Origin of the sequence: Citrobacter sp. XT1-2-2 (genome assembly GCF_023516235.1) — a bacterium.
In the GTDB taxonomy this organism is placed as follows: Bacteria; Pseudomonadota; Gammaproteobacteria; order Enterobacterales; family Enterobacteriaceae; genus Citrobacter; species Citrobacter werkmanii.
This window is the reverse complement of the sequence record NZ_CP097324.1, coordinates 4,483,252-4,598,594: the sequence shown is the minus strand read 5'-3', so window position 1 is coordinate 4,598,594 and position 115,343 is coordinate 4,483,252. Positions and strand designations below refer to the sequence as shown.

At 53.1% G+C, this 115,343-nt stretch carries 108 protein-coding genes, 5 tRNA genes and 3 rRNA genes (1 of these 116 running past the window's edge); 53 read left to right on the top strand and 63 right to left on the bottom strand.

Annotated features, from left to right (window positions below; genetic code table 11):
* Window positions 1–23 precede the first annotated feature (23 nt).
* The 6 genes from M4I31_RS21860 to M4I31_RS21835 all read right to left on the bottom strand — a co-directional run bounded on the left by M4I31_RS21860 (window position 24) and on the right by M4I31_RS21835 (window position 6,270).
* Window positions 24–1,055, bottom strand: a complete 1,032-nt coding sequence (locus tag M4I31_RS21860) for a carbohydrate kinase family protein (protein WP_250856877.1) — start codon at window positions 1,053–1,055, stop codon at window positions 24–26.
* On the bottom strand, window positions 1,052–1,912 hold the full coding sequence (locus M4I31_RS21855) for a ketose 1,6-bisphosphate aldolase (protein WP_085049647.1): 861 nt from the start codon (window positions 1,910–1,912) through the stop codon (window positions 1,052–1,054). Before M4I31_RS21855 ends, M4I31_RS21860 begins: the two co-directional genes overlap by 4 nt.
* Window positions 1,913–1,926: 14 nt before the next feature.
* On the bottom strand, window positions 1,927–2,610 hold the full coding sequence (locus tag M4I31_RS21850; RefSeq protein ID WP_085049648.1) for a D-lyxose/D-mannose family sugar isomerase: 684 nt from the start codon (window positions 2,608–2,610) through the stop codon (window positions 1,927–1,929).
* A gap of 118 nt (window positions 2,611–2,728) precedes the next feature.
* Window positions 2,729–3,670, bottom strand: a complete 942-nt coding sequence (locus tag M4I31_RS21845) for an ABC transporter substrate-binding protein (protein WP_042312943.1) — start codon at window positions 3,668–3,670, stop codon at window positions 2,729–2,731.
* Window positions 3,671–3,758: 88 nt separating this feature from the next.
* Window positions 3,759–4,754 carry a ribose ABC transporter permease gene (locus tag M4I31_RS21840; RefSeq protein WP_038636347.1) on the bottom strand — a complete coding sequence of 332 codons (996 nt, stop codon included), beginning with the start codon at window positions 4,752–4,754 and terminating at the stop codon, window positions 3,759–3,761.
* Entirely contained in the window at window positions 4,747–6,270 is a 1,524-nt protein-coding gene (locus M4I31_RS21835; RefSeq protein ID WP_069325124.1) for a sugar ABC transporter ATP-binding protein, read from the bottom strand. Before M4I31_RS21835 ends, M4I31_RS21840 begins: the two co-directional genes overlap by 8 nt.
* A gap of 114 nt (window positions 6,271–6,384) precedes the next feature.
* Between M4I31_RS21835 and M4I31_RS21830 the strand changes: the two genes are divergently transcribed.
* Together M4I31_RS21830 and yjdP are read left to right on the top strand one after the other, a co-directional pair.
* Window positions 6,385–8,649, top strand: a complete 2,265-nt coding sequence (locus tag M4I31_RS21830; protein WP_085049649.1) for a hybrid sensor histidine kinase/response regulator — start codon at window positions 6,385–6,387, stop codon at window positions 8,647–8,649.
* A gap of 69 nt (window positions 8,650–8,718) precedes the next feature.
* A complete protein-coding gene (yjdP, locus tag M4I31_RS21825; protein WP_069325126.1) occupies window positions 8,719–9,048 on the top strand; it encodes a DDRRRQL repeat protein YjdP in 330 nt (109 codons plus the stop codon).
* Here the strand turns inward: yjdP and M4I31_RS21820 are convergent.
* From M4I31_RS21820 to M4I31_RS21735, 18 genes are all read right to left on the bottom strand, one after another.
* Complete coding sequence (locus M4I31_RS21820) at window positions 9,045–9,332, bottom strand: type II toxin-antitoxin system RelE/ParE family toxin (RefSeq protein ID WP_085049650.1); 288 nt, start codon at window positions 9,330–9,332, stop codon at window positions 9,045–9,047. The two genes, yjdP and M4I31_RS21820, sit on opposite strands and share 4 nt — an antisense overlap.
* Window positions 9,329–9,580 (bottom strand): type II toxin-antitoxin system Phd/YefM family antitoxin, encoded by a 252-nt coding sequence (locus tag M4I31_RS21815; RefSeq protein WP_006688247.1) that lies wholly within the window; start codon window positions 9,578–9,580, stop codon window positions 9,329–9,331. Before M4I31_RS21815 ends, M4I31_RS21820 begins: the two co-directional genes overlap by 4 nt.
* 82 nt (window positions 9,581–9,662) lie before the next feature.
* Entirely contained in the window at window positions 9,663–10,421 is a 759-nt protein-coding gene (gene phnP, locus M4I31_RS21810; protein ID WP_085049651.1) for a phosphonate metabolism protein PhnP, read from the bottom strand.
* Between the two features lie 8 nt (window positions 10,422–10,429).
* Complete coding sequence (gene phnO / locus M4I31_RS21805; protein ID WP_038636367.1) at window positions 10,430–10,864, bottom strand: aminoalkylphosphonate N-acetyltransferase; 435 nt, start codon at window positions 10,862–10,864, stop codon at window positions 10,430–10,432.
* Window positions 10,851–11,405, bottom strand: a complete 555-nt coding sequence (phnN, locus tag M4I31_RS21800; RefSeq protein WP_038636371.1) for a ribose 1,5-bisphosphokinase — start codon at window positions 11,403–11,405, stop codon at window positions 10,851–10,853. Before phnN ends, phnO begins: the two co-directional genes overlap by 14 nt.
* 2 nt (window positions 11,406–11,407) lie before the next feature.
* Window positions 11,408–12,544 (bottom strand): alpha-D-ribose 1-methylphosphonate 5-triphosphate diphosphatase, encoded by a 1,137-nt coding sequence (gene phnM / locus M4I31_RS21795; RefSeq protein ID WP_085049652.1) that lies wholly within the window; start codon window positions 12,542–12,544, stop codon window positions 11,408–11,410.
* Complete coding sequence (phnL, locus tag M4I31_RS21790) at window positions 12,541–13,221, bottom strand: phosphonate C-P lyase system protein PhnL (protein WP_069325130.1); 681 nt, start codon at window positions 13,219–13,221, stop codon at window positions 12,541–12,543. The genes phnM and phnL overlap by 4 nt, the downstream gene beginning before the upstream one ends.
* Before the next feature lie 107 nt (window positions 13,222–13,328).
* Entirely contained in the window at window positions 13,329–14,087 is a 759-nt protein-coding gene (gene phnK / locus M4I31_RS21785) for a phosphonate C-P lyase system protein PhnK (RefSeq protein WP_085049653.1), read from the bottom strand.
* Window positions 14,084–14,875: an alpha-D-ribose 1-methylphosphonate 5-phosphate C-P-lyase PhnJ gene (gene phnJ / locus M4I31_RS21780; protein WP_233638396.1), complete on the bottom strand. Its 792-nt coding sequence runs from the start codon at window positions 14,873–14,875 to the stop codon at window positions 14,084–14,086. The genes phnK and phnJ overlap by 4 nt, the downstream gene beginning before the upstream one ends.
* A 46-nt stretch (window positions 14,876–14,921) precedes the next feature.
* Window positions 14,922–15,989: a carbon-phosphorus lyase complex subunit PhnI gene (locus M4I31_RS21775; protein ID WP_085049655.1), complete on the bottom strand. Its 1,068-nt coding sequence runs from the start codon at window positions 15,987–15,989 to the stop codon at window positions 14,922–14,924.
* Window positions 15,989–16,573, bottom strand: a complete 585-nt coding sequence (gene phnH / locus M4I31_RS21770; RefSeq protein ID WP_003031824.1) for a phosphonate C-P lyase system protein PhnH — start codon at window positions 16,571–16,573, stop codon at window positions 15,989–15,991. Before phnH ends, M4I31_RS21775 begins: the two co-directional genes overlap by 1 nt.
* Window positions 16,570–17,022, bottom strand: coding sequence for a phosphonate C-P lyase system protein PhnG (gene phnG, locus M4I31_RS21765; RefSeq protein ID WP_085049656.1), 453 nt, complete (start codon window positions 17,020–17,022; stop codon window positions 16,570–16,572). The genes phnH and phnG overlap by 4 nt, the downstream gene beginning before the upstream one ends.
* Window positions 17,023–17,748, bottom strand: a complete 726-nt coding sequence (phnF, locus tag M4I31_RS21760) for a phosphonate metabolism transcriptional regulator PhnF (RefSeq protein ID WP_085049657.1) — start codon at window positions 17,746–17,748, stop codon at window positions 17,023–17,025.
* A 20-nt stretch (window positions 17,749–17,768) separates the two neighbouring features.
* On the bottom strand, window positions 17,769–18,548 hold the full coding sequence (gene phnE, locus M4I31_RS21755) for a phosphonate ABC transporter, permease protein PhnE (RefSeq protein WP_038636402.1): 780 nt from the start codon (window positions 18,546–18,548) through the stop codon (window positions 17,769–17,771).
* Between the two features lie 80 nt (window positions 18,549–18,628).
* On the bottom strand, window positions 18,629–19,645 hold the full coding sequence (phnD, locus tag M4I31_RS21750) for a phosphonate ABC transporter substrate-binding protein (RefSeq protein WP_038636405.1): 1,017 nt from the start codon (window positions 19,643–19,645) through the stop codon (window positions 18,629–18,631).
* Window positions 19,646–19,668: 23 nt separating this feature from the next.
* Window positions 19,669–20,457, bottom strand: a complete 789-nt coding sequence (gene phnC, locus M4I31_RS21745) for a phosphonate ABC transporter ATP-binding protein (RefSeq protein WP_038636408.1) — start codon at window positions 20,455–20,457, stop codon at window positions 19,669–19,671.
* A 132-nt stretch (window positions 20,458–20,589) separates the two neighbouring features.
* On the bottom strand, window positions 20,590–21,036 hold the full coding sequence (gene yjdN, locus M4I31_RS21740; RefSeq protein WP_038636411.1) for a VOC family metalloprotein YjdN: 447 nt from the start codon (window positions 21,034–21,036) through the stop codon (window positions 20,590–20,592).
* 139 nt (window positions 21,037–21,175) lie between these two features.
* Complete coding sequence (locus tag M4I31_RS21735) at window positions 21,176–21,511, bottom strand: zinc ribbon domain-containing protein YjdM (RefSeq protein WP_003031835.1); 336 nt, start codon at window positions 21,509–21,511, stop codon at window positions 21,176–21,178.
* A 538-nt stretch (window positions 21,512–22,049) separates the two neighbouring features.
* Between M4I31_RS21735 and crfC the strand changes: the two genes are divergently transcribed.
* Both crfC and M4I31_RS21725 read left to right on the top strand, forming a co-directional pair.
* Entirely contained in the window at window positions 22,050–24,407 is a 2,358-nt protein-coding gene (gene crfC, locus M4I31_RS21730) for a clamp-binding protein CrfC (RefSeq protein ID WP_085049658.1), read from the top strand.
* Window positions 24,404–25,297 carry a diguanylate cyclase regulator RdcB family protein gene (locus tag M4I31_RS21725; protein ID WP_085049659.1) on the top strand — a complete coding sequence of 298 codons (894 nt, stop codon included), beginning with the start codon at window positions 24,404–24,406 and terminating at the stop codon, window positions 25,295–25,297. The genes crfC and M4I31_RS21725 overlap by 4 nt, the downstream gene beginning before the upstream one ends.
* A gap of 30 nt (window positions 25,298–25,327) precedes the next feature.
* On the opposite strand, the gene kdgT is transcribed toward M4I31_RS21725, so the two are convergent.
* On the bottom strand, window positions 25,328–26,326 hold the full coding sequence (gene kdgT / locus M4I31_RS21720; protein WP_051594499.1) for a 2-keto-3-deoxygluconate transporter: 999 nt from the start codon (window positions 26,324–26,326) through the stop codon (window positions 25,328–25,330).
* Between the two features lie 699 nt (window positions 26,327–27,025).
* Between kdgT and proP the strand changes: the two genes are divergently transcribed.
* Both proP and pmrR read left to right on the top strand, forming a co-directional pair.
* The gene (gene proP, locus M4I31_RS21715) at window positions 27,026–28,528 is read left to right on the top strand and encodes a glycine betaine/L-proline transporter ProP (RefSeq protein WP_038636419.1); all 1,503 of its coding nucleotides are present in this window, start codon (window positions 27,026–27,028) and stop codon (window positions 28,526–28,528) included.
* Window positions 28,529–28,681: 153 nt separating this feature from the next.
* Window positions 28,682–28,771 (top strand): LpxT activity modulator PmrR, encoded by a 90-nt coding sequence (gene pmrR / locus M4I31_RS24150; protein WP_038636421.1) that lies wholly within the window; start codon window positions 28,682–28,684, stop codon window positions 28,769–28,771.
* On the opposite strand, the gene pmrB is transcribed toward pmrR, so the two are convergent.
* The 11 genes from pmrB to M4I31_RS21660 all read right to left on the bottom strand — a co-directional run bounded on the left by pmrB (window position 28,765) and on the right by M4I31_RS21660 (window position 44,296).
* Window positions 28,765–29,847: a two-component system sensor histidine kinase PmrB gene (gene pmrB / locus M4I31_RS21710; protein WP_038636424.1), complete on the bottom strand. Its 1,083-nt coding sequence runs from the start codon at window positions 29,845–29,847 to the stop codon at window positions 28,765–28,767. The two genes, pmrR and pmrB, sit on opposite strands and share 7 nt — an antisense overlap.
* A complete protein-coding gene (gene pmrA, locus M4I31_RS21705) occupies window positions 29,848–30,516 on the bottom strand; it encodes a two-component system response regulator PmrA (RefSeq protein ID WP_038636427.1) in 669 nt (222 codons plus the stop codon).
* A 4-nt stretch (window positions 30,517–30,520) separates the two neighbouring features.
* Window positions 30,521–32,158 (bottom strand): phosphoethanolamine transferase EptA, encoded by a 1,638-nt coding sequence (eptA, locus tag M4I31_RS21700; protein ID WP_069325136.1) that lies wholly within the window; start codon window positions 32,156–32,158, stop codon window positions 30,521–30,523.
* A 117-nt stretch (window positions 32,159–32,275) separates the two neighbouring features.
* Complete coding sequence (gene adiC, locus M4I31_RS21695) at window positions 32,276–33,613, bottom strand: arginine/agmatine antiporter (protein WP_038636433.1); 1,338 nt, start codon at window positions 33,611–33,613, stop codon at window positions 32,276–32,278.
* A 128-nt stretch (window positions 33,614–33,741) separates the two neighbouring features.
* Entirely contained in the window at window positions 33,742–34,503 is a 762-nt protein-coding gene (locus M4I31_RS21690; protein WP_069325137.1) for an AraC family transcriptional regulator, read from the bottom strand.
* Between the two features lie 311 nt (window positions 34,504–34,814).
* Window positions 34,815–37,082: an arginine decarboxylase gene (gene adiA, locus M4I31_RS21685; RefSeq protein ID WP_110498768.1), complete on the bottom strand. Its 2,268-nt coding sequence runs from the start codon at window positions 37,080–37,082 to the stop codon at window positions 34,815–34,817.
* Window positions 37,083–37,366: 284 nt separating this feature from the next.
* Complete coding sequence (locus M4I31_RS21680; RefSeq protein ID WP_069325139.1) at window positions 37,367–37,999, bottom strand: DUF2238 domain-containing protein; 633 nt, start codon at window positions 37,997–37,999, stop codon at window positions 37,367–37,369.
* A gap of 147 nt (window positions 38,000–38,146) precedes the next feature.
* Window positions 38,147–39,793 carry a class I fumarate hydratase FumA gene (fumA, locus tag M4I31_RS21675; protein WP_038636444.1) on the bottom strand — a complete coding sequence of 549 codons (1,647 nt, stop codon included), beginning with the start codon at window positions 39,791–39,793 and terminating at the stop codon, window positions 38,147–38,149.
* A gap of 96 nt (window positions 39,794–39,889) precedes the next feature.
* Window positions 39,890–41,230, bottom strand: coding sequence for an anaerobic C4-dicarboxylate transporter DcuB (dcuB, locus tag M4I31_RS21670; RefSeq protein ID WP_003031873.1), 1,341 nt, complete (start codon window positions 41,228–41,230; stop codon window positions 39,890–39,892).
* A 718-nt stretch (window positions 41,231–41,948) separates the two neighbouring features.
* Window positions 41,949–42,668, bottom strand: a complete 720-nt coding sequence (gene dcuR / locus M4I31_RS21665) for a two-component system response regulator DcuR (protein ID WP_038636447.1) — start codon at window positions 42,666–42,668, stop codon at window positions 41,949–41,951.
* Complete coding sequence (locus tag M4I31_RS21660) at window positions 42,665–44,296, bottom strand: sensor histidine kinase (protein WP_038636450.1); 1,632 nt, start codon at window positions 44,294–44,296, stop codon at window positions 42,665–42,667. The genes dcuR and M4I31_RS21660 overlap by 4 nt, the downstream gene beginning before the upstream one ends.
* A 569-nt stretch (window positions 44,297–44,865) precedes the next feature.
* On the opposite strand from M4I31_RS21660, the gene M4I31_RS21655 reads away from it, so the two are divergent.
* The 4 genes from M4I31_RS21655 to rrf all read left to right on the top strand — a co-directional run bounded on the left by M4I31_RS21655 (window position 44,866) and on the right by rrf (window position 49,893).
* Window positions 44,866–46,405: ribosomal RNA gene (locus tag M4I31_RS21655) — 16S ribosomal RNA — on the top strand.
* 85 nt (window positions 46,406–46,490) lie between these two features.
* Window positions 46,491–46,566, top strand: a tRNA-Glu gene (locus tag M4I31_RS21650).
* Window positions 46,567–46,775: 209 nt separating this feature from the next.
* Window positions 46,776–49,680, top strand: a 23S ribosomal RNA gene (locus tag M4I31_RS21645).
* Window positions 49,681–49,777: 97 nt separating this feature from the next.
* Window positions 49,778–49,893, top strand: a 5S ribosomal RNA gene (gene rrf / locus M4I31_RS21640).
* Together the 16S, 23S and 5S rRNA genes with 1 tRNA gene alongside form the textbook arrangement of a ribosomal RNA operon.
* Before the next feature lie 402 nt (window positions 49,894–50,295).
* Here rrf and M4I31_RS21635 read toward each other — a convergent pair.
* From M4I31_RS21635 to aspA, 6 genes are all read right to left on the bottom strand, one after another.
* Window positions 50,296–50,371: transfer RNA gene (locus M4I31_RS21635), tRNA-Phe, on the bottom strand.
* 311 nt (window positions 50,372–50,682) lie between these two features.
* On the bottom strand, window positions 50,683–51,258 hold the full coding sequence (locus M4I31_RS21630) for a transcriptional regulator (RefSeq protein ID WP_006686267.1): 576 nt from the start codon (window positions 51,256–51,258) through the stop codon (window positions 50,683–50,685).
* A gap of 36 nt (window positions 51,259–51,294) precedes the next feature.
* Window positions 51,295–53,004 (bottom strand): protein-disulfide reductase DsbD, encoded by a 1,710-nt coding sequence (locus tag M4I31_RS21625; protein ID WP_085048481.1) that lies wholly within the window; start codon window positions 53,002–53,004, stop codon window positions 51,295–51,297.
* Window positions 52,980–53,327 carry a divalent cation tolerance protein CutA gene (gene cutA, locus M4I31_RS21620; protein WP_003025447.1) on the bottom strand — a complete coding sequence of 116 codons (348 nt, stop codon included), beginning with the start codon at window positions 53,325–53,327 and terminating at the stop codon, window positions 52,980–52,982. The genes M4I31_RS21625 and cutA overlap by 25 nt, the downstream gene beginning before the upstream one ends.
* Before the next feature lie 128 nt (window positions 53,328–53,455).
* Window positions 53,456–54,757: an anaerobic C4-dicarboxylate transporter DcuA gene (dcuA, locus tag M4I31_RS21615; RefSeq protein WP_038636462.1), complete on the bottom strand. Its 1,302-nt coding sequence runs from the start codon at window positions 54,755–54,757 to the stop codon at window positions 53,456–53,458.
* Between the two features lie 114 nt (window positions 54,758–54,871).
* Entirely contained in the window at window positions 54,872–56,308 is a 1,437-nt protein-coding gene (gene aspA / locus M4I31_RS21610) for an aspartate ammonia-lyase (RefSeq protein ID WP_032940252.1), read from the bottom strand.
* A 337-nt stretch (window positions 56,309–56,645) separates the two neighbouring features.
* On the opposite strand from aspA, the gene M4I31_RS21605 reads away from it, so the two are divergent.
* On the top strand, window positions 56,646–57,122 hold the full coding sequence (locus tag M4I31_RS21605) for an FxsA family protein (RefSeq protein ID WP_006686272.1): 477 nt from the start codon (window positions 56,646–56,648) through the stop codon (window positions 57,120–57,122).
* A gap of 47 nt (window positions 57,123–57,169) precedes the next feature.
* On the opposite strand, the gene yjeH is transcribed toward M4I31_RS21605, so the two are convergent.
* The gene (yjeH, locus tag M4I31_RS21600) at window positions 57,170–58,435 is read right to left on the bottom strand and encodes an L-methionine/branched-chain amino acid transporter (protein WP_038636468.1); all 1,266 of its coding nucleotides are present in this window, start codon (window positions 58,433–58,435) and stop codon (window positions 57,170–57,172) included.
* A gap of 274 nt (window positions 58,436–58,709) precedes the next feature.
* Between yjeH and M4I31_RS21595 the strand changes: the two genes are divergently transcribed.
* The 3 genes from M4I31_RS21595 (at window position 58,710) to M4I31_RS21585 (ending at window position 61,298) form a co-directional block, all read left to right on the top strand.
* Window positions 58,710–59,003 (top strand): co-chaperone GroES, encoded by a 294-nt coding sequence (locus tag M4I31_RS21595; RefSeq protein ID WP_000027827.1) that lies wholly within the window; start codon window positions 58,710–58,712, stop codon window positions 59,001–59,003.
* 43 nt (window positions 59,004–59,046) lie between these two features.
* Window positions 59,047–60,693, top strand: a complete 1,647-nt coding sequence (groL, locus tag M4I31_RS21590) for a chaperonin GroEL (protein ID WP_006686275.1) — start codon at window positions 59,047–59,049, stop codon at window positions 60,691–60,693.
* Window positions 60,694–60,944: 251 nt separating this feature from the next.
* On the top strand, window positions 60,945–61,298 hold the full coding sequence (locus tag M4I31_RS21585; RefSeq protein WP_038636474.1) for a DUF4156 domain-containing protein: 354 nt from the start codon (window positions 60,945–60,947) through the stop codon (window positions 61,296–61,298).
* A gap of 88 nt (window positions 61,299–61,386) precedes the next feature.
* Here M4I31_RS21585 and yjeJ read toward each other — a convergent pair whose 3' ends face one another.
* Entirely contained in the window at window positions 61,387–62,250 is an 864-nt protein-coding gene (yjeJ, locus tag M4I31_RS21580; RefSeq protein ID WP_085048478.1) for a YjeJ family protein, read from the bottom strand.
* A gap of 184 nt (window positions 62,251–62,434) precedes the next feature.
* Window positions 62,435–63,463, bottom strand: a complete 1,029-nt coding sequence (gene epmB, locus M4I31_RS21575; protein ID WP_085048477.1) for an EF-P beta-lysylation protein EpmB — start codon at window positions 63,461–63,463, stop codon at window positions 62,435–62,437.
* A gap of 41 nt (window positions 63,464–63,504) precedes the next feature.
* Between epmB and efp the strand changes: the two genes are divergently transcribed.
* The 3 genes from efp (at window position 63,505) to ecnB (ending at window position 64,517) form a co-directional block, all read left to right on the top strand.
* On the top strand, window positions 63,505–64,071 hold the full coding sequence (efp, locus tag M4I31_RS21570; RefSeq protein WP_006686282.1) for an elongation factor P: 567 nt from the start codon (window positions 63,505–63,507) through the stop codon (window positions 64,069–64,071).
* 57 nt (window positions 64,072–64,128) lie between these two features.
* Window positions 64,129–64,263, top strand: a complete 135-nt coding sequence (gene ecnA / locus M4I31_RS21565) for a lipoprotein antitoxin entericidin A (RefSeq protein WP_016151394.1) — start codon at window positions 64,129–64,131, stop codon at window positions 64,261–64,263.
* A gap of 107 nt (window positions 64,264–64,370) precedes the next feature.
* A complete protein-coding gene (gene ecnB, locus M4I31_RS21560; RefSeq protein WP_032940256.1) occupies window positions 64,371–64,517 on the top strand; it encodes a lipoprotein toxin entericidin B in 147 nt (48 codons plus the stop codon).
* 30 nt (window positions 64,518–64,547) lie between these two features.
* Here the strand turns inward: ecnB and M4I31_RS21555 are convergent, their stop codons facing one another.
* Complete coding sequence (locus M4I31_RS21555) at window positions 64,548–65,147, bottom strand: LuxR C-terminal-related transcriptional regulator (protein WP_085048476.1); 600 nt, start codon at window positions 65,145–65,147, stop codon at window positions 64,548–64,550.
* Between the two features lie 256 nt (window positions 65,148–65,403).
* Between M4I31_RS21555 and sugE the strand changes: the two genes are divergently transcribed.
* Window positions 65,404–65,721, top strand: coding sequence for a quaternary ammonium compound efflux SMR transporter SugE (gene sugE, locus M4I31_RS21550; protein ID WP_038642963.1), 318 nt, complete (start codon window positions 65,404–65,406; stop codon window positions 65,719–65,721).
* Here the strand turns inward: sugE and M4I31_RS21545 are convergent.
* Both M4I31_RS21545 and blaCMY read right to left on the bottom strand, forming a co-directional pair.
* Complete coding sequence (locus M4I31_RS21545) at window positions 65,718–66,251, bottom strand: lipocalin family protein (protein WP_038636486.1); 534 nt, start codon at window positions 66,249–66,251, stop codon at window positions 65,718–65,720. The two genes, sugE and M4I31_RS21545, sit on opposite strands and share 4 nt — an antisense overlap.
* A gap of 93 nt (window positions 66,252–66,344) precedes the next feature.
* Window positions 66,345–67,490, bottom strand: coding sequence for a CMY-2 family class C beta-lactamase (gene blaCMY / locus M4I31_RS21540; protein WP_085048475.1), 1,146 nt, complete (start codon window positions 67,488–67,490; stop codon window positions 66,345–66,347).
* Between the two features lie 131 nt (window positions 67,491–67,621).
* Between blaCMY and ampR the strand changes: the two genes are divergently transcribed.
* Window positions 67,622–68,497: a LysR family transcriptional regulator AmpR gene (gene ampR, locus M4I31_RS21535; RefSeq protein ID WP_069324727.1), complete on the top strand. Its 876-nt coding sequence runs from the start codon at window positions 67,622–67,624 to the stop codon at window positions 68,495–68,497.
* A gap of 40 nt (window positions 68,498–68,537) precedes the next feature.
* Here ampR and frdD read toward each other — a convergent pair whose 3' ends face one another.
* The 4 genes from frdD to frdA are packed head-to-tail and all read right to left on the bottom strand — an operon-like array spanning window position 68,538 to window position 71,828.
* Window positions 68,538–68,894 (bottom strand): fumarate reductase subunit FrdD, encoded by a 357-nt coding sequence (frdD, locus tag M4I31_RS21530; protein ID WP_003025535.1) that lies wholly within the window; start codon window positions 68,892–68,894, stop codon window positions 68,538–68,540.
* Between the two features lie 10 nt (window positions 68,895–68,904).
* Window positions 68,905–69,300 carry a fumarate reductase subunit FrdC gene (gene frdC / locus M4I31_RS21525; RefSeq protein WP_006686290.1) on the bottom strand — a complete coding sequence of 132 codons (396 nt, stop codon included), beginning with the start codon at window positions 69,298–69,300 and terminating at the stop codon, window positions 68,905–68,907.
* A gap of 10 nt (window positions 69,301–69,310) precedes the next feature.
* Window positions 69,311–70,045: a fumarate reductase iron-sulfur protein gene (gene frdB / locus M4I31_RS21520; RefSeq protein WP_006686291.1), complete on the bottom strand. Its 735-nt coding sequence runs from the start codon at window positions 70,043–70,045 to the stop codon at window positions 69,311–69,313.
* A complete protein-coding gene (frdA, locus tag M4I31_RS21515; RefSeq protein ID WP_038636496.1) occupies window positions 70,038–71,828 on the bottom strand; it encodes a fumarate reductase (quinol) flavoprotein subunit in 1,791 nt (596 codons plus the stop codon). The genes frdB and frdA overlap by 8 nt, the downstream gene beginning before the upstream one ends.
* Before the next feature lie 324 nt (window positions 71,829–72,152).
* Between frdA and epmA the strand changes: the two genes are divergently transcribed.
* On the top strand, window positions 72,153–73,130 hold the full coding sequence (gene epmA / locus M4I31_RS21510; RefSeq protein ID WP_003830517.1) for an elongation factor P--(R)-beta-lysine ligase: 978 nt from the start codon (window positions 72,153–72,155) through the stop codon (window positions 73,128–73,130).
* 213 nt (window positions 73,131–73,343) lie between these two features.
* Entirely contained in the window at window positions 73,344–74,846 is a 1,503-nt protein-coding gene (yjeM, locus tag M4I31_RS21505; RefSeq protein WP_038636500.1) for a glutamate/gamma-aminobutyrate family transporter YjeM, read from the top strand.
* A 94-nt stretch (window positions 74,847–74,940) separates the two neighbouring features.
* Here the strand turns inward: yjeM and mscM are convergent, their stop codons facing one another.
* From mscM to rsgA, 3 genes are all read right to left on the bottom strand, one after another.
* Window positions 74,941–78,255 carry a miniconductance mechanosensitive channel MscM gene (gene mscM, locus M4I31_RS21500; protein WP_038636503.1) on the bottom strand — a complete coding sequence of 1,105 codons (3,315 nt, stop codon included), beginning with the start codon at window positions 78,253–78,255 and terminating at the stop codon, window positions 74,941–74,943.
* Window positions 78,256–78,272: 17 nt separating this feature from the next.
* Window positions 78,273–79,241 (bottom strand): archaetidylserine decarboxylase, encoded by a 969-nt coding sequence (gene asd, locus M4I31_RS21495; RefSeq protein ID WP_061382723.1) that lies wholly within the window; start codon window positions 79,239–79,241, stop codon window positions 78,273–78,275.
* Between the two features lie 91 nt (window positions 79,242–79,332).
* Window positions 79,333–80,385, bottom strand: coding sequence for a small ribosomal subunit biogenesis GTPase RsgA (gene rsgA / locus M4I31_RS21490; RefSeq protein WP_170973222.1), 1,053 nt, complete (start codon window positions 80,383–80,385; stop codon window positions 79,333–79,335).
* Window positions 80,386–80,490: 105 nt separating this feature from the next.
* Here rsgA and orn point away from each other — a divergent pair, with 105 nt between their 5' ends.
* From orn to M4I31_RS21470, 4 genes are all read left to right on the top strand, one after another.
* Window positions 80,491–81,036, top strand: a complete 546-nt coding sequence (gene orn / locus M4I31_RS21485; RefSeq protein ID WP_006686300.1) for an oligoribonuclease — start codon at window positions 80,491–80,493, stop codon at window positions 81,034–81,036.
* Window positions 81,037–81,277: 241 nt separating this feature from the next.
* A tRNA-Gly gene (locus tag M4I31_RS21480) sits at window positions 81,278–81,353 on the top strand.
* Between the two features lie 37 nt (window positions 81,354–81,390).
* Window positions 81,391–81,466: transfer RNA gene (locus M4I31_RS21475), tRNA-Gly, on the top strand.
* A 156-nt stretch (window positions 81,467–81,622) separates the two neighbouring features.
* Window positions 81,623–81,698 (top strand) — tRNA-Gly (locus tag M4I31_RS21470).
* A gap of 269 nt (window positions 81,699–81,967) precedes the next feature.
* Here the strand turns inward: M4I31_RS21470 and queG are convergent.
* Window positions 81,968–83,107, bottom strand: coding sequence for a tRNA epoxyqueuosine(34) reductase QueG (gene queG, locus M4I31_RS21465; protein WP_085048474.1), 1,140 nt, complete (start codon window positions 83,105–83,107; stop codon window positions 81,968–81,970).
* Between queG and nnr the strand changes: the two genes are divergently transcribed.
* From nnr to M4I31_RS21390, 15 genes are all read left to right on the top strand, one after another.
* Complete coding sequence (gene nnr / locus M4I31_RS21460) at window positions 83,106–84,653, top strand: bifunctional ADP-dependent NAD(P)H-hydrate dehydratase/NAD(P)H-hydrate epimerase (RefSeq protein WP_085048473.1); 1,548 nt, start codon at window positions 83,106–83,108, stop codon at window positions 84,651–84,653. The two genes, queG and nnr, sit on opposite strands and share 2 nt — an antisense overlap.
* On the top strand, window positions 84,625–85,086 hold the full coding sequence (tsaE, locus tag M4I31_RS21455; protein WP_008786002.1) for a tRNA (adenosine(37)-N6)-threonylcarbamoyltransferase complex ATPase subunit type 1 TsaE: 462 nt from the start codon (window positions 84,625–84,627) through the stop codon (window positions 85,084–85,086). Before nnr ends, tsaE begins: the two co-directional genes overlap by 29 nt.
* A 16-nt stretch (window positions 85,087–85,102) precedes the next feature.
* Entirely contained in the window at window positions 85,103–86,443 is a 1,341-nt protein-coding gene (gene amiB, locus M4I31_RS21450) for an N-acetylmuramoyl-L-alanine amidase AmiB (protein ID WP_085048472.1), read from the top strand.
* A 9-nt stretch (window positions 86,444–86,452) separates the two neighbouring features.
* Window positions 86,453–88,306, top strand: coding sequence for a DNA mismatch repair endonuclease MutL (mutL, locus tag M4I31_RS21445; RefSeq protein WP_085048471.1), 1,854 nt, complete (start codon window positions 86,453–86,455; stop codon window positions 88,304–88,306).
* Complete coding sequence (gene miaA, locus M4I31_RS21440) at window positions 88,299–89,249, top strand: tRNA (adenosine(37)-N6)-dimethylallyltransferase MiaA (protein ID WP_038636521.1); 951 nt, start codon at window positions 88,299–88,301, stop codon at window positions 89,247–89,249. The genes mutL and miaA overlap by 8 nt, the downstream gene beginning before the upstream one ends.
* Window positions 89,250–89,333: 84 nt before the next feature.
* A complete protein-coding gene (gene hfq / locus M4I31_RS21435; protein ID WP_003025584.1) occupies window positions 89,334–89,642 on the top strand; it encodes an RNA chaperone Hfq in 309 nt (102 codons plus the stop codon).
* 74 nt (window positions 89,643–89,716) lie between these two features.
* Entirely contained in the window at window positions 89,717–90,997 is a 1,281-nt protein-coding gene (gene hflX, locus M4I31_RS21430) for a ribosome rescue GTPase HflX (RefSeq protein ID WP_003025589.1), read from the top strand.
* 120 nt (window positions 90,998–91,117) lie between these two features.
* Window positions 91,118–92,371: an FtsH protease activity modulator HflK gene (gene hflK / locus M4I31_RS21425; RefSeq protein ID WP_069324734.1), complete on the top strand. Its 1,254-nt coding sequence runs from the start codon at window positions 91,118–91,120 to the stop codon at window positions 92,369–92,371.
* Window positions 92,372–92,373: 2 nt separating this feature from the next.
* On the top strand, window positions 92,374–93,378 hold the full coding sequence (gene hflC / locus M4I31_RS21420; RefSeq protein WP_003830491.1) for a protease modulator HflC: 1,005 nt from the start codon (window positions 92,374–92,376) through the stop codon (window positions 93,376–93,378).
* Between the two features lie 82 nt (window positions 93,379–93,460).
* On the top strand, window positions 93,461–93,658 hold the full coding sequence (locus tag M4I31_RS21415) for a DUF2065 domain-containing protein (protein WP_085048470.1): 198 nt from the start codon (window positions 93,461–93,463) through the stop codon (window positions 93,656–93,658).
* Between the two features lie 102 nt (window positions 93,659–93,760).
* Window positions 93,761–95,059 (top strand): adenylosuccinate synthase, encoded by a 1,299-nt coding sequence (purA, locus tag M4I31_RS21410; protein WP_003025606.1) that lies wholly within the window; start codon window positions 93,761–93,763, stop codon window positions 95,057–95,059.
* Between the two features lie 216 nt (window positions 95,060–95,275).
* A complete protein-coding gene (gene nsrR, locus M4I31_RS21405) occupies window positions 95,276–95,701 on the top strand; it encodes a nitric oxide-sensing transcriptional repressor NsrR (RefSeq protein WP_038636528.1) in 426 nt (141 codons plus the stop codon).
* A gap of 38 nt (window positions 95,702–95,739) precedes the next feature.
* On the top strand, window positions 95,740–98,202 hold the full coding sequence (rnr, locus tag M4I31_RS21400; protein WP_085048469.1) for a ribonuclease R: 2,463 nt from the start codon (window positions 95,740–95,742) through the stop codon (window positions 98,200–98,202).
* A gap of 72 nt (window positions 98,203–98,274) precedes the next feature.
* Entirely contained in the window at window positions 98,275–99,006 is a 732-nt protein-coding gene (rlmB, locus tag M4I31_RS21395; protein ID WP_038636534.1) for a 23S rRNA (guanosine(2251)-2'-O)-methyltransferase RlmB, read from the top strand.
* 120 nt (window positions 99,007–99,126) lie between these two features.
* Window positions 99,127–100,749 carry an isovaleryl-CoA dehydrogenase gene (locus M4I31_RS21390; RefSeq protein ID WP_085048468.1) on the top strand — a complete coding sequence of 541 codons (1,623 nt, stop codon included), beginning with the start codon at window positions 99,127–99,129 and terminating at the stop codon, window positions 100,747–100,749.
* An 87-nt stretch (window positions 100,750–100,836) separates the two neighbouring features.
* Here M4I31_RS21390 and yjfN read toward each other — a convergent pair whose 3' ends face one another.
* Window positions 100,837–101,112 carry a DUF1471 family protease activator YjfN gene (gene yjfN / locus M4I31_RS21385; protein ID WP_077223936.1) on the bottom strand — a complete coding sequence of 92 codons (276 nt, stop codon included), beginning with the start codon at window positions 101,110–101,112 and terminating at the stop codon, window positions 100,837–100,839.
* 147 nt (window positions 101,113–101,259) lie between these two features.
* Window positions 101,260–101,589: a biofilm peroxide resistance protein BsmA gene (gene bsmA / locus M4I31_RS21380; RefSeq protein ID WP_038636544.1), complete on the bottom strand. Its 330-nt coding sequence runs from the start codon at window positions 101,587–101,589 to the stop codon at window positions 101,260–101,262.
* 181 nt (window positions 101,590–101,770) lie between these two features.
* On the opposite strand from bsmA, the gene yjfP reads away from it, so the two are divergent.
* Window positions 101,771–102,520, top strand: coding sequence for an esterase (gene yjfP / locus M4I31_RS21375; RefSeq protein ID WP_085048467.1), 750 nt, complete (start codon window positions 101,771–101,773; stop codon window positions 102,518–102,520).
* On the opposite strand, the gene ulaR is transcribed toward yjfP, so the two are convergent.
* Together ulaR and ulaG are read right to left on the bottom strand one after the other, a co-directional pair.
* The gene (gene ulaR, locus M4I31_RS21370) at window positions 102,517–103,272 is read right to left on the bottom strand and encodes an HTH-type transcriptional regulator UlaR (RefSeq protein ID WP_006686325.1); all 756 of its coding nucleotides are present in this window, start codon (window positions 103,270–103,272) and stop codon (window positions 102,517–102,519) included. The genes yjfP and ulaR overlap by 4 nt on opposite strands.
* Before the next feature lie 108 nt (window positions 103,273–103,380).
* On the bottom strand, window positions 103,381–104,445 hold the full coding sequence (gene ulaG, locus M4I31_RS21365; RefSeq protein WP_038636551.1) for an L-ascorbate 6-phosphate lactonase: 1,065 nt from the start codon (window positions 104,443–104,445) through the stop codon (window positions 103,381–103,383).
* Between the two features lie 366 nt (window positions 104,446–104,811).
* Between ulaG and ulaA the strand changes: the two genes are divergently transcribed.
* The 6 genes from ulaA to M4I31_RS21335 are packed head-to-tail and all read left to right on the top strand — an operon-like array spanning window position 104,812 to window position 109,222.
* Complete coding sequence (gene ulaA / locus M4I31_RS21360; RefSeq protein ID WP_038636554.1) at window positions 104,812–106,209, top strand: PTS ascorbate transporter subunit IIC; 1,398 nt, start codon at window positions 104,812–104,814, stop codon at window positions 106,207–106,209.
* A 15-nt stretch (window positions 106,210–106,224) separates the two neighbouring features.
* Window positions 106,225–106,530 carry a PTS ascorbate transporter subunit IIB gene (ulaB, locus tag M4I31_RS21355; RefSeq protein ID WP_001577590.1) on the top strand — a complete coding sequence of 102 codons (306 nt, stop codon included), beginning with the start codon at window positions 106,225–106,227 and terminating at the stop codon, window positions 106,528–106,530.
* A gap of 11 nt (window positions 106,531–106,541) precedes the next feature.
* The gene (gene ulaC / locus M4I31_RS21350) at window positions 106,542–107,009 is read left to right on the top strand and encodes a PTS ascorbate transporter subunit IIA (protein ID WP_038636563.1); all 468 of its coding nucleotides are present in this window, start codon (window positions 106,542–106,544) and stop codon (window positions 107,007–107,009) included.
* A 12-nt stretch (window positions 107,010–107,021) separates the two neighbouring features.
* Complete coding sequence (ulaD, locus tag M4I31_RS21345; protein WP_085048466.1) at window positions 107,022–107,672, top strand: 3-keto-L-gulonate-6-phosphate decarboxylase UlaD; 651 nt, start codon at window positions 107,022–107,024, stop codon at window positions 107,670–107,672.
* A gap of 9 nt (window positions 107,673–107,681) precedes the next feature.
* The gene (locus M4I31_RS21340) at window positions 107,682–108,536 is read left to right on the top strand and encodes an L-ribulose-5-phosphate 3-epimerase (protein WP_085048465.1); all 855 of its coding nucleotides are present in this window, start codon (window positions 107,682–107,684) and stop codon (window positions 108,534–108,536) included.
* Complete coding sequence (locus M4I31_RS21335) at window positions 108,536–109,222, top strand: L-ribulose-5-phosphate 4-epimerase (protein WP_085048464.1); 687 nt, start codon at window positions 108,536–108,538, stop codon at window positions 109,220–109,222. The genes M4I31_RS21340 and M4I31_RS21335 overlap by 1 nt, the downstream gene beginning before the upstream one ends.
* Window positions 109,223–109,284: 62 nt before the next feature.
* Here the strand turns inward: M4I31_RS21335 and M4I31_RS21330 are convergent, their stop codons facing one another.
* Window positions 109,285–110,478, bottom strand: a complete 1,194-nt coding sequence (locus tag M4I31_RS21330; RefSeq protein WP_085048463.1) for an MFS transporter — start codon at window positions 110,476–110,478, stop codon at window positions 109,285–109,287.
* Between the two features lie 168 nt (window positions 110,479–110,646).
* A complete protein-coding gene (gene yjfY / locus M4I31_RS21325) occupies window positions 110,647–110,922 on the bottom strand; it encodes a DUF1471 family protein YjfY (RefSeq protein WP_038636575.1) in 276 nt (91 codons plus the stop codon).
* Window positions 110,923–111,220: 298 nt separating this feature from the next.
* Here yjfY and M4I31_RS21320 point away from each other — a divergent pair, with 298 nt between their 5' ends.
* From M4I31_RS21320 to M4I31_RS21295, 6 genes are all read left to right on the top strand, one after another.
* Window positions 111,221–111,985, top strand: coding sequence for a TSUP family transporter (locus tag M4I31_RS21320; protein WP_038636579.1), 765 nt, complete (start codon window positions 111,221–111,223; stop codon window positions 111,983–111,985).
* A gap of 158 nt (window positions 111,986–112,143) precedes the next feature.
* Window positions 112,144–112,539 (top strand): 30S ribosomal protein S6, encoded by a 396-nt coding sequence (gene rpsF / locus M4I31_RS21315; protein ID WP_003025672.1) that lies wholly within the window; start codon window positions 112,144–112,146, stop codon window positions 112,537–112,539.
* 6 nt (window positions 112,540–112,545) lie between these two features.
* Window positions 112,546–112,860 carry a primosomal replication protein N gene (gene priB / locus M4I31_RS21310; protein WP_085048462.1) on the top strand — a complete coding sequence of 105 codons (315 nt, stop codon included), beginning with the start codon at window positions 112,546–112,548 and terminating at the stop codon, window positions 112,858–112,860.
* Window positions 112,861–112,864: 4 nt separating this feature from the next.
* Window positions 112,865–113,092, top strand: a complete 228-nt coding sequence (rpsR, locus tag M4I31_RS21305; RefSeq protein ID WP_000135199.1) for a 30S ribosomal protein S18 — start codon at window positions 112,865–112,867, stop codon at window positions 113,090–113,092.
* A 41-nt stretch (window positions 113,093–113,133) separates the two neighbouring features.
* Window positions 113,134–113,583, top strand: coding sequence for a 50S ribosomal protein L9 (rplI, locus tag M4I31_RS21300; protein WP_003025676.1), 450 nt, complete (start codon window positions 113,134–113,136; stop codon window positions 113,581–113,583).
* Between the two features lie 141 nt (window positions 113,584–113,724).
* On the top strand, window positions 113,725–114,648 hold the full coding sequence (locus M4I31_RS21295; protein WP_085048461.1) for a DMT family transporter: 924 nt from the start codon (window positions 113,725–113,727) through the stop codon (window positions 114,646–114,648).
* Between the two features lie 47 nt (window positions 114,649–114,695).
* Here the strand turns inward: M4I31_RS21295 and M4I31_RS21290 are convergent, their stop codons facing one another.
* On the bottom strand, window positions 114,696–115,343 hold the 3' portion of the coding sequence (locus tag M4I31_RS21290; protein WP_085048460.1) for an OapA family protein. The gene runs 3 nt beyond the window's last position; the window shows 648 of its 651 coding nt (coding positions 4–651); the start codon falls outside the window, past its right edge — the gene reads right to left on this strand; it ends in the stop codon at window positions 114,696–114,698.

Genomic DNA, 115,343 nt, shown 5'->3' with positions numbered 1-115,343 from the left:
GTAGGCCAGATAAGCGCAGCGCATCAGGCATCAGCCATAGTCGCTTTTAACTCAGCCAGCGTTTTCGCGCCATCTATCGCGTTGGTGCACAGTAGGCTTGCCCGCGCACAGGCGTGCGCCAGTCTGATGCTGTCTGCCAGCGACCAGCGCTCATGACAGCCATACAAAAATCCGGCGCAAAACGCATCTCCTGCGCCGACGCTGCCGACAATCTCTTCTTGCGCCAGTAACTGTGACGGTATCCAGATGCCGGCTCGATCCGGTTCTTCACCCCAGGCGCCTTCCGGACAGTGAATCACCACCCGCTGGCGCACGCCTGCATCCAGCAGTTCGCGCGCGGCGGTAGCGATATGGGGAATATGCAGCTCGCCGTTGGGCTGGCGAATCTCCAGCTCGCCGTTGGGCTGGCGAATCTCCAGCCCGCTGAACTCCCCGGCCTCCAGCTCGTTAATCACCAGATAGTCGAGATGGCGCAGGGCCGGCATCACCAGTGGCTGGTAGCGCGGGTCGCCTTTACGTGAGACCAGATCCAGGGAGGTTTCAAAGCCGTTGTCGCGCATTTGCGCCAGCAGCCGTGCGCTACGCGTCCCGTACTCCTCATCCGGCATGTCCAGACTGTCGAGCAGCAGCAGATAGCCAAGATGGAAGATTTTCATCGAGGTATCCAGTTGCTCAAAGGCGGGTAAGTCCAGTAGTCGATTGGCGCCGGGCGAGTGAAAAAAGGTTCGCTGCCCGCTGGGGTCGGTCATCACCTGCGACATCGACGTGGGGGCGAATGTGGTGCGCTGCACATGCTGGCGATTAACGTGATACTGCTCCAGCATCGCCATGATGTAGTCGCCGTCGCTGTCCTGGCCGATTAACCCCACCGCCTGCAGCGGCAATCCGGTGTGCATTTTCGCCAGCGTCAGCAGCACGTTCAGCGGCGCACCACCCGTGGCGCGTTCGCTTCGAGTGATTTCCGCCAGCCAGCCGCGTTCCGGCCATTGCACAATTTGATGGACATGATCGACCAGCATGTTGCCTGCGGCGATAACGCCTTTGCGTTCCATCAGACCTGCCCCGCGCTGCCAAAAATGCGCATTTGTTCTGAAACGGTATCGGTAATGGCCTCTTCAATAGCCAGCAGCAGTTCGGCAAACTCGTCGTACAGCGGCTGGCGATTGGCCATCCGTGACTCTACCGCTGTCAGCGCCGCCTGCGACATGCCGGTGTAGAAGTTGATTTTGTGAATACCGAGTTCAATTGCGCGCTTGAAATCGTCATTGCTGATGCCGGAGCCGCCGTGCAGTACCAGCGGGATCGCCGCCTGCTGGCGAATAGCGTTCAGACGCGGGAAGTCTAGCACCGGTTCGCCTTTATATTTGCCGTGCGCATTGCCAATGGCGACCGCCAGCGCGTCAATTCCGGTTCTGTCGACGAAATCACGCGCCATCATCGGGTCGGTAAACAACGATTCGTCAGCATGACCGTACAGCGCGCCGCCTTCATCGCCACCCACTGCGCCCAGTTCGGCTTCCACCGAGACGCCGATGGCGTGGCACATCTTCACCACTTCGCGGGTCTGGCGGATATTTTCTTCATACTCCAGCGTGGAGCCATCGAACATCACTGAACTGAAACCTAAGCGTAGCGCCCGCACCACTGACTCAAAGTGCAGGCCGTGGTCAAGGTTCAGCACCACCGGAATGTCGTGCCTGGCGGCTTCAAATTTGACCGCTTCGACCAGAGAATCCAGCGAGATATATTTAAAATGTACTTCGGCGATGTTGATAATGAACGGCGAACGTTCCTGTTTAGCCGCGGCAAACAGGGCGCGCAGGAAATGTGAGTCCAGAACGTTAAACGCGCCTAAAGCATAGCGGTGCTCGCGGGCATGGGCCAGGCCATCGGCGAGGGATATTAACGGCATAATGCGCTCCTTGGTTAGCGGAACAGGCGATACTCGTTACACAGCACCAGCTGCGCCGGTTCATCTTCTTCAATGTCGTTATAACGGGTGATAGGTTGCAGAAAATGGTTATCGTGGTCGTCGTCATTAACAGATGAGACCTCGCCAACCAGCACGTCGCCAAAACCTTTTTCCGCCCAGAAGCTGTGATACAGGCCCGGCGGCAGGCAGATGCTCTCCCCCGGCGTCAGGCGTAGTTGGCTGCCCGCGGCATGGGTTTGCCGACAGCCATCAATCACCACGTTCACGTCGCTATCCTCTGTTTGCTCCCGGAGCCCCGCATTCCACAGTTCCACAATTAAATTACCGCCGCCACGATTGATAATGTCTTCGCGTTTGCGCCAGTGAAAATGCATCGGCGTGACCTGCGCCTCGCGAACATGCATGATTTTCTCGGCGTAGCATTTCTCGTAAGGCATACCTTTCGGCGAGCCATTACGCAGGGTGAACAGCGTTAACCCTTGCGCGGCGAAATTGTTGCCGCCAAATGCGGTGACATCCCAACCGAGCTTTAGGTCGAAAACTTCGCTCCAGGCAGAGGCATCAAGCTTGCGCCATTGGGTCGGCGGGAAACTGGCGAAAGGGGGGAGGTGCACGTCGTGCAGAGAAAAAAACTGGCGCGTGTGGCCAAGGATTTCGTTTATTGCGGAGCGTTTCATCGCAGAATTCTCCTTAGAATAATGCCGGATGGCGCTGCGCTTCTCCGGCCTACAAATTGATACCGATCTTGTAGGCCGGAGAAGGCATTTTGCCGCTATCCGGCGTTGCTGTGGCGGGTTATTTCACCGTCCAACCTTTATAATTGGCAACGTTGTTTTTATCGATCATTGTTACCGGGATCAGCACGGGCTCTTTTGGGGCGGGTTTCCCCTGCAGTATGTCATAGCCGATTTCGACCGCTTTGGCAGCCATCACCTGCGGATCTTGTGCTGGCGTCGCCACAAATAATGAGTTTTCGCGCTTCAGCGCCTCTTCACCGTCTGGCGATCCGTCGACGCCGACAATAAAGAATTCGTTACGCTGTGCCTGTTTTGCCGCCAGATCGGCACCGATCGCCGTGGGATCGTTAATGGCGAATACACCGTCGATCTTCGGATTTGCCGCCAGCAGCGCGGTCATGATCTCCAGCCCGCCCTCGCGGCTGCCTTTGGCGTTTTGGTTATACGACAGCACTTTGATGTCCGGATGGCGTTTGAACTCGGTCTGGCAACCTTCCACACGGTTCTGGACGGCGGAAACCGGCGGTCCGTTGATGATGACGACGTTGCCTTTCCCTTTCAGACGGTCGGTAATGTATTTGCAGGCCATTTCACCCGCCTGAGTGTTATCGGAGGTGATGGTCGCGTCTGCGCCTTCCGCCGCCACGTCAACGGCTACCACCACAATCCCGGCGTCTTTCGCGCGTTTTACCGCCGGACCGATGCCTTTGGAGTCCGCGGCGTTAAGGATGATCATGTCGACTTTGGCGGCAATAAAGTTGTCGATCTGCGACACCTGTTGCCCGAGATCGTAGCCGCTGGAGACCAGCGTCACTTTGACGCTATCACCCGCCAGCTTTCGTGCTTCCAGCTCCGCGCCTTTGGTTATTTGCACGAAGAACGGGTTCGCCAGGTCGCCCACCGTAACGCCGATCGATTTCAGTTCTTTTGCCTGCACAAACGGAGCTGCAGCAAGCAGTGCGCCAGCACAGAGCGCGGTCACTAATGGCTTCAAACGCATACTCGTTTCCTCACGTAGGGTATTGTTGTTATACGCCTGATGGCGCTGCGCTTATCAGGCCTGCGAAGGGGTAGGCCAGTAAGCTTGTCTATGCACTTTGATGATGTCGGGTACGGTATTTGTCGATCAGCACCGCTATGATGATCACCGCCCCTTTGATCACCAGTTGCCAGAAATAGGAGACGCCCATCAGCGTCATGCCGTTGTTGAGCGTAGCGATGATCAGCGCCCCCACCAGCGTGCCGGTGATGGTGCCGATCCCGCCGACAAAGCTGGTGCCGCCGAGGATTACCGCCGCGATGGCGTCCAGCTCGTAACCCATACCTAAGTTGCCGTTGGCGCTGTACAGCCGCGAGGCGCTCATCACCCCGCCCAGACCTGAAAGCAAACCGCTGATGCCGTAGACGAACAGCAGCACCAGCCACACTTTGATCCCGGTTAAGCGTGCGGCCTGCATGTTGCCGCCGACCGCGTAGATATGAACGCCGAGCGTGGTGCGGCGCAGAATAAACCAGCACACCACCACCACCGCCAGCGCAATGACTACCAGCCACGGAACCGGGCCGAGATAGTTGTTGCCGATCCATTCAAAACTGATGTTGGAGTTAATCACCGTGGTGCCATCGGCCAACAGATAGGCCGCGCCGCGCAGCGCGGTATAGGTTCCAAGCGTGACGATAAACGGCGGAAGCCCGGCAAAAGCCACCAGCGCACCGTTAAACAGCCCCAGCACCAGGCCGAGCATCAGCGCCGCCGGAATCGACAGCATGGCAAACTCAGGAATAAGAGAAACGACCATCGCCGCAACGGCGGTGGTGCCAAGAATCGAGCCAACTGAGAGATCGATCCCGCCGGTCAAAATGATGAAGGTCATGCCAGCCGCCAGCACGATGTTGATCGAGGCCTGGCGGGTAATATTCAGCAGGTTGCTTTCGGTGAAAAAGTTGGGCGCGATAAAGCCAAATACCGCCACAATCAGGATCAAAATCGGCAAGATACCGACTGTTTGCATCAGATCGCTCATCAGCATCTTTTTTGCGGTGGTGGATTTCGCCACCTGCTGGGGAGTGGTTGGATTATTCATGGGGCACCGCCTGATGATGGGAGTCGTTCACGCCGGTCGCCAGCGTCATAATATTTTCCTGGGTAATACTTTGTCCGTTCAGCTCGCCGGCAATGCTGCCTTCGCGCATGACGTACACGCGATCGCTCATGCCAACGACTTCCGGCAATTCGCTGGAGATCATCAGGATCGCCACGCCTTTGCGCGCCATGTCGTTCATGATCCGGTAGATCTCGCTTTTCGCGCCAACGTCTACCCCGCGCGTGGGTTCATCGAGGATCAAAATGCGTGGGCCGATCGCCACCCAGCGCGAGATCAATAATTTTTGCTGATTGCCGCCGGACAGCCCACCTGCGCGTACCTGCGCGTGCGGAACGCGAATGTTGAGCAGTTTGATAGCGTCATCGGAAATGGCCTGCGCCTTTTTGCGATCGAGCATGCCCCAGTTGGCATCGCGCTCCAGCGTCGCCATGGTGATGTTCTCTGCTGCCGCCAGTTCTAAAAACAGCCCCTGTTCTTTGCGGTTCTCGGTCAGAAAGCCGATGCCGTGATCAATCGCCTCGCGCGGGGAGTGGATCACCACCGGTTCACCGTCTACTTCAATCATGCCGCCGACGGCTTTACGCACGCCAAAAATCAGCTGCGCCAGTTCGGAGCGTCCGGCGCCAACTAACCCGGCGAGGCCGACGATCTCCCCGGAGCGCACCAATAAGCTGCACGGCTGGACTTTATGACCGTCGGTCAGGTGGTGGACGTTGAGGCGCGCTTTACCTAAGGGAATATCGCGCTCTTTGTTGAACAGATCGCTTAGCGGACGGCCCACCATCATGCGCACCAGTTCAGGGGCGTTGAGCTTGTCGCGGGTCAGGCTACCGACGTATTGCCCGTCGCGCAGGACGCTGACGCGATCGGAAAGTTCGTACACTTCGGCCATGCGGTGGCTGATGTAAATAATCGCCATCCCTTCATCGCGCAGGCGCATGATCAGTTCGAACAGGCGGTGGGTTTCACGTGAGGAGAGGGCGGCGGTGGGTTCATCCATCACCAGAATGCGGCTGTTACGGTGCAGAGCGCGGGCGATTTCCACCTGCTGCTGTTCGGCGATGGTCAACGTCATCACGCGATCGCTGGCCTTAAACTGGGCGCCGAGTCGGTCGATGACTTTCTGCGACTGCAGCACCATCTCTTTACGCTGGACCAGACCGCCGCGCGACAGCTCGCTGCCAAGAAAGATATTTTCCGCCACCGTCAGGTTGGGCGCCAGCTGCATCTCCTGGTAAATCAGCGTGATGCCCGCGCTGAGCGCATCTTTTGGCCCACGAATGTGGAACGGCTGACCATCAATCAGGATCTCGCCGCTGGTGGCGGTGTAGGCGCCCGCGAGGATTTTCATCAGCGTGCTTTTCCCCGCGCCATTCTCGCCCATCAGGGCATGAATCTCCCCCGGCCAGACGGTTAAATCGACCCCTTTCAGCGCGTAAAATTTGCCAAACGCTTTGGCAATGTTGCGCATCTCCAGAACCGGTGTCCTGCTCATAGCGGATCTCCTGTGGGGTGGCCGATATCAGCAGTCCATCACAGGAATGTAAATGCAAAATGTCAGAAGCCGTTCATATTTGTCATATTGCGATTTTTCTTCACGGAGCGTGATATGCCGCAACCGGGACGTCACTTTTTCGCCAGTGCGCGCGGACGATTACTGTTCTTCAATCTGCTGGTGGTGGCGGTCACGCTGATGGTGAGCGGCGTGGCGGTGCTGGGGTTTCAGCATGCCAGTCAAATTCAGGAGCAGGTACAGCAGCAAACCGTTGATGACATGACCGGCAGCATGAACCTGGCGCGTGATACGGCGAACGTAGCAACGGCGGCGGTGCGACTGTCGCAGGTGGTCGGCGCGCTGGAATACAAAGGTGAAGCGGAGCGGTTGCAGGAGACCCAGCGGGCGCTGAAGCATTCGCTGCAACAACTGGCTGGCGCCCCGCTGGCGCAGCAGGAGCCGGTGCTGGTCGAGCGCATTATCCAGCGCAGCAATGAGTTACAAAGCAGTGTGGAAGGTATGTTGCAGCGCGGACAGCGGCGGCATCTGGAACGTAACGCGCTGCTCAGTTCGCTGTATCAGAATCAAAGCTATTTGCGCCATCTGCAAACGCTTACTGGTGCGCAGGATGACATGCTGCTGGGGCAAATAGACCGCTTGATCGTTGCCGCCATTGAGACTCCCACGCCGCGATCGGTAGTGAAACAACTCGACAGCGTGATGACCGCGCTGCCTTTACATCACTCCAGCCCGTTGATAAGCAGAATCCTCAACGATTTCAATCAGGAATTGCATAAGCTGGAGCCGCTTTCTTCCGCGCTGGAGCAGAGCGATCTGGCGATCAACTGGTATATGTTTCATATCAAAGCGCTGGTGGCGATCCTTAATAGCGATATTAATCAATATGCCTCGCAGGTGGCGCTGATTTCTGAGCAGCGGGTGGCGCAAAGCCATCAGGAACTGCAATCCGGCGCGTTGTTTATTATGGTGTTTGCGTTGCTGGCCGTAGTGATTACCGGTTTTGCCGGTTGGTATATCTATCGCAACCTCGGCTCTAACCTGACGGCAATTTCGCAGGCGATGACCCGGCTGGCGCACGGTGAATCGGACGTCAGCGTTCCGGCCCTGCAACGGCGCGATGAGCTGGGCGAACTGGCCCGCGCTTTTAGTGTCTTTGCCCGTAACACCGCTTCGCTGGAGCACACCACCCGATTACTTAAAGAAAAAACCAGCCAAATGGAAATCGACCGCACCGAGCGCCAGGAACTGGAAGAGGCGCTGCTGCACAGCCAAAAGCTGAAGGCGGTGGGGCAACTGACGGGCGGATTAGCGCATGATTTCAATAACCTGCTGGCGGTGATTATTGGCAGTCTGGATCTGGTGAACCCAGACTCACCCGATGCGCCGCGGGTCAATCGGGCGCTTAAAGCCGCCGAGCGCGGGGCGCTACTTACCCAGCGGCTACTGGCCTTTTCGCGCAAGCAATCTTTGCATCCCCATGCGGTGGAGCTGAAAACGCTGCTGGAAAACCTGGGCGAACTGATGCGTCATTCGCTCCCGGCCACGCTGACGCTGGAGATTGAAGCCCAGTCTCCCGCCTGGCCCGCGTGGATTGACGTCAGCCAACTGGAAAATGCCATTATCAATCTGGTGATGAACGCCCGTGACGCCATGGACGGGCAGGCGGGCACGATTAAAATCCGTACCTGGAACCAGCGGGTCACGCGCAGCGATGGGCGTAAGCAGGATATGGTGATGTTGGAGGTCGCCGACCAGGGCTGCGGGATGTCGCAGGAGGTGAAAGCTCAGGTCTTTGAACCGTTTTTCACCACCAAACAGACCGGCAGCGGCAGCGGGCTGGGGTTATCAATGGTCTACGGCTTTGTACGTCAGTCCGGTGGACGTGTGGAGATTGAAAGCGCTCCCGGGCAGGGAACGACGGTCAGGTTGCAGCTTCCTCGCGCCGTAGTGCCGGTACAGGCTGAGGCAGAACCGATAGCGGAACACGCGGCTAATAGTGGCGAAAAACTGGTGCTGGTGCTTGAGGACGAGGCTGATGTGCGCCAGACGTTGTGTGAGCAATTACACCTGCTGGGCTACCTGACATTAGAAGCCGCCAACGGGGAACAGGCGATGCATATGCTGGCGGCTTCATCCGAGATTGATATTTTTATCAGCGACGTCATGCTGCCCGGTGGTTTAAGCGGCGTGGATGTGGTTAATCATGCCCAGGCAAATTATCCGCAGCTGAATATCCTGCTGATGAGCGGTCAGGATTTGCGTCCGGCCCATAACCCGGCGCTGCCGGATGTGGCGTTATTGCGTAAACCCTTTACCCGCACAGAACTGGCGCAAGCGCTGCGGCATTCGCGTAATTGAGATTCCTCCGCTACCCGCGCAAATTCGCTTTGATTACCGTGGGGCGAGTTTCTCGATGAGGCTGGTTTTATGCAACGCTCCGCGACATTCTTACTTTTCTCTCTACTGATGATGACCACCGTTTCGGCGCAGGCGGATATTATCGATGATGCCATCGGCAATATTCAGCAGGCGATTAACGACGCATACAAACCGGACAACGGGCGGGATTATGATGACGCTCGTGATGAAAGCTGGCAGCGTCAGATGAGTGACGATCGGCGCAGGCAGTATGATAATCGCCGTCGCCAGTTTGAAGACCGACGTCGCCAACTGGATGACCGTCAGCGTCAGCTTGATCAGGAACGACGTCAGTTAGAAGACGAAGAACGCAGAATGGAAGAGGATTACGATCGTTAGCGCAATCTTTCGCTGGCAAGGTTATAGACTTCACTACGCTCGCGTTTACCGACGGCAACGACCGCGATGACCAGGGTGTCGTCAATAACTTGATAAACAAGACGAAACCCTGAAGTTCGTAGTTTGATTTTATAGCAATCTTTTATTCCCCTGAGCTTTGCTGAAGGGACATGCGGGTTTTCACAGCATTTCTTTAGTTTTTTGGCAAACTGCTGCTGAATAGCTTTATCAAGTTTTTGCCACTCTTTCAGCGCATCTTCCCTGAACTTTACCGTATAACTCATAAATAGCTGTCCAGGTCCACATCCACCAGGGGTTGTTGGCTACGTTCATGGACTAATTTAACCAGTTGCTGATCGTCCAGCGCATCCAGCATTTTTTCGTAAAGCTCTGCTGGCACACAATAAAATGCGGGCTGGTTACGGTTCAGGATGGCGACCGGAAAGCCATCTCCTGCGCTGACAGTTGCCATAGGATTTTTTTTCAACTCACTCACGCTGGCGGTGGTATCGCTTAAGATGATATGCGGCATAATGGCTCCTAAAGACCGTTTAACTGGTCTTAATATAGGACGCAAAAGACCTGTTAACAAGTCTTATTATGGTGTGTGATCGCTAATCCAGCACAATCTCCATCCCGTCATATCCTGCTTCGATGCCTGTCGGCAGCGGATTTTCCATCAGCCACAGATCAAACTGATGGCTGATATGCGTCAGGATAACCCTTGGACAGCGGATAACCTCGTTCAGCGCGATGACGGTATTGAGATCGCAATGATTGCGCGGCGGTTCGGCGCGCGGGGCATGGCTGCAGTCGATGATAATCACCTGCGGTGGGTTATTGTGGAGAAACTTCTGCGTCTTATCGGGAAGCCCGGCGGTGTCGGAGAACCACGCCACCCGGCTGTGCGCGGTCTCGAACAAATAGCCAAACGTCAGCTTTGAATGGTTGAGCGGCAGCGGCGTTACCTGCAACCCTTGCAGGTCAAATACCACGAACGGCGCAACGGTATGGCTAAAATCGAGAATACCGGGATGCTTAAACAGATCGTCGCAACCCTGCTCATCCGGTGGACCGTACACCGGGATGCTCGCCCCCACGCCCCAGCGCAACGGAAACAGTCCTTGCACATGATCCATATGATAGTGGGTCAGCAGAAATTGCTGAAAGCTGCCCGCTGGCCAGTCGTCCATCAGATGCGGGATCCCCGCGTCCAGCAGGGTTACCGCATGATTGAATTTGACCACCCCGCTACAGGGGCGTCGACGGTATTGCGCCTGTACGCGCGCCCGCTGACAGGCCGCGCAGCCGCAGCCAAATGCCGGCACCAACTGCGCGCCGCCGGTTCCCGTCAGCGTAATGGTCAGACTCATGGCTCCCCCTACAACGGTTTGGTGAAGCGGAAATGGCTCTGGGTATAGCCTTCGCGCTGGTAGAAACGGTGCGCGTTAAGGCGTTGGGTGCTGGTGGAAAGCTCGGTCATTTCTGCGCCAGCTTCGCGTGCGGTGGCTTCGGCCCAGGCCAGTAGCTGACTGCCTACCGTTAATCCTCGCGCCTGTGGCATCACCACCAGTTCCTGAATCTCGCCAATCCAGTTGGCGTGGTGCAGATGAAACTGCAGGTGCAGACCGATCAAGCCGACGACTTCTCCGTCGAGCAGCGCCAATTGGTAGTGCATATTAGGATCTTGCAGATTCGCGGCGTATCCGGCGCTAAAGGTCTGGCGATCGAATTGTCCCTGCTTGAGTTCACAGATAAGCGCGTAAACCGCATCGGTATCGTAGAGCGTGGCGCGGCGTAATTCACAGACAGACATGTTTCTTCTCCTTGCGTCCCATCAGGGCGAGCAGTGTATCGACAGACTGTAGCAAACTGCCATCATTGTTGAGGACGTGGCAGTCATACGGTGCGTAGCGTGCCGCGCGTTCAAGGCGGGCGGCGATTTCCGTTTCACTCTCCCGCCCACGCGCCTGCAGACGCTGCCGTAGAATCGCTGGGGAAACCTGTAAGCAAATAGGAAGTAACGACGCGCCATAACGAGCCTGCGCTTGGGGCAGATGGGCGCGCGATCCGTTGACCACCACATCAAAACCGGCGTGCAGCCAGAGGTCAATCTCCACGCCCACGCCGTAGTAGAAGCCGTTTGCATGCCAGCTCAGCGCCAGCAGATTCTGCCCGGCGCGGGTAAAAAATTCTTGTTCACTCAGCGCAATATGATTTTCATTCCCGGCGTTAGCGGCACGGGTGATGTATCGATGCGCCACCAGCAGTTGCGCGGGTTCCTGCAGGCGGAGTTCCGCCAGCAGACTGTCCTTACCAGAGCCGGATGGCCCCATCAGCCAGATCAGTTTCCCCATAGTCAGAATACCCTTTTGCCCTGACGCCAGACGTGGTCGATATGGATGTTGCCGCCTTTGCGATGTGCCAGCACCAGATCCGCCCGTTTACCTTCGGCAACAACGCCGCGATCGTCGAGATTCAATGCCCGCGCCGGATTGCGGGTCACCAGACGAATCGCCTGCGGCAGTGTAAAGCGGTTGGCGTCGTCATCCGCTACGCGAAATGCCGCGTCGAGCAGGCTGGCGGGGTAGTAATCGGAGGAGAGAATATCCAGTAACCCCAGCTCAGCCAGCTTATGCGCCGCCACATTGCCGGAATGAGACCCTCCGCGCACGATGTTTGGCGCGCCCATCAGCACGTTCATTCCGTGCTGGCGCGAGGCTTCAGCCGCCGCGAAAGTGGTAGGAAATTCGGCGATTACGCTGCCAAGTTGGTGCGATTCCAGCACATGTTCGCTGGTGGCATCGTCATGGCTCGCCAGCGCGATATTACGTTCGCGGCAAAGCTGGGCGATGGCGTTACGATTGGGCTGCGACCAGCGTGCGGCGAGGGCCAACTGTTCTTCTTCATAGCGGGCCATCTGCTCGTCGGTGAGCGAATACTTGCCCTGATAATACTCGCGGTACTTTTCTCGATTGGCGAACTGGCGCTGGCCCGGCGAGTGATCCATCAGTGAAACCAGCGTCACCGGCTCGCGCCCGACCAGTTTTTCAAACAGCGGCAGGGTGGTGTGGTGCGGCAGTTCGCAGCGCAGATGCAGGCGGTGTTCGGCGCGATTGACCCCGCGTTTTTGCGTCTCTTCCACGGCGTTGATCATCTTCTCCAGATTTTCCAGCCGATCGCCGCCGTCGCGCACGTCGCCAATCGCCACCGCGTCCAGCACGGTAGTAATGCCGCTGGCGACCATTAGCGCGTCATGGCTGCTCATCGCCGAGTGGGCAGGCCAGTCGACCTTCGGGCGCGGGGTGAAGAATTTATCCAGATTATCGGTATGTAGCTCAATCAACCCTGGCAGCAGCCAGCCGCCTTCGCCGTCTAAAGCCTCAGGCAGACGGCTCTGGGTTTCGGCAAAGGCGCGGATAACCCCGCCCGCAATTTCCAGCGATCCTTGCACCACTTCATCTTCCAGAACCAGCTTTACATTGTTGATAATCATGCTGTTGTTCCCATCAGGTGCAGACGGTCCGCTACGCGGTCGCGCACGGTTTGATCGTGAAAAATACCGACAATGGCTGCGCCGCGGGCTTTCGCCTCTTCAATCAACGCCACCACGGCAGCGCTGTTTTTGGCGTCCAATGAGGCGGTCGGCTCATCGAGCAGCAAAATAGGGTAATCGACGATAAACCCACGGGCGATGTTAACGCGCTGCTGTTCGCCACCGGAAAAGGTCGATGGTGCCAGGTGCCACAGGCGTTCCGGTACGTTGAGACGCGTTAACAGGCTGGCGGCTTTCGCGGCGCATTCTTCACGGGATACGCCGAGATCCAGCAGCGGCTGCATCACCACATCCAGGGCGCAGACACGGGGGATCACGCGCAGGAACTGGCTCACCCAGCCGATGGTTGAACGGCGAACTTCCAGCACTTTGCGCGCCGGGGCCTGCACCAGATCGACCCATTCATCGCTGTGGCGAATGTGGATGTGCCCTTCATCCGGCAGGTAGTTGGCGTACAGCGAACGCAGCAACGTGGATTTACCGCTGCCCGAGTGACCGTGCAGCACCACGCATTCGCCGCTTTTCACTGCCAGAGTGGCGTTTTGCAGCACTGGCAGACGTACGCCGTTTTGCTGGTGGAGCACGAAGGTTTTACTGACATTTTCAACGCGAATCATTTTTGCCTCGAGATTTTTTGCCGGATGGCGGCTGCGCCTTATCCGGCCTACAAAAGTGCGATCCAGGTAGGCCCGATAAGCGCAGCGCCATCGGGCACAACAAAAAATCAGTTCTGCAATACGGACGACACCAATAACTGGGTATACGGATGATGTGGATCGTCGAGCACGCGGTCGGTTAACCCACTTTCCACCACCTGACCCTGCTTCATCACCAGCAAACGGTCCGCCAGCAGACGCGCCACGCCCAGATCGTGGGTGACAATCACCACCGCCAGATCCAGTTCCACCACCAGGCCGCGCAGCAGATCCAGCAGTTTGGCCTGTACCGATACGTCCAGCCCGCCGGTGGGTTCATCCATAAACACCAGCTTCGGGTGGGTGACGAGGTTACGGGCGATCTGCAGGCGTTGCTGCATGCCGCCGGAGAAGGTGGTCGGCAGGTCGTCGATACGTGAGGCGGGGATTTCCACCTCCTCCAGCCAACGCTGCGCGGTGGCGCGAATGTCGTCATAGTGGCGCGCGCCGGTGGCCATCAGGCGTTCGCCGATATTGCCGCCTGCGGAAACCTGACGGCGCAGGCCATCCAGCGGATGCTGATGCACCACGCCCCACTCGGTGCGCAGCAGACGGCGGCGGTCGGCCTCGTTCATGTCGTACAACGAACGGTTCTGATACAATATTTCACCGTTCTGTGGCGTCAGACGTGAAGAGATTGATTTCAGCAGAGTGGTTTTGCCGGAACCGGACTCGCCGACGATACCCAGCACTTCGCCAGGCCACAGGTCAAACGAGACGTCGCTGAAGCCTTTGCCCGGCGCGTAGAGATGAGTCAGGTTGTTGACTGAAAGCAGCGGTTGCGTCATTTGCTGAGAGCCTCGCTCTGTTGGCGGCAGTAGTCGGTGTCGGAACAGACAAACATGCGTTTGCCGGTGTCATCGAGCACCACTTCATCGAGATAGCTGTGGGTAGAGCCGCAAATGGCGCAAGGCTCATCCCAGCTCTGCACGGTAAACGGGTGATCGTCGAAATCGAGGCTCTCTACGCGGGTGTAAGGTGGAACGGCATAGATGCGCTTTTCACGACCAGCGCCAAACAGTTGCAGGGCCGGCATCATGTCCATCTTCGGATTGTCGAATTTCGGGATGGGCGATGGGTCCATGACGTAGCGGTTATTGACCTTCACCGGATAGGCGTAGGTCGTGGCGATATGGCCGAAGCGGGCGATATCTTCATACAGTTTCACCTGCATGATGCCGTACTCTTCCAGCGCGTGCATGGTGCGGGTTTCCGTTTCGCGCGGTTCAATAAAGCGCAGTGGCTCAGGGATTGGCACCTGGAAAATGATTATCTGATCTTCCACCAAGGGTGTTTCCGGGATGCGGTGGCGGGTCTGGATCAGCGTGGCGTCTTCGGTACGTTCCGTCGTCACCACGCCCGTCACGCGTTTGAAGAAATTGCGGATCGACACGGCGTTGGTGGTGTCGTCCGCGCCCTGGTCAATCACCTTCAGCACGTCCGGTTCGCCAATCACGCTGGCGGTAAGCTGAATGCCGCCCGTGCCCCAGCCGTAGGGCATCGGCATTTCACGTCCGCCAAATGGGACCTGATAGCCGGGGATGGCTACCGCTTTCAGAATGGCGCGGCGGATCATGCGTTTGGTCTGTTCATCAAGATACGCAAAGTTGTAGCCGGAGAGGTTAGCGGTCACGGGCGGCCTCCTGTTGCAGGCGTTTGAGCAGTTCCAGTTCGGCCTGGAAATCGACGTAATGGGGGAGCTTGAGGTGCGATACAAAACCCGCCGCCTCGACGTTATCCGCATGTGCCAGCACGAACTCTTCGTCCTGCGCCGGTCCCGTGACCGTTTCATCGTATTCGGCCGCCTGTAAGGCACGGTCCACCAGCGCCATCGCCATCGCTTTACGTTCGCTCATGCCGAACACCAGCCCGTAGCCGCGGGTAAAATGGGGAGATTCGTTCTCTGGCGCGACAAAGCCGTTGACCATTTCACACTCCGTCATCAGCAGTTCGCCGACGTTCACCGCAAATCCCAGCTCTTCCGGTACGGTTTCCAGTGCGACGTAGCCGCTGCGGATCTCGGCGGCAAACGGGTGGTTGCGTCCGTAACCGCGTTGGGTGGAGTAGGCCAGTGCCAACAGATAGCCCTCGTCGCCGCGCATCAGCTGTTGCAGGCGTGAGGCACGCGAGCACGGGTAAACCGGCGGCGTGCGAGTGATATCATCGGGTGCATCGCCGTTATCTTCTTCGCGTTTTGCCAGCCCCTGGTTTGCCAGCAGGGAAAAGACGTGCGGGGAGGCATCCTGCGTGTTATCCGCGCAGCGCAACGGCGGCGTTTCACCATTGGCCAGCAGGGTAAAATCCAGCAGGCGATGGGTGTAATCGTAGGTTGGACCTAACAGTTGCCCGCCGGGAATGTCCTTGTAGACCGCGGAGATTCGGCGTTCAAGGCGCATTTCCGCACTGTTTACCGGTTCGCTGACTGCCACCTTTGCCAACGTCGTGCGATAGGCGCGCAGCAAAAAGATAGCTTCGACGTTATCGCCGCTCGCCTGCTTTAGCGCCAGCGCCGCCAGTTCGCGGTCGGCGATGCCGCCTTCGGTCATTACCCGGTCGACCGCCAGGTTCATCTGCTGTTCGATTTGCGCGACGCTCAGTTCGGCAATGGTCTCCTCGCCCCGGCGTCGGTTTTCCTGCAGGGCGTGGGCGCTTGCTATCGCCTTTTCGCCCCCTTTGACAGCGACGTACATCAGCACACCTCCACATGAGTCGTTCGCGGAATAGCCAGCAGGCGTTCGCCGCAGGTGAGGATCAGATCGACCCCCAGCGGGAACGGATGCGGGCGTTCGGTGAGTTCGTGAATCAGGCATTCCGGCAGCTGCGGCGCGATCATGCGTTCCTCGGCGATACCGGCGCCGGTCAGACGCAGCATGCGTCCGCCGCTTAAGCCAGAGACCTGAACAATCAGCGTTGCGCTGGTCTCTGGCGCGACGGCGGAACCGGCGGAGAGGGCGTTTAGCTGTTCGCTGCTGATGCGTTCGTCGGCGACGGCAAAAGCCGCCAGCTGCGGCTGATCCACCAGCGGCGCGTTGGTATGAAAACGCAGATTCTGCCGGGCAATATCGTTATCCATCGACGGCGCCAGCCAGACCGGCGTGTCGCCATCAACCAGCGTCAGCAGCACGCTGGTGGTTGCCAGGCCCAGCGGCTGCCAGCCGTGTTTCAGTTGATGCAGGGCGACGATCACGCCCGGTTCACTCATGGCTTTCAGCAGGCGACGAAAGCTCTGCTGCGCATCCTGAACGGGTAAATTAAAAGCGGTTTGTAAGGTCATGCGTTATCTCCGCGTACCAGCGTGAAGAAGTCGACCCGGCTGGCGTTGATTTCGGCACGGCGTGCGCTAATCAGCGCATCGCGTTCCGCTTCCAGCGGGACAATCAAGGTTTCCATTAAGCTTTGGAAATGCGTTTGTTCCTGCAGCAGGGCGTCAATTACCGCGCACTGCTCGGCATGGTGTTTGTTACGTCCCAGCAGGTAGCTGTAACCCAGCGTGCCGCTCTTCAGGCGCACCACCGCGCGGGTGAGCGTAGTGTCGCCAGCAAAGAAGCGATTGCCGGTACCGCCCATGCGGGCCTGGATTTGCATCAGTCCGCATTCCGGTGCGCGGATAAGTTCATAGTCCGGCGTCAGTTTGAGCGCGTTGATGCGGGCGTTCAGCGCATCGGCATTGCTGTAAGCCAGCGCGCGCATCCAGCGCTGGCGGGTGGCGGTATCGAAATGCATTCAGTGCTCCATAGTGAATTCGATCATGTCGGCGCGGGTCAGGCTGACGGAGTATTCCGCTGCCTGCTCTTCGCCTTCACGGTGGTTCAGGGTGCGCACGCACAGCAGCGGCGCCATGTTGGGGATTTCCAGCACCTTGCTCTCTTTGGCCTGGGCCCGGCGGGCGCTGATGCGTGTTTGCGTGCGCAGGAGCGTCAGACCGGACTGTTCGCGTAAGTAGTCATGCAGCGAACCGCTGGTAAAGCCCTGCAGCAGCGGCCACAGCGTGAGGTCGGAAAAATAGTGGTCGATTTGGCACAGGGCGATGCCGTTAACCCGGCGCAGAGTACGCAGGTGAATAACGTTGTCGCCTTCGTTTATGCTGAGCGCGTCGGCAATATGGCTGGAGGCCGGGCGCAGCACCGCCAGCAGTTTTTCGCTGGTGGGGTGGCTACCCTGGTCCAGCAGGTTCTGACTGAAACGCGCCTGGGCATTGAGCGGGTAATCAAACGGGCGCATCAGCACCAGCACGCCGACGCCCTGGCGACGTTGAACCCAACCGCGTTCAACCAACTGGTCAATGGCGCGGCGCAGGGTATGGCGATTCACCTCGTAGCGCGCGGCAAGCTGCTGCTCGGCGGGCAGATAGTCCCCGCAGCGATAATGTTGACGAAGCTCCTGCTCAAGTCTCGCGGCAATTTCCTGATAACGCGTTGGATAACTGGTCGGATGTGTAGATAAGTGCATAGCAATCAATGCCTCGTTAATCAGATAAAGTGCTTACGCAAACGCTGGGAAAGGAAATCCAGCAGGCTGACGGTGACGATGATTAACACCATCAGGGCGCAGGTTTGCTGGAACTGGAAGCCGCGGATCGCCTCCCATAAGGTCACGCCGATACCGCCTGCGCCCACCATGCCGACCACCGTGGCCGAGCGAACGTTGGACTCAAAACGGTACAGCGAGTAGGAGATCAGCAGCGGCATCACCTGCGGCAAAACGCCGTAGAGGATCTCTTCAATTTTGTTGGCCCCGGTGGCGCGAATGCCTTCTACCGGACCCGGTTCAATGGCTTCTACCGCTTCGGAAAGCAGCTTGGAGAGCACCCCGGTAGTGTGGATAAACAGCGCCATCACCCCGGCGAACGGACCTAAGCCGACGGCGACCACGAACAGCATGGCGAAGACCATTTCGTTGATGGCGCGGCAGGCGTCCATCGCTCTGCGCATCGGCTGGTAAATCCACCACGGCACGAGGTTATCGGCGCACATCAGGCCGAAAGGAATCGACAGCACCACGGCGAGGGCGGTACCCCAGACGGCGATTTGCAGGGTGACGGCCATTTCACCGAGATAGTCCTGCCACTGGCTGAAGTCCGGCGGGAAGAAGTCGGCGGCGAAGGTCGCCATATTGCCGGAATCCTGGATCAGCGTGAGCGGAGCCATTTCGGCACCTTTCCACGAGACCACCAACACGGCGAGAAGAATGGCCCAGCTCAGTAGCGAGAACCAGCTACGTTTGGGCGGGGCGACGGTGATGGTTTGCATGTTTAGCTCCGTTGGTACGTGTGTTTGCGTGGTAGGCCGGATGGCGCTGCGCTTATCCGGCCTACAATCCGCTCTACAAATCACTGCACCGCTTTGGTGACGCTGGTCATAGCGCCCAGCGCGGCGGTCAGACGGTCCAGATCGTCGAGCTGCGCTTTCAGCGCCGAGGTTTTGCTGGCTTTCTGTTCCTCGTTCAGCCCTTTGTTGTCCTTCACGCCCTGCATCTCTTTAAACAGCGCCAGTTGACGAATTGGCACCAGTTGCAGGTCGCTGGAGGCACGGAACGGCGCCCAGCCCAGGCGTTCAAGTACGGTTTTCTGTTCCGGCGTTTTGCCGTAGTTCATAAAGAAGTCGTACACCTTGTCCTTGGTGGTTTCGGAGAGGTTTTTACGCCAGACGATCGGATCGCCCGGGATCAGCGGTGACTTCCAGATCACCTTCAGTTCTTTCAGTTTTTCCGGTGCGGAAGTTTTCAATTTGTCGAGGTTTTCGGTGTTGTTGGTGGCGACATCGACCTGTTTGTTGGCGACGGCCAGCGCGTTGGTTTCGTGTCCGGCGTTAACGGTGCGTTTGAAATCACTGGCGGAGATGTTGTTTTTGGCGAAGACGTAGTAACCGGGGACGAGGAAGCCGGACGTGGAGTTGGGATCGCCGTTGCCGAAGGTCAGATCTTTACGTTTGGCGATCAGATCGTTCAGGTTGTTGATCGGACTATCTTTGTTAACGATCAACACGCTCCAGTACCCCGGAGATCCGTCGGCGGCGACGGTCTGGGCAAACACTTGTCCGTTAGCGCGATCCACCGCTTCCATTGCCGAGAGGTTGCCGTACCAGGCGATATCGACTTTGTTAAAGCGCATTCCCTGGATGATCCCGGCGTAGTCCGGGGCGAAGAAGGCGTTCACTTTTACACCCAGTGACTTTTCCATGTCCTTCAGGAACGGTTCCCACTGCGGCTTCAGGTTTTGCTGTGATTCGGTCGAAATAATGCCAAAGTTCAGCGCTTTTTCCTGCTCTTCGGCATGGACCGGGCTGAGCAGGGTGCTGAGACTAAACATGCTGGTAAAGGCCAGCGCGGCAACTGTCTTATAGCTCATTTCCATTCCTCATTGTGGGGATGTCAGGCAGCCTGCGCGTTCTGTTCGACGCGGTTCATGCTGCGGTAGAGATGGTCAAATCGATCGTTATCAAAATGCTGGCTGCTGCCGTCAAAGAAGACGTTGCCCTGGCGCAGCGCGACGATGCGTTCGCAATAGCGCAGGGCGTAATCCACCTGGTGCAGCGTGACGACCACGGTGATGCCGTCGGTCTGATTAATGTCGCGCAGGGTATCCATTACGATGCGTGCGGATTCCGGGTCCAGCGAGGCAATAGGCTCGTCGGCCAGGATCACTTTGGCCTGCTGCATCAGCGCCCGGGCGATAGCGACGCGCTGCTGTTGCCCGCCCGAAAGCGTGGAAACGCGCTGATACGCAAAGTGCGCCATGCCAACGCGGGTTAGCGCCTGGAGCGCACGCTGTTTCTGCTCCTGACTGAACCAGCTAAAACAGGTGCGCCAGAACGGCGTGCTGCCGAGCGCGCCAATCAGGACGTTCTCCAGTACCGTCAGACGGTTAACCAGATTGAACTGCTGGAAGATATAGCCGGTGTGGGCGCGACTTTGGCGGATATCGCGTGCCAGCCGACCTTCGTGTTGGACGGTGCGACCCAACAGCTCAACATGGCTACCGGGCGATTTATCCCCGGTGATCAAACCGCTTAAATGACGTAAAAGGGTGGATTTGCCGGAGCCAGACGGCCCAAGCAGAGCCACCATCTCACCGGAACAGATGCTCAGATCAACTGCATTGAGCGCCTGATGCTGGTTGAAGGATTTGGAGAGTTTCTCGACGCGGATAATCGTTTGCATGATGCGGCCTCCCTAAAAAAGTGGCCCCATCGTGGCGGATCAATGTGACGTTTTCGTTAAGGGATGGTTACTCAACGATGAAGAGTTGAGCGATTTTTGATGACAGTACGGGAGGACAAGCCTCCCGTTGGATTACTCGGTAGGTTGCTGCTGTTTGACGACGTTGATCATCCACGGTACGCCATACTGGTCGCTCACTTTACCAAAACCGTGGGCCCAGAAGGTTTCCTGCCAGTCCATTTCGATTTTTCCGTTTGCCGCGAGGTTATCAAACCAGCGCTTGCCTTCGTCGACATTTTGCGTGTCGAGCACCAGCGTAAAGCCAGAGTAGTGGGCATTTCCATCGGGGGCGCTATCGCTCATCATAATGTCGCTGCCCGCAACGCGCAGGTTGGCGTGGGCGATAGCGGTATCGGGGAATTTCATTCCTGAAGGGCAACCTTCTTCACTGTCCTGCGCCGATTTGGGCATTTCACCGAAGTTGATTTTGTAGAGCAGCTCGGCGCCTAATGTTTTTTGGTAGTAGGCGATGGCGTCTGCGCAGTTGCCTGCAAAGGAGATATAGGGACTTAACGGCATGATCTTTACCTCAGGTAAAAGAAACCAGTTAAGTGTAGTTAGCGTCTGCAAAAATAAACCAGGCGGGAAGTATGAGCTTCCCGCCTGGCAGATGAGCTGACACAGGCCTGATTAGCGCAGCGCCATCAGGCAATTTGCATCAGTTCTTTTTCACAAACTCTGATTTCAGCTTCATTGGGCCAAAGCCATCGATTTTGCAATCGATGTTGTGGTCGCCTTCCACCAGACGAATGTTTTTTACTTTGGTACCGATCTTCAGCATTGAAGAGCTACCTTTTACCTTCAGGTCTTTCACTACGGTAACGCTGTCGCCGTCGGCCAGCAGGTTGCCGTTAGCATCTTTAACGATAAGTTCGTCGCTGTCCTGAGCCGGTTCAGCATCGTTCCATTCGTGAGCGCATTCCGGGCAGATGAACATGCCGTTATCTTCGTAAGTGTATTCGGAGTTGCATTGTGGGCAGTGTGGTAATGACATGTGGATTTCCTCAAAAGTCAGCAGGGGCAAATGCGCCCAAAAAATGGCAGATTGCCGAAAAAGGCCGCAATTATACATAAAATCCCTGCTTTTGTCGGGACTACTGCGCGATAAAGCAAAATGATCTGCTGTAAAGATCCTTTGCTTTCACAGCAATGAAGTATGGCGCAATATTTTTTAAGGGAAATTGCTACGCCAGGTTATTTAAGATAAGGTGAGGCGAAATAACTGATATTTATAGGTAACACCGCTTACGGGTGTCTACATCCTGATGGCAGAATATCTCCTGCCCCCTTAATTTTAGTAGGGGAATTCAGCGGGTATTCTTTAAAACTGAACTACGCTGTTTATCTTTCTTACTTATTACATAAGTGAGAGGCATCAGGCCAGCGGTTATATGCCAAATTTATTTTAATAATATCAATTGGTTGTTTCGATTTTAATTATTTCCACACGTAATTATAAAAGCCGAAAATCTATAAATAAAACGATTAGGCTAAATAAAAGTAATGCCATTTGCGTTAAGGAAAAATTTTCCATGCACACACAGACAATATATGAATTAAGTCAGGAAGCTGAACGCTTGCTGATGCTCTCTCTTGAACATCTCCGGCAATTACAAAAATTGCCCATCACGTCGTTGGATGATGTCGCGCTGCAACATGGAGAGCATAGCAGACAGGTTGTTCAGCCCCTGCATTTCAGCGCGCGTGGTATGGATGCCCAGCAGGCGACGCTTAATAATGAGCTGCGCAAGATTACGCGTCTGGAAATGGTGCTGGCCATCGTTGGCACCATGAAAGCGGGAAAATCGACGACGATTAACGCGATTGTCGGCACAGAAGTTTTACCTAATCGTAATCGTCCGATGACGGCGTTACCGACGCTTATTCGCCATACGCCGGGGCAGAAAGAGCCGGTACTGCATTTTTCGCATGTCGCGCCGATCGAAGCCTTAATGAAGGTTTTACAGCAGCGCATGCGGGCATGCGATCGCCAGCGTCTTACGCAGACGCTGGAAATTGATAAGGATATGAACGTCCTGCTGCAGCATATTGAAAACGGCGTGGCATTTGAACGGTATTATCTTGGCGCACAGCCTATTTTCCATTGTCTTAAAAGCCTGAATGACCTGGTGCGTTTGTCAAAAGCGCTGGAGGCTGATTTTCCTTTTGCCGCTTATGCCGCGATTGAGCATATTCCGGTTATCGAGGTCGAATTTGTCCATTTGGCCGGACAGGCAAGCTATCCGGGGCAATTAACGCTGCTGGATACGCCGGGGCCGAACGAGGCCGGACAACCGCACTTACAAAAAATGCTGAATGAACAGCTGGCGCGGGCTTCTGCGGTCCTGGCGGTAATGGATTACACCCAACTGAAGTCGATCTCTGATGAGGAAGTCCGTCGGGCGATTATGGCGGTCGGGAAAACAGTGCCGCTGTATGCGCTGGTCAATAAATTCGATCAGAAAGACCGCAACAGTGATGATGAAGAGCAGGTGCGGGCTTTGATTTCCGGCACGCTGATGCAAGGCGGAATCACCCCTGAACGGATCTATCCGGTTTCCTCGATGTGGGGCTATCTGGCGAACAGAGCGCGTCATGAGCTAACCACCCGCGGGCGGTTGCCGGATCATCAGGTGCAACGCTGGGTACAGGATTTTGCCGAAGCGGCGCTGGGCAGGCGCTGGCGTACCACCGATCTTGAGGATACGGAGCACATCCGTCATGCCGCCGATTTACTGTGGGAAGATTCGCTGTTTGAGCAGCCGATCCAGAACGTGATTCATGCCGCTCACGCCAATGCTTCGCTGTATGCGTTACGTTCCGCGTCGCATAAGTTATTGAACTATGCGCAAAGCGCGCACGAATATCTGGAGTTTCGCGCCCACGGATTAACGGTGGCCTATGAAAAACTGCGGCTGAACATTACGCATATTGAAGAGGATATGCAGCAGTTACAGGTGAGCCAAGGGCGAGTGAGCGATGAAGTTAACCATGAAGTAGAACTGGCGCTGGCATCTGCCGCGACCTATCTCAATGAGCAACAGACTGAGATTCTGTGCGGCATCAATACGTTTTTTGTCAAAGAAAACGTCCTGATGATGTCACCGCACGGCCAGGGATCAGGCGCTATAACGGCTGAAATGGCGGGTGAAATGCTGGTGCTGCATGACGAAGGGCAGGCAAAAATCGTCTTAGATAAAATGCGCTCGTCCTGTGAAGGGGTATTGCTGGCAGCCCAAGAGAGTATTAGCCGGGATTTAGCGCTACGTTTTGAGCAGCTTGAGTCGACCCTGTCCCGGGCACTCAATGACGCTATGCGGCCTATTGAATTGCGGGTGAAAGAGGAGCTGAATCACGCCGGATTTCGTGCGCGGATTCGTTTTCCGGCCTTTCATGCGGCGATGTTTAATTTTAATACCCGCCAGCTATTTAATGAGGCTATTGAACAGGATATTCCGGCGGAAAATACGTCGTCTACTGGCGGTGTGGTGCGTGACACTTTCTCCCGTTGGCTGAATCAACCCAACTGGGGATGGAATGATTACGTCGAAACAAAAACGCGTTATCTCATTGATATGGGCGCGCTGCACAAGAGCCTTGTGCATTACGTTACCCAGTTTTGCCAACAAATTCGTAAAGCTTTAGTTGCTCAGGTCGATATTTCCGTTACGGCAGGCATGGCCACGTTTTTTGCTGATTTTTCGCTGTGTCTGGCGCAATTACAGGCGAGCCTGCGTGAGAGCCTGACCCTGCGCCAGCAAAATGAGTCTGCGGTGAATGCGTTGAATGAACAATTACAGCATCGCATTACGACGGCGGCATGGCTTTATGAAGATTCCCGCTTGCTGCGCGACGATATCAACACCCTTTTTGCAACTGAGCACACATGACTAACGTGTTACTGGAAGGCCCCGGGCGGACGCTGGAGTGTGTCTACCCGAAGTTTATGGTCGATCTGGTTCAAGGAGATGAAACCAAACGTTCCGGCGGTTTTCTGCAACAGCAGCAGCGGCTGCGTGCGCGCCTGACGCAGGAGGTGCTATCCCAGACGCAACTTCGGGCGTGGGTGATGGCGGGAGTGTCCAGCGAGCATCTGGTGATGCGTCTGAAGCTGGTGGAGAAGTTGGCGGGCATGATCGACCCGGGCCATCTGGCGCTGGTGCGTATCGCCGAACGGCTAATGTTTTTGCAACAGACCGAACATCCGCGGGGGCTGTCCACCCCCGGTCTCATACAGCAGATAAATTCGCTTACGGACTGGTTCACTCAACGCGGCGCGTATAAAGAGAAGGCATTGACGCAACGCGGCCTGACGGTTCAGGCGGGCGAACACAGCGAGCAAATTTTTACCCGGTGGCGGGCTGGGGCGTATGACGGCTGGTCGTTACCCGGACGCTGTTTTGTCGCGCTGGAAGAACTGCGCTGGGGAGCTTTTGGTGACGCCTGCCGATTAGCGAATACCGATGTGGTCTCAATGCTTAAAGACAATCTGCGCATCATGGCTGCCCAGACGCTGGCAGACAGCGTGAATGCGGCGCCCGCTACGCGTCATTATTATCATCATTGGCTCAGCGCGCCGACGGTTGGCGGCTCGGGCGAGCACAACGATATGTTGAGTTGGTTAGGCGACTGGTGTGATGCGCAGCGCCATCCGGTGAGCTGGTCGGTGACGCAGCGATGGCAGAATGTGGCGTTGGGAATGCCGCGATTGTGTTCGGCGAAACGGCTGGCTGATGCGATGGTTGAGGAGATTTTTGCACCGTCCCCACTCATCAATTGAGCAGGGACGGTCAGTGGGGCTAAGGCAGAGTTAGTGGTGCAGAGAGTCTGCCGGGGTAGCCGCCGTCTCGTTGGCGACCAGGTTTTTATTAAAGCGTTTGGCATACAGCGCGGTGATAATTGGCACCAAAATGGCGGTGACAATCACGCTGGCGGCGACCAGCGCTGTGGCGGAGGCGGCAACCGGTTCAAACGCCGGGTTAATCTGGGCGATAATCACCGGGTTTGCCACCGCAGCGCCTGCCGCAGAAGAGGCTGCCACACCTGCCGTACCGTTCCCGCCACCGATAACGCGGTCAGCAATAATCAGCGGGATACCGGTGATAACGATAACCGCGACGCCCAGCAGAATACCCAACAGACCGGTATCAACGATGACGCTCAGGTTAATGGTGTTGCCCAGCGCAAAGCCGAAGAACGGGATCAGCACCGGCGTGGCTTTGCTGAAGAAAGAACGCAGATCGTGATCCAGATTACCCAGCGTAAAGCCAATCAGGAACGGTAATACCGCGCCGATAAAATGGTGTGGCTCGAAGGAGGCCAGGCCCGCTGAACCAAGGATCACCATCGTCATCAACGGACCGGATTCCAGAGACATCAACACAAATGCGCCGGACTCTTCTTTCGTTCCGTACTGGTTCATCAGGCTGGCGTACAGACCACCGTTGGTCATATCCATCGCGGAAACAATTGCCAGTACCGAAAGTCCCGCAAAGAACCCGGTTTGAATACCGGTATCAGGAATAAATGACGCGGCTATCATTGCCACTACCCACGCCACGGCTATTTTGGTGATAACCAGCGTACCGGACTTCCGTAATACTGTACCGGTTGCCCGTAAATCAATAGATGCGCCAATACAAAAAAACCACACCGCCAGAATAGGCACCGTTCCGCTGATCATACCTTTGGTAAACGAACCGAAATACGCGCCGGTATCGGGAGCCAAGGTATTTAACACTGCGCCTAATAACAGGGGAATCAACATCATTCCGCCGGGGATGCGTTCAATCGTGGCTTTAATTTTCATAAACGTCCTCATATCTTGTCGAAGGCACTATATGCGCAAGGAGTTAAAAATTAATAAATTCAAATGGTTACTAAAATTTCTTAACAAAGGTAATCGCTATCTCTTTGTTTTATAGAATCTAACGCGGCATACGTTGAGCGTGTCGCTGCTCCCAGGGATATTGCGTCTGGAATTAGTTTGCATTCATGGGAACGTTGATTCAATCAAAATAAAACGATGTTTTAGTTATCTTCATCACATATTCCGCGCAAAAGTTCTCAATCGCTGTGATTATTAAAAAAGCTGTGATCTTTTTGTGAAAGGATTAGGTGATTTTTTTGCTAGCAGAATAATAGTGACCGCTGTGATTGTTGGCGCAATAAAGCGATTTATTCTTGTATTTAATTGTCAGTAAATCGCAAGCATGACATGTAAAAAAGCTGACTCAGAATGACCTTATTTACGCAGGTTGACGAAATGAAATACCATGTGTGAAGTTGATCACAAATTTAAACACTGTTAGGGTAAAGAGGTCATTAACCGCCCAATCAGGCGTCAACAGGTTCGGTTGTACTGCTCGTTTCCAGCCAGTGTAAGTAAACCTGCTACGCTTGTTACAGGGATTGCGTCTGTGCATTCCCCGCTCGGCGATGACCTTAGCGCATGTTGCGTTAGGAGCGTCGAACTGTGCGCGACAGGGCTAAGTCTAAGAGGACTGGTATGCTAAAAAGGAAAAAAATAAAACCCATTACGCTGCGCGACGTCACCATCATTGATGACGGAAAGTTGCGAAAAGCCATTACCGCGGCGTCGTTAGGTAATGCGATGGAGTGGTTTGATTTTGGTGTTTATGGGTTTGTTGCTTACGCATTAGGTAAAGTGTTCTTCCCGGGGGCTGACCCCAGCGTGCAGATGGTTGCCGCGCTCGCCACCTTCTCTGTTCCCTTTCTGATTCGACCGCTTGGCGGATTGTTCTTCGGTATGCTCGGCGATAAATACGGTCGTCAGAAGATCCTCGCTATCACCATTGTGATTATGTCGATCAGTACCTTCTGTATCGGTCTTATTCCCTCGTATGCCTCGATTGGTATCTGGGCGCCGATTCTGCTGTTGCTGTGTAAGATGGCACAGGGATTCTCGGTCGGCGGAGAGTACACCGGGGCGTCGATTTTTGTCGCGGAATATTCGCCTGACCGTAAGCGTGGATTTATGGGTAGCTGGCTGGACTTCGGCTCGATCGCCGGGTTTGTGCTGGGCGCGGGCGTGGTGGTTCTGATTTCAACCATTGTCGGCGAGGCAAATTTCCTTGAATGGGGCTGGCGTATTCCGTTCTTCCTGGCGCTGCCGTTAGGGCTGATTGGTCTGTACCTGCGTCATGCGCTGGAAGAGACGCCGGCGTTCCAGCAGCACGTTGATAAACTGGAACAGGGCGACCGTGAGGGCCTGCAGGAAGGTCCGAAGGTTTCGTTTAAAGAGATTGCGACCAAACACTGGCGTAGCCTGCTGGCGTGTATCGGTCTGGTGATTGCCACCAACGTTACCTATTACATGCTGCTCACCTATATGCCGAGCTATCTGTCGCATAACCTGCATTACTCTGAAGACCACGGCGTGTTGATTATTATCGCCATCATGATTGGTATGCTGTTTGTGCAGCCGGTGATGGGTCTGCTCAGTGACCGCTTTGGTCGTCGCCCGTTTGTGATTATGGGCAGTATTGCGCTGTTTGTGCTGGCTATTCCGGCATTTATCCTGATAAACAGTAATGTCATCGGCCTGATTTTTGCCGGGCTGCTGATGCTGGCGGTGATCCTCAACTGCTTTACCGGGGTGATGGCGTCAACGTTACCGGCGATGTTCCCGACGCATATTCGTTATAGCGCGTTGGCGGCGGCATTTAATATCTCGGTCCTGGTTGCGGGTCTGACGCCGACCCTGGCTGCCTGGCTGGTGGAAAGTTCGCAGAATCTGATGATGCCTGCTTACTACCTGATGGTGATTGCGGTGGTTGGTTTAATTACCGGTATCACCATGAAAGAGACCGCAAATAAACCACTGAAAGGGGCGACGCCTGCCGCTTCGGATATTCAGGAAGCGAAAGAGATCCTTGGTGAGCACTACGATAACATCGAGCATAAAATCGAAGATATCGATCAGGAAATTGCGGAATTGCAGCTTAAGCGTTCGCGTCTGGTGCAGCAGCATCCGCGTATTGATGAGTAATCAGCTTTCAGGCCTGCGGGTAGCGTTGTACTCAGTAGGCCGGATAAGGCGCCAACTGCCATCCGGCACATTATGTTGATCTATCACAGCGACTTAAGGTTGGCTTAATATCCTTCAGGCAAACTCTCCTCCATAGTTTCGGAGGAGAGTGTCATGAAAACCCGCATTTATGAAAGTTTAACTGCCCTGTGTAGCGTGCTGATCGTCAGCAGCTTTTTGTACGTATGGGTGAGTTCTTACTGAGCTTTCGCTAATTCCACCCAGGCGCGAGTGCCGCTCGTTCCCTGACGATTCTGCAAATAGAAATGCCCGTGATGTAGCTGGGTGATCCGACTGACAATGCTCAGCCCCAGCCCAATGCCGCCAAAACGGCTGTCCATCCGTACAAACGCTTTGCTTAACTCCCCGCATTTACTTTCATCAATGCCTGGACCTTCATCTTCGACGGCCATGACGGCATCATGTTCGGTATTCAGGCCGATCGTAATAGTAGTGCCTTCCGGGCTGTAACGGTGGGCGTTCTCTACCAGATTGCGCAGCAGCATGCGTAACAGCGTTGCGTCGCCACGTACGACAACGTCCGCCGCGCTTTGCGGGAGGAGCAGCGTCTGCTGGCGCTGGTCCAGCATGGTGCTGAGTTCGTCATAGGAGGGCAGAATCACGTCCTCCAGCAGTTTGACATGTTGGTAGCTTCCGGCCGAAAACGACTGCCCGACGCGGGCGAGTTGCAGCAGTTGCGACACGCTGTCCATCATTTGGTCAAGGCGGGCAATTAACGGCGAAACGTCGACTTTATGGGTTTTGGATAATAATTCCAGATGCAGGCGAACGCCTGACAGCGGCGTGCGTAGTTCGTGGGCGACATCGGCGGTAAATAAGCGTTCGTTTTCGATAGTGGTGGTCAGCCGCGTCACCAGCTCGTTGAGCGCTGAGACGACCGCCTGTATCTCAACGGTTGAACTGTGAATTTCAATGGGGGCCAGGTTATCGGCTGCCCGCGCTTCTAACTCTTTTTGCAGATCCGCCAGCGGGCGAGTAATACGTCGCACTGCCTGGTAGCAAATCAGCAGCGTCAGGCTGACCATAAAGATGCCGGGGACGATCAGGCTGGCGATGGCCTCGCGGATCTCATGCATGATGTGGCGATCGTTGTTACGGTTATCGCGCAGCGCCTGCTCGAATAACTGTATTTGCTCAGTACTTTCGTGCCACAACCAGAAGGTGCTAATGAGTTGAAAGACCAACAGAATTAGACCTATCGTCAGTATTAACCGTTGGCGAAGAGGGAGCGGTCGTTTTAGATATTGCAGCAGCTTCACTTAGCTTTCCTCAGTGGCGACCAGCATATAGCCAAATCCCCTGACCGTGCGGATACGTGATTTCCCCACTTTATCGCGCAGATTATGGATGTGGACTTCCAGCGTATTGGTCGACGGTTCGTTATCCCAACTGTAGATGTCGTTATACAGAATTTCCCGGTGAACCGGACTGCCAGCCTTGAGCATCAGGCGCGACAGGAGCGCGTATTCTTTCGGCGTTAAGATAATCTCTTGCCCGTCCATCCACACCTGGCGACGACCGATATTCAGCGTCAGGTTACTGACAATTAACTCACTTTCACCCTGATTGTTATGACGACGCAGCAGCGCCCGGATGCGGGCGTGCAGTTCTTCCAGCGCGAACGGTTTAACCAGATAGTCATCTGCGCCCACGTCCAGCCCGCTGACCCGGTCTTTCACCGTATCGCGGGCGGTGAGGATAAGCACAGGTACGGTGTATTTTTTCTGCCTGATCCGGTTCAGGAAGTGCAGACCGTCTTCATCCGGTAAGCCGAGATCCAGAACCACCAGACTGTAATGTCCGGTCTCCAGGCATTGTTCCGCTGCCCGGGCGGTTGATACGCCGTCGCAGGCATAGCCTTCTGTTTGCGCGGCGAGTATCAGTCCCTGTAATAACAACGTATCGTCTTCAACAATCAGAATTTTCATTCGCTTAGCCTCCCCGGCAGGGTTGCAGAATATCATCTGCCGCCTGATATTTCTGTGTTTGCACGCCCGTTAATCCCAGCAGAGTCGAGAACAGATTATCCTGTGAGAAATCTTCTGAGCTTGCCCGTTTTTGCAAACATGTCTGAGAGACCTGATAGCGTTGCTGATAATCTTCTGAGAGCCACAGCAGCATCGGCACATGTTTTTGCGTATCTGGCGCAATCGAATACGGCAGGCCGTGCAAATAGACGCCATTTTCCCCTAAGGATTCACCGTGATCGGAAAGATAGACCAGGCTGGTGGTGAAATTATCCTGATGCTCTTTCAGTATATTGATTGCTTTATCAACAATATAGTCAACATAAAGAATCGTGTTGTCGTATGTATTGACCAGCTGTTGCTGGGAACAGGTCTGGATCTCGTTGGTGTCGCAGGTTGGCGTAAATTTCTTGAACTGCGCAGGATAGCGGTTGTAATAGGTCGGACCGTGGCTGCCGATGGTGTGCAGCACAATCACGCCGTCGCCTTGCAGATTATTAATGTACTCTTCCAGCCCGTGGAACAGGACGTCATCATAGCATTCACCATCAATACACTGTCCCGGCAGGTTCAGCTTAGTCATATTCTGGTGCGGCACCCGATCGCAGGCTCCTTTACATCCACCGTCGTTATCATTCCACAGCACGTTAATTCCCGCCCGCTGGATGATGTCGAGTACGCCTTCCTGATGCTGCGCCAGTTCTTCATCATAGTGCGCGCGCGGCATATCGGAGAACATGCAGGGTACAGATACCGCCGTGGCCGTACCGCAGGACGTCGTGCGCGGGAAATAGACCACATTATCTTTTTCCAGTAGCGGGTTGGTCTGGCGCGCATACCCGGACAGGGAGAAGTTGTCGCCGCGGGAGGTCTCGCCGAGAACCACAATCGTCAGGTTTTTACGCTTTTCTTTTACCATCAATGGATTGCGATGCGCATCTTCGCCAATGCGTACCAACGGCAGGTGGGCCAGCCTCTGGTGCGAATACCATGATGACGTCGCCACAATGCTGTTGGATGGGCTGAGGGATTTCACCAGTTCTTTGTTGTTGCGAAACAGTGAGGCGTAATCTTTATAGAAGAACGCGGCGACCAACACGATCAGCAACGCGGAGATCAGAATGTTCGCGCCACGGAACAACACGCTGCGCAGCACTGGAGTAATAGGCTTGATTCTTATCCAGCAGGCAATGAGCGCGGCCAGAATACCGCTCACCCCGAGCGTAATTACCATTCGCGGTGTCATCAGGGCGAAGGTTTCGGCGGGCGTGGTGTCCATCATATTGGCGATCATCGAGCGGTCGATGATGATGCCGTAGGTCATGATGAAATATTGAGCCGATGCGCCAACCAGAATGAAAACACACGCCACCAGGCGGTTAAGCCACAGGAATGAGGCCAGCGTCAGCACGATGTTCATAACGCTGAAAGCGACGACCGGCATTGATAAAAACACCAACACGTTGCGCACAGAATCCAGGGGCAGGTCTTGCAGCACTTGTTTATAGAACGCAATGTTCAGAAAAGTCGCAAGATAAAATGAGAGCAGCAGAAGCCAGCTGATTAACCCGAGAGTGGGCCTTTTAAACAGGTGCTTTAACATTAAGGGGGATTCCATCGACTAAGTGGTGCAGATCCTCTCAAAGTAAAATTAAGCCAACCTTAAGTTCTTAAGATTGGCTTTTTGCAGGATGGCGGCTATTCACCAGTGCCGCTGACGTTAACTATTTTTTACCGGGGCATCTAATGGATAGGGGTTTTTATGGATCCGGTTGTAGTTAAGTGCGTACAGCGCGGTAATAATCATCAGTGTGACGAACGACCACATCACCTCTTTGGCGCCAGAACCGATCACTGCCCAGATGCAGTAGACAAAGGCGATAAAGGTTACCGCCAGATACAGCGGGCGCGCTTTGCCGAAGTGACCATGACCGAGCAGCAGCAGCGCAGCGCAGGTGTACAGATATGGCACCAGCGTGAAGATGACCGAAACCGAAGAGACCAGACCAAACTCTTTTGCGGCGTTCGGCGACATGCTGCTGAACTGGAAAATGGTCATCAGGATACCGACGATAATTAACCCGGCCACCGGGGTACCGGCTTTGTTAACGCGGGCAAAAATCGGCGGGAACAGCCCGTCATCGGCCGCCGCTTTGGCAGTTTGTCCGGCCAGCAGCGTCCATCCGCCCAGTGAACCAAGACACCCGGCAGCGGCGCAGAAGGAGACGATCGCGCCAGCGGTGTCGCCCAGCGCCATTCTTGCGGCATCACCGAACGGCGAGGCCGAAACACGCAGCGCAGCGTTAGGGATCATCCCCATAATCGCCGTTGTGGAGAGCACGTAACAAACGGCGGCAATCAGCACCCCGCCAATGGTGGCGATAGGCACGTTACGTTTGGGATTTTTAACCACGCCTGCCGCGACGGAGGCACTTTCCACCCCGATAAATGACCATAAGGTCACGTTCAGAGTGCTTTGAATTGCGCCGAAGGTATTCATACCGCTGACGTTCCAGGCCGCCATATAGGTTTCACCGCGGAACCAGAACCAGCCGAAGACGGCAATCCCAACAATCGGCACCAGCGCCAACACCGTTGCGACGGCCTGTACACGGGTGATCATTTTCGGGCCGACAATGTTCAGCAATACGAAGATCCACAGCACCACGACACAGGTCAGCGTCAGGACCAGCGGATCTTTTAAGATGGGGAAAAAGTAGCTCAGGTAACCGACGCCAATGACCACCATGGCGATGTTACCAATCCAGCAGGCCAGCCAGTACAGGACGTTAGTCTGGTAGCCTAAAAAAGGACCGAAACAGCGGCGGGCATAAGCATAAGAACCACCGGGACTGGAGTCTAAGGACGACATTTTTGCGTACACCATCGACAGTGCCAGAGCACCGATAATCGTGACCAACCATCCGTAGATTGCAATCCCGCCAGTTGACGCAAGGTTTGCGGGTAGCAGGAATACACCGGAACCCATAATATTCCCCGACACCATAAGGGTGACGGGGATTAAGCCCACTTTGTGAGCATCAGCATCCGTCGACATATTTTTTAACTCCTGATAAGGATAAATGACGGACTTATCATACCTCTTCAAAAGACTATTTTATGATGACGGAGCTGGGGTATCGCTAATGCTGATATTATTATGGCTTATCGCTAACTGATTAAAACTCAGGCAGCGGATGGCTCCCGATGTTGACTAACATAATGCAGTGGCGTCATCCCATAGAACTCTTTGAATACGGAAATAAAGTATGAGGTACTGTTATATCCGCACAGTTGAGAGACCTGGGAAATGTTTTTCTCGTCCATCAGGAGTTGATTGACGGCATAACGCATGCGACATGTGGTAATTATTTGGCTGTAACTTGTATTTTCGCTTTTGAGTTTCTTCTTTAACAAGCTGGGACTCAGGCATAAGCAACTGGCGACCATGCTTAAATTCCAGTCTTTGTGTATGTCGCTTTCAATAATGTGATAAACGCTGTCGCTGATACGACTACGCAGCATATGCATGAGTAAAGAGATAAATTTTTTGCTGTCAAGGAAGCGTGACAACACCGTGAACAGTAGCGAGCGTGTGCGCTCTCTTTCACCTTCGTCTACTGTTTCCATTACGCTATGTTGGGCGGCCACCCGGAAGACATCCGGCGTCAGACAGGTAGCGGTGATCACTGGGTTAGCACTCCGCTGCCAGAATGGGATCTGTGAAAGGTCCTTATTTAAAAAACGCAGATAGTCTTTAATGATATCGCGGCTGATATGTACGACCAGTGCGTTATTAAGTGATGAGAAGTCGATAATATTATTATCACATGCCACCAATGCCATATGATTAGCTTTTAAACTGATGGCTTCTTTACCGTTAATCCTTAACCAAACATCCTTCTCCGTTAATACGACAACACACGCTTCTTTGCTGCAAAGTCTCATACCCAAACTCCAGGAATATGACATAAACTACCGTAACTTACCATTGGGCAAGAAATAACCGGCAAATGAAATTGTGTGATGAATCAAGACAGGCGATAAAATAGCGATATTTAGATTAATTACAATATCTGTAGGGATTATTGCCGTGTACATAAAATTTTACGCAAGTGGCAACGTGCAATTTTCGTATAAAAAAAGCGCGGGGTGGTCCCGCGCAAAAAGGTATGACAATGTTATTGTTTTGCAGCAATACTCAGGAATTACTCAAGCATGACATGTCATCCTTCAAATCGGACTATCTCAAAAAGACATTATGCTTTCACGCACATGACGTGATACACACCGTCAATAATTTCCGTTCCTTCGGTTTCATGTTCAAATCCAGGGAAATGGTGGTCCCAGGACTGCAACGAACGTAGATAACTAATCTGCGGGCTATTGGCGTCGCCAAAGTTTTCACCGGACAACAGCATCGGAATTCCTGGTGGGTAAGGAATCACAGAGTTCGCTGCTATACGGCCCTGCAGATTTTCAATGGCCACCATCTCAACGTTATCGCTGACTATCGCGTTATAGGCTTCACGCGGTGTAATTTCAGCAACAGGCAGGCCGGAGTAGGCTGCATTGAGACGGCTGCCAGGGTTGTTCTCTTTCAGCCAGGCAAACATGGTGTCGCCAAGATCGTGAATGCCCATGTTTGCGTAAGTGTCTGGATATTCCTCAACCAGTTCAGGCATTACCTGTGCCAGCGGAGTATTCGCATCGTAGTGATGTTTGAAAGAGCACAACGTGTTGATCAGTGTGCCCCATTTCCCACGGGTAATCCCCATTGAGAACAGGAACATAATCTGGAAGTCGGTGGTACGCGTCGGCACGATACCGTGACGGCCAAGCCAGGCGGTGACCAGAGCTGCAGGAACACCTGTCTCTTCCAGTTCGCCATCGTCGCCCATACCCGGTGCCAGAATGCTGACTTTAATCGGGTCCAGCATGCTCCAGTTATCCGGCAGATCTTTAAACCCGTGCCAGGATTCGCCCGGACGCATTACCCAGCAGTTCTGGTCAGTGGTCAGGAGTTGGGTTGGCGCATCGGCAAAGTCATAGGTTTTGCCGGTCTGCGGATCGGTTACCACTTCTTTGTTCCACGGTTTGAAGAACCAGTCGCCTTCGGCGGTGAATTCTTTGTACAGCCGCGCCATGGCCTGACGGAAATCGACTGCTTCGTCAATCACTTCCTGGGTGAGCGACAGGCCGCTGTTACCATCCATCATGGAAACCGCCACATCGTTTGATGCGCAGATGGCATACAGCGGAGAGGTGGTGGCGTGCATCATGTACGCTTGGTTAAAGCGGGAGAAGTTCACGGCCCCACGACCTTCACGGACGTGAATATAAGATGCTTGGGAGAGCGCATTCAGCAGTTTGTGAGTCGAGTGGGTGGCAAAAACGGTAGGGCCGTTATGATCGCCCGGCGCGCCACGCATGGCGTAGTGGTCGGCATAAATTGGGTTAAAGCGGGCATAGCCGTACCAGGCTTCATCGAAGTGGATACGATCGCTGGTTTGCGCGAGCAGGTCCTGCGCCTCTTTTGCGTTGTAGCAAACGCCGTCATAGGTACAGTTAGTCACGACGCTGTATGACGGTTTTTGTCCGGCTTTGCCTTTTGTCAGTGGGCTTTCACTGATTTTTTTCTGCAATGTTTCAGGCTGCATTTCCTGCGGGTAGATAGGCCCGATAATGCCGTAGCGGTTGCGGCTAGGCACCATGTATACCGGTTTTGCCCCGGTAAGGATCAGCCCCTGTTCAATCGATTTATGGCAGTTGCGATCCAGCACCACGACGTCGTTGTCGGTCATACAGGCTTGCATGATGGTGCGGTTAGAGCCGGAAGTCCCGACCACCACGGACCAGGAGCGGTCAGCGCCAAACACCCGGGCGGCATATTTTTCGCTCTCGCCAAATGCGCCAGTATGATCCAGCAGTGAACCCAGGGAGGTGCGTTCGATACCCATGTCGGTACGGAATAAGTTTTCGCCGTAGTAGTCATGATAGAAACGACCGGCTGGGGTTTTGGTAAAACCGACGCCGCCCTGGTGGCCAGGCGCCGCCCAGGAATATTCATGGATGTCGCTGTATTTCATCAGCGCGCTGAACAGCGGCGGCAGAAGCTGCTGGCGGTAACGAGTCATCGCCGCCACGGCGCGCCCGGCGATAAAGTCTGCGGTATCTTCCAGAATCCAGGCGAATTCATCGACAAGCTCCAGCAGGTCGCGATCCAACGATGCGGTGGCTTTTTCGCGATCGCCCAACAGGAAAACAGGAACGTTTTGCTGGCGCTCGTGGAGCTTGCCGATCAATTGCCTGACATTCAGGTGCTCATCTTGTTGTTCCATTTGATAGCTGAACATCAGGCAATCAATGGCTTCATTTGCGGCGAGGATGGCGTAACCATCGTCGAATGAGGTGGACTTAATGACGGTAACATTCTGGCGGCTTAATGCGTCAGCCAGACGTTCGACAGCGCTACCGACCCAGGTGTCCTGATGCAGAAACTCACTTTCAACAATTAATACTTTCATCATCTTTTACCCGGTTGTGGAAAGGTTGCAATTTATGGATTGCAGACACACCGTATGAATGTGACGCAGGCAAGTATTATCCTGAGAAAATGGGCTGTAAAGCGGGTGAAAAATAGTCTATTTTGTATTTTATATGTTTTTAAACAATGAGTTATGCTGTGTTGAGGGCGGATTTTAACCGCCGTTTATCGACAGGGGGACTATTTTTTTGGCTGATACTGATATTGCTGAATGGCAAGCATGCAGGCCGGATGTGGATCAGCAACATCCGGTAATGATTTCATTCAGTTGGCGGTGATTAACCCATAATGGCGCAGTTGCTTGCAATGCGTTCTCGCCAGTAAAATCACGGTGGTTAAGGCCCCAAGCAGGGCGCAAAACATATCGGATTGGGTATCCCACGGGTCGCCCTGCGTGCCGAGAAAATCATCAGCTCCTTGACCCATTGCCAGCGCCGCCCACCATTCGATCAGCTCATAGGTCGCGCTAATCGCCAACGCCACGCAGCAGACTAAAAATGCCAGCATTTTTCGGCCACGGACAATATTACCGCGCACTAAAATCTCTCGTGCCGTCAGCGCTGGCACCAGCCCCTGAAAGAAGTGACCCAGCTTGTCATAGGGATTGCGACTAAGATCCAGCCATTCCTGAACCTGAAAACCGACGGGGACTTTGGCATAGGTATACATACCGCCGACCATCAGAATGATGGCGTGAAAGAAAATTAGCGTGTAGAGCAGCGGCGTCAACGGGTAGCGCTTTACGGTAGTCAGCAACAACGGTACGACGATAATGACCGGCGTGACTTCCATCAGCCAGGTGATTTTCTCAGTGGCACAGATGCCGGTGTAGATAAGGATCAGCGCCAGAATCAGCGCGCCAGACTGCAAAATCATGGGGTTCAGTGTGCGGAGCATTATGAATTCACACGTAATGGAAAAGATTACTATTCCCTGTGAGCAGCAAAAATTCAACGCCAGTAAATGGGGGGATTAAGGTGGCCCGGGGGGATCGCTGGACTGACGCCAAAAGTTTAGTGTCAGTCCAGTGCCGGGCCGAATAGGTTACTTCGCGCAGTTAGCGCATTGTTTGCTGACGATTTGCTGGAAGAAATCGTTGCCTTTATCATCGACCAGGATGAACGCCGGGAAATCTTCTACTTCGATTTTCCAGATAGCTTCCATACCCAGCTCCGGGTATTCCACGCATTCCAGATGCTTAATGCTCTGCTGCGCCAGTACCGCTGCCGGTCCGCCGATGCTGCCTAAGTAGAAACCGCCGTGTTTGTGGCAAGCGTCTGTCACCTGCTGGCTACGGTTGCCTTTTGCCAGCATGATCATGCTGCCGCCGTGTGACTGCAACAGGTCAACATAGGAGTCCATACGACCTGCGGTAGTCGGCCCTAAAGAGCCGGACGGATAACCCGCTGGCGTTTTTGCCGGGCCCGCGTAGTAGATCGGATGATCTTTCACGTACTGCGGCAGACCTTCGCCGGACTCAATACGCTCTTTTAGCTTCGCGTGGGCGATGTCACGACCAACAATAATCGTGCCGCTCAGTGACAGGCGGGTAGAAACCGGGTACTGCGAAAGCTGGGCGAGGATCTCTTTCATCGGACGGTTAAGGTCTACCTTAACCACTTCGCCTTCGCCAGCCTGGCGCAGAGATTCGGGAATGTACTGACCTGGATTATGTTCCAGTTTTTCAATCCAGATCCCTTCGCGGTTAATCTTGGCTTTAATGTTACGGTCCGCGGAGCAGGAAACGCCCATACCTACCGGGCAGGACGCGCCGTGGCGAGGTAGACGGATCACGCGGATGTCATGTGCGAAGTATTTTCCGCCAAACTGAGCGCCGAGGCCGAGTTTCTGTGCTTCGATCAGCAGTTCCTGTTCCAGTTGCAGATCGCGGAACGCCTGGCCGTGGGCATTGCCTTCAGTCGGCAGCGCATCATAGTAGTGCGTGCTGGCCAGCTTCACCGTTTTAAGGGTGCTTTCCGCTGACGTGCCGCCAATGACGAATGCAATATGGTACGGCGGGCAAGCTGCGGTACCCAGCGTACGCATTTTTTCCACCAGGAAGTTTTTCAGTTTTCCGGGAGTCAGCAGCGCTTTGGTTTCCTGATACAGATAGGTTTTGTTGGCTGAGCCACCGCCTTTGGCCACGCACAGGAATTTGTATTCATCACCGTCCACGCTGTACAGATCGATTTGCGCAGGCAGGTTGGTGCCGGTATTCACTTCTTTGTACATATCCAGCGCCGCGTTTTGCGAGTAGCGCAGGTTATCTTCAATATAGGTATTAAATACGCCTCTGGAGAGCGCGGCTTCATCGCCGCCGCCGGTCCACACGCGCTGGCCTTTTTTACCCATGATAATGGCCGTACCGGTGTCCTGGCAGGTTGGCAATACGCCTTTGGCGGCGATTTCGGAGTTTCTCAGGAACTGCAGCGCCACGTACTTATCGTTTTCGCTGGCTTCGGGATCATGGAGAATTGAGGCGACTTGCTGTTGGTGTTCAGGGCGGAGCATAAAGGAGGCATCGTGGAAGGCTTGCTGAGCCAGTAGCGTAAGTGCTTCAGGGGCTACTTTCAGGATAGTCTCGCCTTCAAACTCGCCGACGCTGACGTGATCGGATGTCAGCAGGTAGTACTCAGTTTTGTCTTCCCCCAGTGGGAAAGCCGCCTGGTAAGTGAATTCAACTTTTGACATTTGCTTCCAGCCTTTTCATTTTTATCAGGAATTTAGAAATTCACTGTGTCTTAAGAGTGGCGTGCCGTACCAACGCGGACGGCACGCGAACTGTGATTACAGGAAACCGTACATTGCGGCGAATATCCAACCAAAGACACAGGATACGCTTACGCCGATCAAGCCAGGCAGAATGAAGCTGTGGTTGATAACGAAGCGGCCGATGTGGGTGGTACCGGAACGGTCAAACTGAATAGCAGCCAGATCGCTCGGGTAGGTCGGCAGAATGTAGTAACCGTAACATGCCGGCGCCGAAGCAACGATGTACGCTGGATCAACCCCGATTGCCAGCGCGACTGGAACAATCGCCGCCAGCGCCGCTGCCTGGGAGTTTACAAACTTGGATACCAGCAGCAGAACAATTGCATAGGCCCACGGATACTCTTTCACCATATTACCCAGCACACCTTCGATTTCTGTCATGTGCGCACCGAACATTGTTTCGGCCATCCAGGCAATACCGTACACCGCCACAATCGCGATCATACCGGAACGGAAGACTTCGTTTTTAGATATTGAAGCGGGATTAGTCTTCGTCAGGATAATAATCAGCGCACCGGTCAGCAGCATGAACATCTGGATAACCAGTACCATGGACAGCGGTTTGCCGCTGAAGGTAGGGCGCAGCTCAGAGAATGCGCCGAGCACAGCAACCACGGCGATAGCGGCGAGGAAGATCCACATGGCCAGCCAGTTGCTTTTCGGCAGTTTTTTATCTAACAGCGTGGCGGTGTCGCCATAAACATAGTTGTGGTTTTCAGGTACGGAAATAAACTTCTGGAATTCTTCATCTTTATCCAGATCTTTACCACGGAACCAGCTGAAAATACCGATAGCCAGTATACCCAGCAGGGTAGACGGGATGGTGATGCTGAGCAGGTCGAGGAATTCGAGATGTTTACCTTCAAACGTCACATTACCCAGCATGGCGACCAGTGACACCACGGCTACGGAAACCGGGCTGGCGATAATACCCATTTGCGCACCGATAGAACTCGCCGCCATTGGACGTTCCGGGCGAATATTATTCTTAATGGCAACGTCATAAATGATTGGCAGGATGGTGTATACCACGTGGCCTGTACCACAGAGAATCGTCAGGGTGCAGGTAACAAACGGTGCGACGATAGAAACGTATTTTGGGTTACGGCGCAGCAGCTTTTCAGCGATTTGCAGCATAACGTCAAGGCCGCCGGAGGCTTGCAAGGTTGCCGATGCGGCCACCACGGCAATAATAACCAGCATAACGTCTACAGGTGGTTTACCCGGCTGGAGATGGAAAACGAAAACCAGAATGACCAGGCCGATACCGCCTAATAAGCCCAGTGCGATACCGCCCTTTCTGGCACCATAAAACAAACATATTAATATTATGAGAAGTTGTATACTAAATAACATTTTATTTACCCTCGCGAAAAACCCAGTCAATTTTTTGAAAAATGGATCTGTGGCACATTCTTTTTTGCCAGAATAAGCATCAAAAAATGGTCAGTATTCGATATGTCCGTATTTGCGATTAATGTTCAAATGTCTTGCTAGAATGTTTTTTTAAAGTTATGGCGATATTTAGTTTTTTTCTGTGGCGTTGAACAGAGGAGAAAATCCTCAGGCGATGGGAAGCAGAACTGGGCATAGAGAGCTGCGGTTGACGCTGTAATTTATCTGTTTTGCGTTTTCCGCTATGACATGAACCACGGACAGAATGAGTGAGTGGGTTATTTGTGTGATCACGGTCACGCCATTTCATTATGTAATGAGATCGGCGTACGGATACTTTTATTTGCTCACAAAAATGTACGGTGTCCATGGTACGTAGCATGGTCTCCATTGCTACCAGTCCAGATTTTGTATCTCTGGTTAATTTCAGACTAATCCTTTATGGGTAAAAATACACACTCTGCGAGTCAGATAATACTTAATTAACTTTTGTTAGCGATTTTGAAATTAAAAACAGTGTGATGTTTATCAATATTGAAATATAGCTTTTGACATGCTGTGTACAAATATATTTGATCTAACGCAAATTGATAATGCTTCTGCTTCAGCCAGTAAAATAGGGATTTTTCATTATTTTAATAATTGTTACTTTCAAATAACAAATAATCCCAAAATGTATTTATTGGCAATATTGTTTAAGCAATGAGTATTGCTCTGCCTGAACGCGGTAACGATAAACAGGTCTACCGGTCACGCCATAGTGGATGCTGGTAAATAAGATGTGACAATTAACCAGCCAGATAAGGTATTTACGGCAAGAGACGCGGGAGATATTGACCTCATTGGCTAGCTCATCCGTAGAGAACTCCTGATCCTGGTGCTCATCAATCCACTGGCACAGCGTACGTAATGTTTGTGGCGTTAGCCCTTTGGGTAAGCGGCGTACTTCCTGCTCATTGGAGGAGCTGCCGTGAATAAGTTGGTCAAGCTCAGACTGTTCATAGTACTGATGCTTTTCCATCTCTGTTTTCTTATGTAGCCAGCCGGTTAGCGCTTCTTCAAAACGGGAAGCCTGGAAAGGTTTGATCAGGTAGTCAACGACACCATAGTGCAGAGAGTCTTTGATGGTGGTCGCGTCAGCGGCGGAAGAGATGACAATAACATCACACTTGCAGCCTTTGCTGTGCAGAACGGGCAGCAGATCCAGACCGTTTTCTTTTTGCATGTAAATATCCAGCAAAATCAAATCGATATGATGACCGCTATGAAAGATGATCTCTTTGGCTTTCTCCAGCGTAGAGGCTGTTCCGCAGCAATGAAAACCGGAGAGTTGCGCGACATAACGACGATTTAATTCCGCTACCATTGCATCGTCATCGACAATTAAGACATTGATCATCTGCTGGCCCTCTCACCATTCCACGGTAACTGTACAAAAAATTGGGTGAAGACCCCAGGTTCAGACTCGACGGAAATATTGCCGCCAACACTTTCAACCTGCTGTTTCACAAGTGCTAAACCGACGCCTCGTTCGGTTCCTTTTGACGAGACGCCCTTCTCAAAGATGTGCTCAATGTGTTCAGGGGCGATCCCTGGACCATCGTCATTCACTTCGCAATGCAACCAGCCGTGTCGATAGTGCAAGGATACGCTGATCTCGCCACCGGGTTCTTGACCTAGCGCCTCCAGGGCGTTTTCAATCAAATTCCCCAAAACGGTAATCAGCACCGCTACCTGATCTTCATTGCTGTTTTCCGGCAATTGGCTTTCATTGCTAATGACCAGACTATGACCTAAATCAGATGTGCGATTAATCTTACTGAGTAAAAATCCAGCGATCACCGGAGATTTTATTTTTCCTAACAGTGAGCCAATCTCTTCCTGATAATTGTTCGCGGTCTTCAGGATGTAATTTTCAAGCTGCTTATAACTTTTCAGGTGCAATAATCCCAGAATCACGTGCAATTTGTTCATGAATTCGTGGGATCGTTCACGAAGTGCGTCGGCATAGTTAACCATACCGTCCAGGCGTTGCATCAGTTTCCGAACTTCAGTTTTATCGCGGAACGTTGAAATGGCCCCGATGATTTTTCCGTTGCTGAGTACCGGAACAGTGTTAATTAAGAGTAGCCGATCTTTCACCGTGATCTCTTCATCGCGGCGTGGCGTTCCATCGCGTAGTACTTGCGAAAAATCGACCACCTGTGACCACGCGTGGCTGAGCGTTGAGAGCTGGGCATCGTCTTGGGATTTGTGGTAATCAAGCAACTCCTGCGCCGCCTGGTTTATTAGCGTGACCTCACCACACTCGTCAACGGCAATGACACCTTCCTTTATAGAGTGCAGCATCGCCTGGCGTTGTTCGAACAGATTGGAGATTTCATACGGCTCCAGGCCAAACAGAATGCGCTTAAGGACTTTGACGAATACCCATGTGCCGAGTAACCCAACCAGAACGCCAAACAAGATGGACCAGAAGATGCTGCCGCGACTGTTATTGATCTGCTCAGTCACTCTGCTTAGCTCAAGGCCGATCGCCACCACGCCAATCTGTCGGTGATGCTCATCATAGATAGGGGTAAACACACGCAGAGCTTTAGCCAGAAACCCGCGATTAATGGCAACATTCTCTTTGCCCTGCAGAGCCAGCAAAATGTCATCACCTTTAAATGGCTGGCCGATTCGCTGCGCTTCGGGATGGGAATAACGAATGCTTTGCATATCGGTGACGACGATGAACAAAAAATCGTTGCTCTTATTCACCGCCTGAGCTATCGCCTGAATACCGCTTTCCTCGGGTTTTTTCATTAACCCTTGGCGGATCTCCGGCGAGTTTGCCAGCGTCCGCGCGACCGCAAGCGCTTTATCCGCTAATGCATCGCGTGTCATGTTGCTGATTTGCGAAAAGTAAATCAGATGAACAACAAGCAGCACTGAGAAGAGTACTGCACTGACCATGAGGATCACGGTAGTGCCGAGCTTCATTGGGCGTTTGCGTATAGCAGTACGTTGCAGAGAGTGTCTCATCACGGTCCTGGAATCACGGTTTGTGCGGGTATTATCGCCCGACGGCATGCGTAATTCAAAGGTGGTAAGGAATGTGGGCTTAGGCTGCCAATACTTCTTCTATATATAGAGTGTTCTGGGCCGGTTCTCTCCATTTTTCAGTAATGCGTACCGGTAGTTTTTTGACGATTGTGGATAACTCTGTGTGTAAATGGGTATAAGGCGGGGTTTTGCTGTGGAATGCAGCAGTCAGTCATTTTTCTGTCATTTAGGGGTTGCGGGCTGAAGGAAACTCCCTATAATGCGCCTCCATCGACACGGCGGATGTGAATCACTTCACACAAACAGCCCGGTCGGTTGAAGAGAAAAACCTGAAAATGAGGGTTGACTCTGAAAGAGGAAAGCGTAATATACGCCACCTCGCGACAGAGCGCTAAAGCGCGTCGCAACTGCTCTTTAACAATTTATCAGACAATCTGTGTGGGCACTCGAGGATACGGATTCTTAACGTCGCAAGACGAAAAATGAATACCAAGTCTCTGAGTGAACACGTAATTCATTACGAAGTTTAATTCACGAGCATCAAACTTAAATTGAAGAGTTTGATCATGGCTCAGATTGAACGCTGGCGGCAGGCCTAACACATGCAAGTCGAACGGTAGCACAGAGAGCTTGCTCTCGGGTGACGAGTGGCGGACGGGTGAGTAATGTCTGGGAAACTGCCCGATGGAGGGGGATAACTACTGGAAACGGTAGCTAATACCGCATAATGTCGCAAGACCAAAGAGGGGGACCTTCGGGCCTCTTGCCATCGGATGTGCCCAGATGGGATTAGCTTGTAGGTGAGGTAACGGCTCACCTAGGCGACGATCCCTAGCTGGTCTGAGAGGATGACCAGCCACACTGGAACTGAGACACGGTCCAGACTCCTACGGGAGGCAGCAGTGGGGAATATTGCACAATGGGCGCAAGCCTGATGCAGCCATGCCGCGTGTATGAAGAAGGCCTTCGGGTTGTAAAGTACTTTCAGCGAGGAGGAAGGCGTTGTGGTTAATAACCACAGCGATTGACGTTACTCGCAGAAGAAGCACCGGCTAACTCCGTGCCAGCAGCCGCGGTAATACGGAGGGTGCAAGCGTTAATCGGAATTACTGGGCGTAAAGCGCACGCAGGCGGTCTGTCAAGTCGGATGTGAAATCCCCGGGCTCAACCTGGGAACTGCATCCGAAACTGGCAGGCTAGAGTCTTGTAGAGGGGGGTAGAATTCCAGGTGTAGCGGTGAAATGCGTAGAGATCTGGAGGAATACCGGTGGCGAAGGCGGCCCCCTGGACAAAGACTGACGCTCAGGTGCGAAAGCGTGGGGAGCAAACAGGATTAGATACCCTGGTAGTCCACGCCGTAAACGATGTCGACTTGGAGGTTGTGCCCTTGAGGCGTGGCTTCCGGAGCTAACGCGTTAAGTCGACCGCCTGGGGAGTACGGCCGCAAGGTTAAAACTCAAATGAATTGACGGGGGCCCGCACAAGCGGTGGAGCATGTGGTTTAATTCGATGCAACGCGAAGAACCTTACCTACTCTTGACATCCAGAGAACTTAGCAGAGATGCTTTGGTGCCTTCGGGAACTCTGAGACAGGTGCTGCATGGCTGTCGTCAGCTCGTGTTGTGAAATGTTGGGTTAAGTCCCGCAACGAGCGCAACCCTTATCCTTTGTTGCCAGCGGTCCGGCCGGGAACTCAAAGGAGACTGCCAGTGATAAACTGGAGGAAGGTGGGGATGACGTCAAGTCATCATGGCCCTTACGAGTAGGGCTACACACGTGCTACAATGGCATATACAAAGAGAAGCGACCTCGCGAGAGCAAGCGGACCTCATAAAGTATGTCGTAGTCCGGATTGGAGTCTGCAACTCGACTCCATGAAGTCGGAATCGCTAGTAATCGTGGATCAGAATGCCACGGTGAATACGTTCCCGGGCCTTGTACACACCGCCCGTCACACCATGGGAGTGGGTTGCAAAAGAAGTAGGTAGCTTAACCTTCGGGAGGGCGCTTACCACTTTGTGATTCATGACTGGGGTGAAGTCGTAACAAGGTAACCGTAGGGGAACCTGCGGTTGGATCACCTCCTTACCTTAAAGAACCGACCTTTGCAGTGCTCACACAGATTGTCTGATGAAAAGTGAATAGCAAGGCGTCTTGCGATTGAGACTTCAGTGTCCCCTTCGTCTAGAGGCCCAGGACACCGCCCTTTCACGGCGGTAACAGGGGTTCGAATCCCCTAGGGGACGCCACTTGCTGGTTCGTGAGTGAAAGACGCGCACCCTGATATCTCAAAACTCATCTTCGGGTGATGTTTGAGATATTTGCTCTTTAAAAATCTGGATCAAGCTGAAAATTGAAACGACACACTGTGTCTGTTCTCCGTAATAAGAACAGATAAAAGGTGTGTTCGAGTCTCTCAAATTTTCGCAATCAGAAGTGAAACATCTTCGGGTTGTGAGGTTAAGCGACTAAGCGTACACGGTGGATGCCCTGGCAGTCAGAGGCGATGAAGGACGTGCTAATCTGCGATAAGCGCCGGTAAGGTGATATGAACCGTTATAACCGGCGATTTCCGAATGGGGAAACCCAGTGTGATTCGTCACACTATCGTTAACTGAATACATAGGTTAACGAAGCGAACCGGGGGAACTGAAACATCTAAGTACCCCGAGGAAAAGAAATCAACCGAGATTCCCCCAGTAGCGGCGAGCGAACGGGGAGCAGCCCAGAGTCTGAATCAGCATGTGTGTTAGTGGAACGGTCTGGAAAGTCCGACGGTACAGGGTGATAGTCCCGTACACAAAAATGCACAGGTTGTGAACTCGAAGAGTAGGGCGGGACACGTGGTATCCTGTCTGAATATGGGGGGACCATCCTCCAAGGCTAAATACTCCTGACTGACCGATAGTGAACCAGTACCGTGAGGGAAAGGCGAAAAGAACCCCGGCGAGGGGAGTGAAAAAGAACCTGAAACCGTGTACGTACAAGCAGTGGGAGCACCTTCGGGTGTGACTGCGTACCTTTTGTATAATGGGTCAGCGACTTATATTCTGTAGCAAGGTTAACCGTATAGGGGAGCCGAAGGGAAACCGAGTCTTAACTGGGCGTTAAGTTGCAGGGTATAGACCCGAAACCCGGTGATCTAGCCATGGGCAGGTTGAAGGTTGGGTAACACTAACTGGAGGACCGAACCGACTAATGTTGAAAAATTAGCGGATGACTTGTGGCTGGGGGTGAAAGGCCAATCAAACCGGGAGATAGCTGGTTCTCCCCGAAAGCTATTTAGGTAGCGCCTCGTGAATTCATCTTCGGGGGTAGAGCACTGTTTCGGCTAGGGGGTCATCCCGACTTACCAACCCGATGCAAACTGCGAATACCGAAGAATGTTATCACGGGAGACACACGGCGGGTGCTAACGTCCGTCGTGAAGAGGGAAACAACCCAGACCGCCAGCTAAGGTCCCAAAGTCATGGTTAAGTGGGAAACGATGTGGGAAGGCACAGACAGCCAGGATGTTGGCTTAGAAGCAGCCATCATTTAAAGAAAGCGTAATAGCTCACTGGTCGAGTCGGCCTGCGCGGAAGATGTAACGGGGCTAAACCATGCACCGAAGCTGCGGCAGCGACACTATGTGTTGTTGGGTAGGGGAGCGTTCTGTAAGCCGTTGAAGGTGGCCTGTGAGGGTTGCTGGAGGTATCAGAAGTGCGAATGCTGACATAAGTAACGATAATGCGGGTGAAAAACCCGCACGCCGGAAGACCAAGGGTTCCTGTCCAACGTTAATCGGGGCAGGGTGAGTCGACCCCTAAGGCGAGGCCGAAAGGCGTAGTCGATGGGAAACAGGTTAATATTCCTGTACTTGGTGTTACTGCGAAGGGGGGACGGAGAAGGCTATGTTGGCCGGGCGACGGTTGTCCCGGTTTAAGCATGTAGGCGGAGGTTCCAGGTAAATCCGGTACCTTTTAACGCTGAGGTGTGATGACGAGGCACTACGGTGCTGAAGTGACAAATGCCCTGCTTCCAGGAAAAGCCTCTAAGCATCAGGTAACACGAAATCGTACCCCAAACCGACACAGGTGGTCAGGTAGAGAATACCAAGGCGCTTGAGAGAACTCGGGTGAAGGAACTAGGCAAAATGGTGCCGTAACTTCGGGAGAAGGCACGCTGATATGTAGGTGAAGTGATTTACTCATGGAGCTGAAATCAGTCGAAGATACCAGCTGGCTGCAACTGTTTATTAAAAACACAGCACTGTGCAAACACGAAAGTGGACGTATACGGTGTGACGCCTGCCCGGTGCCGGAAGGTTAATTGATGGGGTTATCCGTAAGGAGAAGCTCTTGATCGAAGCCCCGGTAAACGGCGGCCGTAACTATAACGGTCCTAAGGTAGCGAAATTCCTTGTCGGGTAAGTTCCGACCTGCACGAATGGCGTAATGATGGCCAGGCTGTCTCCACCCGAGACTCAGTGAAATTGAACTCGCTGTGAAGATGCAGTGTACCCGCGGCAAGACGGAAAGACCCCGTGAACCTTTACTATAGCTTGACACTGAACACTGGTCCTTGATGTGTAGGATAGGTGGGAGGCTTTGAAGTGTGGACGCCAGTCTGCATGGAGCCATCCTTGAAATACCACCCTTTAATGGCTGGTGTTCTAACGTGGGCCCGTAATCCGGGTTGCGGACAGTGTCTGGTGGGTAGTTTGACTGGGGCGGTCTCCTCCCAAAGAGTAACGGAGGAGCACGAAGGTTAGCTAATCCTGGTCGGACATCAGGAGGTTAGTGCAAAGGCATAAGCTAGCTTGACTGCGAGAGTGACGGCTCGAGCAGGTGCGAAAGCAGGTCTTAGTGATCCGGTGGTTCTGAATGGAAGGGCCATCGCTCAACGGATAAAAGGTACTCCGGGGATAACAGGCTGATACCGCCCAAGAGTTCATATCGACGGCGGTGTTTGGCACCTCGATGTCGGCTCATCACATCCTGGGGCTGAAGTAGGTCCCAAGGGTATGGCTGTTCGCCATTTAAAGTGGTACGCGAGCTGGGTTTAGAACGTCGTGAGACAGTTCGGTCCCTATCTGCCGTGGGCGCTGGAGAATTGAGGGGGGCTGCTCCTAGTACGAGAGGACCGGAGTGGACGCATCACTGGTGTTCGGGTTGTCATGCCAATGGCACTGCCCGGTAGCTAAATGCGGAAGAGATAAGTGCTGAAAGCATCTAAGCACGAAACTTGCCCCGAGATGAGTTCTCCCTGAGACTTAGAGTCTCCTGAAGGAACGTTGAAGACGACGACGTTGATAGGTCGGGTGTGTAAGTGTAGCGATACATTGAGCTAACCGATACTAATGAACCGTGAGGCTTAACCTTACAACGCCGAAGATGTTTTGGCGAAAGACAGACATCAGTTTCAGCTTGATTACAGATGACATTAACCGGCGAAAAGCGGGTTAATAAACAGAATTTGCCTGGCGGCTGTAGCGCGGTGGTCCCACCTGACCCCATGCCGAACTCAGAAGTGAAACGCCGTAGCGCCGATGGTAGTGTGGGGTCTCCCCATGCGAGAGTAGGGAACTGCCAGGCATTAAATAAAGTGAAGAAGCCCGTCCTGCCGGATGGGCTTTTTTGCGTCTGTGTGAAATGAAACCTGCCGGATGCAGCGTCCCGCCTTATCCGGCCTACAGCCGTTGTTACCTGGATGTAGGCCTGATAAGCGCAGCGCATCAGGCAATCCCGCACTACGGAAAAGCTTGTCCTGCTACCCACCCCAAGATCGTCCACCGCTGTACGTCCCGTTACGATGAATCCCATTTTTATATAGATCCCTGGCGTCTGCTTACTGAAATTGGCTGTTAACGGCGAGATTGAGTTTACGTGTGGTGTTTGTGAGAGGTGGCGGGTCAGAAATAGGGTAAAACGATCGGCTGGAAGCTATCAGAAACTATAAAAGCAAAAACCCGCCTCAAGGGCGGGTTCTTTAAATAGTGGTGCCCGGACTCGGAATCGAACCAAGGACACGGGGATTTTCAATCCCCTGCTCTACCGACTGAGCTATCCGGGCAACGGGGCGCATTAAACCGTATTCGCGCCTGCCAGTCAATCAAATTTCAGGAAAAGCGGTTCAACCGCTTAATATTACGGCAATCTGTGCGTTTGTGCCTGAAGTTTGCACAAATCTTCCAGATCGCCACGATGCCGACAGGTCATGCAAAGTGCAAGAAGGACAGTATGGCAAAAGAGTGATTCGCTGAATTTTAATCACACGCTGACCAGGGCGGTTAACCGATTAATTCGCACCACCGTGGCGATGGCACGTTTTCAACGACTGATGGCGTTATGCTTACTCACACCGGCCAGGATGGGCTTGTTCGCTTAGGTTAGCGCGCCGCCCATACGGCACTGGGCAAAGCGCAGAATATCTTCCGCCAGACGGTGTGCCGTTTCGACATCAGCATGGCTACGATTCACCAGCATGCGGCTCAGACATCCCTCCAGCACCAGCTCCATCTGTTTGGCGACCATAGCCGGGTCGTCAACTTCCAGCGTAGTCAGTAGCTCATGAGTGAAGTCATGCGCTGCTTTTTTTTGTTGGTCGGCTAACTGGTGGATTGGATGTCCAGGATCGGGATAAAACGTGCAGGCGGCAATGAACAGGCAGCCGGGATAGCGATTATTGCTCACGCATTCGGACAGCGCGCTGTAGCGTGCCAGTAATTTCTGTTCCGCGCTCAGGGTCTCATCCAGCAAAAGCTGACGCCGCCAGATATCCACCCGCTGGCTGAGGTAACGTAACGCATCATACAGGATGGCCTCTTTATCTGGCCAAAAGCGCTGTAGTTCATCAAGCGGATAATCGATACGTTCGGCCACCATTTCCAGCGTGGTATTGGCTATCCCTTGAACCTCAAGTAATTTCAGGGCTTCTCCCAGGACATCTTCACGTTGCACGGTATTCTCCTCCGTATTTCCTTTTGCAAGTGTCGCTCACGGTTGACGATCGCGCAAATGTGCGCTGAAGGTCGCTGCATCCATAAATCCCGTTACCCGAGCCTCCGGATGCTCTTTACCCTCGGCATCAAAAAACAGGATAGTTGGCAAACCTAAAACCTGTAGATGTTTCAGGAGAGCGACATCCTTGGCATTGTTTGCAGTTACATCCGCCTGTAAAAGCACCGTGTCGCCTAGTGCTTGCTGAACCTGCGGATCGCTGAAGGTGTACTTCTCAAACTCCTTACAAGCCACGCACCAGTCGGCATACAAATCCAACATGACGGGCCTGCCTTTGGCTTGCGCCAGCACCTGATTTAACGCCTCTACCGAGGCCACCGGCGTAAAGTTAAGGTGTGTCTGGGTTTGAGCATGCGGCATGCCAAACGCCCAGTCCTGCAATGGACGTACACTGACAAGCGCTGCGGCTAACAGGACAATCTGCACGATACGCATCCAGGCGTGCTTTGCCTGCAGGCTGGTAATGAATGCCCAGCTAAAGAACGCGACGCCCAACAGTGACCACAGGCGCACGCCCCATTCGTCGCCAATGATGCGTTCAAGCAAGAAGACGGGAAGCGCCAGGATGACGAAGCCGAAAGCGGTTTTAACATGTTCCATCCATGGACCGCTTTTAGGCAGCAGGCGGTTGCCAAAGACGGTAATCAACATCAGCGGCAAGCCCATCCCCAGCGCGTACAGATACAGCGTACCGCCTCCCAGCCACATATTTCCGCTCTGAGCGATATACAGCAAAATCGCGCTTAGCGGCGCGGTTGTGCAAGGAGAACAGATGAGACCCGCAATCGCCCCCATCGCAAAGACGCTACCGGGAGAGCCGCCTTGCTGGCGGTTACTCAGCAACGTGAGGCGCGTTTGCAATGAGGAAGGGAGTTGCAGCGTGAACAAGCCGAACATAGACAGAGCCAGCAGCGTAAAGATGATGGCAAGACCGATCAGAACATAAGGATGCTGTAATGCCGCCTGAAACTGTAATCCGGCGGCGGCAACAACCAGACCCAGCGCAGTATAGGTGAGCGCCATTCCCTGGACGTAGATAAACGTCAGCAGCAGCGCCCTACCGGTTGATAACCGTTGCTTGCCGCCCAGCACGATGCCGGAAATCAGCGGATACATCGGCAGTACGCAGGGCGTGAAAGCGATGCCAATGCCGATTAGCAATGCCCACAGCGCGGAAAAGGGGAGCTGGGCTGCGGGCTGTGGTTTCTCTTCCGGGGCCTCAGTGACAGGTGCGGTAACCGGAGCTCCCCCGACAGCGGCTGACACTTCACTTAAGGGAACTGTTTTAGTTTCCGGCGGATAGCAAAAACCGGCGTCGGCACAGCCCTGGTACGTGACCGTTAATGTTGCGCCAGTTGCGGCCTGATTAACCGTGACCGGAATATTCAACTGTTTACGGTAAATCTCACTTTTGCCGTAAAACTCATCTTCATGCCAGACGCCAGGCGGCAGTTTTATCTCGGCAATATCGGCCTGAGATGGCGTAATGCTTATCTGTTTGCGATAGAGATAGTAGCCATCTTTGACCTGCCATGAGAGGTTCAGATCGTGTTGGTTTTGCTGAAAATCAAAAACAAACGCCCGATCGGCAGGAACAAACTGCGAGCGGCCGGGCGCGTCAAATAATCCGGCAAAGGTAGATGTGCTGCACAGCAGCAGGATCAGCGTAAGGATGCGTTGAGCCATGAGCGGTAATCAAAGTCTCCGTGAGTGACGGGTAAAACCAGAAGTTCAGGTGTTTGATACGGGTGATGTGACTTCAGGCAATCGAGAAGGGCTTGCTGGTGCGTGACGGTGGTTTTTAAAATCATCTGGACTTCATATTCCTGCTCCAGTTTACCTTCCCAATAATAGAGGGAGGTTGCACCGGGCAGAAGTGTCACGCAGGCTGCCAGCTTTTCCGCCAGCACTTTTGCAGCCAGATCCTGGGCGGTTGCTTCATCCGGAGCAGTACAGAGCACCACAACGGTATCGGGGATGGAAATATCCTGACTCTTTACATCAAGCATAAACACCTCGAAAGAACAGAGTAACCAGCTAAAGAGTGGTCACTATACAACGGACGAGGGAAGGATGTTAGCTAAAGCGGGGTGAGGAGGAGGAACTGCAGGGCGCACGAGCACCCTGCAGAAAAAACTTACAGCATGAAGCTACCCAGCAAGAAGCCGAAGCAGACAGCCAGAACTACACCCAGAGTACCCGGGATGAAGAACGGATGGTTAAAGACGAATTTACCGATGCGGGTTGTACCAGTGTCATCCATCTGAACTGCCGCAACCAGCGTTGGGTAGGTTGGCAGAATGAACAGGCCGGAAACAGCTGCGAAGGAGGCAACAGCGGTCAGCGGGGAAACGTTCAGCGCCAAAGCCATCGGCATCAGTGCTTTAGCGGTTGCTGCCTGAGAGTACAGCAGTGCAGAAGCAAAGAAGAAGATGACGGCCAGCAGCCACGGATGACCCTGAATTACGCTACCTGCAGTATCTTTGATCCAGTCAATGTTGTGAGATACGAAGGTATCACCCAACCACGCAACGCCCAGGATACAAATACAGGCGCTCATACCGGCTTTGAAGGTGCTGGAGTTGAGAATGGAGTCAGTTTCAACGCGGCAGATGATGGTAGTCAGCGTCGCGATGCTCAGCATGATGATCAGGATAGCGTTGGTGGTATTCATCAGCGGTTTAGCGACCAGACCGAGGCTTGGGCTGTTAACGATCGCATAGACAACAACGCAAATTACGCCCAGCAGGAACAGCCAAACGGAAGTTTTTGCGCCTGCTTTGATTTCAACTTGTCTTTCACCGCGCAGTTCAACCAAACCTTCTTCCAGACGTTTACGATAAATCGGATCGTCAGACAGTTTAGAGTTGAATAGCATAGTCACCAGGAAGGACATTACCAGAACGGCCAGCAGGGTGGACGGAATAACCACGGACAGCAGGTGAATATAGCTGATGCCATGACCTTCCATTACGGAAGACATGTAAACCACGGCTGCAGAGATTGGTGATGCTGTGATCGCAATCTGAGCAGAAACCACCGCAGTTGAGAGCGGACGGCAAGGTTTGATCCCTTGTTCCTTCGCAACTTCAGCAATAACCGGCAGAGTTGCCAGAGAGATGTTACCCGTACCCGCAAAGATGGTCAGGAAATAGGTCACGATGGGTGCCAGGATCGTGATGTATTTCGGGTTCTTACGCAGCAGTTTTTCAGTTTGATGAACCAGATAGTCCAGACCACCTGCAATCTGCATAGCTGAGATGGCAGCGATAACCGCCATGATAATGGAAATGACATCGAACGGGATATTACCGGGTTTTACGCCGATAGCGGCGAGAACCAGGACACCCAGCCCACCTGCAAATCCAATACCGATACCCCCAAGTCTGGCACCTAAAAAGATTGCCAGCAAAACGATGATAAGTTCTAAAACTATCATATTAGCCTTCCTTGTTGTTTAACAAGTTGATATTAAATTGTTGTTTTTAAGTAACTTCGTGCAAGAAAAAAGGCACGTCATCTGACGTGCCTTCTCTGGTACTACCCTACACGATTACTGCTCGCTTTCATCAGTATAACGTTTTGCTTTATAAGCCGGGTGCATCAGGTTCTGTACTGAGAAGATATCGTCCAGTTCGGCTTCGGTCAACAGGCCGCGCTCGAGGACAACTTCACGTACGCTCTTACCGGTTTCGGCACAAATTTTACCAACGATGTCGCCGTTGTGGTGGCCGATAAACGGGTTGAGGTAAGTAACGATACCGATAGAGTTGTATACGAATGCTTCGCACACTTCTTTGTTAGCAGTAATGCCGCTAACGCATTTTTCCAACAGGTTGTAGCAAGCGTTGCTCAGAATGTGAATGGATTCGAACATTGCCTGGCCGATTACTGGCTCCATAACGTTCAGCTGCAGCTGACCTGCTTCAGACGCCATGGTGACAGTGATGTCGTTACCGATGACTTTAAAGCACACCTGGTTTACGACTTCCGGAACAACCGGGTTCACTTTAGCTGGCATGATGGAAGAGCCAGCCTGCAGTTCCGGCAGGTTGATCTCGTTCAGGCCGGCACGTGGACCAGAGGAGAGCAAACGCAGGTCGTTACAGATTTTGGACATCTTCACAGCCAGACGTTTCAGTGCACCATGCACCATAACGTATGCGCCGCAGTCAGAAGTTGCTTCAATCAGGTCTTCTGCAGGAACACAGGCAAAACCGGTAACTTCAGCCAGTTTTTTCACTGCCAGCGGAGAGTATTCTTTCGGTGTGTTCAGACCCGTACCGATTGCCGTTGCGCCGAGGTTAACTTCCAGCAGCAGCTCTGCAGTACGCCCAATGTTTTTCACTTCTTCTTTCAGCAGGATGCTGAAAGCACGGAATTCCTGACCGAGGGTCATCGGCACAGCATCCTGCAACTGGGTACGACCCATTTTCAGGATGTCCTGGAATTCATCGGCTTTTTTCTCGAAGCCTTCACGCAGCTGGTTCAGGGCATCAATCAGTTTGATGATGGATGCGTATACCGCGATGCGGAAACCGGTTGGGTATGCGTCGTTGGTAGACTGACATTTGTTAACGTGGTCGTTCGGGTTCAGGTACTGATATTCACCTTTCTGGTGACCCATCAGTTCCAGACCGATATTGGCCAGCACTTCGTTGGTGTTCATGTTGACGGAGGTACCCGCACCACCCTGGTAAACGTCTACCGGGAACTGATCCATGCATTTTCCGTTATTCAGGACTTCATCACACGCCGCGATGATGGCATTTGCCACACTTTTAGGAATGGTTTGCAGCTCTTTGTTGGCCATCGCCGCTGCCTTTTTCACCATTACCATGCCGCGAACAAATTCAGGAATGTCGCTGATTTTGTTGTTGCTAATGTAGAAGTTTTCAATCGCTCTCAGAGTGTGAACACCATAGTAAGCGTCCGCTGGAACTTCCCTGGTACCCAACAAGTCTTCTTCGATACGAATGTTGTTTAACATGTGAACCTTCTTTTTCAAGCTGCCAATGATTTGACTAAACACACAGGATATATGTGATTTCGATTGTTTCTCGACCGACGATTATCCCCTGCATCGGTCTGATACCCGAGATCATATGCTGGTTCAGGATTTCTACCGTAATCTGGATCACTTAAAGCGTGGAATTTACCCCTTATTTATTATTCTGTGAAATAGATCACCCCTTTAGGATTAACACTAAATATTAGTGTACAAGCGACTTGAAATTTTGCTAACCACCTCAATATCTGACTGATGCGAGTCATATAATTTTTGAACAGACGTTGTACAAAACGCCTGTTATTAACAGGAGTCCCCTTTGCGCTGGATACCATTACTTGCCATTTTTCTCTATGTTTACATAGAGATATCTATTTTTATTCAGGTTGCCCATGTGTTGGGTGTTCTGATGACCCTGATTTTGGTTATTTTTACGTCGGTTATCGGGATGTCTCTGGTTCGTAATCAGGGATTTAAGAACTTTTTACTGATGCAACAAAAAATGGCGGCAGGTGAAAGCCCGGCTGCAGAAATGATCAAGAGCGTTTCGCTGATTATTGCCGGTCTGCTATTAGTGCTGCCGGGTTTTTTCACCGATTTTCTTGGTCTTCTTCTTTTATTACCCCCGGTGCAGAAGCATCTGACGATGAAACTGCTGCCACATTTGCGTTTTTCTCGTATGCCCGGCGGTGGTTTTAGCGCCGGAACGGGTGGGGGCGAGACCTTTGACGGTGAGTTCCAGCGCAAAGACGAGCATCGTGACAGTATCGAACATAAAGACGATCGTCGGGATTAAGCATCAGTATGTAGGCCGGATAAGCGTTAGCGCCATCCGGCACGTGTTCATATGCCGGATGATGGCGTCAGCGTCGACTTATCCGGCCTGCCGGGTAAAAATAACCACAGCGCAGCCAGCATAATCAGCGCATACAGGCTCTTCCAACCCACCATCGCCAGCAATAGCAGACATAGCAAACCGCCAACGATCGCCAATGCGCGATAGTGTCCTTTCAGTAATCGACAACCTGCCAGCATGCACAGCAGATAAATCATAATAAAGATGCCGTTAGCGTAGACGATTAACGCATCGAGATTGATTTGCAGCATATAGATGCACAAAGTACTGACCACGCAGCAACCTAGCACGGCGTTCAGCGCATTGCGCGGAAGGTGACGAGGGGAAAGACGCGCCAGATAACTCCCCGGCTTGTATTGTGCTTGCGACCAGACCAGCCGGGCGAAACTTTGAATATAAATGTTGAGACTGGCAAAGCAGGCCAGATAACCAATAATGCAGGCGACCCACAGTGCCTGTACGCCAAACAGCTGTACAACAATTTCTGGCAGTGATGCCGCCGCCGCCATTTTCTCGCCATAAGCGCCAAAATGGAGGACGACGACGGTGCATGCCCAGTAGACAGAACCTGCCAGCAGTAGACCGATCATTAGCGCGCGCGGGAAGTCTCGCTCCGGATTTTTAAATTCAGAGGCCAGGTGGGCAAATGCTTCAAGACCGACAAAGCACCAGAACATCACTGACAGGGCAGCGAACAGTCCGGGAAGCTCAATTTCGCTAATTGCAGGGAAGGGGATTTCACTGGGTTTTAGATCGCCCGCCCACCAGATGGCGACAATCAGGGCCACGATCAGCCCGGCAATGACCGTTTGTAGGTTAGCGCTGGAGCTGGCGCCGCGGGAGCCTATGTACCAGACCAACGCCAATGTACCGAGTTCTGCCAGCAGAAGCTGCTCGTCATGCCAGCCAAACATCGCCTGGCCGAATCCTGCGGCAATATGTAATGCCGCAGGCAAGCCAACCGGGATTACCGACAAAAACAGCCATCCGGTGACGCGCTCCAGGCGCGAGCCAAAGGCCATACCGACAAAATGCGCCACGCCGCCCGCGCTGGGGAAATGGCGGCCGAGCACGGCAAAGACAATCGCCACGGGAAAGACTAAAACAATCAGCACCGGCCAGGCCCAAAGACTGTTGTTGCCAGCGACCAGCGCAGCCAGCGCGGGGACGGCAAAAACGCCTGTACCTAATAATGATGTCGACAACAGGCCAACGCCCTGAGCCAGTCCCAGCTCTTGTTTCAGTCCGCTCATAAGTTGTTATCCGGTTATGCCCATTGACCGGGCTACAGCGCAGATTTTGATGGTATCACAATCGGATTTGCTTATGACGACGTGACTGAAATCGTTATGAAATGTGAGGCGTGTCGGTGTTTTGACGGGATTTTCTGCTGATAAAAAATTTTTTTCGCTTGCCCCCTTGAAGGCACAAAAGCCCATCCCCATCTCTCTGGTCACTAGCCGGGAAACCGTTTACGGGCCGGCGTCACCCATAACTGATAAAGACTTTCTCAAAGGAGAGCTATCAATGAGTATTCGTCCGTTACATGATCGTGTGATCGTCAAACGTAAAGAAGTTGAATCCAAATCTGCTGGCGGCATCGTACTGACCGGTTCTGCAGCAGGTAAATCAACTCGTGGCGAAATCATCGCTGTCGGTAAGGGTCGCATCCTGGACAACGGTACCGTACAGCCGCTGGACGTGAAAGTCGGCGATATCGTTATTTTCAACGATGGCTACGGTGTTAAATCTGAGAAGATCGACAATGAAGAAGTGTTGATCATGTCTGAAAGTGACATCCTGGCAATTGTTGAAGCCTAATCCGCGAACGACACTGAACATACGAATTTAAGGGAAAGAGAAAATGGCAGCTAAAGACGTAAAATTCGGTAACGACGCTCGTGTGAAAATGCTGCGCGGCGTAAACGTACTGGCAGATGCAGTGAAAGTTACCCTCGGTCCAAAAGGCCGTAACGTAGTTCTGGATAAATCTTTCGGTGCACCGACCATCACTAAAGATGGTGTTTCCGTAGCACGTGAAATCGAACTGGAAGACAAGTTCGAAAACATGGGTGCGCAGATGGTGAAAGAAGTTGCCTCTAAAGCGAATGACGCTGCAGGCGACGGTACCACCACCGCAACCGTACTGGCTCAGTCCATCATTACTGAAGGTCTGAAAGCTGTTGCTGCGGGTATGAACCCAATGGATCTGAAACGTGGTATCGACAAAGCTGTCGCTGCTGCCGTTGAAGAACTGAAAGCGCTGTCCGTACCGTGCTCTGACTCTAAAGCAATCGCTCAGGTTGGTACCATCTCCGCTAACTCCGACGAAACCGTAGGTAAACTGATCGCAGAAGCGATGGACAAAGTCGGTAAAGAAGGCGTGATCACCGTTGAAGACGGTACCGGTCTGCAGGACGAACTGGACGTGGTTGAAGGTATGCAGTTCGACCGTGGCTACCTGTCTCCTTACTTCATCAACAAGCCGGAAACTGGCGCTGTTGAACTGGAAAGCCCGTTCATCCTGCTGGCTGATAAGAAAATCTCCAACATCCGCGAAATGCTGCCGGTTCTGGAAGCTGTCGCGAAAGCAGGCAAACCACTGCTGATTATCGCAGAAGATGTTGAAGGCGAAGCGCTGGCAACTCTGGTTGTTAACACCATGCGCGGTATCGTGAAAGTGGCTGCTGTTAAAGCACCTGGCTTCGGCGATCGTCGTAAAGCGATGCTGCAGGATATCGCTACCCTGACCGGTGGTACCGTTATCTCTGAAGAGATCGGTATGGAACTGGAAAAAGCCACTCTGGAAGATCTGGGCCAGGCAAAACGCGTTGTTATCAATAAAGACACCACCACCATCATTGATGGCGTGGGCGATGAAGCGGCAATCCAGGGTCGTGTGACTCAGATTCGTCAGCAGATCGAAGAAGCTACTTCAGACTACGACCGTGAAAAACTGCAGGAGCGCGTAGCGAAACTGGCAGGCGGCGTTGCGGTAATCAAAGTTGGTGCTGCGACTGAAGTTGAAATGAAAGAGAAGAAAGCCCGCGTTGAAGATGCCCTGCACGCAACCCGTGCTGCGGTAGAAGAAGGCGTGGTTGCTGGTGGTGGTGTTGCGCTGATTCGCGTAGCGTCCAAAATTGCCGGCCTGAAAGGTCAGAACGAAGACCAGAACGTCGGTATCAAAGTTGCGCTGCGCGCAATGGAAGCTCCGCTGCGTCAAATCGTTCTGAACTGCGGCGAAGAGCCGTCTGTAGTGGCTAACACCGTGAAAGCGGGTGACGGTAACTACGGTTACAACGCTGCAACTGAAGAATACGGCAACATGATCGACATGGGTATCCTGGATCCAACCAAAGTAACGCGTTCTGCTCTGCAGTACGCAGCTTCTGTTGCGGGTCTGATGATCACCACCGAGTGCATGGTTACCGATCTGCCGAAAGGCGATGCGCCTGACTTAGGTGCTGCTGGTGGTATGGGCGGCATGGGTGGAATGGGCGGCATGATGTAATTTAATCTTCATACTTCAAGCCGCAGGTTCGTTGGCTGCGTTCGTACACCCCAGTCACTTACTTGTGTAAGCTCCTGGGGGTCATGAACTTGCCGCCTGCCTGCAACTTGAATTATTTGATTAAATACGCCTCTCGCGAAAAATGAGAAACCCCCGGGCAGAAATGTCTGGGGGTTTTTCTTTTGGTCATCTTTTTAGTATATGATTCAGCTACGGACATAACGTCCAACTAATTGATTATGGGGAATGACATGCACGTGAAATATTTAGCAGGGATCGTTGGTGCCGCGCTACTGATGGCGGGTTGTAGCTCCAGCAACGAACTGAGTTCAGCCGGACAAAACGTACGCTTTGTCGAAGACAAGCCAGGCGCAGAGTGCCAGCTGATTGGCACTGCAACCGGTACGCAGAGCAACTGGCTTTCTGGTCAGCATGGCGAAGAGGGTGGGTCTATGCGTGGCGCAGCGAACGATCTGCGTAACCAGGCCGCAGCAATGGGGGGTAACGTAATTTACGGCGTCAGCAGCCCATCACAGGGAATGCTGTCCAGTTTTGTTCCTACCGCCAGTGAGATGAATGGTCAGGTTTATAAGTGCCCAAACTGATAAAAGCTGTTGATGCCGGATGGCGACGCTAAAGCGTCTTATCCGGCCTACGGTATAAATGATCGTAGGCCTGATAAGCGCAGCGCCATCAGGCATTCTGAGCTTTATGCGCAGACTGAACGCGTAAATGATGTAGCGCGCGCAAACACTGATCCTGATTGAGCTTTTGGGTTTTATCTCCCGTCAACGTTTTGACAAACACCTGGCACGGGACACCGGCAAGTTTTTTCAGTCGTGGGCTGAAGTCCAGAAGGCGTCGGGTAATGGCCTCAGCTTCTTTACTGCCGGAAAGGGCGCGAGTTTTCACTACTGAGCCACAGAATTGAGCTTTACCCTTTTCATCCTTATAGCGGTAGATAATCGCCAGGTAATGGTTAAACAGGTTATGTTTCCATTCTGGTTGTGTATATGAATCATATTCAAGATTATCGTTTTGCTGGCAGTCAACATCGTACAGCGGCAGAAAATCCAGCAGCGATGTTATTCTTAGCGCTAATTCCTGCATGCCAGCATTTTTTATTGCATGAATGATTGCATAGGCTAATACCTGGATCTGCAGTTCATTAATCAGTAATTCGTGGATTTGTCCGTTATGCAGTGTCAGAGAAAATGCTAAGCTTTCTCCTTTATCATCCACTAACACCAGAGAATTGATGCGACGGTTTATATCCGCATTTTTTAACTCATCTTCCTGAATTAAAGGGATATTCTCGTGCATCTTTTTACTGGCTTTGTCGCGTTCTTTTTCATATCGCAAACGCGCTTCTTCGCTAAGCTGGTGCTTCGCATGGAGTCTGCTCTCCAGAGCGATAAGCAGATCTCTTAGCCCCAACGGTGAGAGGAAAAACAGTGACTCTTTATTTCTTGGTTCTTTGATCTTGAGTGCCAGAGCAATAAATTCATTCTTCTGACGAATAACACCGGTATTAATACCCTTAATACTAATAGCCATCCAGGGTTCTCCCTAACCATATATTTATTGGGGATTTATATTTTTATTAATTTATAAATTTTGCAAATGAGTTGTTGCACAGTACCAGTTAAAATAGCACATATTAAAAGTGCGACTCCACCTGCACGGATATTAAATACTCGGGATTGGTAGTGAGTGTCCATAATCGGACACTCAATAATCATTATTGCTGGCGTAATTGCAGATCCAACGGCGTTTTACTGGGTTCTCCGCCAATTTCTCGCGCCAGTTTAGGGACCATATAACCGGAAACCAGCGTCAGCAGTTCACGCACAATCTGACGTGCTTCGTCGTCGCTGACCATAAAGTGGGCGGCACCCTGCACTTTATCCAGTACGTGCAGGTAATAGGGCATAACACCCGCATCAAACAGTGCGTTACTAAGGTTGGCCAGGGTTTGGGCGTTATCGTTAACACCCCGTAGCAATACGCTTTGATTGAGTAGCGTGACGCCTGCTTTGCGCAGTCTGAGCATCGCCTGACGAAACGTCTCATCAACTTCATTGGCATGGTTAATATGATTGACCAGCAGAATTTGCAATGAAGAGTGAGCAAAACGCTCGGTCAGCCCTTCGGTAATGCGCGCAGGGATCACAATCGGTAAACGGCTGTGAATGCGCAGACGCTTAATGTGTGGAATGGTTTCCAGCTGCGTGAGCAGCCAGTCCAGTTCATGATCCTTGGCCATCAACGGATCGCCGCCGGAGAAGATGATTTCATCCAGTTCTGGATGGGCGGTAATATAGTCCAGAGCGACCTGCCAGTTGCGCTTGTTGCCCTGATTTTCGGCGTACGGGAAGTGTCGGCGGAAGCAATAACGACAATTTACTGCGCAGCCGCCTTTGACCAGCAGCAGCGCCCGGTTGCGATATTTATGCAGCAGGCCGGGAACCACACTGTGCTGTTCCTCCAGCGGATCGGTCGAGTAGCCTGGCGCCGCAACAAACTCTTCCTCGGCGGTAAGTACCTGACGTAGAAGCGGATCGTTCGGATTGCCTTTCTCCATGCGAGCAATAAACGCGCGTGGTACGCGCAGGGCGAAAAGTCGTCTCGCGTCGCGTCCGGCCAACAGTTTTTCATCTGCGTCTATATTCAAAAGATGCAGAAGTTCATCGGGATCGGTCACAACATCGGCAAGTTGCGATAACCAATCTTCTCTGGATGGGGTATTTAGGGTTACAATATGCGCCATTTTGTGGCTTAGCTACCAGTTAACAATTTTCAGAGGGCCTTATGGCAACGTACTATAGCAACGATTTTCGTGCTGGTCTTAAAATCATGTTGGACGGCGAACCGTATGCGGTTGAAGCCAGCGAATTCGTTAAACCAGGTAAAGGCCAGGCGTTTGCGCGCGTTAAGCTGCGTCGCCTGCTGACCGGTACTCGCGTAGAGAAAACCTTCAAGTCTACCGACTCTGCCGAAGGCGCAGATGTAGCCGACATGAACCTGACCTTCTTGTATAGCGACGGTGAATTCTGGCACTTCATGAACAACACCACTTTCGAACAGCTGGCTGCAGATGAAAAAGCGGTAGGCGATAACGCTAAATGGCTGCTGGACCAGGCTGAATGCATCGTGACCCTGTGGAACGGTCAGCCGATCTCCGTGACCCCGCCGAACTTCGTTGAGCTGGAAGTCATTGAAACCGACCCAGGTCTGAAAGGCGATACCGCTGGTACTGGCGGCAAACCGGCTACTCTGTCTACCGGCGCAGTCGTTAAAGTTCCGCTGTTCGTACAGATCGGCGAAGTGATCAAAGTGGATACTCGCTCAGGCGAATACGTTTCCCGCGTAAAATAAAACACTTATTTGATCTTGTGGCGCAGGTTGCTGCGCCATACTTTTTCCAGGGCAGGAATGATGAAACGTCTTCTCAGTCTTGTAATGCTAATCCTTTTCACCAGCACCCTACTGGCGGGCTGTAATACCGCGCGCGGCTTCGGTGAAGACATCAAACACCTCGGCAATTCAATCTCTCACGCCGCCAGTTAAACTTCTCACATAATCTGAAAAACGATTGTTTATCCATCACACTTCCGGATCTTGTCTATTATTAAGTAGCTATACACAAACAATATTGGCTAGAAAAGGAAGACGTTATGATTAAGAAGACAATTGCTGCGATCTTTTCTGTGTTGGTACTTTCTTCCGTATTAACCGCGTGTAATACCACGCGAGGCGTAGGGGAGGATATTTCTGACGGTGGTAACGCTATTTCTGGTGCAGCGACAAAAGCTCAGCAATAACGCTCAACGGTACGACGCCGGGTCGTACCGTTAACTCTCCTTATGCGGGAGCGAGAGAAACGGTGAGAAGCGGTTCCCCAGATGAAGCTTCATACGAATATTTCGTTTATAGGTATACACCGTTTTGCCATGAATGCTGAGCGTGGCGGCTATCGCACTGTTGCTCACGCCATCCATCCACATTGACAATACTTTCTCCTCCTGCGGCGTCAGCAGTGGCGTCGGGTTTTCGGCTAATGCTAATGTGGGGCGATCTTGTAGCGCTTCCTGAATCGTGTGTGTGAGTGTGTTTAGCGAGGTGTGTTTGGTTAATACCGAATGAGCGATGGCTTGAGAAGTCGGGATGGATGTGTGCTGTCTGTCCGCTGATTGCAGTAAAATCAACGGGATGACGCCACAGCTCATGAAAAAGGGCTTAACTGGCGGAGTGGAATGCGCCTCGCTAATAAAACTGTATAAATCCGCAATGACCAGATGTGGTTTCCACTGCAAAATATGCTCTTTTGCCAACAGAAGATTATTAATTCCTGATACCAGAAATGAGGAGCTGAACCTGCCAGAATGATTAAGCAAGGCCTCAATCCCTGTGCGGGTAAAGTGGCATCGGTCAATCACTAAAATTTTAAGCATAAACTTTTCGCATTCAGAAGAGGGGCAATCGACTTTCTGATTTCAGAAAGCCCTTCATCATAGAGAACTCCGATGAGTGCCAAATGCGGGAACTACGCCGCTAATTATGCTTAATTCTTGCTTTTAACAGACGGTGAATAAAAAGGTTGAAATTCATTTTCTGTCGGGCAAAAATGCCATTTCACACACCAGCTTTGCAGGACGACCTGCAAACGCTTCTTTCACCGGGGACGGCCCCATTGTTCTGGAGCCTCATATGTCCTGGATCATTTTATTAATTGCCGGTTTGCTCGAAGTTGTTTGGGCGATTGGCCTGAAATACACCCACGGCTTCACTCGTCTGACGCCAAGCATTATCACCATTGTCGCGATGATCGTCAGTATCGCCATGCTCTCCTGGGCGATGCGCACCTTGCCAGTTGGGACCGCCTATGCCGTCTGGACCGGTATTGGCGCCGTCGGGGCGGCCATTACCGGGATTCTGCTGTTGGGTGAATCTGCCAGTCCGGCGCGTTTGCTGAGTCTGGGGCTGATTGTGGCTGGCATTATTGGTCTGAAGCTGAGCACTCACTAAGCACCAGGCTGTTTCACCCAAATCAGTTTATTGACGTCAAACCCTTCCCGGGTCGCGATAGCCAACATTTGCTGCTTCATTTCATCTGAAATGGTGGGGGTCCGTGAAAGGATCCACAGGTAATCGCGATCCGGACCACACACCAGCGCGTGGCGATATTCCCGGTCGAGCGCAATCACGTTATACCCACCATAGAAGGGGCCGAAGAATGACACCTTGAGCGCCGCCCGATTTGGGTCGCCGGTGAAATAGGCTTTACCCTCCGTTTTTTGCCACATCCCTCTGTCCGGGTTATAGCCCTTATTGATCACGTTGATACCGCCGTCGTCGCGCAAGCTATACGTTGCGGTCACTTTTTCCAGTCCACGTTCGAAGCGATGGTCTAAACGTGCAATTTCATACCAGGTACCGAGATAGCGTTTGGCGTCAAAGTTATTCACAACGGTAACGCCTTTTGGCGGTGTAGGGGAACTGCAGGCGACAACCAGAAATGCAGCGGTAACTGCAGCAACGACGGGCAGAATGCGCATAAGATTTTCCTTACTGTTTTTTTGTTAAGTGTAGATGACAGCAGGAAAAGAAGAGGAAGAAACGAGGCCCGCTATAGCGGACCTCATCGTCAGTTACTGCAATTTTTCAAGAATGCGCCAGGCGGCCTCGACGCGAGCAGGGTTTGGGTAGCTTTTGTTTGCCAGCATCACGATGCCGAGATTTTTTTCCGGAACGAACGCAACGTAGCTGCCAAATCCGCCAGTGGAGCCGGTTTTGTGCACCCATGAGGCTTTCACTGCAGGGGCGGGCGGATTGACCTCAACGGCGGGAAGCGCCGCTAACGCGACTTTACTGTCGCTACCGTTGATTATCGAGTCGGCATTCACCGGCCAGTTCAGCATCTCCCAACCTAATCCCTGGTACATATCGCCAATATGCCAGTAACGAGCCTGCGCAATTTCAATTCCCTGTCGGAGCGTTTTCTCCTGCACCTGGCTGGCGTCCATGTTGGCCTGAATCCAGCGAGTCATATCGACAAGGCTGGATTTCACCCCGTAGGCTTCGGCATCAAGCTGGCCCGGAGATACGTGCACGGGCTTCCCTTCGCGATAACCCCAGGCATAATCCTTTTGTTCGCTCTGTGGAACCGTAATCCAGGTATGCGCCAGTTTTAATGGTTGCAGGACGCGTTTGGTCATCGCCTCTTCATAGCCCATTCCTGAAGGTTTCACCGCCAGTGCGCCAAACAGACCAATACTGGAGTTAGCATACAGGCGTTTAGCGCCCGGGGCCCATTGCGGCTGCCAGTTTTGATAAAAGCGCAGTAATGCCGCTTTATCTGTAACGTCGTCAGGTACCTGAAGCGGCAGGCCACCCGCCGTATAGGTGGCCAGATGCAGCAGGCTGATACCCAGCCATTGTTTGCCAGTTAATTTGGGCCAGTATTGGGTGACCGGATCGCTGAGCTTAATTTCACCACGGGCGATAGCATCGCCGCCCAGCACACCGTTAAACGTCTTACTTACCGATCCAAGCTCAAACAGCGTTTGCCGGGTGACGGGGCGGTCATTGGCGATATCGGCTTTCCCCCAGGTAAAGTAATAGGGTTTTCCCTGGTAGATAATTGCTACGGCCATACCCGGAATAGCCTGTTCTTGCATCAGCGGTGTGATGGTACGGTTTACGATATCGGCAATCTGTTGTTCTGTTTTTGCGGCGGCAAACGTGGAGAAAGAGGCTGTCAGCAGCAACGCGCAGCATAACGATTTTTTCATCATGAAATCAGTTCCGTAATAAAAAGCGAAAGGGTGTCCGGGCCCGTCAGACGCAATCAGTTTGTTTGATTTGCAGTGTGTTGACAAACGGTTAAATTTAGCAGCAGATATAAGTTTTTCTAACAGGCCGGATGATGACGCGTAGCTATATTCCTCTTAACTCACTGCGAGCTTTTGAAGCCGCGGCCAGACACCTTAGCTTTACCCGCGCTGCGATTGAGCTCAACGTGACGCATTCTGCCATCAGCCAGCATGTCAAAGCGCTGGAACAGCAGCTAAATTGTCAGCTGTTTGTGCGCGGCTCCCGTGGGTTAATGCTGACGACAGAAGGGGAAAGTCTGTTACCTGTACTTAATGATTCTTTCGATCGTATGGCGGGGATGCTGGATCGTTTTGCTACTAAAAAAACCCAGGAAAAACTTAAAATCGGAGTGGTGGGGACCTTTGCGGTCGGTTGTCTTTTTCCTCTGCTCAGCGACTTTAAGCGTAGTTATCCGCATATTGATTTGCATATTTCCACCCACAATAACCGCGTGGATCCCGCCGCCGAGGGACTGGACTATACCATTCGCTACGGAGGAGGTGCCTGGCACGATACCGATGCACAATATTTGTGTAGCGCGCTGATGTCCCCGCTTTGCTCGCCAGAATTAGCCGCACAGATCAAGGTACCTGCAGACCTCCTGAAATTCCCGTTATTACGCTCTTATCGGCGAGATGAGTGGACGCTTTGGATGCAGGCCGCCGGAGAAGCGCCTCCGTCACCGACGCACAACGTGGTGGTGTTTGATTCGTCCGTCACAATGCTGGAGGCCGCGCAGGCGGGGATCGGGGTGGCGATTGCCCCGGTAAGAATGTTCACTCATCTGCTTGGTAGTGAACGTATCGTTCAACCGTTTCTAACGCAGATTGATCTGGGGAGCTATTGGATAACGCGTTTGCAATCCCGACCGGAGACATCTGCAATGCGTGAGTTTTCCCGTTGGTTGGCTGGGGCTCTGCACAAATAAAAAGGCCCGCCAATGGCGGGCCTGATAGTAACGCATGCAATTAGATGGTCAGGATACCAATGGCCGTTACTACGGTCAGGATAGCTGCCAGTCCGTAGAATACCCATTTGCCAGCAGGCACGTGGATTTTCAGGTCATGCATCGCGTGATGCATACGGTGTAAACCGCACCACAGCGGCAGGACGATCATCAGGAACAGGAATGCGCGACCGATAAAGCTCTGAGCGAATGCCAGGACGCGTTCATAGCTGAAGGCATCAGGAACAAAGCCCAGCGGCAGCATAATGCCTACCAGCAGAATCATCACCGGCGCAATGATTGCGCTCCACATACCGCCTGCACCAAACAGGCCCCAGAATACGGGTTCGTCAGAGCGTTTTGGATTTGGATTAATCATTCCGGACTCCTTACCAGAACAGGGCAACAAACAGTATTACTACTGTCGCAACCACAGTAACCGCCCAAAGCCCTTTGATGATTGGCTCTGGCCCCATTTTTTCGTCTTTTACGATGATGTTGGCCGCTTTCGGCGCCAGCTCAAACCAGGTCTTGGTATGCAGCAGCGCGGCTGCCAGGGCGATGATGTTAAGGATCACCACCACCGGGTTCTGCAGGAACCCGACAAAGCCAGCCCAGGATTCCACACCGTGCTTAAGCGCAAACAGGCCGAAGATCAGTTCAATACTGAACCAGACAGCCGGAACGGCTGTGCCTTCACGCAGCATGTAAAAGCGATAAAACGGCAGTTTCTTCCACCAGGTGGACGTCATTGGCCGCACATAGGCGTTGCGTTTAGTCGTCATGTTGCACTCCTTAGCGTGGTTTCAGGGTTGCGATAAGAAAGTCTTTTGAACTTTCAACTTTACCCTGCTGAATGGCCGCAGCCGGATCGACGTGTTTCGGGCAGACTTCGGAGCAGTAGCCCACGAAAGTACAACTCCAGACGCCGTTCGGGCTATTCAATTGAGCCATACGCTCTTTCTTACCGTGGTCGCGGCTATCTTCGTTGTAACGATGCGCCAGCGTAATCGCAGCCGGTCCAATGAACTCAGGGTTCAGGCCGAATTGCGGGCACGCGGCGTAGCACAGACCACAGTTGATGCAACCGGAGAACTGATGATACTTCGCCATCTGCGCCGGAGTCTGGGTGTTTGGACCCTGATCCGGTGTACGCGGGTTACCGATGATGTACGGTTTGATCGCTTCCAGGCTTTCGATAAAGTGCGTCATATCAACGACCAGATCGCGCTCAATCGGGAAGTTGCCCAGCGCTTCAACCTTCATACCGTTGGTGTAATCACGCAGGAAGGTTTTGCACGCCAGCTTCGGCACGTTGTTGACCATCATGCCGCAGGAGCCGCAGATTGCCATACGGCAGGACCAGCGATAGCTCAGGTCCGGCGCCAGGTTATCCTTGATGTAGCCCAACGCATCGAGCAGAGACGTGGTTTCATCGTAAGGAACTTCGTAGAAAGCACTGTGCGGCGCGGTATCGGTTTCCGGGTTATAGCGCACCACCTCAACTTTCAGGTTTTTCATCTCAGCCATTCGCCTTCTCCTTCTTATCGGCTGCTTCCGCTTCGCCACCGTAAACACGTTTAGCCGGTGGCAGAGTGGTGATTTTCACGTCGCTGTATTCCAGGCGAGTCGTGCCGTCAGCATCGCGGAAGGCGAGGGTGTGTTTGAGGAAGTTTACGTCGTCACGCTCGGTGCAGCCTTCATCCAGACGCTGATGCGCGCCGCGGGATTCTTTACGCGCCAGAGCGGAGTGCGCCATACATTCAGCAACGTTCAGACCGTGACCCAGTTCGATGGTGTACAGCAAGTCGGTGTTGAAGACGCTGGAGGTATCAGTGATACGCACGCGCTTGAAGCGCTCCTGCAGCTCAGCCAGCTTATCAACGGTTTTCTGCATGAGTTCCGGCGTACGGTAGATACCGCAACCTTCTTCCATGGAGATCCCCATTTCGTCACGGATCTTAGACCAGTTTTCGTTACCTTCCTGGTTAACCAGATCTTTCAGACGTTTTTCAATACCGGCAACCTGTGCATCAAGCGCGGCACTGTTTGCAGCGCCAGCCGTTGCAGCACGTTCCGCAGCCTGTTCGCCAGCCATACGACCGAAGACCACCAGTTCCGCCAGGGAGTTAGAGCCCAGACGGTTAGCGCCATGCAGACCAACAGAGGAACATTCGCCGACAGCGAACAGACCTTTAATGCGGGTTTCACAGTGCTGATCGGTTTCGATACCGCCCATGGTGTAGTGTGCGGTCGGACGTACCGGGATCGGCTCTTTAACCGGATCGACACCCACGTAGGCTTTCGCCAGTTCGCAGATGAACGGTAAACGTTCGAGCAGTTTTTTCTCGCCGAGGTGACGCAGGTCGAGGTGAACCACATCGCCACGCGGAGTGGAAATGGTGTTGCCTTTGCGCCATTCGTGCCAGAAAGCCTGAGAAACTTTGTCGCGCGGACCGAGTTCCATATATTTGTTTTTCGGCTCGCCCAGTGGAGTTTCCGGACCCATGCCGTAGTCTTGCAGATAACGGTAGCCATTTTTGTTGACCAGAATACCGCCTTCACCACGGCAGCCTTCAGTCATCAGGATACCGGAGCCTGGCAGACCCGTCGGGTGATACTGAACGAATTCCATATCACGCAGCGGAACGCCGTGGCTCAGCGCCATGCCCATACCGTCGCCGGTTACGATGCCGCCGTTGGTGTTGTAACGGTAAACGCGACCTGCGCCGCCCGTTGCCATTACCACTGCGTTAGCACGGATCTGCACCAGCGTGCCTTCCATCATGTTCATCGCGACGACGCCGCGAGCATGGCCATCGTCAACCAGGATATCGAGAACGAAGTGTTCGTCAAAGCGCTGAATCTGTGGGAACTGCAAAGACGTTTGGAACAGCGTATGCAGCATGTGGAAGCCGGTTTTATCCGCGGCAAACCAGGTACGCTCGATTTTCATGCCGCCGAAGCGACGTACGTTGACGCTACCGTCTTCACGACGGCTCCATGGGCAGCCCCATTGTTCGAGTTGCGTCATTTCAGTTGGGCAGTGGTGGACAAAGTAATCCACGACATCCTGCTCACATAGCCAGTCTCCGCCTGCTACCGTATCGTGAAAATGGTAGTCAAAGCTGTCATGATCCTGCGCGACAGCAGCAGAGCCGCCTTCGGCAGCAACGGTATGGCTGCGCATTGGGTACACTTTTGAGATCAGTGCGATTTTAGCGTTGGGATTTGCTTGTGCGGCAGCAATTGCAGCACGTAATCCCGCGCCACCGGCGCCTATAATGGCAAGATCGGCTTGAAAGGTTTGCACGACATTCCTCCAGATTGTTGTTATTTCATCCCCGCCTGAACTCAGATGCTTCATCGGCTTCAAACAGGTTATGAACGCGTTTCCACTGCTCCTTTATAGGTACAATAGTATAGTCTTAGGGATGTGCGGGAAATTTGACGTGTTCGATTTTTTTAGCGTGTCAAAGGGGGGAATTATCATTGAATTTGATTAATTTAATTACTAAACCACCCAATGTCGCTTTTTTTACCCGATTGCCAGTGCTGATTACTACCGCGGGAAATTTGTCTCGTTAGCGCGATACGAGTAGACTTCGTGCCCTTGTCTTAAATCGGAGAAACAACCATGAGCGAAACGGCAACCTGGCAGCCGAGCGCGTCCATCCCCAATCTGTTAAAACGTGCAGCAATTATAGCGGAGATTCGCCGCTTTTTTGCCGATCGTGGCGTGCTTGAGGTTGAGACCCCTTGTATGAGTCAGGCAACGGTAACGGACATCCATCTGTTCCCGTTCGAAACACGTTTCGTCGGCCCTGGACATTCCCAGGGAATGAATCTCTATTTAATGACCAGTCCGGAATATCACATGAAGCGCCTGCTGGTGGCAGGATGTGGCCCGGTATATCAACTGTGCCGCAGCTTTCGCAATGAAGAGATGGGACGTCATCATAACCCTGAGTTCACCATGCTCGAGTGGTATCGTCCCCACTACGATATGTATCGCCTGATGAATGAAGTGGATGATTTGCTCCAGCAAGTGCTGGACTGCTCTCCGGCGGAAAGCCTTTCTTATCAGCAGGCCTTTCAGCGCCATCTGGAGATAGATCCACTATCAGCAGACAAAACCCAACTGCGGGAAGTAGCGGCTAAGCTGGATCTCAGCAATATCGCCGATACTGAAGAAGATCGGGATACGTTGCTGCAACTGCTGTTCACGATGGGCGTTGAGCCGCATATCGGCAAAGACAAACCGACGTTTGTGTATCATTTCCCCGCCAGCCAGGCATCATTGGCGCAAATCAGTACCGAAGATCACCGCGTGGCTGAGCGTTTCGAGGTGTATTACAAAGGTATTGAGCTGGCGAATGGTTTCCATGAGTTGACCGACGCGCGCGAGCAGCAGCAACGGTTTGAACAGGATAACCGCAAACGTGCCGCGCGTGGCCTGCCACAGCAACCTATCGATACCAACCTGCTTGAAGCGTTAAAAGTGGGCATGCCGGATTGCTCTGGCGTGGCGCTCGGCGTTGACCGTCTGGTGATGCTGGCTCTGGGCGCGGAAAGCCTGGCTGAGGTTATCGCATTTACCGTCGATCGCGCGTAATTTACGCTCTCTCCATACAAAGTGGCGGATAAACAGCCACTTTGTAGCATATTTTTTCATTTACCCTCTAATAGCCACAATTTACATCTGGATGTTTGATATCTTTCAGGTATCAATTCTGTGTTAATTTTTTATCGCTGAACTCCGCAATGAGAGCAGTGCCAATCGGTGAGCGGCGTTTGTGAAACGCTTGCCAGAGTAAGGGATGGTTTAATGACCCAAACAATAAAAAAGATGAGCCTGATTGGTCTCATCCTTATGATATTTACGTCTGTTTTTGGTTTTGCTAACAGCCCCTCCGCGTTCTATTTAATGGGGTACAGCGCGATTCCATGGTATATATTTTCCGCATTATTATTTTTTATTCCATTTGCTTTAATGATGGCGGAAATGGGTTCCGCCTATCGGAAAGAAGAGGGTGGAATCTATTCGTGGATGAATAATAGCGTTGGGCCACGTTATGCGTTTATCGGCACGTTTATGTGGTTTTCTTCCTATGTGATATGGATGGTCAGCACGGCGGCAAAGGTCTGGGTACCTTTTTCGACCTTCTTATTTGGCGCAGACATGACGCAGCACTGGCGTTTTGCGGGGCTTGAGCCTACGCAGGTTGTCGGGCTGCTCGCCGTCGGCTGGATGATTCTGGTGACCTGCGTGGCCTCACGAGGGATTAATAAGATTGCCCGTATTACGGCTGTAGGTGGAATTGCCGTAATGTGTCTTAATTTAGTTTTGTTGTTAGTGAGTGTCGCTATTTTGTTATTAACGGGTGGCCACTTTGCGCAGGATATTAATTTTATCTCCTCACCTAATCCGGGATATCAGTCCGGTCTGGCAATGTTGTCATTTGTTGTGTTTGCTATTTTTGCTTACGGCGGAATTGAGGCCGTGGGTGGACTGGTGGATAAAACAGAAAAGCCAGAAAAGAACTTCGCGAAAGGGATTGTCTTTGCCGCTATTGTCATTTCTGTCGGTTATTCACTGGCGATATTTTTATGGGGCGTTAGCACCAACTGGCAACAGGTATTAAGTGATGGCTCGGTCAACCTCGGCAACATTACTTATATCCTGATGAAAAGCCTCGGGATGACGTTGGGTAATGCGCTGCACCTTTCCCCGGAAAGCGCGATGGCGTTGGGTGTATGGTTCGCGCGTATCACCGGTCTTTCTATGTTCCTCGCCTATACGGGCGCTTTTTTCACGCTCAGCTACTCGCCGCTGAAAGCGATTATTCAGGGAACGCCGAAGGCATTGTGGCCCGCGCCGATGACCAGGCTGAATGCGGTGGGGATGCCGACGACGGCAATGTGGTTGCAGTGTTTACTGGTGAGCCTGTTTATCCTGCTGGTTTCGTTTGGCGGCGACACGGCCTCAGCGTTTTATAACAAACTGACCCTGATGGCGAACGTCTCAATGACGCTGCCGTATTTGTTCCTTGCGCTGGCTTTCCCATTCTTTAAAGCGCGTACGGATCTGGAAAGGCCGTTTGTGATTTTTAAAACGCGGGCGGCGACGTTACTGACAACAGGCGTGGTGGTATTGGTGGTGACGTTTGCCAACGTGTTCACCATCATCCAACCGGTGATTGAAGCCGGGGACTGGAACAGCGCATTGTGGATGACCGGCGGCCCGATCTTCTTCTCGCTGCTGGCGATGGCGATTTATCAGAACTATAGCCGTCGCATGGCCAACGAACCTGAGTGGGCGGTGGAGTAACCGTCCTGGCGTATCCGGCCTACAAAGAAGCATTTTCGTAGGCCGGATAAGACCCAACGGGTCGCCATCCGACATTTCTTGCCTGAATCATGCGCTACAAACTTCCTGCCGGGCGGCTGGCTCTGCCCGCAGAACTTAACGTTCTTCCCGTTTGTTTACCGCCAAGGCTCTCCAGACGCATCTGGAACGGCGGGAATGGCATATCAATACCGTGTTCGCGGAAGCCTGCCAGAATCAGCTGGTGGATCTCATGGCGCAGCGGCATACGGTGTCCCATCTCTGCGGCATAAATACGCAGTTCGAAGATTTGAATCCCCTGCTGCAGATCTACCAGAAAGACTTCTGGTGCCGGGTTATCGATAACCAGCGAACAGCGCTGCGCGGCAGTCAGCAAAATCTGCGTGACCTCCTCGCTGTTAGCCTCTGACGGCGCCGGGATAGTTAACACCACACGGGTGACCGAATCTGACAACGACCAGTTGATAAACTGCTCGGTGATAAAGGCCTTATTGGGCACGATGATCTCTTTGCGGTCCCAGTCGCTGATGGTGGTGGCGCGAGTGTTAATCTTCGTCACGCTACCGGTAAGATCGCGAATGGTCACCGTGTCGCCAATGCGAATCGGTTTCTCAAACAGGATAATCAGGCCGGAAATAAAGTTGGCGAAGATTTCCTGCAAACCAAAGCCCAGACCAACACCGAGAGCGGCCACCAGCCATTGTAGTTTGGACCACTCAATGCCGATCATCGAGAAGCCAACCAGACCGCCAATCAGCATCAGCAAATACTTGGTAATGGTGGTAATGGCGTAACCGGTGCCGGGGGTTAAATCCAGATGTTGCAGCAGCGCCAGCTCCAGCAGCGCGGGGAGGTTGCGCACTAACTGGGTGGTGATGATAAATACCAGTATCGCGATGAGCACCGCGCCCAGCGTGATCGGCTCTAAGCTTTCCACGCCTTGCACCGTAGAGGTGACATCCCACAACGAGATGTTTTCCAGGAAGCCAAATGCGGAATGAATTTCCGACCACAGCACAATGACTGAAAGCAGGGCGATAAGCATCAAAATAGAGCGCACCAGACGCAGCGATTGTGCGCTGATCGCGTCGAGATCCACTTCGCTTTCATCAACGTCAATCGCGCCTTCAAGACTGGTGGAGTGCGGCGGTTCTTCTTCACCCCGCGCGCGCTGCGCCAGCATTTCGGCGCGTCGATGCTTGGCGCGGTCGAACGCCAGGCGGCGGCGCTGGATCAGCATCCAACGGCGGATGACGTGATATACCACCAGTAACAAGAACCAGATAGCCACGGACGTTTCCAGACGCGCCAGCAAAGCTTGCGATGTGGCGAGATAGCCCACTGCGGCCGCGAGGATGGCAATCAGCGGCGCGCCCATCAGCATATTCCATAGCATGCTGTTGACCATGTTATCGCTGTTGCCCTCTTTATCTAGATACAGCGGTATTCCGGCGCGCTTCAGGCTCAGAGTCACGACCGCCAGTGCGCCGCAAATCAGGATGAAGCACAAGCGTCCCAATGAGGCGGAGAATTCCCGGTCATTGAGGTTATCAAACATAATTACTGCCATGATCAGCGGGACAATCAGTCCGATGCTCATCAGGTAATAGTGCATAGCCTTCGCGACGCGATTACGCGGCCAGCCAAAGTGGGCAATGAACAGACCGTTAGGGCGTGCAAAGGTGGCGCAAATCATCACCGCCCATAGCATGGGCACCGTGGCAGTTACGCCATCGCCGATAGCGACGGCCAACGGATAAGGCCAGGCTTCCTGCAAACCGTAACCCAGGGTGGCCCACAGTACCGGTAGCGGCGAGGCGACGAGTATTGACCAGAATACCGTACGTATCGTCAGCCAGAAGTGGTCCTGGGTCACCTTACCCACCCGCGCGGACGAGCGTTCAAGAAAACGGGTAAAGTGTTTGCGAGAATAGAGGCTAAATCCAACCAGTACCAACGCACCGAACAGCGGTAGGAGCGTTTCTTTGCTGGTCAGCATCATGATGCTGGCTTTACCTAACTGATTAAAGGTATCTAATGAGATCAGACGCCGCAGATCCTGAACAATGTCGACAGGCCATGAGAGGGAGATAGGGCTGACGTCAGACGTCCAGAACAGATAGCGGTGCGTCGCTTCGTTGACCTCTTTTAGCGCATCTTCCAGTTGGCTATTGGAGACTTTTAGCTTGGTCAGCTCAAGGATCAGCGTATCGCCACCCTGTAACAGAGAGTTCAGCAATTCACGCTGAGTGCGCAACTGGGCGTTGAGGATGCTGCTCTGTTCCGCGGTCAGCGGTTGCCCATCGGCCTGATGGATCTGGCGTAGTTGCGGCTGCTTATTGAGGAGATCTTCATAGCGCATACGGTGCACGCGTAGCTGCGCCATTTCGGTATCTAACTGCTGAGGTTTGGGCATTTCGGGCAGACGAGACACCTGTGCGCGTAGCGCTTCCCCCAGCATATTCGAGACCCCAAGCCACTGGGACTGTTCGCGCAGCGTATTCAACGCCTGACGCACCTGCAGCGTTTGGCTGGTGGCCTGACGCTGTTGCGACGCGACCAGATCCATACGCTGCGCCTGCTGGTTTAAGGCCTGGGACAGTTCGCGATTAACCTTGAACTGGTCAACAATGCCTTCGGGCAATCCCGCACTGTTTTCCGCCAGCAGTTCGGTACTCTCCAGTGCTCGCTCAGCTTCACGCTGCCGCTGACTGTTGAGTTGATTACGTAATGCCTGCAGATAGGCGTCGAGCTGTTGGCTCTGTTTTTCCGCCAGTTCTGAGCGCATACGCGCCAGTTCCTGGCGGTTGTTGGCGGAAAGCTGCGCCAGCTCCAGTTCATCGACCAGGGCTTTGAGTTTGGCGGACTCAGCCTGCATCGCCTGATTCTGCGCGGGATTGGCGTTGGCGGTACCAATACGCCGCTCAAGCTCATTTAGTTGGCGGCGGGCATCGGTTTGCTGTTGAGGAAGCTGACTTAACGAGTCGGCGATTTCCCGGGCGCGATCCTGCTCCTGCTGGGCCTGACGACTCTTTTCCAGCAACTGACTGCTGACCTGGAGGATCTCCTGGTTTAACGCATCAGTTGTCAGTCCGGTTGGTACGTTGCGCGGTTCGTCACGCAGATTGCTAAGCTGTGCGCGTAGCGTTGCGGAGAGCTTGGGGAAGTTATCAATAACCTGCTGGTATTGCGCGGCGCGCTCGAGAGAGCCTTTCCGCTCCTCAAGGGCATTCAGCGCGGACTGGAGCGCCTCGACGGTTTCTGGCTGAGCGGGTTTCGCCGCCTTGGCCTGCTCCAGTTCCTGGGTGAGTTGTTTGGCGTCGGGGGCCGTCGCAGCGTACGCCCCCAGGCTGAGGCACCAGGCCATCAGAAAAGTGATAATCAGGCGCACAGCAGCGATTCCTATGTTTAAGTTTCGTCTTTTTTGTCGTCAACCAGCGGGCTGGCGTCGTGTTCTGCTTCGATCTCTTCTTTCGGCAGCGGGGCAGGTTCTGCCTCTGGCGTCACGAAAGTCTCGGTTGAGATGGCCATTGGCTGACCGATTTTCGTGACTGAAAGGTCCTGCAATTGCTCAACCAGGTTAACTTTGCCCGGTGCAAACAGGTTGATGACGGTGGAACCGAGCTTAAAGCGGCCCATTTCCTGACCTTTCAGCAGTGCCACCGACCCTTCGCTTTCGCCTTCAGGCCAGGTCCAGCGTTTAATTACGCCTTCACGCGGTGGGGTAATGGTGCCAGCCCATACGGTTTCAATGCTGCCAACGATAGTCGCCCCGACCAAAATTTGCACCATCGGGCCAAACTCGGTATCAAACAGGCAAATAACGCGTTCGTTACGGGCAAACAGATTCGGTACGTTTTGCGCGGTCAGGATGTTTACAGAGAAAAGGTCGCCTGGCACGTACATCATTTCGCGCAGGATACCGTTACATGGCATATGTACCCGGTGGTAATCGCGTGGTGATAAGTAAGTGGTCACAAACGTACCGTTGCGGAATTTGTCCGCCATCTGGTAGTTGCCGGCCAGCAGCGCTTCAAGCGTATAGCTGTGCCCTTTGGCCTGTAACAGCTTGTCTTCTTCGATGTTACCTAACTGATTGATCACGCCGTCGGCAGGCATGACCAGTACATTCGGATCGGTATTGATTGGACGAGCCTCGTCGCGCAGGGGACGAACAAAGAAGTCGTTAAAGGTGCGATAGCTGGCGGTATCCGGCTTTTGCGCCTCTTTCATATCGACCTTGTAATATTTCACGAACAGATCGATCACCAGTTTGGTCAGCCATCCCGCTCGTTTGCTCGCACCCCAGCCCGCCAGGCGAGTGAGCCATAGTTTCGGCAGAATGTATTGTAGCGAAAGCTTAAATGAGTTTAACAAGGTAGCCTCCAGGCCATAATTTGTTCCCGATCCGGCATATGGGCCGGATCCTGAAAAAGGGGGACGATTCTAGCGATGCTTAGCTTAGTTGTCAGTTGTCAGTATCAGAAAAGTTTTTACGCGTTTTTACCTGCGCCATGCTTTCCAGGATGCGGTGATAATTTTCAAACCGAGTTTCGGCTATTTCCCCTTTTTCTACAGCCTCACGGATAGCGCAGCCTGGATCGGCATCATGCTTGCAGTCGCGATATTTGCAATGACCCAGGTAGTCATGGAATTCGACAAAGCCATGGGTGATTTGTTCCGGTTCCAGATGCCACAGTCCGAACTCGCGTACGCCAGGGGAGTCGATAACGTCGCCGCCGTGCGGGAAGTGATACAGGCGAGAAGCGGTGGTGGTGTGCTGCCCAAGACCGGAGTTGTCGGAGACATCGTTGGTCAGGATCGCTTCCTGCAGGCCGAGAAGGTTATTGAGCAGGCTGGATTTACCTACACCCGACTGGCCGGCAAAAATGCTGATACGACCGGTTAACGCTTCTTCAAGCGGTTTCAGACCGTCTTTCGTGCGGCTTGATACCATCAATACGCGATAGCCAATGTTGCGATAGATATCCATCTGTTCGTTAACGAAGGCCATACCTTCGGCATCCAGCAGATCGATCTTATTCAGTACGATAATCGGTTCAACGTGTAGCGTTTCGCAGGCGACCAGATAGCGGTCGATAATATTAAGCGACAGCTCGGGTAAGATGGCTGAGACAATAACGATCTGATCGATATTGGCGGCAATGGGTTTTACCCCATCGTAAAAGTCAGGACGTGTGAGCACCGAGGTACGTTCGTGAACCGCCTCAACGATGCCTTTGACATTCACCCCTTCTGCTGCCGCTTTACCTGGTCGCCAGACTACGCGATCGCCGGTAACCAGCGAACGAATTGTGCGGCGGATGTTGCAGCGGTGAATGTCGCCGTCAGCAGACTCCACGTCGGCATGCATGCCAAAACGGCTGATAACGATGCCTTCAGCGGTTTCGCCAAACAGGTTGTCGTCGTAGTCTGGCTTCTCCGCGGACGTTTTCAGACGACGCTGGTGATTGGCGTTCACACGGCGCTGTTGGCCTTTGGAGAGTTTATTCTTACTCAATCGGACTGGCTCCTGGTCGCCCATGATGGGCAAAACATTTATGATACACGCAATTTTAGATGAATATAGTCACACTGAATGTGACGCTGAAGGGTGGAAAATAGCATGAGTGCCAATGAAAACAACCTGATTTGGATCGATCTGGAGATGACTGGTCTGGATCCCGAGCGCGATCGCATTATTGAAATCGCCACACTGGTGACGGATGCCAACTTAAATATTCTGGCTGAAGGACCGACGATTGCGGTACACCAGTCTGACGAACAACTGGCATTAATGGATGACTGGAACGTACGTACGCATACCGGTAGCGGGCTGGTGGAACGGGTAAAGGCGAGCACCATGGGCGATCGCGAAGCAGAACTGGCCACGCTGGCATTTTTGCAAGAATGGGTTCCGGCAGGAAAATCACCTATCTGCGGCAACAGCATCGGGCAGGATCGTCGTTTCCTGTTTAAATACATGCCGGAGCTGGAAGCGTATTTCCATTATCGCTATCTCGACGTCAGCACGCTGAAGGAACTGGCGCGTCGTTGGAAGCCGGAGATCCTTGCTGGCTTCACCAAGCAGGGAACGCATCAGGCGATGGATGATATTCGTGAGTCGGTTGCTGAGCTGGCTTACTACCGCGAACATTTTATTAAGCTTTGATTTTGTGGATTGCCGGGTGGCGGCTGCGCCTTACCCGGCCTACGAAAATCGTTCCTGCGAGCTTGCACTAAGTCAGGATTGTCGCTAAATTAAACGACTTGCCGATAAATTCAGCACTTAAACGAAAAAACAAGAAAATCGCTTTTAGGGGGGTTGCAGCTAAACGGATTTCTCGTATAATGCGCCTCCCGTAACGACAGAGAATTACGCGTTACGGCAGCAACAAAAGCAGTACAGATTTGCGGGAATAGCTCAGTTGGTAGAGCACGACCTTGCCAAGGTCGGGGTCGCGAGTTCGAGTCTCGTTTCCCGCTCCAAAATTTGAAAGTGCTTATTAAGCACAGACGCACCCAAGCGGGAATAGCTCAGTTGGTAGAGCACGACCTTGCCAAGGTCGGGGTCGCGAGTTCGAGTCTCGTTTCCCGCTCCAAAATTTGAAAGTGCTTATTAAGCACAGACCACCAATCGCAGGATTTCGAATTGCGACAAGGCGGCAACTGAATGAGTCCTCAGGAGCTTACTGAAGTAAGTGACTAAGGCGAGTGAAGGCAGCCAACGCAGTAGCGGTTCGAAAGACGAAGATTATGCGGGAATAGCTCAGTTGGTAGAGCACGACCTTGCCAAGGTCGGGGTCGCGAGTTCGAGTCTCGTTTCCCGCTCCAAATTCTTACCTCAAAAAAAATATCCACAACGAAGAATCGCGTTGGGGACGTTTTGTTTCGTCGTTGACATACTCTTGTAAACAGACTTATCCACAGGTCCAGGTATTATTCCTGGAATGCAAAAAACTTCGCCTGGTTAATAGTATCGTTTTAACATATTGAAATTACTGGATTAATTATCATTTCAAATTGTTAATGCGATCACTTGACGATTTTTTCCCTCTTGAATATCAATGTGTTTTTATTTTTATACACAAGCTGTGGATGACTTAAGCATCGCGCGGTAGACCCTTTTCGATGACCCTGACTAAACGTTGTTTCTTCGGCAACTGCACCTCAACTACGCAGGCGTTTCGCTTCTCAATTTGCTGAGCAACCGCCCACTCTATGTGTTCGTCGAGAAGTGGGTGCTCACCTCTACGGTTTTCCAGGGCGTTAATTACGGCTTCATCCCAGGGTGCATTGCCCAACGCAACAGCGATATTTCGCAGCCAGCGCAGATGACCAATACGACGAATGGCAGACCCCTCAGTGACTTTTAAAAACCACGCTTCGCTCCAGCTAAACAGCTCTATTAACTCCGGAGCATGAAGCTGCTTGCGTGGGCTAAAGTCATCCTCGACCGTCAACTGCGAATAGCGGTTCCAGGGACAAATGAGCTGACAATCATCGCAGCCGTAAATGCGATTCCCCAACAAGGGACGAAACGCTTCAGGGATAGCGCCTTCCAGTTCGATAGTGAGATAAGAGATACAACGGCGCGCATCTACGGTGTAGGGTTCAACGATGGCCCCGGTGGGACAGATGGTCATACAGGCGACGCATTTCCCGCATCCTTCTTCTACTGGCTTATCGACCGGCAAGGGCAAGTCGATCAGTAATTCACCAAGGAAGAAAAATGAACCGGCTTCGCGATTGAGGATAAGTGAGTGCTTACCTGTCCAGCCAAGCCCGGCTTTTTCCGCCAGCGGACGCTCAAGAATGGGCGCGGAATCGACAAAAGGTCTAAAATTCAGCGAAACGCAGTGTTGTTGAATCATCTCGCCCAGCTTTTTTAAGCGGTTACGCAGCAGCTTATGGTAGTCGCGCCCAAGCGCGTAGCGACTGACGTAACCCAGAGAGGGGTTTTTCAACGTGCTGGCAAAGGCCGCCTTGGCAGGGAGATAGTTCATACGTACGCTGATGACACGTAGCGTACCGGGCAATAATTCGTGAGGTCGGGCGCGCATCATGCCGTGACGGGCCATCCAGTCCATCTCGCCGTGATAGTGTTGATCCAGCCAGGCCTGCAGTTTGGGCTCCGCTTCGCTGAGGTCGGTATCGGCAATACCGACCTGCTGAAAGCCAAGCTCCAGCCCCCACTGCTTAATATTTTGCGCTAACTGATTGAGATCGAGGGGCTCTGACATGACGGACCATACAATGAAGAAAAACCCCGCAAGTATACCACACTCCATCTGGTACGCCGATGACATCAGGCGGATGGAGCGAGAGGCGGCAGACAGCTTAGGGCTGACGTTGTACGAACTGATGCAACGGGCGGGAGAGGCCGCGTTTCAGGTCGCCCGCGAAGCCTATCCGCACGCTCAACACTGGCTGGTGCTGTGCGGTCATGGCAACAACGGCGGCGATGGCTACGTAGTGGCAAGGCTTGCCAAAGCGCAGGGGCTTGAGGTCACGCTGCTGGCGCAAGAGAGTGACAAACCACTTCCGGAGGAAGCACAGCAGGCGCGCGATGCCTGGCTTAACGCCGGTGGCGTCATTCATGCTGCGGATATTACCTGGCCTGGTAGCGTGGACGTCATCATCGACGCGCTGTCAGGGACTGGCTTAAAACACGCGCCGCGTGAGGCTCTCTCGGTATTGATTGAACGTGCCAATACTTACCCAGCCCCCATCGTGGCGATAGATATTCCTTCCGGCCTGCTGGCGCAAACAGGGGCGACACCGGGTGCGGTCATCAATGCGGCGCATACCGTCACCTTTATTGCGCTCAAACCAGGCCTGTTAACCGGTAAAGCGCGCGATGTCACCGGACGCCTACATGTTAACGCGCTTGGGCTGGACGACTGGCTGGCTGGGCAGAATGCGCCAGTTCAACGTTTTGATGCTCTACAGCTTGCGCACTGGCTGACGCCACGCCGACCTACCTCGCACAAAGGTTCCCACGGTCGGCTGGTGATTATCGGCGGGGACCACGGGACGGCAGGCGCAATACGTATGGCCGGTGAAGCGGCGCTGCGTGCAGGAGCCGGGCTGGTCAAAGTGCTGACCCGCAGTGAAAACATCGCTCCGATTCTGACCGCCAGGCCGGAACTGATGGTTGATACGCTAACGCCGCAGACTCTGGATGAAAGCCTGGCGTGGGCGGATGTTGTGGTCATTGGTCCTGGGCTTGGTCAGCAGGAGTGGGGCAAAAAAGCGCTGCAAAAGGTCGAGAATTTTCGCAAACCGATGCTCTGGGATGCCGATGCGCTGAACCTGCTGGCAATCAACCCCGATAAACGTCACAATCGCGTGATCACGCCGCATCCGGGAGAAGCCGCGCGGCTGCTGGGCTGTTCCATTGCAGAAATTGAAGACGATCGCTTACTTTGTGCACAACGTCTGGTAAAACGGTACGGAGGCGTGGTAGTGCTGAAAGGCGCGGGTACGGTTGTTGCTGCTGAACCGGCTGAGTTGGGTATTATTGATACCGGCAATGCAGGCATGGCCAGCGGCGGAATGGGTGATGTGCTTTCTGGTATTATTGGCGCATTGCTCGGACAGAAGCTTACCCCGTATGATGCAGCATGTGCGGGATGTGTTGCGCACGGTGCGGCGGCGGATGTGCTGGCGGCGCGTTTTGGTACGCGCGGCATGCTGGCGACCGATCTCTTTACTACGCTACAGCGTATTGTTAACCCTGATGTGATTGACGTTTATCATGATGAATCGAGTAATTCCACTACCTGATGAACAGGCGACTTTAGACCTGGGACTGCGGGTAGCCAAAGCCTGTGACGGCGCGACGGTAATTTATTTGTACGGCGACCTGGGAGCGGGCAAAACCACTTTTAGCCGTGGATTCCTGCAGGCGTTAGGTCACAAAGGTAATGTCAAAAGCCCGACTTACACGCTGGTTGAACCCTATTCGCTCGATAATTTGATGGTTTATCACTTCGATCTGTATCGACTTGCGGACCCGGAGGAGCTGGAATTTATGGGGATCCGCGATTATTTTGCCAATGATGCCATCTGCCTGGTGGAATGGCCGCAACAAGGTAAAGGTGTTCTGCCAGACCCGGACGTCGAAATACACATCGAATACCAGGCACAAGGTCGAGAGGCGCGCGTAAGCGCAGTCTCCTCATCAGGTGATTTATTGCTGGCGCGTTTAGCCGATTAACCTTAAGGGTGGCGGGATGATTTATCGCATCAGAAACTGGCTGATGGCAACCCTGGTCCTGCTGTGCGCGCAGGCAGGAGCCGCCAGCCTCTCCGATCTTCAGGTTTCCAACGGCGATCAACAGGCGCGGATTACGCTGAGTTTTATCGGCGATCCTGAATACGCCGTTTCGCAGGATGGGAAACGAACCGTCGCGCTGGATATTAAACAAACCGGTGTGATTCAGGGATTACCGTTGCTGTTTAGCGGTAATAATCTGGTCAAATCTATCCGTTCCGGTACGCCAAAAGACGCGCAGTCTCTGCGCCTGCTGGTGGATTTAACCGAGAACGGCAAAGCCGATGCCGTAAAACGCCAGAACGGCGGTAATTATACCGTCGTGTTTACCATCAAGGCCGATGCGCCACCGCCGCCTCCACCGCCTCCACCGCCTCCGGTGGTTGCGAAACGTGTCGAAGCACCGGTTGTCGCCCCGCGCCCTGCCGAGCCTGCACGTAATCCGTTTAAAGCGGAAAACGATCGCACTACGGCGGTTACCAGCAGTAATACATCCACGCGACCTGCGGCGCGCGCCAGCACCAATAGCGGCGACAAAGTGGTTATCGCCATTGATGCCGGGCATGGCGGACAGGATCCCGGCGCAATTGGTCCCGGCGGTACGCGTGAGAAAAATGTCACGATTGCCGTGGCGCGTAAACTACGCAGTTTGCTGAATGATGACCCGATGTTTAAAGGCGTCCTCACCCGCGATGGCGATTACTTCATCTCGGTAATGGGACGTTCCGACGTTGCGCGTAAACAAAACGCCAACTTCCTGGTTTCGATTCATGCTGACGCCGCGCCAAACCGGGATGCCACTGGCGCTTCCGTCTGGGTACTGTCAAACCGCCGGGCGAACAGTGAAATGGCTGGCTGGCTGGAACAGCATGAGAAGCAATCAGAATTGTTAGGTGGTGCGGGCGATGTGCTGGCCAACAGCCAGGCCGATCCTTACCTCAGCCAGGCCGTGCTGGATCTGCAGTTCGGTCATTCGCAACGCGTCGGGTATGATGTGGCGACCAGCATGATCGGTCAGTTAGAACGTATTGGCTCAATGCATAAACGTCGACCGGAACACGCCAGTCTTGGGGTACTCCGTTCGCCGGATATCCCGTCAGTGCTGGTTGAAACTGGCTTTATCAGTAACAACAGCGAAGAGCGTCTGTTGGCGAGCGATGATTACCAGCAGCAACTGGCCGAGGCGATTTACAAAGGATTGCGTAACTATTTCCAGGCGCACCCGATGCAAACCGGGCCGCAGGGCGCACCGGCGCAAACCGCCAGCGCCGTGTCGCCTGGCAACACGTTAACAAATTAAGGATTAGCCATGCCGATTCAGGTTCTACCGCCACAGTTGGCGAACCAGATTGCCGCGGGCGAGGTGGTAGAACGGCCTGCGTCAGTGGTGAAAGAACTGGTGGAAAACAGTATCGATGCCGGCGCGACGCGTATTGATATTGATATCGAACGCGGCGGCGCGAAGCTTATTCGTATTCGTGACAACGGCTGCGGGATTAAAAAAGACGAGCTGGCGCTGGCGCTGGCGCGTCATGCCACCAGTAAAATTGCCTCGCTTGACGATCTCGAAGCCATCGTGAGCCTTGGGTTTCGCGGCGAAGCGTTAGCCAGTATTAGCTCGGTCTCTCGTTTAACCCTGACGTCGCGCACGCAAGAGCAGCCTGAAGCCTGGCAAGCCTATGCTGAAGGACGCGACATGGATGTCACGGTTAAACCCGCCGCGCATCCGGTGGGTACCACGCTGGAGGTGTTGGATCTGTTCTACAACACCCCGGCGCGGCGCAAGTTTATGCGCACCGAGAAAACCGAATTTAATCATATCGATGAGATTATCCGCCGCATTGCGCTGGCGCGTTTTGATGTGACGATTAATTTGTCGCACAACGGCAAAGTGGTGCGTCAGTACCGTGCAGTGGCTGCGGATGGACAAAAAGAGCGCCGTCTGGGCGCGATTTGCGGTATGCCGTTTCTGGAACATGCGCTGGCGATTGAATGGCAGCATGGCGATTTGACGCTACGGGGCTGGGTAGCCGATCCTCACCACACAACGACGGCGCTGGCGGAAATCCAGTACTGTTACGTGAATGGCAGGATGATGCGTGACCGCCTGATCAACCACGCTATCCGCCAGGCCTGTGAAGATAAGCTGGGCGCCGATCAGCAGCCGGCATTTGTTTTATATCTGGAAATCGATCCGCATCAGGTGGATGTTAATGTGCATCCCGCCAAGCATGAAGTCCGTTTCCATCAGTCGCGTCTGGTGCATGATTTTATCTACCAGGGCGTATTGAGCGTTCTGCAACAGCAGCTTGAAACGCCGCTGCCGTTGGCGGATGACGACGAACCTGCCCCACGGCACATCCCGGAAAACCGTGTTGCAGCCGGACGTAACCATTTTGCCGAGCCCGCTCCGGCGCGTGAAGCTGCTGCACCTCGCTACTCTGCCCCCGCTGGCGGTGGTGGTCGTCAGGCGGGCGCCAACTGGCCTCATGCCCAGCCTGGATATCAAAAGCAGCAGGGTGAGATTTATCAGCAACTGCTGCAGACGCCAGTTCCAACGCGTAAAGCGCCGGTATCTGAAGCGCCATCGGCTCCTCTGACCGGCAACAGTCAGGGGTTTGGTCGGGTGCTAACGATTGTCGGTGCGGACTGTGCATTACTCGAATGCGATGGTCATATTCGGTTACTGGCATTACCTGTAGCGGAACGTTGGCTGCGTCAGGCGCAATTAACGCCGGGACAGGGGGCTGTTTGCGCCCAACCATTACTGATTCCTTTACGTTTAAAAGTGACCGCCGATGAAAAAGCGGCGCTGCAGAAAGGGCAGAGCCAACTGGCCGATCTGGGCATTGAATTTCAACTGGATGCGCAGCATGTGACCATCCGGGCAGTGCCTTTACCCTTACGCCAACAAAATTTACAAATCTTGATTCCTGAACTGATAGGCTACCTGGCGCAGCAGTCCGTATTCGAGCCGGGCAATATTGCACAGTGGATTGCACGTAACCTGATTAGCGAGCATCCGCAGTGGAGCATGGCCCAGGCGATTACGCTGTTAGCGGATGTTGAGCGGCTTTGCCCACAACTCGTGAAGGCGCCGCCGGGTGGTCTGTTACAACCTGTTGATTTACATTCGGTAATGAATGCCCTGAAACATGAGTGATACCCGTAAGGCGAGCCTGCCAAAGGCGATTTTTTTAATGGGGCCAACGGCCTCCGGTAAAACGGCGCTCGCAATTGAATTGCGTAAAGTTTTGCCTGTAGAGTTGATAAGCGTTGATTCCGCCCTTATTTACAAAGGGATGGATATCGGTACAGCCAAGCCTGATGCAGATGAATTACAGGCCGCGCCGCACCGATTACTGGATATTCGCGATCCGTCGCAAGCGTACTCTGCTGCGGATTTTCGCCGCGATGCGTTAGCCGAGATGGCCGATATCACCGCCGCGGGGCGTATTCCGCTGCTGGTGGGCGGCACAATGTTATATTTCAAAGCCTTGCTTGAAGGGCTGTCGCCGTTACCGTCGGCGGACCCGGACGTCAGGGCCAGAATTGAGCAGCAGGCGGCAGAGCATGGGTGGGATGCGTTACACCGACAGCTTCAGGAGATCGATCCCGTAGCTGCCGCGCGTATTCATCCAAATGATCCGCAAAGACTTTCCCGGGCACTGGAAGTTTTTTTCATTTCGGGTAAAACTTTAACGGAGCTGACGCAAACGTCAGGAGATGCTTTGCCGTATGAGGTGCATCAGTTTGCAATCGCCCCGGCGAGCCGTGAACTGCTCCATCAGCGAATTGAGCAGCGTTTTCATCAGATGTTAGCTTCAGGTTTTGAAGCAGAAGTCCGGGCGCTTTTTGCCCGTGGAGATTTGCATACGGATTTGCCTTCCATTCGTTGTGTCGGGTATCGCCAGATGTGGTCATACATTGAAGGCGAAATTTCATACGATGAAATGGTTTATAGAGGTGTTTGCGCCACGAGGCAGTTGGCGAAGCGGCAGGTGACCTGGTTGCGTGGTTGGGAAGGGGTACACTGGCTTGACAGTGAAAAGCCTGACCAGGCGCGAAACGAAGTATTACAGGTTGTTGGTGCTATCGCGAACTGAATGTGTACAATTGAAACGTATCGTGCGCAATTTTTCAGAATCGAAAGGTTCAAAGTACAAATAAGCATATAAGGAAAAGAGAGAATGGCTAAGGGGCAATCTTTACAAGATCCGTTCCTGAACGCACTGCGTCGGGAACGTGTTCCAGTTTCTATTTATTTGGTGAATGGTATTAAGCTGCAAGGTCAAATCGAGTCTTTTGATCAGTTCGTGATCCTGTTGAAAAACACGGTCAGCCAGATGGTTTATAAGCACGCGATTTCTACTGTTGTCCCGTCTCGCCCGGTTTCCCATCACAGCAATAATGCCACCGGCGGCACTGGCAGCAACTACCATCACGGTAGCAACGCGCAAGGTTCATCTGCGCAACAGGACAGCGAAGAAACCGAATAAGGTTGATTGCTGTTTTACATACGGGGAGCCAGCGAACCTGCGTTCCCCGTTGATACATATTAAGGGGTTGACGCTTGTTTGACCGTTATGATGCCGGTGAGCAGGCGGTACTGGTACACATCTATTTTTCGCAAGACAAAGATATGGAAGACCTCCAGGAGTTTGAATCTCTGGTCTCTTCCGCCGGTGTCGAAGCAATGCAGGTGATTACCGGGAGCCGTAAAGCACCGCACCCGAAGTATTTTGTTGGTGAAGGCAAGGCAATCGAAATTGCCGAAGCCGTAAAAGCGACTGGCGCTGCGGTGGTGATTTTTGATCATGCTCTAAGCCCTGCCCAGGAACGTAACCTGGAACAATTGTGCCAGTGTCTGGTTATCGACAGGACTGGTCTTATTCTGGATATTTTTGCCCAGCGTGCGCGAACCCATGAGGGTAAGTTGCAGGTTGAGCTGGCGCAACTGCGCCATATGGCTACGCGTTTGGTCCGTGGCTGGACCCACCTTGAAAGGCAAAAGGGCGGGATTGGTTTGCGCGGTCCGGGTGAAACCCAGCTCGAAACCGACCGTCGTTTGCTGCGTAATCGCATTTTGCAGATACAGTCGCGCCTGGAAAAAGTTGAAAAGCAACGTGAGCAGGGGCGACAGTCGCGTAAGAAAGCGGATGTCCCGACCGTATCACTGGTGGGATATACCAACGCCGGAAAATCCACCCTGTTCAACCAGATAACTGAAGCCCGGGTCTACGCAGCGGATCAACTGTTTGCGACCCTGGACCCGACCCTGCGGCGGATCGACGTCGCGGATGTCGGTGAAACCGTGCTGGCGGATACCGTAGGGTTTATCCGTCACTTACCGCACGACCTGGTGGCGGCATTTAAAGCCACCTTGCAGGAAACACGTCAGGCGACATTGCTGCTGCACGTTATTGATGCAGCAGATTTTCGTGTGCAAGAAAACATCGAGGCCGTCGATACGGTGCTTGAGGAGATCGATGCGCATGAGATCCCGACCCTGCTGGTGATGAATAAAATCGATATGCTGGATGACTTTGAACCGCGTATCGACAGAGATGAAGAGAATAAACCCATTCGCGTTTGGGTTTCAGCGCAAACGGGAATAGGTATACCACAGCTTTTTCAGGCTTTGACTGAGCGGCTTTCCGGTGAGGTGGCGCAGCATACGTTGCGTTTGCCGCCGCAGGAAGGGCGTCTGAGAAGCCGGTTTTATCAACTTCAGGCAATAGAAAAAGAGTGGATGGAGGAGGACGGCAGCGTAGGTCTGCAGGTTCGTATGCCGATCGTAGACTGGCGTCGCCTCTGTAAACAAGAACCGGCACTGGAAGACTATGTTGTCTGATCTGACGGATATGGCCTGAAGATTTTTTCGCCTCTATACCTTGTGGATTTTGCGTAGCCAACGCATCGGCAGCACAAAAGACGCAGGTATAGCATCGCATAACAAATATGGAGCACAAAAATGGCGTGGAATCAGCCCGGTAATAACGGACAAGACCGCGACCCGTGGGGAAGCAGCAAACCTGGCGGCAACCCTGAGGGAAATGGAAACAAAGGTGGGCGCGATCAGGGACCTCCCGATCTGGATGATATCTTCCGCAAACTGAGCAAAAAGCTCGGTGGTCTGGGCGGCGGTAAAGGTACTGGTTCTGGCGGCGGTAGTTCATCGCAAGGCCCGCGTCCGCAACTGGGCGGTCGGGTCTTTACTATCGCTGCGGCCGCTATCGTCATAATCTGGGCGGCCAGCGGTTTCTACACCATTAAAGAAGCGGAACGCGGCGTGGTGACACGCTTCGGTAAATTCAGCCATTTGGTTGAGCCGGGTCTGAACTGGAAACCGACATTTATCGACGAAGTGACTCCGGTCAACGTTGAAGCCGTGCGTGAACTTGCCGCATCTGGCGTCATGCTGACATCTGACGAAAACGTTGTGCGCGTTGAAATGAACGTGCAGTACCGCGTGACCGATCCGCAGCGTTACCTGTTTAGCGTAACCAGCGCGGATGACAGCCTGCGTCAGGCAACCGACAGCGCACTACGTGGCGTTATCGGGAAGTACACTATGGACCGTATCCTGACCGAAGGGCGTACCGTTATTCGTAGCGATACCCAGCGTGAACTGGAAGAAACGATCCGTCCGTACAACATGGGTATCACCCTGCTGGACGTCAACTTCCAGGCCGCACGTCCGCCGGAAGAGGTAAAAGCTGCGTTTGACGATGCGATTGCCGCGCGCGAAAACGAACAGCAGTACATCCGTGAAGCGGAAGCGTACACCAACGAAGTTCAGCCGCGTGCGAACGGTCAGGCGCAGCGTATTCTGGAAGAAGCGCGTGCTTACAAAACGCAAACCATCCTGGAAGCTCAGGGTGAAGTGGCGCGCTTCGCGAAAATTCTGCCGGAATATAAAGCCGCGCCGCAAATTACTCGCGAGCGTTTGTATATCGAGACCATGGAAAAAGTGCTGAGCAATACCCGCAAAGTCCTGGTTAACGATAAAGGCAGCAATCTGATGGTTCTGCCGCTGGATCAAATGCTGAAAGGCGGTAGTGCGCCAGCAGCAAAGAGTGACAGCAGTTCAAACCTGCTGCGTCTGCCGCCAGCGACGACCTCCAGCACTGGAGCAAGCAACACCTCGTCCACCAGTCAGGGCGATATTATGGACCAACGCCGCGCGAACGCGCAGCGTAACGACTACCAGCGTCAGGGGGAATAACGATGCGTAAGTCAGTTATTGCGATTATCATCATCGTTCTGGTAGTTCTGTTCATGTCTGTCTTTGTGGTCAAAGAAGGCGAGCGCGGTATTACGCTGCGCTTTGGTAAAGTTCTGCGTGACGATGAAAACAAGCCGCTGGTCGTTGCACCTGGCCTGCACTTCAAGATTCCGTTTATTGAATCAGTGAAGATGCTGGATGCGCGTATTCAGACCATGGACAACCAGGCCGATCGCTTTGTCACCAAAGAGAAGAAAGACCTGATCGTTGACTCCTACATCAAGTGGCGCATCAGTGACTTTAGCCGTTACTACCTGGCAACGGGCGGTGGCGATGTTTCTCAGGCAGAAGTCCTGCTGAAACGTAAGTTCTCTGACCGTCTGCGTTCTGAAATCGGTCGTCTCGACGTGAAAGACATCGTTACCGATTCCCGTGGTCGTCTGACTCTGGAAGTCCGTGACGCGCTGAACTCCGGTTCTGCTGGTACGGAAGATGAAGTCGCGACGCCGGCGGCGGATAGTGCGATTGCCGAAGCGGCTGAGCGTGTTCAGGCTGAAACGAACGGTAAAGTACCGGTCATCAACCCGAACAGTATGGCGGCGTTGGGGATCGAAGTGGTTGACGTGCGTATTAAGCAAATTAACCTGCCTGCGGAAGTATCTGAGGCTATCTACAACCGTATGCGCGCTGAGCGTGAAGCGGTAGCGCGTCGCCATCGTTCACAAGGTCAGGAAGAAGCGGAAAAACTGCGTGCAACGGCGGATTACGAAGTAACGAAAACGCTGGCAGAGTCTGAGCGTCAGGGCCGCATTATGCGCGGTGAAGGCGATGCAGAAGCCGCTAAACTGTTTGCCGACGCGTTCAGCCAGGATCCTGACTTCTACGCCTTCATCCGTAGCCTGCGTGCTTATGAGAAGAGCTTTGAAGGTAACCAGGACGTGATGGTCATGAGCCCGGACAGCGATTTCTTCCGCTACATGAAGACACCGAATACCGCGACACGCTAAAATAGTTTCAGCGGTTTTAAACCAGCAAAACCACCGGCGTCCCCAGGGATGCGGTGGTTTTCTTTTTATATAAGGACGATGGATGAATTCAACAATTTGGCTGGCACTCGCGCTGGTTTTGGTGCTGGAAGGCCTGGGTCCGATGCTTTATCCCGGCGCATGGAAGAAAATGATCTCCGCGATGGCGCAACTCCCCGAAAATACTTTGCGTCGTTTTGGTGGAGGTCTTGTGGTTGCGGGCGTTGTGGTCTACTACATGTTGAGGAAAACGATTGGCTGATCAATAAGTAGCCTAATTTGCGGATTTTAGCATGCAAAAAGTGCTGTATATCTGAAAAAGCGGTGGTAGAATCCATTTTTAAGCAAACGGTGATTTTGAAAAATGGGTAACAACGTCGTCGTACTGGGCACCCAATGGGGTGACGAAGGTAAAGGGAAGATCGTCGATCTTCTGACTGAACGGGCTAAATATGTTGTGCGCTACCAGGGTGGACACAACGCAGGCCATACTCTCGTAATCAACGGTGAAAAAACCGTCCTCCATCTTATTCCATCAGGTATTCTTCGCGAGAATGTCATCAGCATCATCGGTAACGGTGTTGTACTGTCTCCGTCCGCGCTGATGAAAGAAATGAAAGGGCTGGAAGATCGTGGTATCCCGGTTCGCGAGCGCCTGCTGCTGTCTGAAGCTTGTCCGCTGATCCTTGATTATCACGTTGCGTTGGATAACGCTCGTGAGAAAGCGCGTGGCGAGAAAGCAATCGGTACTACCGGTCGCGGTATCGGCCCGGCTTATGAAGATAAAGTGGCTCGTCGCGGTCTGCGCGTTGGCGATCTGTTTGATAAAGCAACCTTCGCTGAAAAACTGAAAGAAGTGATGGAATATCACAACTTCCAGTTGGTGAATTTCTATAAAGTCGAAGCGGTTGACTACCAGAAAGTGCTGGATGATGTGATGGCGATTGCCGACATCCTGACTTCTATGGTTGTTGATGTTTCCGATCTGCTGGACCAGGCGCGTAAGCGTGGCGATTTCGTCATGTTCGAAGGCGCGCAGGGTACGCTGCTGGATATCGACCACGGTACTTATCCGTACGTCACCTCCTCCAACACCACCGCGGGTGGCGTGGCGACTGGCTCCGGCCTGGGCCCACGTTATGTGGATTACGTGCTGGGTATCATCAAAGCTTACTCTACTCGTGTTGGCGCGGGCCCGTTCCCGACAGAGCTGTTTGATGACGTTGGCGAGTTCCTGTGCAAACAAGGTAACGAGTATGGCGCAACCACTGGTCGTCGTCGTCGTACCGGTTGGCTGGACTCCGTTGCCGTGCGTCGTGCAGTACAGATTAACTCCCTGTCTGGCTTCTGCCTGACCAAACTGGACGTACTGGACGGTTTGAAAGAGGTGAAAATCTGTGTCGCTTACCGTATGCCGGATGGCCGTGAAGTTACGACTACCCCGCTGGCGGCTGACGACTGGAAAGGTATCGAGCCGATTTACGAAACCATGCCAGGCTGGTCTGAATCCACCTTTGGCGTGAAGGAACGTAGTGGTCTGCCGCAGGCGGCGCTGAACTACATCAAGCGTATTGAAGAACTGACCGGTGTGCCGATTGATATTATCTCAACTGGCCCAGACCGTACTGAAACCATGATCCTGCGCGACCCGTTCGACGCATAATTCTGGTTATGGCGTAGCGTCGAATGGCGCTGCGCTTGCACTATCTTAGGCCGGATGATGCGTTTTGCATTAGAATCCGGCTTAAAATCACGTAAGTTCCTCGCTTTTTTCCTTCCCGAACTGAAATAAATTAGCGACCTGGCTGGTGGCTGGTTTATCATCAATATAATTAATACCACCAGGTTTATCCGTTTTATCCCTTTTCCTGAGGTTGATGTGCAGTTAACAAGTTTCACCGATTACGGATTACGTGCGCTAATCTACATGGCGTCACTTCCCGAAGGACGTATGACCAGTATTTCTGAGGTGACAGAAGTCTACGGCGTGTCCCGTAATCATATGGTCAAAATAATCAATCAACTTAGCCGGGCGGGCTTTGTTACTGCTATTCGAGGAAAAAATGGCGGTATCCGCCTGGGTAAACCCGCTAAGGATATTTGTATTGGTGATGTGGTTCGCGAGCTGGAACCCTTATCGCTGGTCAACTGTAGCAGCGAGTTTTGCCACATAACCCCTGCCTGTCGGCTCAAACAGGCGCTTTCTAAAGCAGTGCAAAGTTTTCTCACGGAACTGGACAACTACACACTTGCTGATTTGGTTGAAGAAAATCAACCGCTTTATAAATTATTGCTGGTGGAGTGACGAAAATCTTCATCAGAGATGACAACGGAGGAACCGAGATGTCACAAGATCCTTTCCAGGAACGCGAAGCTGAAAAATACGCGAACCCTATCCCGAGCCGGGAATTTATCCTCGAACATTTAACTAAACGTGAAAAACCGGCCAACCGCGATGAGTTGGCCGCTGAACTCAACATTGAAGGTGAAGAACAGCAAGAAGCGCTGCGTCGTCGCCTGCGCGCGATGGAGCGTGACGGGCAACTGGTCTTCACTCGTCGTCAGTGCTACGCGCTGCCGGAACGTCTCGACCTGCTGAAAGGTACCGTTATTGGCCACCGTGATGGCTACGGCTTTCTGCGCGTTGAAGGCCGCAAAGATGACCTGTACCTGTCCAGCGAGCAGATGAAAACCTGCATTCATGGCGATCAGGTGCTGGCGCAGCCGCTGGGCGCGGACCGTAAAGGTCGTCGCGAAGCGCGTATTGTGCGCGTACTGGTGCCGAAAACCAGCCAGATTGTTGGCCGCTACTTTACCGACGCTGGGGTCGGGTTTGTCGTCCCGGACGATAGCCGCCTGAGTTTCGATATCCTTATTCCGCCGGAAGAGGTGATGGGGGCGCGTATGGGCTTTGTGGTCGTGGTTGAGCTGACCCAGCGTCCAACCCGTCGCACCAAAGCTGTGGGTAAAATCGTTGAAGTATTGGGCGACAACATGGGCACCAGCATGGCTGTTGATATGGCCCTGCGTACCCATGAAATCCCGTATATCTGGCCGCAGGCAGTCGAAAAACAGGTTGCCGGGCTGAAAGAAGAAGTGCCGGAAGAGGCGAAAGTCGGGCGTGTCGATCTACGCGATCTCCCGCTGGTCACTATTGATGGCGAAGATGCGCGTGACTTCGACGATGCGGTTTACTGCGAGAAGAAACGCGGCGGCGGCTGGCGTTTATGGGTGGCGATTGCTGACGTAAGCTATTACGTCCGCCCGCCGACTCCGTTGGATCAGGAAGCGCGCAGCCGTGGCACGTCTGTCTACTTCCCGTCGCAGGTTGTCCCGATGCTGCCGGAAGTGCTGTCTAACGGATTGTGTTCGCTGAACCCGCAGGTAGACCGTCTGTGTATGGTGTGCGAAATGACCATTTCGTCGAAAGGTCGGTTAACCGGCTTTAAATTCTACGAAGCGGTAATGAGTTCCCATGCGCGTCTGACCTACACCAAAGTCTGGCACATGCTGCAGGGCGATCAGGAACTGCGCGAGCAGTATGCGCCGTTAGTGAAACATATTGAAGAGCTGCATAATCTCTACAAAGTGCTGGATAAAGCCCGGGAAGAACGCGGCGGTATCTCGTTTGAAAGTGAAGAAGCGAAGTTTATTTTCAACGCTGAACGTCGTATTGAACGTATCGAACAGACGCAACGTAACGACGCGCACAAGCTGATTGAAGAGTGCATGATCATGGCAAACATCTCAGCGGCGCGATTCGTTGAGAAAGCCAAAGAGCCAGCATTGTTCCGTATTCACGATAAGCCGACGACCGAAGCGATTACCTCCTTCCGTTCCGTACTGGCCGAACTGGGCCTGGAACTGCCTGGCGGCAATAAACCCGAGCCGCGCGATTACGCTGAATTGCTGGAGTCGATTGCCGACCGTCCTGACGCGGAAATGCTGCAAACTATGCTGCTGCGCTCGATGAAGCAGGCGATTTACGATCCAGAAAACCGGGGTCACTTTGGTCTGGCGCTGCAATCTTATGCGCACTTTACCTCGCCGATTCGTCGTTACCCGGATCTCTCTTTGCACCGTGCAATTAAATATTTGCTGGCGCAGGAGCAGGGCCATAAAGGCAACACCACGGAAACCGGTGGCTATCATTATTCAATGGAAGAGATGCTGCAACTTGGCCAGCACTGTTCGATGGCCGAACGCCGTGCTGACGAAGCTACGCGCGACGTCTCTGACTGGCTGAAGTGTGACTTCATGCTGGATCAGGTGGGTAACGTCTTTAAAGGCGTAATTGCCAGCGTGACCGGGTTTGGCTTCTTTGTCCGTCTTGACGAACTGTTTATCGACGGTCTGGTGCATGTCTCCTCCCTGGATAACGACTACTATCGCTTTGACCAGGTTGGGCAGCGCCTGACGGGTGAGTCAAGCGGTCAGATGTATCGCCTGGGCGATCGCGTGGAAGTTCGCGTGGAAGCGGTCAACATGGACGAGCGTAAAATCGATTTCAGTTTGATCTCCAGCGAACGTGCGCCGCGCAATGAGGGCAAAACCGCACGCGAAAAAGCTAAAAAAGGCGATGCAGGTAAAACTACCGGTAAACGTCGTCAAATGGGCAAAAAGGTGAATTTCGAGCCGGACAGCGCATTCCGTGGCGAGAAGAAAGGCAAAGCCAAACCTCAGGCGGATAAAAAAACGGCTGAGAAGAAAGGCGATAAAAAAGCGAAAAAGCCATCGGCAAAAACGCGTAAAATCGCTGCCGCCACCAAAGCTAAACGTGCGGCGAAAAAGAACGTCGCACAATAACAGCCATAAACTGTAAGTCGGGCAACTATTATGTTGCCCGGCGTTACGCACAAACTATTAACGAGTACATTCATGAGTGAAATGATTTACGGCATCCACGCGGTGCAGGCTCTGCTGGAACGTGCGCCTGAGCGCTTCCAGGACGTCTTTATTCTCAAAGGCCGTGAAGATAAACGCCTGCTGCCGTTGATCCATGCACTGGAAGCGCAGGGCGTTGTCATTCAGTTGGCTAACCGTCAGTTCCTGGATGAGAAAAGCGAGGGTGCGGTACATCAGGGGATTATTGCGCGCGTGAAGCCGGGTCGTCAGTATCAGGAGAACGATCTACCGGATCTGATTGCTGCGCTCGATCAGCCGTTCTTTTTGATCCTCGATGGCGTCACCGATCCGCATAACCTGGGCGCATGCCTGCGTAGCGCGGATGCTGCTGGTGTACATGCGGTTATCGTACCGAAGGATCGTTCCGCACAGTTGAATGCGACGGCGAAAAAAGTGGCCTGTGGCGCGGCTGAAAGCGTACCGCTGATCCGCGTAACTAACCTGGCGCGCACGATGCGTATGCTGCAGGAAGAGAATATCTGGATTGTGGGCACCGCTGGCGAAGCCGACCATACTCTCTATCAGAGCAAAATGACCGGACGTATGGCGCTGGTCATGGGGGCTGAAGGCGAAGGAATGCGTCGTCTGACCCGCGAACATTGTGACGAACTGATCAGTATCCCGATGGCAGGGAGCGTTTCGTCGCTAAACGTTTCAGTCGCGACCGGCATCTGCCTGTTTGAGGCCGTTCGTCAGCGCGGCTAATTCCTTCTCAATTTCTCTCAAGCCATCCCCTGGGATGGCTTTTTTGTGACCTTCATCCCAGGCACTCTCTTGTCTGGCTGGCCATACTTAAGGCCACGGCCATTGACGGAGGGAAACACAATGCACTGGCAAACGCATACCGTTTTTAACCAACCTGTACCGCTCAATAACAGCAACTTATACCTGTCCGATGGCGCCCTGTGCGAAGCGGTTATCCGCGAAGGGGCGGGCTGGGACAGCGATCTGTTGGCGAGTATTGGCCAGCAGCTAGGTACCGCGGAGTCGCTCGAACTGGGTCGCCTGGCTAATGCTTTTCCACCCGAGCTTTTGCGCTACGATCCGCAGGGGCAGCGACTGGACGATGTGCGTTTTCATCCTGCCTGGCATTTGCTGATGCAGGGGCTGTGCGCCAACCGCGTGCATAACCTTGCCTGGGAAGACGAAGCGCGGCAGGGAACATTTGTTGCCCGCGCGGCGCGTTTCATGCTGCATGCGCAGGTGGAAGCAGGCACGTTGTGTCCGGTAACCATGACTTTTGCCGCCACGCCGCTGTTACTGCAGATGCTACCTTCACAATTTCACGACTGGTTTACGCCGCTGCTAAGTGACCGTTATGACTCGCATTTATTGCCTGGTGGGCAAAAGCGTGGGCTGCTGATCGGTATGGGAATGACCGAGAAACAGGGGGGCTCAGATGTGTTGAGCAATACCACCCAGGCGGAACGCCTCGCAGACGGCTCGTATCGGTTGGTGGGACATAAGTGGTTTTTCTCTGTGCCACAAAGCGATGCCCATTTGGTGCTGGCGCAGGCAAAGGGGGGATTATCCTGCTTTTTTGTACCGCGATTTTTACCCGATGGTCAACGTAATGCTATCCGTCTCGAGAGGCTGAAAGATAAGTTAGGCAACCGCTCCAATGCCAGCTGCGAAGTCGAATTCCATGATGCCATTGGCTGGCTGCTGGGCGAAGAAGGAGAAGGTATACGCCATATCCTGAAAATGGGTGGTATGACGCGTTTTGACTGTGCGCTCGGTAGCCATAGCATGATGCGACGTGCCTTTTCCGTGGCGATTTATCATGCGCACCAACGACAGGTATTTGGCAAGCCATTGATTGAACAGCCGATGATGCGTCAGGTCTTAAGCCGAATGGCGCTCCAACTGGAAGGCCAGACCGCGTTACTGTTTAGGCTGGCACGGGCCTGGGACCGCCGCGCTGATGCCAAAGAAGCGCTGTGGGCTCGGTTGTTTACGCCAGCGGCGAAATATTCTGTCTGCAAAAGCGGGATGCCGTTTGTCGCTGAGGCGATGGAAGTATTGGGTGGGGTTGGCTACTGCGAGGAGAGTGAGCTGCCACGTCTGTACCGTGAGATGCCGGTAAACAGTATCTGGGAAGGCTCCGGCAATATTATGTGCCTTGATGTATTGCGGGTGCTGGCAAAACAACCCGGTATCTACGATATGCTCAGCGAAGCCTTTGCCGAGGTCAAAGGGCAGGATCGTCATTACGATCGGATGGTTCGTCAGTTGCAGCAACACCTGCGTAAACCAAGTGAAGAATTGGGACGGGAGATTACGCAGCAGCTTTTCCTGCTCGGTTGCGGGGCGCAAATGTTGCGCTATGCCTCTCCGCCAGTGGCGCAGGCCTGGTGTCAGATGATGTTGGATACACGTGGTGGACGACGATTGTCTGAACAGGTACAGAATGATCTGCTGCTACGGGCAACGGGAGGATTACGGTAATAATATGCCTGATGGCGACGCTGGCGCGTCTTATCATTAAAGCAGGATTAAAGCAGGCCGGATAAGTTTACCCCATCCGGCAATCTGTTACGCATAGAGTATGGCCTGGACGCGCCAGTTATCGGGGTGCTGATCTTCATACATTTGAATGATCCGATACCATGAAGCACCTTGTTCATCCGCTTTTAATGCAACGACACGTTCTACATCCTGCGGATTTCCTGCAATGTTACTGACGGATATCAGCCCTATTTCGTTCAGGCCGGTAACACAGTCAGCACTGGCGAACTCGGCAGACTGCGCCGTAGTACCTACCAGTCCGGTAGAAAGCAGCAGTGAGGATAAGGCAAGTGATTGTTTCATCGTCAGCTCCATTATTCGTACCCCTACACACGGCAGGGCATTCCATCGCGATAATAAACCTCAAGCTTCCTGCTGTTGGTTTATTGTGCACAGGTAAACGCATAGGGGCGCAAAGCAATGTAAAGCTGACTAAATTTCAAACCAATGTTATTTACGATACAAAATCGCTTGTGAATACCATTGGCCTGTCACAATGGTCTCATCGACTAATAAGACCACATAATAATCAGCTTTTGCCGCGACGGCTTTGTCGCGGATTTCAGCCAGCGCATCATCCGGTGAGCCTCTTACCAGCGCGCTAACCGTCCCTATTCGCTGTAACCCATTACTCTGGTTACGGCGGATCTCCTGCGGGTGGTCGGCAACGGGCGGTGCGGGTTGCGGCGTTCCCTGTAGCACGCTACAGGCGCTTAAAAATAAAACCAGCAACAAAGAGGCAAACCGACGCATAACTCTATCTCGTTTCCTGATAGCCATAGTGTAGTGCCTTATTAATTTCCCTTTAGGGGAATGTTCCCGAATTGTTATCTCTCACGCGATTTTCGAATGAAAATGTTGCGAAAGCGTAACCCAGTTCTCAACATTATGAATCATTGTCGAACACATTCGCTTGCGTTAAGTATTGCTGCATGGCATACCAGAAAGAAAGAGGCGACAAATGATCGAAATTGAAACACGACAGTTGGCGGGTATCCCTGTCCTGCACGCCGTTCCGGCTGGCAAACGCGCATGTTCACTCCCCTGTATTATTTTCTATCACGGATTTACATCTTCCAGTCTGGTCTACAGCTATTTTGCCGTTGCTCTGGCTCAGGCTGGATTCCGGGTAGTGATGCCAGATGCGCCAGACCATGGTGCCCGCTTCAAGGGTGACGCACAGGGGCGGATATACCGCTTTTGGCACATATTGCAGCAAAACATGCAGGAATTTTCGACGTTACGTGCGGCGCTGGTGGCAGAAAATTGGCTGTCAGATGAACGGCTTGCCGTAGGCGGAGCGTCAATGGGGGGAATGACGGCCCTGGGCATTATGGCTCGTCACCCCGAGGTGAAATGTGTAGCCAGCCTGATGGGTTCGGGCTACTTTACCCGGCTTGCGCAGACGCTTTTTCCGCCTTTATTGGTCCAGACGCCAGAACAGCAGGCTGCGTTTGATGCCCTCATCGCGCCGCTGGCCGAATGGGAAGTGACGCACCAGTTGCCACGCCTGGCCGACAGACCGTTGCTACTATGGCATGGGCAGGAAGATGATGTGGTACCGGCTATTGAAACTTTTCGCTTACAGCAGGCGCTGATTCAGGCTGGTCTGGACAATAACCTGACCTGTCTGTGGGAAGCAGGCGTACGCCACCGCATTACGCCAGAAGCGCTGGCTGCGACGGTGACGTTTTTCCGCCAGCACCTTTAAACGCGCATAATGCTTACACCCTGAGCTTCGAGCTGTTGCAGGATCTCAGGGTCCGCATTTTTGCCGGTGATCAGCATATCGATTTGATCGGCGCGGCTGAACAGCATCCCCGCGCGTTCACCGACCTTACTGCTATCGACCAACACCACCAGTTTGCCCACCACGTTAAGCATCTTCTGCTCCGCCATCGCGGTCAGCATATCGGTTTTATACAGTCCATCTGCGGTCAACCCTTTGCCGCTGGTGAACATCCAGTGCCCGGCATACAGGCTATTTTCACTACCTTGTGGGCTAAGCGTGATAGATTGGCTTTTGTTGTATTGTCCTCCCATGATGATCACGCTCTCATGCTCCTGGTCGATCAAATAGTTCGCCAGCGGCAGATAATTAGTGATGATCTGCACTGGCTTGCCGCACATTTCACGTCCGAGCAGGAAGGCGGTCGATCCGCAGTTGATCACCACGCTTTCACCGGCATTCACCAGTTGAGAGGCCGCTTTGGCAATGCGAACCTTTTCATCGTGGTTCTGCGCCTGATGCAGATTCATTGGCGTCCAGCGCGGGCGCTGCTGCGTGATGGCTTCTGCGCCGTTACGAACTTTCTTGAGTTTGCCGCTTTCGTCGAGTTTGTTGATATCCCGGCGGGCTGTAGCGGGGGAAATCCCCAGGCGCTCAATTACGTTCTCAACGGTAACAAAGCCCAACTGCGCCAGCATATCCAGCAATATTTGATGTCTTTGTGCTTCAGTCATGAGCTATTCCGATACAAATTGATTTGAAAAGATGATATTTGAAATAGCCTGGAAATACTAAAGTAAATGGGGAAAAAATGCCGGGTTATGCCCGGCATTTGGTGTGAATCACAAGAAGGATTTAAACGGTAGATCCGGTTCAATCGTGAAACAGTCATCAAAGCCGCGTGGATAGTGATATTCAAAGTTATCTTTATCCAGCGGCCAGGTGAATTTGCCACCTACCTGCCAGATGAATGGCTTAAAGCCATACTTCAGCCGATCTTTTTTCATCTCCCACAGCACGCGAATTTCCTGAGGATCGGCCTGGAAATTTGACCAGATGTCATGATGGAAGGGGATGACGACTTTTGTATTCAACGCTTCGGCCATACGCAGCATGTCGGAGCTGGTCATCTTGTCGGTAATGCCACGCGGGTTTTCGCCATAGGATCCGAGCGCGACGTCGATCTGATGCTCATTGCCGTGTTTTGCATAATAGTTGGAGTAGTGTGAGTCGCCGCTGTGATACAGCGTGCCGCCCGGTGTTTTGAACAGATAGTTAACGGCGCGCGCGTCCATACCGTCCGGCAGCACGCCCGCCGCTTTCTGATCGGCGGGAAGAGTAATCAACGCGGTACGATCAAAAGCATCAAGCGCATGAATTTCAATATCTTTCACTTTAACCACATCGCCGGGTTTTACCACGATGCAGCGATCTTTCGGCACGCCCCAGCCGACCCACAGATCCACACAGGTTTGTGGCCCAATAAACGGCACGTCGTCCGCGCAGTTCTGCATGACCGCAGCCGCGACATTAACGTCGATGTGATCGTTATGATCGTGCGTAGCCAGCACCGCATCGATCTGGCGAATCGCAAACGGATCAAGTACAAACGGCGTAGTACGCAGGTTTGGCTGCAGTTTCTTCACGCCCGCCATGCGTTGCATCTGGTGACCGGTTTTCATCAGCGGATTACCGTGACTTTGCTTACCTGTTCCGCACCAGAAATCGACGCAGACGTTAGTCCCGCCTTCCGACTTTAGCCAAATTCCGGTACAGCCAAGCCACCACATAGCAAAGGTGCCAGGTGCGACCTGTTCCTGTTCGATCTCTTCATTCAGCCAGCTTCCCCACTCCGGGAATGTGCTCAGAATCCATGATTCGCGCGTGATGCTTTTTACTTTACTCATCGCATTTACCTTCATGTTGGTTCAAGTTGAATCAAATTATGATTTATTTTGATTGATACTGACATCAATTTATCAAGAAGGCAATGCGTGGATTTTTCTGATTCCGTCGTAAAGCGTCTATTACTCACAACGTAACGGGATGCTTTGTAGCAATCTATTTTTGTATTTTATTGTTTTTATGAGTTTTATTTTTTGCTCTATGAATGTTCCATAAAACCCTGGCTCGGGTAAGAGATTTATTTGCGTACTCCATCACATTTAATCAAATTCAATCTTGTTGTGATTACTTTTGAAAATTAGAGTGGGGGCACAACATCCTGAACATCTGTAATGAATGTTCAGCAACTTTGTCTACTGGAGATCGTTATGGAGATCCTCTACAACATCTTTACCGTCTTTTTTAATCAGGTCATGACCAACGCGCCGTTGCTGTTGGGTATTGTGACCTGCCTCGGCTACATCCTGTTGCGCAAAAGCGTCAGCGTCATTATCAAAGGCACGATCAAAACGATTATCGGTTTTATGCTGCTGCAGGCGGGATCGGGCATTCTGACCAGCACGTTTAAACCGGTGGTGGCGAAGATGTCCGAGGTTTACGGTATCAATGGTGCGATTTCCGATACGTATGCCTCCATGATGGCAACCATTGAACGTATGGGAGACGCTTATAGCTGGGTAGGTTATGCCGTGCTGTTGGCGCTGGCGCTGAACATTTGTTACGTCTTGCTGCGACGTATTACCGGCATTCGCACCATCATGCTCACCGGGCACATCATGTTCCAGCAGGCGGGCTTAATTGCGGTCTCTTTCTATATCTTCGGCTATTCCATGTGGACCACCATTATCTGCACGGCGGTGCTAGTGTCGCTCTACTGGGGGATTACCTCCAATATGATGTACAAGCCGACGCAGGAAGTGACCGACGGCTGCGGTTTTTCCATCGGCCACCAGCAGCAGTTCGCTTCATGGATTGCCTACAAGGTCGCGCCTTATCTGGGTAAAAAAGAGGAGAGCGTAGAAGATCTGAAACTGCCTGGCTGGCTGAATATCTTCCATGACAACATCGTTTCGACCGCGATTGTCATGACCATTTTCTTCGGGGCGATCCTGCTTTCTTTCGGCATTGATGTGGTTCAGGCGATGGCGGGGAAAACGCACTGGACGGTGTACATCCTGCAGACTGGTTTTTCGTTTGCCGTCGCGATCTTCATCATCACCCAGGGCGTACGTATGTTCGTCGCCGAACTTTCAGAAGCGTTCAACGGTATCTCCCAGCGTCTGATCCCGGGCGCGGTATTGGCGATTGACTGTGCCGCCATCTATAGCTTTGCGCCGAATGCCGTTGTGTGGGGCTTCATGTGGGGCACCATCGGCCAACTGATTGCGGTCGGCATCCTCGTGGGCTGCGGCTCTTCCATCCTGATTATTCCTGGTTTTATCCCAATGTTTTTCTCCAACGCCACCATTGGCGTGTTCGCGAACCACTTTGGCGGCTGGCGCGCGGCGCTCAAGATTTGTCTGGTGATGGGGATGATTGAAATCTTTGGCTGCGTCTGGGCGGTGAAACTCACCGGTATGAGCGCGTGGATGGGGATGGCGGACTGGTCAATTCTGGCGCCGCCGATGATGCAGGGCTTTGCCTCCATCGGCATCGCGTTTATGGCCGTCATTATTCTGATTGCACTGGCTTATATGTTTTTCGCAGGACGCACGTTGCGCGCTGAGGAAGACGCAGAAAAACAACTGGCAGAACACTCTGCTTAATAAGGAGTTCCGATTATGACCGTACGTATTCTGGCTGTGTGTGGCAATGGGCAGGGCAGTTCCATGATCATGAAGATGAAAGTGGACCAGTTTTTAACCCAGTCAAATATTGACCATACAGTGAACAGCTGCGCAGTGGGTGAGTACAAAAGTGAACTGAACGGCGCGGATATCATCATCGCCTCTACCCATATTGCCGGTGAAATTACCGTAACTGGCAATAAATATGTTGTTGGCGTACGCAACATGCTGTCGCCCGCCGATTTTGGACCAAAACTGCTGGAAGTGATCAAAGCGCATTTCCCACAGGACGTGAAGTAAGGATACGGCATATGAAATTACGTGATTCGCTGGCAGACAATAACGCCATCCTTCTACAGGCTGAGGCCAACACCTGGCAGGAAGCGGTAAAGCTGGGCGTCGATCTGCTGGTTAAGGCCGACGTGGTTGAACCGCGCTACTACCAGGCCATTCTTGATGGGGTTGAACAGTTTGGTCCGTACTTTGTGATTGCGCCAGGACTGGCGATGCCGCACGGACGCCCGGAAGAAGGCGTTAAGAAGACCGGCTTTGCGCTGGTGACGCTGAAAACACCGTTGGTGTTTAACCACGAAGATAACGATCCGGTGGATATTCTGATCACGATGGCGGCGGTCGACGCCAACACGCATCAGGAAGTGGGCATCATGCAGATCGTGAATCTGTTTGACGATGAAGCCAATTTCGACCGTCTACGTGCCTGCCGCACCGCGCAGGAAGTGCTGGATTTAATTGATAACGCCACTGCGGCGGCTGTTTAAAAGGATACCGAAATGTCATTACCTATGTTGCAGGTTGCGCTGGATAACCAATCAATGTCTTCTGCGTATGAAACGACGCGTCTGATCGCCGAAGAGGTCGATATCATTGAGGTGGGCACCATTCTTTGTGTTGCTGAGGGCGTACGTGCCGTACGTGACCTGAAGGCGCTCTACCCACATAAAATTGTGCTGGCGGACGCCAAAATCGCCGATGCGGGTAAAATTCTCTCTCGCATGTGTTTCGAGGCCAACGCTGATTGGGTCACTGTTATCTGCTGTGCGGATATCAATACCACCAAAGGTGCGCTCGAGGTGGCGAAAGAATTTAACGGCGACGTACAGATTGAACTGACCGGTTACTGGACCTGGGAACAGGCTCAGGAGTGGCGTGACGCGGGTATCGGGCAGGTTGTCTATCATCGCAGTCGTGATGCGCAGGCCGCAGGTGTGGCGTGGGGAGAGGCGGATATCAGTGCCATCAAACGCCTGTCTGATATGAGCTTTAAAGTCACCGTCACCGGCGGTCTGGCGCTGGAGGATCTGCCGCTGTTCCAGGGGATTCCGATTCACGTCTTTATCGCTGGCCGCAGCATTCGTGATGCCGCTTCTCCGGTTGAGGCGGCGCGTCAGTTCAAACGTTCCATCGCCCAGTTGTGGGGCTAAGGAGCGACTATGTTGTCGAAACAGGTCCCGCTCGGTATTTATGAAAAAGCGCTCCCCGGAGGGGAGTGCTGGCTGGAGCGCTTGCGGCTGGCGAAAGAGTTAGGTTTTGACTTTGTCGAAATGTCGGTTGATGAAACTGATGCCCGCCTCGCGCGCCTTGACTGGAGCCGCGAGCAGCGTCTGGCGCTGGTGGCCGCCATCGCCGAAACGGGAGTACGTGTACCTTCTATGTGCCTGAGCGCTCACCGCCGTTTCCCGCTGGGGAGCGAAGATGATGCGGTGCGCGATCAGGGACTGGCGATCATGCGGAAAGCCATTCAGTTTGCGCAGGATATTGGTATTCGCGTGATTCAACTGGCGGGTTACGACGTCTATTACCAGCAGGCTAATAACGAAACGCGTCGTCGATTTCGCGAGGGGCTAAAAGAGAGCGTTGAGATGGCAAGTCGCGCGCAGGTGACGCTGGCGATGGAGATCATGGATTATCCGCTGATGAATTCGATCAGTAAGGCGCTGGGTTATGCCCACTATCTCAATAATCCGTGGTTCCAGCTGTATCCCGATATCGGCAATTTGTCGGCGTGGGATAACGATGTACAGATGGAGTTGCAGGCAGGAATAGGCCATATCGTGGCCGTTCACGTGAAGGACACCAGACCCGGCGTGTTCAAAAATGTGCCGTTTGGTGAAGGTGTTGTCGATTTCGAACGTTGTTTTGCAACGCTCAAGCAGAGTGGGTATTGCGGGCCATATCTGATTGAGATGTGGAGTGAAACAACGGACGATCCGGTGCGTGAAGTGGCGAAGGCGCGCGATTGGGTGAAAGCGCGGATGGCCAGCGCAGGTCTGGTGGAGACGGTGTAATGCAAAAACTTAAACAGCAGGTTTTTGAGGCCAACATGGATCTGCCGCGTTACGGGCTGGTGACGTTTACCTGGGGTAACGTCAGCGCCATCGACCGCGAACGGGGGCTGGTGGTGATTAAGCCCAGCGGCGTAGACTATCAAACGATGCAGGTTGACGACATGGTGATCGTGGATTTGGATGGCAACGTGGTGGAAGGACGTTATCGTCCTTCTTCCGATACCGCCACCCATCTGGCGCTGTATCGCCGCTATTTATCTCTTGGCGGCGTGGTGCACACCCACTCAACTCACGCGACGGCATGGGCGCAGGCGGGTCTGGCAATACCTGCACTCGGCACGACGCATGCGGATTACTTCTTTGGTGATATCCCCTGCACGCGGGCGTTAACTGAAGCAGAGGTTGAGGGCGAATATGAGCTGAATACCGGCAAGGTGATTATCGAAACGCTGGGGAACGTGGAGCCTCTGCATACGCCCGGCGTAGTCGTGTATCAGCATGGTCCGTTTGCCTGGGGTAAAGATGCGCACGACGCGGTACACAACGCTGTAGTGATGGAAGAGGTCGCGAAGATGGCATGGATTGCGCGTGACATTAATCCGGCCCTCAGCCCCATCGACAGTTATCTGATGAATAAACACTTCATGCGTAAGCACGGCCCAAACGCCTACTACGGGCAGAAGTAACGTCTCTGCCCCGGACAACGTGCATCTGCGGATGTGCGTCACCGATCTGTTCGGGGCAATCTTCAGCGTTGCTGGTAAGCCGCTGGCGTAAATCGCATTCCTGCTAAAACTATCGCACAAATGACAGCACCAGCGTAAAACGTCGAGGCTGCGCCCATCGTTTCCCACAGAATGCCCGCGCTGGTACTGGCTAACAGCAGGGCGATGCCACTGATCAGATTAAACATACCGAAGGCCGTACCGCGTAGTTCTGCTGGCGCGGTATGCGCAATCATGGCAGCCAGCAACCCTTGCGTCATGCCCATATGAATCCCCCACAGTCCCACGCCTATCAGTAACGTGCTCCAGTGGTGACTCAGCGCCAGAGTGATATCCGCCGCGATCAGGACCAGCAGGCCCGCCTGTAACATGCGGGAGTGGTTCATACTGTCAGACATTTTTCCAAAAGGATAAGCCGACAGACTGTAGACCAGATTCATGGCGACCATTACCAGCGGAATGGCAAACAGCGGGATATCCATTTGATATGCGCGCAACACGAGAAACGCTTCGCTAAAGCGGGCGAGCGTGAAGAGCGCGCCCAGTCCCACGACCCACCAGTAGGCTGCACTCAACTTTTTCAGGTTTTCCCGTCGTAACGGATTGGTGCGTTTATCAGTGACAGGGGTTTTCGGTTCACTCAGGCCAAACCATAGCAGGGCGATAGAGAGCACCCCAGGGATGACGGCAACCCAGAAGATAGTGTGAAAATCGTTGTTCCATAGCAGCATTAGCCCGACGGCGAGCAGGGGGCCCAGAAATGCGCCAATGGTATCCAAAGACTGGCGCAGACCATAAGCGGCGCCGCGGATTTCGGACGGGGTGACATCCGCGACTAACGCATCCCTGGGAGCGCCGCGAATACCTTTACCCACACGATCAATCATGCGAGCGCTGAGTACCATGCCTGATGAGCCCGCCATCGCGAACAGGGGCTTACTCAGCGCCCCCAAACCATAACCGAGCATCGCCAGCCCTTTGCGCTTTCCCAGATAATCACTGAGAACGCCGGAAAAAACCTTAATGATCAGCGCGGTGGCTTCAGCTAATCCTTCAATCAGGCCAATGATAATGACGCTGGCTCCCAGCGTGGTTGCCATAAACAACGGCAGCAGGCTATGGATCATTTCGGAGGAGACATCCATAAGCAGACTCACGCCGCCCAGCACCCAAACGCCTTTTGGTATGCGATTCAGCGTCGCATAGCGTGCAAACATGGTTTCGCCCCAGAGTATCAGTTCGGTAATGCTTTATTTAATCAGTAAATGATGACCAGGATAAGATACAAAGAAAAATAATTCTCATTTACCTGATGTGCAAAAAAAAGCCCCCGGTGAGGGGGGCAAGTCAAACGGTGGCAATGTTCTCGTTGGTTGTTTCTGGTGCTAGCGATAAATATCCGCACTGGCGTGCATATTTCCGTTACTGCCGGGTTCCCTGGTGAGGATCACGTGGTAGTAGTTTGCGCCTTGCGCATCGGTCTCTTCATTCAGGGCCTGAGTGGCTTCACTTTCAGTGGCGAAGTTATGATTTATGTAAATGACGCCTAAGCTCTGCACATCATCCATATTCCTGGCCTGATGATTGTCAATTTGGATGGCTGCCGTTGCATTTGCACTGAGCAAAAGCACAGCCAGAAGGGTCAAAACACGGGCTCGCATATGTACCTCCTCGACTGCGGTCTCTGGTTGCTTCTCTCCTGTGAGTGATGAGCTTCTGATGTAATTTTAACCGCTACCGGCGCAGGCGTTAGCGACCATTTCTGATGCAGTTGTTCAAAAAATTACCGCATACCCGCCTTTTCTTTTATTTACAGGTAACTGATAGATACCGCTGCGTTAAAAAATACCTGTATTTCGCGCACAAGCTCTTACCAAATAGTCAATTTAAACGGATGGATACCCTGTTTATAGTGAGCCGTATAATTAATATAACTTTATGATAATAAGGCAAAAACTTATGGATACTTCATTCATGGATTTCAGCTACTTCGTGATTATGTTTATGGTCGCGCTGGTGGCTGGCTTTATTAACGTGGTGTCGGGCGGCGGTGGGTTTCTCTCTATTGGCGCACTGTTAATTTCTGGTTTACCCCCGGCGAATGCGCTGGCAACCAATAAAATTCAGGCGCTGGGCAGTTCGCTAACCTCCGGGATTTACTTTTTACGCCGGGGACATATCAACGTGCAGGAGCACAAGTATGTATTCCTGTCTGCTTTTATCGGCTCAGCGTTAGGCACGACGCTCATTCAGTTCATTGAACCGGAGGTGTTGAAAAAACTGCTTCCGGTACTGATTATCGCCGTCGCCATCTACTTTATTTCCGCTCCCAATCTCAGCGAACCGAAAAGAAAGCCGCAGGTATCCCTGTTTTTCTTTTCTCTGATCTGCGGCGGCTGCATTGGCTTTTATGATGGATTTCTTGGCGCTGGTGCGGGTTCCTTTTATACGCTCTGCTATATCCTGTTGTGGGGATACAGCATCGATAAGGCACAAATTCACTCGAATTTTATTAACCTTGCATCGAATATCGCCTCGATTTTGTTCTTCATTTTCGGCGGCAAAATGATCTGGTCGCTGGGGCTGGTGATGTTTGCCGGACAATCGCTCGGCGCGCGCCTGGGCGCAACGGTGGTACTGACGCGCGGAAAGAAAGTTATCCGGCCGATGATTGTCATTGTCTCCATTTGCATTAGCGTCAAAATGCTGCTGGATATGTATTAATGGCGACATGGTAAATAATCGTACAAGCACCTTGAGTTTACCGGCTGACCCCAGTATTATGACGCGTCATTTTTCAGCCGACCTTTAACACGTTCCTTGCCTCCATGGGCCTCGGCTGACCCAGACAGGAGGCTGAATAATCCGTAAGGAGCAATTCGATGCGTCATTACGAAATCGTTTTTATGGTCCATCCTGACCAGAGCGAACAGGTTCCGGGTATGATCGAACGCTACACTGCTGCCATCACTGGCGCAGAAGGCACGATCCACCGTCTGGAAGACTGGGGCCGCCGTCAGCTGGCTTACCCGATCAACAAACTGCACAAAGCTCACTACGTTCTGATGAACGTTGAAGCGCCGCAGGAAGTGATCGATGAGCTGGAAACTACCTTCCGCTTCAACGATGCCGTTATCCGCAGCATGGTTATGCGTACTAAACACGCTGTTACCGAAGCATCTCCGATGGTTAAAGCGAAAGACGAGCGCCGTGAGCGTCGCGATGATTTCGCAAACGAAACCGCAGATGATGCTGAAGCTGGGGATTCTGAAGAGTAATTTCTGATGACCAACCGTCTGGCGTTGTCCGGCACCGTGTGCAGGGCCCCCCTTCGAAAGGTCAGTCCATCAGGAATTCCTCATTGCCAGTTCGTGCTTGAGCATCGTTCTGTGCAGGAGGAAGCCGGGTTTCACCGGCAGGCGTGGTGCCAAATGCCCGTTATTGTTAGCGGACACGAAAACCAGGCCATTACTCACAGTATAACGGTCGGTAGCGCAGTAACCGTTCAGGGGTTCATCTCTTGCCATAAGGCAAAGAACGGCCTGAGCAAAGTGGTTCTGCATGCCGAGCAGATTGAATTGATAGATTCTGGAGACTAGCCATATGGCACGTTATTTCCGTCGTCGCAAGTTCTGCCGTTTCACCGCGGAAGGCGTTCAAGAGATCGACTATAAAGATATCGCTACGCTGAAAAACTACATCACCGAAAGCGGTAAGATTGTCCCAAGCCGTATCACCGGTACCCGTGCAAAATACCAGCGTCAGCTGGCTCGCGCTATCAAACGCGCTCGCTACCTGTCCCTGCTGCCGTACACTGATCGTCATCAGTAATCGGTCACGGTCCATTAATACGACTTTGAGAGGATAAGGTAATGCAAGTTATTCTGCTTGATAAAGTAGCAAACCTGGGTAGCCTGGGTGATCAGGTTAACGTTAAAGCGGGCTATGCTCGTAACTTCCTGGTACCACAGGGTAAAGCTGTTCCTGCTACCAAGAAAAACGTTGAATTTTTCGAAGCGCGTCGCGCTGAGCTGGAAGCTAAACTGGCTGACGTTCTGTCCGCTGCTGAAGCTCGTGCTGAGAAAATCAACGCACTGGAAACCGTAACCATCGCGTCTAAAGCAGGCGACGAAGGTAAACTGTTCGGTTCCATCGGTACTCGCGACATCGCTGACGCTGTAACTGCAGCTGGCGTTGAAGTAGCTAAGAGCGAAGTTCGTCTGCCGAACGGCGTTCTGCGTACCACTGGCGAGCACGAAGTGAGCTTCCAGGTTCACAGCGAAGTGTTTGCTAAGCTGACTGTAAACGTAGTTGCGGAATAAGTTTTTATTCTGCTAACCGCGTAAAAGCGCCGGCCTAGTGCCGGCGTTTTGCTTTTCTGTTCCCCGTCTTTCTCTCTGGCTATTCTTTGTCCTTTTCGGGATAATCATAAAAATAAAACATTATTTCAAAGTGGTGATGGAATGGAACCAACGCACCAACCTCTGTTTGCGCGTAAAAACGTTGTCTATCTGAGCGCGGCATTCTGCTGCTTGCTGTGGGGGAGCGCCTACCCGGCGATCAAAAGTGGATACGAGATCTTCCAGATTGCCACGGATGACATTCCCTCGAAAATTGTCTTTGCCGGCTATCGCTTCCTGTTTGCGGGATTATTGCTGCTCCTGCTGGCGGTAGCGCAGCGTAAACCGATTGGCCGGTTAAGCCCGCGTCAATATGGTCAGCTCACGCTGTTGGGGCTGACGCAGACTTCGCTGCAATATATTTTCTTTTATATTGGCCTGGCGTTCACCACGGGGGTGAAAGGGTCCATCATGAACGCGACTGGCACGTTCTTCAGCGTGCTGCTGGCGCATTTTATCTATCAGAACGATAAACTCAGCTACAACAAGGCGCTGGGTTGTATCCTGGGCTTTCTCGGCGTGATGGTGGTGAACTTTAACAGCGGACTGGATTTTAGCTTCAGCCTGTTAGGGGACGGCTCGGTAGTGATGGCAGCCTTTATTCTCTCCGCCGCTACGTTATACGGCAAACGCATTTCTCAGACGGTCGACCCGACGGTAATGACGGGGTATCAACTGGGCGGTGGCGGTCTGGCGCTGGTGATCGGCGGTTACGCTTTTGGTGGCACGCTGACCGTACACGGCGCGTCTTCGTTGGCGATTCTGGGCTACCTGACGTTGCTCTCTTCGGTGGCATTTGCCTTGTGGAGTATTTTGCTTAAACACAACCGCGTGGGGATGATTGCGCCGTTTAACTTCCTGATCCCGGTTTCAGGCGCGGTACTGTCGGCCATTTTCCTCGGCGAAAATATTCTCGAATGGAAATATGCAGTAGCGTTGGTGCTGGTCTGTTCGGGGATCTGGTGGGTGAACAAGGTGAAACGCTAACGCTTCACCTTGCTGCCTGATGGCACTGCGCTTATCAGGTGTGCTGGCTATCGGGCGCGAATAAAACTGCCGTTAGGCTGGCGGGTAAACAGGACCTGCTGGCCATTACCCGTATCGATGGTTAACCCTGTCACTACGCCACTGGCATTCTGCCTGATCTGCACCATCTGTCCGTCTTTCAAATTGCTCAGCGGTTTTCCGGCTCCTTCTACCTGCGCCATGGCGTACACATCGGTTGGCGGGAGATTGTGGTCACGGAATACCTGGGCCAGCGTTTTACCCGAATCTACGCGGTAGGAACGCCACTGCTGGTCAATTCCACTATCCGGCTGGAAAGGTTGCGTCTGTGGCTGAGATTGCTGGGCCTGCGGCTGTGCGTCTGGTTCCCCTTCCTGGATGGGTTCCGGCGCAACCGGCGCGACCTGGCCAGGGTCGTTTTGCGGGGCGACCAGTTGTGCCTGAAGCTGGGCCTCCGTCGGCGGCTGTGACTGCGACTGCAAATCCAACTGGGCAGTACGCGCGACCACTGGTGCATCGCTGGTGTCGCTGGAAGGGAGCAGGAAACCGATCACCAGCACGATAGCAGCAGCAATAATGCCACGGCGGTGCATCGGTGGCAGCGGGTCCATAATGCGAAAATTGTCCGGTGCATGCCAGATTTTCGCCAGGGTTGGTTTTAATTCAAAGCGCCCGGG

Bases quoted from the DNA above. Each gene is read 5' to 3' on its own strand.
- orn (WP_006686300.1), top strand. From the start codon at position 80,491: ATGAGTGCCAATGAAAACAACCTGATTTGGATCGATCTGGAGATGACT.
- M4I31_RS21660 (WP_038636450.1), bottom strand. From the start codon at position 44,296: ATGAGACACTCTCTGCAACGTACTGCTATACGCAAACGCCCAATGAAG.
- adiC (WP_038636433.1), bottom strand. From the start codon at position 33,613: ATGTCGACGGATGCTGATGCTCACAAAGTGGGCTTAATCCCCGTCACC.
- M4I31_RS21840 (WP_038636347.1), bottom strand. From the start codon at position 4,754: ATGAATAATCCAACCACTCCCCAGCAGGTGGCGAAATCCACCACCGCA.
- M4I31_RS21850 (WP_085049648.1), bottom strand. From the start codon at position 2,610: ATGAAACGCTCCGCAATAAACGAAATCCTTGGCCACACGCGCCAGTTT.
- queG (WP_085048474.1), bottom strand. From the start codon at position 83,107: ATGTCAGAGCCCCTCGATCTCAATCAGTTAGCGCAAAATATTAAGCAG.
- blaCMY (WP_085048475.1), bottom strand. From the start codon at position 67,490: ATGATGAAAAAATCGTTATGCTGCGCGTTGCTGCTGACAGCCTCTTTC.
- kdgT (WP_051594499.1), bottom strand. From the start codon at position 26,326: ATGAAAATTAAAGCCACGATTGAACGCATCCCCGGCGGAATGATGTTG.
- pmrR (WP_038636421.1), top strand. From the start codon at position 28,682: ATGAAAACCCGCATTTATGAAAGTTTAACTGCCCTGTGTAGCGTGCTG.
- crfC (WP_085049658.1), top strand. From the start codon at position 22,050: ATGCACACACAGACAATATATGAATTAAGTCAGGAAGCTGAACGCTTG.
- yjdN (WP_038636411.1), bottom strand. From the start codon at position 21,036: ATGCCGTTAAGTCCCTATATCTCCTTTGCAGGCAACTGCGCAGACGCC.
- epmA (WP_003830517.1), top strand. From the start codon at position 72,153: ATGAGCGAAACGGCAACCTGGCAGCCGAGCGCGTCCATCCCCAATCTG.
- M4I31_RS21295 (WP_085048461.1), top strand. From the start codon at position 113,725: ATGGAACCAACGCACCAACCTCTGTTTGCGCGTAAAAACGTTGTCTAT.
- hflC (WP_003830491.1), top strand. From the start codon at position 92,374: ATGCGTAAGTCAGTTATTGCGATTATCATCATCGTTCTGGTAGTTCTG.
- phnC (WP_038636408.1), bottom strand. From the start codon at position 20,457: ATGCAAACGATTATCCGCGTCGAGAAACTCTCCAAATCCTTCAACCAG.
- amiB (WP_085048472.1), top strand. From the start codon at position 85,103: ATGATTTATCGCATCAGAAACTGGCTGATGGCAACCCTGGTCCTGCTG.
- phnE (WP_038636402.1), bottom strand. From the start codon at position 18,548: ATGCAAACCATCACCGTCGCCCCGCCCAAACGTAGCTGGTTCTCGCTA.
- M4I31_RS21680 (WP_069325139.1), bottom strand. From the start codon at position 37,999: ATGCTCCGCACACTGAACCCCATGATTTTGCAGTCTGGCGCGCTGATT.
- yjfP (WP_085048467.1), top strand. From the start codon at position 101,771: ATGATCGAAATTGAAACACGACAGTTGGCGGGTATCCCTGTCCTGCAC.
- frdB (WP_006686291.1), bottom strand. From the start codon at position 70,045: ATGGCTGAGATGAAAAACCTGAAAGTTGAGGTGGTGCGCTATAACCCG.
- yjeH (WP_038636468.1), bottom strand. From the start codon at position 58,435: ATGAGCGGACTGAAACAAGAGCTGGGACTGGCTCAGGGCGTTGGCCTG.
- yjdP (WP_069325126.1), top strand. From the start codon at position 8,719: ATGCAACGCTCCGCGACATTCTTACTTTTCTCTCTACTGATGATGACC.
- ulaA (WP_038636554.1), top strand. From the start codon at position 104,812: ATGGAGATCCTCTACAACATCTTTACCGTCTTTTTTAATCAGGTCATG.
- M4I31_RS21735 (WP_003031835.1), bottom strand. From the start codon at position 21,511: ATGTCATTACCACACTGCCCACAATGCAACTCCGAATACACTTACGAA.
- phnD (WP_038636405.1), bottom strand. From the start codon at position 19,645: ATGAGCTATAAGACAGTTGCCGCGCTGGCCTTTACCAGCATGTTTAGT.
- phnJ (WP_233638396.1), bottom strand. From the start codon at position 14,875: ATGATCCGCCGCGCCATTCTGAAAGCGGTAGCCATCCCCGGCTATCAG.
- purA (WP_003025606.1), top strand. From the start codon at position 93,761: ATGGGTAACAACGTCGTCGTACTGGGCACCCAATGGGGTGACGAAGGT.
- M4I31_RS21845 (WP_042312943.1), bottom strand. From the start codon at position 3,670: ATGCGTTTGAAGCCATTAGTGACCGCGCTCTGTGCTGGCGCACTGCTT.
- M4I31_RS21390 (WP_085048468.1), top strand. From the start codon at position 99,127: ATGCACTGGCAAACGCATACCGTTTTTAACCAACCTGTACCGCTCAAT.
- yjfN (WP_077223936.1), bottom strand. From the start codon at position 101,112: ATGAAACAATCACTTGCCTTATCCTCACTGCTGCTTTCTACCGGACTG.
- rnr (WP_085048469.1), top strand. From the start codon at position 95,740: ATGTCACAAGATCCTTTCCAGGAACGCGAAGCTGAAAAATACGCGAAC.
- phnO (WP_038636367.1), bottom strand. From the start codon at position 10,864: ATGTCTGTCTGTGAATTACGCCGCGCCACGCTCTACGATACCGATGCG.
- sugE (WP_038642963.1), top strand. From the start codon at position 65,404: ATGTCCTGGATCATTTTATTAATTGCCGGTTTGCTCGAAGTTGTTTGG.
- M4I31_RS21545 (WP_038636486.1), bottom strand. From the start codon at position 66,251: ATGCGCATTCTGCCCGTCGTTGCTGCAGTTACCGCTGCATTTCTGGTT.
- M4I31_RS21330 (WP_085048463.1), bottom strand. From the start codon at position 110,478: ATGTTTGCACGCTATGCGACGCTGAATCGCATACCAAAAGGCGTTTGG.
- mutL (WP_085048471.1), top strand. From the start codon at position 86,453: ATGCCGATTCAGGTTCTACCGCCACAGTTGGCGAACCAGATTGCCGCG.
- M4I31_RS21595 (WP_000027827.1), top strand. From the start codon at position 58,710: ATGAGTATTCGTCCGTTACATGATCGTGTGATCGTCAAACGTAAAGAA.
- M4I31_RS21415 (WP_085048470.1), top strand. From the start codon at position 93,461: ATGAATTCAACAATTTGGCTGGCACTCGCGCTGGTTTTGGTGCTGGAA.
- phnG (WP_085049656.1), bottom strand. From the start codon at position 17,022: ATGCATTTCGATACCGCCACCCGCCAGCGCTGGATGCGCGCGCTGGCT.
- M4I31_RS21625 (WP_085048481.1), bottom strand. From the start codon at position 53,004: ATGGCTCAACGCATCCTTACGCTGATCCTGCTGCTGTGCAGCACATCT.
- M4I31_RS21555 (WP_085048476.1), bottom strand. From the start codon at position 65,147: ATGCTTAAAATTTTAGTGATTGACCGATGCCACTTTACCCGCACAGGG.
- miaA (WP_038636521.1), top strand. From the start codon at position 88,299: ATGAGTGATACCCGTAAGGCGAGCCTGCCAAAGGCGATTTTTTTAATG.
- frdC (WP_006686290.1), bottom strand. From the start codon at position 69,300: ATGACGACTAAACGCAACGCCTATGTGCGGCCAATGACGTCCACCTGG.
- M4I31_RS21815 (WP_006688247.1), bottom strand. From the start codon at position 9,580: ATGCCGCATATCATCTTAAGCGATACCACCGCCAGCGTGAGTGAGTTG.
- rpsR (WP_000135199.1), top strand. From the start codon at position 112,865: ATGGCACGTTATTTCCGTCGTCGCAAGTTCTGCCGTTTCACCGCGGAA.
- yjfY (WP_038636575.1), bottom strand. From the start codon at position 110,922: ATGCGAGCCCGTGTTTTGACCCTTCTGGCTGTGCTTTTGCTCAGTGCA.
- M4I31_RS21820 (WP_085049650.1), bottom strand. From the start codon at position 9,332: ATGAGTTATACGGTAAAGTTCAGGGAAGATGCGCTGAAAGAGTGGCAA.
- bsmA (WP_038636544.1), bottom strand. From the start codon at position 101,589: ATGGCTATCAGGAAACGAGATAGAGTTATGCGTCGGTTTGCCTCTTTG.
- tsaE (WP_008786002.1), top strand. From the start codon at position 84,625: ATGATGAATCGAGTAATTCCACTACCTGATGAACAGGCGACTTTAGAC.
- M4I31_RS21340 (WP_085048465.1), top strand. From the start codon at position 107,682: ATGTTGTCGAAACAGGTCCCGCTCGGTATTTATGAAAAAGCGCTCCCC.
- dcuR (WP_038636447.1), bottom strand. From the start codon at position 42,668: ATGATCAATGTCTTAATTGTCGATGACGATGCAATGGTAGCGGAATTA.
- M4I31_RS21775 (WP_085049655.1), bottom strand. From the start codon at position 15,989: ATGTACGTCGCTGTCAAAGGGGGCGAAAAGGCGATAGCAAGCGCCCAC.
- adiA (WP_110498768.1), bottom strand. From the start codon at position 37,082: ATGAAAGTATTAATTGTTGAAAGTGAGTTTCTGCATCAGGACACCTGG.
- phnP (WP_085049651.1), bottom strand. From the start codon at position 10,421: ATGAGTCTGACCATTACGCTGACGGGAACCGGCGGCGCGCAGTTGGTG.
- rpsF (WP_003025672.1), top strand. From the start codon at position 112,144: ATGCGTCATTACGAAATCGTTTTTATGGTCCATCCTGACCAGAGCGAA.
- M4I31_RS21855 (WP_085049647.1), bottom strand. From the start codon at position 1,912: ATGCCGTTAATATCCCTCGCCGATGGCCTGGCCCATGCCCGCGAGCAC.
- phnF (WP_085049657.1), bottom strand. From the start codon at position 17,748: ATGCACTTATCTACACATCCGACCAGTTATCCAACGCGTTATCAGGAA.
- ecnA (WP_016151394.1), top strand. From the start codon at position 64,129: ATGATGAAACGTCTTCTCAGTCTTGTAATGCTAATCCTTTTCACCAGC.
- ulaD (WP_085048466.1), top strand. From the start codon at position 107,022: ATGTCATTACCTATGTTGCAGGTTGCGCTGGATAACCAATCAATGTCT.
- eptA (WP_069325136.1), bottom strand. From the start codon at position 32,158: ATGTTAAAGCACCTGTTTAAAAGGCCCACTCTCGGGTTAATCAGCTGG.
- ampR (WP_069324727.1), top strand. From the start codon at position 67,622: ATGACGCGTAGCTATATTCCTCTTAACTCACTGCGAGCTTTTGAAGCC.
- pmrA (WP_038636427.1), bottom strand. From the start codon at position 30,516: ATGAAAATTCTGATTGTTGAAGACGATACGTTGTTATTACAGGGACTG.
- cutA (WP_003025447.1), bottom strand. From the start codon at position 53,327: ATGCTTGATGTAAAGAGTCAGGATATTTCCATCCCCGATACCGTTGTG.
- ulaG (WP_038636551.1), bottom strand. From the start codon at position 104,445: ATGAGTAAAGTAAAAAGCATCACGCGCGAATCATGGATTCTGAGCACA.
- M4I31_RS21320 (WP_038636579.1), top strand. From the start codon at position 111,221: ATGGATACTTCATTCATGGATTTCAGCTACTTCGTGATTATGTTTATG.
- hflK (WP_069324734.1), top strand. From the start codon at position 91,118: ATGGCGTGGAATCAGCCCGGTAATAACGGACAAGACCGCGACCCGTGG.
- M4I31_RS21835 (WP_069325124.1), bottom strand. From the start codon at position 6,270: ATGAGCAGGACACCGGTTCTGGAGATGCGCAACATTGCCAAAGCGTTT.
- ulaR (WP_006686325.1), bottom strand. From the start codon at position 103,272: ATGACTGAAGCACAAAGACATCAAATATTGCTGGATATGCTGGCGCAG.
- hfq (WP_003025584.1), top strand. From the start codon at position 89,334: ATGGCTAAGGGGCAATCTTTACAAGATCCGTTCCTGAACGCACTGCGT.
- proP (WP_038636419.1), top strand. From the start codon at position 27,026: ATGCTAAAAAGGAAAAAAATAAAACCCATTACGCTGCGCGACGTCACC.
- dcuA (WP_038636462.1), bottom strand. From the start codon at position 54,757: ATGATAGTTTTAGAACTTATCATCGTTTTGCTGGCAATCTTTTTAGGT.
- phnM (WP_085049652.1), bottom strand. From the start codon at position 12,544: ATGATTATCAACAATGTAAAGCTGGTTCTGGAAGATGAAGTGGTGCAA.
- phnL (WP_069325130.1), bottom strand. From the start codon at position 13,221: ATGATTCGCGTTGAAAATGTCAGTAAAACCTTCGTGCTCCACCAGCAA.
- priB (WP_085048462.1), top strand. From the start codon at position 112,546: ATGACCAACCGTCTGGCGTTGTCCGGCACCGTGTGCAGGGCCCCCCTT.
- efp (WP_006686282.1), top strand. From the start codon at position 63,505: ATGGCAACGTACTATAGCAACGATTTTCGTGCTGGTCTTAAAATCATG.
- M4I31_RS21335 (WP_085048464.1), top strand. From the start codon at position 108,536: ATGCAAAAACTTAAACAGCAGGTTTTTGAGGCCAACATGGATCTGCCG.
- ulaC (WP_038636563.1), top strand. From the start codon at position 106,542: ATGAAATTACGTGATTCGCTGGCAGACAATAACGCCATCCTTCTACAG.
- yjeJ (WP_085048478.1), bottom strand. From the start codon at position 62,250: ATGGCTATTAGTATTAAGGGTATTAATACCGGTGTTATTCGTCAGAAG.
- frdD (WP_003025535.1), bottom strand. From the start codon at position 68,894: ATGATTAATCCAAATCCAAAACGCTCTGACGAACCCGTATTCTGGGGC.
- ulaB (WP_001577590.1), top strand. From the start codon at position 106,225: ATGACCGTACGTATTCTGGCTGTGTGTGGCAATGGGCAGGGCAGTTCC.
- phnK (WP_085049653.1), bottom strand. From the start codon at position 14,087: ATGACGCAACCGCTGCTTTCAGTCAACAACCTGACTCATCTCTACGCG.
- yjeM (WP_038636500.1), top strand. From the start codon at position 73,344: ATGACCCAAACAATAAAAAAGATGAGCCTGATTGGTCTCATCCTTATG.
- M4I31_RS21690 (WP_069325137.1), bottom strand. From the start codon at position 34,503: ATGAGACTTTGCAGCAAAGAAGCGTGTGTTGTCGTATTAACGGAGAAG.
- groL (WP_006686275.1), top strand. From the start codon at position 59,047: ATGGCAGCTAAAGACGTAAAATTCGGTAACGACGCTCGTGTGAAAATG.
- nnr (WP_085048473.1), top strand. From the start codon at position 83,106: ATGACGGACCATACAATGAAGAAAAACCCCGCAAGTATACCACACTCC.
- rlmB (WP_038636534.1), top strand. From the start codon at position 98,275: ATGAGTGAAATGATTTACGGCATCCACGCGGTGCAGGCTCTGCTGGAA.
- dcuB (WP_003031873.1), bottom strand. From the start codon at position 41,230: ATGTTATTTAGTATACAACTTCTCATAATATTAATATGTTTGTTTTAT.
- phnN (WP_038636371.1), bottom strand. From the start codon at position 11,405: ATGGGGAAACTGATCTGGCTGATGGGGCCATCCGGCTCTGGTAAGGAC.
- ecnB (WP_032940256.1), top strand. From the start codon at position 64,371: ATGATTAAGAAGACAATTGCTGCGATCTTTTCTGTGTTGGTACTTTCT.
- rplI (WP_003025676.1), top strand. From the start codon at position 113,134: ATGCAAGTTATTCTGCTTGATAAAGTAGCAAACCTGGGTAGCCTGGGT.
- phnH (WP_003031824.1), bottom strand. From the start codon at position 16,573: ATGACCTTACAAACCGCTTTTAATTTACCCGTTCAGGATGCGCAGCAG.
- fumA (WP_038636444.1), bottom strand. From the start codon at position 39,793: ATGTCAAAAGTTGAATTCACTTACCAGGCGGCTTTCCCACTGGGGGAA.
- aspA (WP_032940252.1), bottom strand. From the start codon at position 56,308: ATGTTAAACAACATTCGTATCGAAGAAGACTTGTTGGGTACCAGGGAA.
- epmB (WP_085048477.1), bottom strand. From the start codon at position 63,463: ATGGCGCATATTGTAACCCTAAATACCCCATCCAGAGAAGATTGGTTA.
- M4I31_RS21830 (WP_085049649.1), top strand. From the start codon at position 6,385: ATGCCGCAACCGGGACGTCACTTTTTCGCCAGTGCGCGCGGACGATTA.
- M4I31_RS21725 (WP_085049659.1), top strand. From the start codon at position 24,404: ATGACTAACGTGTTACTGGAAGGCCCCGGGCGGACGCTGGAGTGTGTC.
- M4I31_RS21585 (WP_038636474.1), top strand. From the start codon at position 60,945: ATGCACGTGAAATATTTAGCAGGGATCGTTGGTGCCGCGCTACTGATG.